The organism is Flammeovirga sp. MY04 (assembly GCF_001682195.2).
GTDB classification, from domain to species: Bacteria; Bacteroidota; Bacteroidia; order Cytophagales; family Flammeovirgaceae; genus Flammeovirga; species Flammeovirga yaeyamensis.
Genome location: NZ_CP003561.2, coordinates 1,855,857 through 1,971,199, shown reverse-complemented (window position 1 = coordinate 1,971,199; position 115,343 = coordinate 1,855,857). Strand labels below are relative to the sequence as shown.

Genomic DNA, 115,343 nt, shown 5'->3' with positions numbered 1-115,343 from the left:
AAAACACCAAAAGACTGGAGAAAATCAGTGTACTACCATTATTATGAGTACCCTGGTTTCCATAAAGTAAAAAGACAATATGGTGTAAGAACAGACGATTATAAGTTAATCCATTTCTACAACAATATTGATACCTATGAATTCTACGACTTGAAAAAGGATCCATCAGAAATGAACAACTTAATTGACGATCCGAAGTATCAAGACAAAATCGAAGAATTAAGAGTTGAGTTGGCTCGTTTAATGAAAGAAGCAGATGAGCCTCCGTACGAAGAATGGAAAGATACAGATTACAGAAAACAAGCGCGCAAGCGTAAAATGAGGGAAAAGAAGCTTCGCGAACAACAATTGAAAAAACAACAGTTACAAAATAAATAAATTACACTAGCGTGTTCATCAATGAGTTTACTAACTAACATATTATTATTATCATCCTTAATTACTTCTCTCTTTGTTCCTCCAACGGACAAAGAGAAGAAGTTAAAGGAAGAAGAGGTACGTTTTCAGGAAGACGTGAGAATCTTCGACGAAACACATGAAGCATCGTTTAGATATTTTTGGGAATGGGCACACCCTGTATCGGGTTTAACGCCTCGTAGATCTTTAGAAAACAAACGATTTGATATTGGTATTGGAGCATCAGGTTTTGGTATTCAAGCGATTATTGTGGGTGCTCACAGAGGTTGGGTATCTAGAGAGGAAGTGGTCGATCATTTATTGAAAGTGACCTATTTCTTGGATCAAAAAGCAGTGAAATACCACGGTGTATTTCCTCACTTGATTCACGGTAAAACAGGTCAGTTAATAAAGTTTGGTGGTCAGGATGGAGCAGACATCCAAGAAACGTCCAACTTAATGATGGGACTGCTTGTGGCTAGAGCTTATTTTGATGGTGATAACCACAAAGAAGTACAGCTAAGAAAAAGCATCACCGAACTTTGGGAGGCAGTTGATTATACTGTTCACGAATACCAAAACGGTTTGTGGTGGAATCATTCTGAAACTCAAAAAGAAAATAATGGCCTAAAGCTATTAATGAAAGGGTATACAGAATCGATGACGAGTTATGCTTTGGCATTGGGTCACCCTAAACATCCCATCAAAAAGAAATCTTACCAAGCATATGTGAACGGTAAAAACTTTGTGAACGGTAGAAAATATTATGGGTATACTTTAGATGTAGGTAAGCCTAAAGGCGGTCCGTTATACTTAGCACAAACGCCATTTGTAACAATGGACCCTCGCGATATGGAAGATCAGTACACTTTTTACTGGAAAAGAAGTATTGCACATTCTTTAATTAACTGGACGTATTGTTTCAAACATGCACCAAAAGAGTATCAGTATTCTAAAGGCGATTGGGGTTTAACAGCATCTCAGATTCCTACAGGCTATAACAACATGGCCGGACCGAACAAAGATAAAGGGGTCATTGCTCCATCAGGTGCTTTGGGTGTATTCCCTTATGTTCCTTACCAATCGTTCATGGCTTTAAGAAACTTCTACGAAAACCATAAAGAAGGACTTTGGGATAAATATGGATTTAAAGACGCTTACTCTATCAAAGACAATTGGTATTCGGATCGTTACTTGGGTCTTGATCAAGGTCGTACGGTCATTATGATGGAAAACTACAGAAGTGGATTATTCTGGGAATTATCAAAGAAAATCCCAGAGCTTCAGGTAGCCAAAAAGAAAATGGGAATTTCTTCACCTAAGTTCAAAACAGGCTTCCCATTAGCAGTAAAAGAGAACATCTCTCAGAGAGTTCAACTTATCAGACATCCCGAATTAAAAGCTTATCATGTAGATTATTACTTAGCTAAAGACGCAGACGTAAGCTTTGAATTTAGACATATAAATGGTGATGTGACTACTTTAAATTCACCTAAATTTAAATCAGAGGGGATGCACCAATTGGTGTTCGAAAAGAAGGATTTTCTTTCTGGAACCAAAGGTAAATTAATCATGACAATCAACGGTAAAACTTCAGAGGAACTACCGGTACAACTATTCTAAAACTTAACGCGATGAAAAAGATACTATTAACTATACTTTCACTTTGTTTGAGTCAGGTGATGTGGGCTCAAGACTACACGAAAGATGTTGAAAAACTTCTAAAGAAAATGACACTAGAGGAGAAAGTGGGGCAAATGACTCAGTTTACTTCTTCGAGTGATGTCACAGGACCTACGCTAAGAGGGAATGTGGAGAAAGACGTAAAAGCAGGTCACGTTGGATCGTTATTCAATGCTGTATCTGCAGATTACACTCGTAAACTTCAGAAAATGGCCGTGGAAGAAACTCGTTTGGGGATTCCATTATTATTTGGCTACGATGTAATCCACGGTTTCAAAACCATCTTCCCAATTCCATTAGGAGAAGCTAGTTCTTTCGACTTGGAAATGATGCAAGATGCAGCCAGAGTGGCCGCAGAAGAAGCATCAGCAGCAGGTATTCACTGGACATTCGCTCCAATGGTCGATGTATCTAGAGACCCACGTTGGGGTAGAGTAATGGAAGGTGCCGGAGAAGATACTTACTACAACAGTGAGGTAGCAAAAGCAAGAGTGAAAGGTTTCCAAGGAGACGATTTAGCGGCAACAAATACGGTATTGGCTTGTGCAAAGCACTTCTTAGCCTATGGTGCACCTCAAGGTGGTCGTGATTATCATACAGTAGACATGTCGTTACAAACATTACACGATGTATATCTTCCTCCTTTTAAGGCATGTGTAGATGCAGGTGTAGAAACATTTATGACTTCTTTCAACGAAATCAACGGTACGCCAAGTACTGCTAATCCTTACCTTTTCAAAGATATCTTAAGAGATCAGTGGGATTTTGAAGGAGTAGTAGTAACGGATTACACGGCGATTAACGAATTGATTCCTCACGGTATCGCAGGTGATCTGCCAACAGCTGGTCAGTTAGCTTTGAATGCAGGTATCGATATGGATATGGAAGGTGATGTTTTCTTGAGCACATTGGTACAATCGGTAAAAGACGGTAAAGTATCTGAAAAAGACATTGATAATGCGGTGAGAAGAATCTTGTTAGTAAAATTCAAATTAGGACTATTTGATGATCCTTACAGATACTGTGATGCCGAAAGAGAAAAATCGGTGACACTTTCTCAAGACTTCAAAAACAGAGCAAGAAAAGCAGCACAACGTTCGATTGTTTTATTGAAAAATGAGAATCAAACACTACCTCTAACATTAAACAACACAAAGAAAATTGCTTTGATTGGTCCATTGGCTAAGAGCAAGAAAGATGTATTGGGTGGTTGGAAAGCAAAAGGATCACCAAAACAAGCGAAGTCGTTATTCGAAGGAATGAAGGCAGCTACAAAAGATAAAGCGGAATTACTTTATGCTAAAGGCTGTAAAATGAGTGGTGCGGATACAACAGGTTTTGCAGAAGCATTAGAAGTAGCACAGCAATCGGATGTAGTTGTTTTAGCGATCGGCGAACCAAGAACTATTTCTGGTGAAGCGAAAAGTAGATCGGATATCAATATCCCTGGTGTTCAAACAGAATTGTTGGCACACTTAAAGCAAGCAGGGAAGCCTATCGTAGTTGTATTGATGAACGGTAGACCATTAACTTTAGAAAGAGAAGACGAATTAGCAGATGCATTATTAGAGACTTGGCACTTAGGAACAATGGCCGGTCCAGCAATTGCAGACGTAATTTTTGGTAAATACAATCCATCGGGTAAACTACCAATGTCGTTCCCAAGAAACGTGGGTCAAATTCCAATTTTCTATAACGCCAAGAACACAGGTAGACCATTCGATCCAGAGAAACCATCAGGTTATAAATCAAATTATTTGGACGTGCCGAATACACCTCTTTACGCATTTGGTTACGGATTAAGCTACACTGAGTTTGCCTATGGCGACATCAAATTATCTGCGGAAACAATGCAAGATCAACCAATAACGGCTTCTATTGAAGTAACCAATACAGGTGATTATGATGGTGAAGAAGTCGTTCAATTGTACATCCAAGATTTGATCGGAAAATCAACAAGACCTTTAAAAGAAATGAAAGGTTTTGAGAAGATCTTCTTGAAAAAAGGAGAGACAAAAACAGTTACTTTCACTATCGCTAAAGAAGCCTTGACGTACCACAGATGGGACATGAGTGAAGGTGTTGAAGCAGGGGACTTCAACGTGTATATCGGAACAAGTTCTGATAACGTAAAACAAGCATCGTTTAAACTGACAAAAGACTTTGAGGTGAGTAAGCAATACAATCCGATTAAGTCGAAGTAATTATAAAAACATTAGTGTAAGGCTTTTGCCTGATCAGCAGAGGCCTTACTACTACCCATCTAAACTTTATAAATCAATTAAAAAGAGCATTTGGTAAATGAACTTATCCGGAAAGAGAACTTATCAATCTAACTCAAATTTTCTCACAACTATTTATTAGAATTGAAATGATGAAGAAATACTTTATTCAACTTTTATCACTCTATCTCTTATTTTCTTGTACGCAAGAAGATAACGGCTTGTATGTCGGTCCTCCTAAGGATTTGAGATATGCAGGTGTAGCTGATTATGAGTGTGGAGATTATTATACTACTTATCAACCTTCGGTATTTACTGGAGGAGAAGAGGCTACATTTGGCCTTACATCAGTGACCTCTCAATCGGGCGAAAATATAGCATTAGAGAACAACTTTTCTATCAGTTCTCAAACGGGAATCATTACATTTTTGGAATACAATAACTTACTGCCAGGAAATTATACGTTTGATGTAAACGTCAAGAACTCTATGGGTGAGGTGAACTTTCCAAATGTATTATCATTTACTGCACATCAGGCAGCACCAAAGAACATGATTTATGTTCCACATATTTATTCAGTTTTTGGTAATGAATTAGATTTTAATTCTGAGATTCCTAGAACAAAAGGTGGTGGACCTTATACATTTTCTCTTCATAACCACAAGGATATTTTTAGTATTGATGAAGCGTTAGGTACTGTACAACTTTCTCAGGAATACACTATAGGTGATGAGGAAACAGAGGTATTTAGCTTAGATATTTCCATCCAAAATGCAAAAGGTGATTTGCTTAAAGAAGAAGCAATGTTTATTGAGCTTTTGGGTAAAAATGTAGGGAAATTACTTTTCCATGGCATTTCCTTCCAAGGAACAGAAGACAGCTATGGTTTAGAAAATATGGTCACTGAGCCTCATTATGGATCGGTAACTAAAGAATTGCTAGGTCAGGAATATACTACTGAAATTACTGAAGAAGTGAGTGGACCGGTGTTCGCAAGTAATATGTGGAGACGTGCGTGGGCAGGGATTCCTTTCCAAGTGAGAAACGAAAACGGTGTAATTAACGACGATATCTTTATTGGCTATTGGTCGTGGGAAGAAGAATCGAGAAACTTTTTGATTACAGATACAATCGATTTAACAGATTTTGAAAAGTCGGCTTACGTAAGTACAACAGGTATGTGGAGATACAATGGTGGTGCCATGAACGATAACCAACATTTGATGGTGGCCGTGATTGCCGCAGATGAACTAGATCTTGCTTCTCCAACTACATCGAATTGGGAAATTCTAGACAACGATATTTCTGATCGATTCTACCAATATCCATCGGGAATTATCGAAGAAGCAGAATTAAAAGCCAACGGAACAGTTCAAGTAGATATTCCAGCAGCTTACCTAGGTAAAAAGATTAAAGTGGCACTTGTGGCTGATTTCTTAAATCCAGAAATCGGATCATTATCAAGAAGATTTTATGTACACCAACTTCAAGTAAGAGCGCAATAAGATAAACGACATGAAAAGAATTATAAAATTAACTTTCTCTATCTTACTATCTGTTTTATTGAGTGTTCCACAATTGGGTATTGCTCAAGATAAGTTCGTTAAAGTAAGTGGTAAGGTAGTCGATGAAGATGGCTTGCCTGTTCCAGGTGCGAGTATTCGTGTAGAAGGAACAAAGCACGGTACAGCCTCTGATTTTGATGGTAACTATTCGATTAGAGCCAAAGTAAATGCGGTTTTAATGGTAACATATATTGGTTTTCAGAACCAAAGAATTCAGGTTTTAGGAAGAAAACAGATTGATATCGCCTTAGAACCTGATGTTCAAACATTGGATGAAATGGTCGTGATTGGTTATGGTAAACAAGATGCAAAAGAAGTATCGGGTTCCATACAATCGGTAGTGATGAGTGAGGAGATCAACTCCATGCCTGCGGCAAGTTTCGACCAAATGATGCAAGGTAGAATGGCCGGTGTACAAGTATCTTCAGGAGAAGGTGGACCGGGTCAGTCGATGAACTTCGAGATTCGTGGTGCCAATACCATTACGGGTTCTTCTGCTCCTTTATATGTAGTCGACGGATTCCCTTTGGAAGATCCCACTTTGTTTAGCTTGGACCCTTCGGATATTGAGCGTGTAGACGTTTTAAAAGACGCTTCTGCAACAGCAATCTACGGTTCGAGAGCATCAAATGGTGTAATTCTAATTACAACAAAACAAGGTACTTCCGGTAAGCCAGTAATTACTTTCAATACCAAAATGGGTATGTCGCAGGTTCCTGAAAACAGAATCTTAAAGACTTTGAGCCCACAAGAATATGTAAACGTTCAGCACGAAATTGGTGGTGGAGATGCATGGGGTGATGCAAGTAATTATACAGATGCCGATTACACCAATTGGCAAGATGAAATCTTCCGTCAGGCTCCTTTCCAAAACTATACAGTTTCTATGAAAGGTGGTTCAGATCAGACGAAAGTATTTACTTCGATTGGTTATGTAAATCAAGAAGGTACACTATTACGTTCAAGCTTCGAAAGAATCAATGGTCGTTTGAAGTTGGATCAGTCCATTGGTAAACATGTAGATATGAATCTGAATTTGAACTATGCAAATAGTAAGACGTACGGTATGAAAACGTCGACAGCGCAAGTATCAGCTATCAAGTCGGCCATTATGTTTAGACCAATGACACCTAAGAACGGAGATCTTGATGATGAAGATGAGTTAAGTGCTGGTTTCTATCCTCCAACATCGACCCTTAACAATACAGATCGTTTGGAAGAGGTGAACATGTTGCAGTCGAACGTAAACTTTACGGTAAGATTAGCAGAAGGTTTAAGCTTTAGAACGCAGTTGGGTTATCAGATGAGCATGAACGATACGAGAACATTCTTCAACTTGGGTACAAACCAAGCGGATAGAGGATCGGACGGTATCAATGGTTCTTTAGCTCAAGTGAAGTCACAAAACTACTTGAATGAAAATGTATTGATGTACAACTTCAATAAGAACGGTCATAAGTTTGAAACATTGGCAGGTATGTCTTTCCAAATCACCGAAAGATTTAGACAAACAGCTGCTGCTATTCAGTTCCCATTAGACGATCTAGGTTGGAATAATATGGGAATGGCGAACATGGCGGTAATGCCAGGTTCATCGGCCACTCAACAGAATTTAATGTCGGGTTTTGGTCGTGTTTCTTACTCATATAACAACAAGTATATCGTAACGGCATCGCTTAGAGCGGATGGATCTTCGAGATTTAAAGAAGGTAACCGTTTCGGCATTTTCCCATCAGCTTCAGCGGCTTGGAGAGCAGGAGAAGAAGACTTCGTAAAAAATTGGGGAGTATTTGATGAGTTAAAGTTCAAAGCTGGTTTTGGTACAACAGGTAACAACAGAGTTGGCGATTTCGATTTCTTACCAACCATGAGTGTTGCTCCAGGCTATTATTTCAATGGATATTATCAAGCAGCTTTTTATCAAACGCAATTGGCGAATACCAACTTGAAATGGGAGACAACTCAACAATTCAACGTGGGTACAGATATGGGCTTCTTCAACAATAGATTACAAGTGGATGTTGAATATTACTACAACTTAACGGATAACTTATTGTTCGATGCGAAAGTGGCACCATCAACAGGTTATCAGCAAGTGAAACAAAATATTGGTGCTGTGTTGAACCACGGTTTGGAACTTTCGGTGAATACTGTAAATGTGCAAACGAAGAACTTCCAATGGTCAACCAACTTCAACATCTCCTTTAACGATAACGAAATCAAGAAACTATCTTATGGTGAGGATTACAGATTATACGATCCAAATGTAGGTGGTATGTTTGCCGGAGAATTGTACTATGGTTTATTCGTTGGCATGCCGATGACACAAATGTACGGTTACCGTTACGACGGAATTTATCAAGTAGACGACTTCGTGAAAGGTGCTGACGGACAATTAAGATTGAAAGAAGGTGTGCCAGGTTTTAATTCTCAAACAGGTGAAGTAAGACCGGGTCTTCCAAAATATAAAGATGTCAACGGAGATGGAGTAATTGATGAAAACGATAAGGAAATCATCGGTAATCCAAATCCAAGATACTTCGGTGGTTTATCGAATACATTTACTTACAAAAACTGGGATTTGAGTGTGTTACTTACTTGGACAGTAGGACAAGATGTATTTAATGGTAACATGGCCGATTTCGGAGTAGTGGGTAACCAAAGAGGTAGAAACTACTTGGCTGATGTTGGAAACAGATGGCAAATGAACAACCCAATTAACGAAGGTGTTTGGGCTGCCCCTGGACCTACTCAAGAATATACGTATCAGCAAGTATATGGTGGACATCAAATGAGTGATTACTTTATTGAGGATGCGTCTTTCCTAAGAATTAAAAACATCACTTTAGGGTACACTTTCAATAAAGATCTATTGAAGAAACTAAAAATCAAAAACTTCAGAATCTACGGATCAGTCGATAACCTTTGGGTATTCACGAACTACTCGGGATACGATCCAGAAGTATCGGTGAGAAATCAGGCAATGTATAAAGGTATTGACTACTCGTCTTATCCTGCCGCTCAATCAGCAATTATTGGTTTACAAGTTGGATTCTAAAATTAAGAACAATGAAAAAATTCAATCAAATAGTATTTGTCATTATCGGATTGCTTAGTTCATGTCAGTTCTTGGACTTGCAACCAAAAGATGAGCTAGCAAGAGATAATTTTTATAAAAACGATAGAGAAGTTCGTTTGGCCCTATCGGGTGCCTATTCAAACATTAGAGAAATGTATGATCAAGATTTCTCTACTTGGATGAACACTGGAACGGACGAGATGTTGTACAAGCGTCAGAACTTCGGTAGAGAGTTAAGCCGTATGTCGTACAACGATTCTGATGTTGATTTGGCAAGAATGTGGAAAACAGGTTATGCGGGAATCAATATTGTGAATGATTTTATTGATAATCTTAACCAATTGGATACGATTCCAAACTTAAGAAGAGCCGATCACGATGTTATGTTGGGAGAAGCCTATGCACTTAGAGGTTTGATGTATTTCAACATGGTAAGAGTTTGGGAGCACATTCCTTTACGTTTGGAGCATTTCACGGATATCGAAGGTAACTTGGATATGCTGAATTTACCAAACACAGCAGCTCCAAAAATCTACAATCAGATTGTAGAAGACTTTGAGAATTCTATTGAATTAATGGACGAACGTCCGAAAGAATACGGAAGGTTATCCAAGCAAATTGCACATGGTCTTTTGGCAAGAGTGTATCTAACGATGGCCGGTGCGAGAATTCAAGGTGGAGATATCGGAATCGATTCTTGTCTGACGCAAGTAGTAAAAAACACCAACGCCATCACGGAGTACGGTTACCATCATTTACTATCTAGTTATGAGGAAGTGTTCATGAACCAAATTAAAGGTTTGAGAGTAGATACAGAGGTGATGTTCGAAGCGGACTTCACAGTATCGGAAGGTAGAAACTTGGGTGGCCGTATTGGTAACTTCAATGGGGTTCAGATTAACTTAACTACAGGTAATATGCCTTTCGCTACGGCACATGCTTGGATTACACCTTCGATGCATAAATCGTTGTACTACTCTAGCGATGAGCGTAAAGCATGGAACTGTGCGAACTTCAGTTTTGGATACAGAGATGGTGCATTTTATCCAATGAATATTTCTAATGAATTGAGATGGTTCCCCGGAAAATGGAGACGTATGACTCCTGGTTTAGATATGGACGGTAACTTCGATGGTACAGCTGAAAGCCTAGAAATGGGTGTTATCAATAAGGATAGAACATCAATTAACTTCCCAATTTTAAGATATAGTGATGTGCTGTTGATGAGAGCAGAAGCATTGTACTTATTGAATGGTGATAACGAACAATCTCGTTTGGATATTGAAGCGGTTAGAAACCGTGCGAATGCAGGAACGGTGAACTCTGGTTTGGCTCAAGTAAACGATAACTTTTTGAAATTGATTCAAGAAGAACGTCGTAGAGAGTTATGTTTCGAAGGTCACAGACGATTTGATTTAGTTCGTTGGGGTATTCTTATCGAGACCATGAAGCAAGTGAGTGAGAATGTGAGATCGAACCCAAGCTTTAGAGAAAATAACGAATCTCAGTTGGCTTTCCCAGGCGAAAGAGCAGAAGAGAAACATGTGGTGTTCCCTATTCCAACAGAAGAGATGCAACTGAACGTGAATATCAAACAACATAACCTTTGGTAAACGGAATTGAAATGAAAAAAATTATCACAAACATACTAGCTGCGCTTTGTTTGACTTCCTGTTTAACAGAGCATGATGTTGATTTTTCACTCCCTCAAAATCAACCTGAGTCATTGCTTTATCATAAAAATGATGAAGTTCGACCAGTAACCATCGCTTTCGAAGGAGAAGCGCCAGAAACGATGGCTGAAGGAGATTTAACGTTCGAGCTATCGAAAGTGAGCGTGCAACAAGATACTATTCTAGCTGTGGTTGAAGACAGCTTGAATCCATTTGAGATTGATCCAATTACGGGTGTTATCAAATATGTACCTAACGATAGTACGCAATTGGGACAATACCTATTGGATGTGTCTTTAAGTAATGAGGCAGGGGAAACGGCTTTCAACAACGCGTATAGAACAGTATTGGAAGATTGGAGACCACTAATTCATCTCAACTCTAAAGGATCCGATACAGATGTAGTGTTCTTAATTGATGAAGATGGAAACCCTATTTCTAGCACTATTACAGACTTATTTGTGGAGACGGTAAGAAGTCCATTAGATTCTATTCAAATTTCTGTTACCCCAGAATTGCCAGAAGGAACAAAGTTATTGCTAAATTCGTTTGGTCAGTTCTACTTTACAGGAAAGCTAGAAAATCAGATGTATGAAGTGTCTTTGTTTACATCAAATGAGTATGGGGATATTGAGGCTCCTGTAACATTTGCATTAACTACACAGGTGGTGTTCACAGAAGAACGTCAGTTGTTTGATATGGAATTGACAATCAATTACAAGCCAGATGGTTTAGGAGAGTTTGAGTTCGAAGGAATGCTTTACAAGCAGATTTCCGGGCCAACTATCGGAGAAACGGCAACTTGGTGGAACATCAATAGAGAAAGAAATAATCATCCAGATCAGGATAGAAGAGAGAACTTTATTACAAGATGTTATGCGAGAACTATTTCAGGTTCATCAAAGGCAGAACATATTATGGTGCCACTTCAATCTTTTGATGCCGTGAACCTAAAATCTGTTACCGTAGAAACAGGCGTATTGTTCAATGCCGGTGTGGGTATAAATGGTTTACAAAGAATTGAAGTTCGTGTGGTAGGAGAAGCAGAATATCAATTGGCTTTAGAGCGTAATGATTTCGAGTCGAGAGTGAATCAGTGGCCATTGATTTATTCAACAGCTGAACACCAACGTGAGGCGAGTGGATGGTATTTCAAACACAACATCAAAGAACAAGGGGTATCTATAGATGATGATACGCAAATGAGAGTAGTCGCTTTAATTCGTCATTTAGACGATAGTAACAGTGGTTACATGGGACTCGATCAGTTGACGATATCGGGTAAATACCTCATTCTAGAATAAGATTATCATAAGCCCAGGGTTTCAACCCTGGGTATTAAAATAAATTGAGCATTAACATTCGAAAGAAGAACACAACATTTTTTACATGAGGAAACTCTTCCAACATATTGTACATTCACTCAGCATTGTTCTTTTGTCGGCATTACCACTTTTTGCAATGGTCGATGGCGATGAGAAAACGATTCAGCTGGATGATTCCGTTCAAGAAAGTTTACTAAACCTTGAAAGTATACCTTACTGGAAGGACAGTACACGCTTAATTTCTTATGCGGAATTGCTTCAGTTACAACCCGACTTTGAGGTGGCTCAGCATTATTCGAAACATAATTATGATGCAAAATCAAATTATTGGTTACGATTTAATGTGGACATCGATAAGAGCAGTTCAAAGCATTGGATCATCGAGTTTTACGATCAGAAAATCCAGGAGATTATCGTCTTCTTACCCTTATTGGAAGGCGGTTTGAAGAAGGAGATTATGGGAGCATCTCATCCTTATTCAAAGAGAAATTATGATCATAAAAACTTCATTATTCCCTTAACGAGTGATATTGATTTTTCTAAGCCATTTTATGTGAAGATCAACAGTAATAAAAAGGTCGATTTGCACATGAACTTTAGAAGCATCAATAAGTTTGTGCCTTATGCTACAAAAGAGTATTTATGGTTTGGATTACAATACGGTGCCTTTTTGATTATGGCCGTGTATTCCTTCCTCTTGTGGTTGAGTATCAAAGACTTTAAATACATCGCCTATATTTTACACATCGCTGTGGTTTGCTTGTTTAGTATGGCCAACGATGGGGTAGGCTTCCAGTTTTTATGGCCGGATGCACCGATGATCAACGAGTTTGTCAATGCACTACTTGGGTTTGGGGTCTCGGCTTCTGTCACTTATTTTATCAAAGTAGTGGTCGATCCAAAATATTTGAACAGGTATCATTTATTTACGATCAATACGCTATTTGTTGTTCAGTTTGTCCTTTTTGTTTTCACCCTTTTCGGAACAATTCCATCAGGTGAAAAGCTTTCACTAATCATCACACTTTCGGTACTTTTAGTAGGCTTATCAAATGTCTATTTACAATCGAAAATGTCGCCTTACTATATCTTGGGCATCAGTTTTATGTGGGTCGGCTGTGTGATTTGGTATCTAAAATGGTATGGTATCATCCCTCATAACTTCTTTACATTTTATGGTTATAGGATGTCGGTGTTATCGGAAATGTTGGCCTTTTCTTTTGCCTTATACGATACGTTGAGGTTGTTGAAAGAAAGCGAACACATGGCACAAGCAGAGTTGCTTACTCAGCAGAAAAAAACAGAGTTGATGCAACAGCAAGTCATCGAAGAACATAAGAAGAATATCGAATTAAGTAATAAGGTAAATGAGGAGTTGGAGCAAAAGGTAAAAGAAAGAACGATTCAGCTTTTGGCAAGAGAAAAAGAATTGAAGGAACTGAACCAACAATTATCTCAGAGAGCACAGAAGTTGGGTAGTGATAATTATAAGCTGGATGTGACGAACTTTAATCTAAAGGACGAAATCAAGAAAGTGATTGAAAAACGATTTGTTAACCAAGTCATTACGATCAAAGAATTTCATGATTTATTCCCCGATGCCGATGCTTGTAAACGCTATTTATCCAATCAGAAATGGAGCGATGGTTTTACTTGTAAGCAATGTAGCGGGCATTCAGGTTCGAAAACTGGACAAGTATTTACAAGGAGATGTACAAAATGTGGGTATGTGGATTCGGTGACAAGTAATACCGTTTTCCATGGTGTGAAGTTCGATTTAACGAAAGCCTTTTATTTATCCTACATCACATTGTACCAACCCGATGCGTATACCAATATTGAGTTGAGCGAAATGTTGGAGATGTCTAGGAACACCATTTCAAAATTTAAAACGAAAGTGAAAGAAGCGAAACAGAACAATTTGATGTTGCCGAATTTCACTATTGATAAAGTTAAAGACGACACCAAATGAAAAAGATACATCAAATAGTGTGCGTTTTGATGATACTGACCACTTCAATTTTTGCACAAGATCGCCCCAACTTTTTGATTATCGTTGCCGATGATTTGGGATATGCAGATGTGGGTTATCATCATTTAAGTAAAGATATTCCTACGCCTAACATCGATCAGTTGGCGAAAAAAGGAGTGGCATTTAAGAACGGATACGTGACCGCGCCGGTATGTGGTCCGTCGAGAGCAGCCTTATTAACGGGGAGCTATCAACAGCGATTTGGGTTTAAAGATAATCCAGGTCCTTTCCGTCCTTCTCCAGAAGTTGTTCCAGGAATTTCATCTGAGTTCCCTACAATTGCAGAGACTTTGCAGTCTAACGACTATCAAACAGTGGCTATTGGAAAGTGGCATTTAGGAGGTCAGGAAGGAGAGGAGTTCTTACCGATCAATAAAGGATTCGATCATTATTATGGTTTCCTTGGAGGTGCATCATCTTATTATTTCGAAGACGAATGTTCCCAATTTTTTATGGAGGATGATCAACCCATCCAAACACCTAATGTGTATTTAACGGATTTATTTGGTCAGAAAGCCATCAATTATTTTGATCAATACGAAAGCGAAAAACCTTTCTTTATGTATTGGGCACCCAATGCGGTACATACGCCTTTGCAAGCACCTAAAGAGGTGATCAAGAAATTCGATCATATTGAAGATCCTGCCCGCCGTAAGCTAGTGGCAATGCAATATGTGATGGATCAGAATATCGGAAAGATGGTCGAAAAGCTGAAGGAAAAAGGGTTGTACGATAATACTTTCATTGTGTTTATTTCTGATAATGGCGGTAAACCTGACGATAATGCTTCTTTGAATTTGCCTTTAAATGGACAAAAAGGAACGTTGTACGAAGGTGGAATCAAGATTCCTTATTTCATGCATTATCCTAAGGAGATACCTCAAGGAAAAACGTTCGAACCAATGGTGACCAGCATGGATATTTATCCAACTATTTTAAACCTTGCCGGTGTTGAAGCACCAAAACATTTGAATGGAGAGAACTTGTTGCCCTACATCAAATGGGAAAAAGACGAAGATCCTCATCAGCAATTATTTTGGAAAAATGCCAATAAATGGTGTGTAAGAGATGGTGATTGGAAGCTGTTCTTCGATCAGAAAAATAAGAAAGTGAGGTTGTACAACATCGCTAAAGATCCTTACGAAAAGAACGATCTATTTGATGTTCACCCTGATGAAGTGAGCCGATTGAAAGAAATTTATGCGAAGTGGGATGAAGGAAATTCTTCTTTGGCCTGGGGATGGAATCCTGCAGCTGTGGGTAAATACAAAGTACATACTCAGTTTACTTTCGAAGATATCATTCCAGAGAAATTTCATTCCGATCAGTTTCACCAAGTATTGGTGATGGAAAACCCTCACCGAAAAGGGTTGAACAAGAGTGCTCATGTATTAGGTTTATCTAAAGATGATGAAGCTTCGACAGCATCTGTTGTTGTAAAACATACTCCATTGACTGCAAAAGAATTGGGACACTGTCACCTTAAACTTCTATCCGACCAATCGTTTGATGTTGAATTCAAGATTGTTTTGGGCGAAGAGAAAATTTCTAAGAAGATCATCAAAAAGTATGGGGGAACTGGAGAGTGGCAAGATCTTGTTTTTGATTATGCAGATACGAAGGGAAGAGTGAAAGGCATGGAAGTGGTTTTTCATGGTTTGACATCATCATCAAAAATATATTTGGATGATATTTGGTGGAATAATCAAGCTCAACCGATTATCAAAAATGAAGATTGTAAAGTGGAACAGAAACAGTTCTTTCCGAGTGTGCATCAGAAGAATAAAAAAGTGCTGACTTGGAAACCTGTACCGAATATCAATCGCTATGATATTTACCATAAAGGTGAGTTAATTCAATCTACATCAGAGAAGTATGTACTTATTCCAAAGGCATACAAACCAAAAGACATTACAATTAAACTACAAAACGATATACAATAATATAGGTATGAAAAGATTAATCAATTTGTTTACTACGCTGTGCTTACTTTTTAGCCCAATGCTTTTTGCACAGTCGACAACTCCAAATATTCTATTAATTACAGCCGATGATATGGACTATCATTCGGTAGGAGTGAATGGAAGTAATGTAGAAGATATTACGCCGAACATTGATCGTTTGGCGAATGAAGGAATGCGTTTTACAAATGCTCACGTTACTGTGGCAGTTTGTATGCCATCGAGAGGTGTGATTGGTACTGGATGTTATCCGAACAATAGTGGTATGACTGGCTTTTTTCCATCAAAACCGTCGGTTCCTACATTGGCTGAGGAATTAAAATTACACAAGAATTATAAACCTGGTGTGTTGGGTAAAGTAAAACATTCTACACCAAAGAAAGTAGAAAAATACGTTTGGGAATACAATCAGGATGCTAAAGATTTAGGTTCGGGTAGATCGCCTAAATTATACAAAGAGCATTTCAAGCAATTTATTGCTCAAGCGAAAGAGGAGAAAAGACCATTCTTCATGATGGCCAACTCACATGACCCTCACCGTCCTTTTTTTGTGGACAATCCAAACTATGAAAAAGGAGGAAAGCAACGTCCGTCTAGAATTTATACACCTGAGGAAATCGAAGTGCCAGGCTTCTTAGAAGACCTTCCTGAAGTGAGAAGAGAGTTAGCCAATTACTTCTCATCGGTGAAAAGATGTGATGATACGATTGGTGCATTGTTAGATGCTTTAGAAGAAGAAGGACTAACTGATAATACCATCGTCATTTTCCTTTCGGATAATGGTATGGCGTTCCCTTTTGCCAAATCGAACGTGTATTTACAATCAACGAGAACTCCATTTATGGTGAAATGGCCTAAGCATATTAAAGCAGGTCAGGTGAACGAAAAAGACATGGTTTCTATGGTTGATTTAATGCCGACTTTGTTGGAAGCTTGTGGTGTAGATGTTCCAAGGACATTAGACGGTAGAAGCTTCTTGCCTATCCTAGAAGGTAAAAAACAAAAGGATAGAGACATGATCTATACGCATTACAACGAGACATCAGGCAGTAAGGCCTTCCCAATGCGTGCCGTTCAGACACACGATTATTTGTACATTTTCTCTCCATGGGCTGTTGGAGGAAGACAGTACAAAACGTCATCAATTAATGGTAAATCTTTTACTGCTATGAAAGAAAAAGCGGTAGAAGACGAAGCTTTAAAATTAAGAGTAGATTTCTGCTTGTTCAGAACAGTGACTGAATTTTATGATCTTAAAAATGATCCAAATGGTTTGAACAATCTTGCGGATGATCCAAAATCGGCAAAGAAAATTGCAGAGTTTGAAAAACATATGCTAGCCTATATGGAAAAAACGAACGATCCAATGTTGGACATGTACAAGCATAAAGACGATGAGGATTATTTGATTAAAGCCACAGAAAAGCACCAAGAAATCGTAAATGATGCGAACCGAATTCGTAGAGCAGAAAAGAGAAAAGAAAGAAATGCTACGAATGGAAAATCAGATAAGCATTATCAGAAAAATAAAAAGAATAGAAATAGTCATTAATAATATGGATTATTTGTGACTCAATATTATGAGTATGAAGTTGTTCAATCAGTGTATTTGACAACTTCATACTCAGAAAAAATAATTAGAGTAATAGTAATGGAGTAAGTCCTTGGTGTTTCATCAAGGCCTTTTTTTTAATCAATTTCTTGATCCACCAACTTCACTAGCTTCTCAAAATTTTCTTCGTGTTCAATAATGTAACTCACCTTTTCAAGTAATTCATCATACTTATTTTTGATCAGTGCATCTTGATCCGTCTGAAAAGAGGAGAAACATTCTGTTTCATGTGTGGTCGTAATTCCTTTCCTCGACCACCAAGATCCGATAGAAACACCTAGATACAACAAAGCAGCACACTTCCATGTACAGCCATCTGTTCTGCATGCCTCAAAAAACATTTTATCTGCTTCTCTTCTCTCTTGATAAGATACGTTAGGATTGTGACCTTCGCCAGCAAAGTAATCGTGCACCACAGAGGCTCTTCTATACTTTCCTACAAAAGGAGATCCTACAATATTCCACAAAGATGAAGGGATGCTTGCTCCATTAATTTCTGCTCCCAAAGGAACATTCCATACTTTTTGGTCGTGATCGGTAAACGATAAGTCATCTAATAAAACCATCTGACAATCGTCGTCTTTCCATTTGGTAATTGGGTATCCGCTAAATTTCTCCATGTTATTTTAGTTTTAAATTGGTTAAGTATCGTTGCTATATTACTAAAACAGTTGTTAGTGTTATGGTAATAATTCAATATCGGTTACGCTTAATATACGAAATTTGGAGCGGAAATTAAAGAGATTAACTGATTCATTTGGAGGGGTGTACGAACGTTGTGGTGTAATATCAGTACTAAATATATTAAAAAATACATTTTCGAATATTTCAAATAATCATTATATTTGTAAAAATGTAAAGCTTATGTCTTATAATAACACGCAAAAAATTGAAGTAATCATTAATGGAACAAGAATGATTATTGAAGACGAGGATAAAATAAAATCTATCAAAAATATTGTTTTATCTGATACTGCTCCTGAAAAATTATCTACTTTAATTACCTCTCAAAAAGCAGCAGATATTTTAGGAATGTCACGTCCAACCTTAATCAAGCTTTCAGATAATGGTAAATTAAATTATATAAGAAATGGGAACCGAAGAATGTTCAAAGAACAAGATGTCTTGAATTACAAGATGGACAGAGAAAATATTGGTAAAAAACTGAATGAATTATCAGATTTGTCTAATGATTTAAATCTAGATGTATAATGATTAATTGTGTTCTAGATGCTAATATTCTATACCCGGTAATTCTGAGAGATCTTTTCTTATGTTTACATAACAACAATGCGATAAATGCTTTTTGGTCAGATTATATCCAATCTGAGTGGATTCGGAATTTAGCTTTAAATAGAAATGAAAACCCAAATAAATATAAAATAATAGCTGATAAAATGAATGCCATTTTTCCTGAATCTAATATTAAGTCTGAATTAATTGATGCTAGGATTGATGAAATTTTTTTATCCAAAGACTTAGATGATAGACATGTAGTTGCATGTGCCTTGGAAAGTAAATCAAATTTTATAATTACATACAACATTAAAGATTTTCCTAAAAAAGAATTAGTTCAATTGAATGTTACAGCCATTCACCCTGATGAATTTATTTATAGTCAATTGGATAGAGAATTACTTCATATTGCTTTCGAACAACAATTGAAAATGTATAAAAAACCACCTTATGATAAAGAGGAACTATTACATTTGTTTGATAAACGTGGTCTGAAATTAACTTCAAACATTATAAAAAAATAGAGTATCATGATTAGTCCAAGATTCATCCTTGAACTAATCATAATACAATTGATATTAAACTATTTTATTATCCACCAACACCTGGAAAGAATCTTCCATAGTTTCTTTTAGTGGACGGAAAGTCATTCCTAAATCATTTACTATTTTAGAATTGTCTGCTTTCCATTCGATATTGACATTGTTTTTAATAAACCTTCTAGTCAATAATTTATTGGTGAAAGGACCAACAATCATCAACAACCATTTAGGTAATGCTTTTTTAGGTAGAGGATAATTGGCTCCAAATTTATCTTGGAGGGTTAACCCCATTTCTAAGAAGTTTGTATTATGAGCTGAGGTAATGTATCGACCTTTGGCTTCTGGAGTGAAACCGGCTTTATAATGAGCTACTGCTAGGTCACGAACATCAATCACTCCAACGCCCATTTTTGGAGCTCCCATTTTAAAAGTACCGTCACCCATTTGTTTTAGTACCGCCATACTTTCTGATGTAGTAGCTACCGCATTTTGGGCAGGGCCCATGACAAATGCAGGGTTGATTGTTACTAAATCCCATTGTGATTGTGCATCTGCAATTTCCCACGCCTTTTTTTCTGCCAATGTTTTCGATAAAGAGTAAGGTTGATAATCCAAAGAAGCAGTGGTGTTCCAAACCTCTTCATCGATCATTCCTTTTGGTGTATTGGCTAAATCTGATGCGTCAGTATAAGTAGCCACTACACTACTGGTTACCACCACTCTTTTTACAGAGGGAGTATTATTGGCGGTTAATAGCACATTGGATGTGCCTTTTACGGCAGGGTCTACTAAGTCTCTTTGTGGATCCTTTACGTCTGTTATAAAAGGAGAAGCAGTATGATAAACCAATTCACAACCTTGCATGGCCTCTGCATAAGAATTTTCTGTTAGTAAATCGGTTTTGAAAAATTTGATTTCTCCTGGGTGTTTATCACCTAAGTCAATAAGGTGTCCAACTTTCTTTTTATTATCTGGATTTCTAACAGCAGCGTGAACAGTGATGCCATTTTTTAATAATTCTTCTACTAGCCAGCTTGCAACGTATCCGTTGGCTCCAGTAACTAAAACGGGTTTTGAAGAGTCAATTTGTGTCATATTGAAAGTGTTTAATGTTTCGTATTATAATTTATTCAAATTTCTAAAAACTTATGCTATCCAATAAGCACAGATTACTGTTAGGCTAACACAAATCATTAATCGTAGAATGAAATCCCCTTTAAAACAGGTTTAAATGGTAAATGTTTCTCTTGGTTTAAAATCAAAAAGAAACATTTATAAAAATGAAGAACGCATAAAAACATTCTTTTTATCCTGAACAACAGTGGGATAGAAGAAGGATTATACCTTTCGAACAATTACTTATTTGATCACTAAAAAGTGTTTAAAAAATTAATTAAAGCTAGCTGACTATAAAGTAAACTCATAGTATGAGATGAATTTTGAATTTAGGGTAAACAACATATAAAACACCCTATTAACGAACTAAATTATGAAATACAATTATTGCCACTTTTTCAGAGGTAGGTTTAACTCCTTACTTCTAATAAGTGCTGCTTTTCTTCTGTCTACTTTTTCTGTACAAGCACAGAAAACCATTGGAACAACAAGAGCGACTGTGGGAAGTAAAAATCTCACCTTCTTTGTTGATAAAGTGAATATCAATAAAACCATCATATTTAGAGAGGGCAATGCTACAGCTAATCAGATTAACGAAGCAATTGAAACGGTTTCTAACCTTGGTGGTGGTGTCGTGAAAATTCTGGAAGGAAATTATACCCTTGGGCAAATCTTTCTTCAATCGAATGTTCGTATTGAAATAGGTAATAATGTGAAAATTACCATCGATAGAAGTGGAAATAACAATACGTTATTTAATCTTGGTAGAGATGCGAATTCCCTTCAGGAAGTGATTTCTAATGTGGAAATTATTGGGGCATCAAATAATTCTGCTACTTGGTTTGAAATCGATTTGAGTAATTTTGCTCCTTTAGAAACAGCCACTCCATTTAAGGTAGGATTCGTAAAGAATTTTGCTATTTCTAGATTCATCATTACCGATAATTATACCTTAAATCCCTCCGTCTTTTTGGTAGCGGATAGTAAATTCCTTGGTAGGGACGAGACAGGCAGGGCAAATTATGATCTCAGCACTTTTAATCGAATTCCGATTCAGGGTGTAGTGCGAGATGCTAAAGCGATTAAAATTGGAACTGGCTATGCTTTAGTTCAACCTTTTAGTGGTAAAAGAATTTACATGGAAAACCTAGAGGGAGAACAAGGAATTACGGTGCGATTAGAACCGGGTAGTGGTAAGGACAACGACGACCTTAATCTAACGGGTAGTCAGAAAATGGGTGCCATTGATGATATTTATATCAAAGATGTATCAAATAGTTTGGGCTTTGCTGCACTTTTTATAAAACCTCATTCGAAGATCTGTAACAATATTTATGCTACTGATCTGTACGCTGAAAATAGTTTATCGACTTTATATATCGCTTCAGCTAGTCTTTTACCTCAATCAAGAAGGGGAGAATTTACCAATACGATATTTGAGAATATCACATTTAAACAAACGATAGTCAACACTGTATCTAGTGGAACTAATGACTTACTTGCTTCAAATTATCCAAGCGTTACAGGTGTTGAAGGTCTACGATTTATGTCAGAGTTACATCGACAAAAATTAGTGGATGTTAGAAATAGTCGATCCCCTAAGCCCGGAGTGTATTCATTAATTATCAAAGATGCTGGTGGACAACGTTATAAAACACACCCAATTGCCCCAATTATCTTTACGGCTAAATTTTCTACGAATACAATTGGAGATATACCTGGTAGATATAGTGTAACTATTCCATCAACATCAAATATTACGGTGCAGGGAGGAGTATTTTCTGGAGACAAAGTGGTTTACAGAAGTGAGGCAAGAATTATTACCACGGGAGCATCAGATACCGATTACATTTATGAATAAGACATCAAAAACTATGAAAAATATACTTATGTGGTCACTTTTATTGTGTTTGAGTTCAGCTATTGCTCAAAACCCAAAGTTGACTTTTGATACAGAAATTTATTCCTCTTCTAATTATATGGTTGGGATACCTTACAAAGTGTTAGGAGATGGATTTATCAATACTATTCAGATGGAGTGTAATGCCACAGGTGATAAAGTGAAATTCTATATCTATGCTGATGAAGACAATGCTCCTGGAGAGTTAATTGTAAGCTCTAATGAGATAAAGATGTCATTATCTCAGTTATCCATAACGTTTGAAGATATCTTTCTAGAGCAGGGAACCTATTGGGTATTTACACAATTCGAAAAGGATGGAAAGTTTCTAAAAGCGAATGTCTCGAATAATTTATCCAAAGTATTTTATAAAGGTTTAGCTTTTGGTGATACTCCTCCGCAAACTGCCTACGATTTTGAGGAATATACAGGACATCAATTTCCTATTTCTTTGATATATAAACCTCAGAAGTTACATGACGAGATAAGGTTATTTCCAAATCCAACAATCGATAATGTACATATCATTTCTTCAAATGATAAATATTTTATTGAAGTTTTTGATCAACAAGGTCGACTACTATTTAAAGATTGGAGTGAACAAAAAGAATTTGATATCGCATTTAGGCAGTATCAAAAGGGTACTTATTTTATAAAAATCGACCATAAACAGTCGTATAGAATCATCAAAGAATAAGTAAAATAAAAAGGCATAATCTGAAGTAATATCAGCATTATGCCTTGTTCCCAAAAATTGAATAATTAATTCAATTAAAGAAGAATATATCTTAACGGTTCTCTGTTTTCTGAGTGATTTGGTCTAATAAATACTTATAATGTACGTAGTCTTTTTCGGTTGTTGTTGCTGGTACATAAAAGTTATTCATTTTGTTAATTACCTCGTTAAGGTCTCTATTCTTCTGATCTCTGGAAGACAATCTTCCAGCGTTTTTTCCAACATTCTTCATAGTCGTAAAATTGTTAATTAGGTATAAGTTATTGTATTACAATAATTGATACCGATTTGTTTTAATAAATTGATTTTTAATTAAAACACCATAAAAAGTCGATTAATAATTTTGGTGTTAGCCTACCAATAACGCAAAAATATTTGATTAAACCAAAAATTTGAGTGATTATTGTAGCATTGAGCCTCATATTATTGACTTTCTTATACAATAAACGAATTAATTAGTAGAATGTTGAGGTTTTAAGCATTCTTAAATATTATTAGAAGAATACTGATTTTTTTAAGATTTTCTGACCACAAAATCTTCATGACTAATTGCCCAAAGGTACAAACTAGCTACAGATCCGTAGGGGCTATATCGTTTTCGGTATTTTTCGAACCTTACTTTATCAACTTCTTTGTGTCCATACAACTTGGATATACCTCGGATGATGGCCAAATCACCGAAGGATAAAATATTTTGTCTTTGCATGGAAAAAAGCATCAACATTTCGGCGGTCCAATTCCCAATTCCTTTTAAGGAGGAGAGTTGTTTGCATACTTCTTCGTCTGTCATTTCTGTTAGCGATTCTATATCGAATTCTTTAGTATACACCTTTGCAGAGAAATCCTTGATATAGTCCACTTTTCGATAAGAAAGACCGAAAGACTTTAATTCTTCTCTATCGAATTCATGGATACTTTTAGGAGTCACTTCACCCACACCATTTTTTATTCTATTCCATACCGTTTTTTGTGCTTTGGTGGAAATTTGTTGACCAACGATACTATTGACCAATGCTGAAAATAAATCTGGATTAATGGGCCGTTTTATCTCTCCAATTCGATCTATTGCTGCAGAAAGTTTTTTATCTTTTTTCTTTAAATATGGGATGGCTTCTTCCGGTATAGGAAAATATAGAGTGTTGTTCATGTTAGAATTCGATGACACGGTCCACTTCAAATTTTTTCGATGCTTCTCCGTGCTTGAGTTTATATTGAATTTGTTTCATTTTACCCTCTGTTTTACCGTTTTCATAAAAAGGAAAACGTTGGACTAAAGTGGTTTCTACTATTGCAAAATCGTCGTTACCTTGGTATCCCTCAGATAATCCAACATCTTCTTTTATACTTTTAAAGGTCACTTGACTGATAGACTTTTTATTATTTGTTGAAAAGGCGACTAAAACACCTTCTTTATTCTTATCTCTACCAACGATCACCACGTCTGGCGACATATCTAAATCGAGATCTTCCACATAAGTATGTATAATAGTCCCTTCAAACGGGATAGTGATTTTGTCATCGTGTGCTAACCCCAATGTTTGTATGATCACTTCTTGTTTTCCTTTCTTATTGAAAGCCGAAATGTCAAATCCAATGTTCATGTATTCAGCGTAATGCGCATAGGTTCTTTGATCTACCTGTTGAGGATCAAGTGGTTTGTTTTGTTTTTGATAAGTATTTAAGAACGAGCCTCCACCTGAACAATAAAAACGCATTAAATCAGGTTTTTCAGAAGTAATATCCAATGAATTTTCATGGAATTTAAATAATACTTTTCCACCATTGACAAATGCATGATACACTCCATTTTTGGTTTTATATGCCAAAACATCTAAAGTACAAGTTGGCTTCTTTTTATCACTTCTTGATCTTACTTTGATGTTTAACTTTTCATCATCAAATTTACTGACTCTTACGCCAGTCCAATCGTACCCTTCCTTTCTATTTTTATAATCAGCACTTGCATAATCACCTATTAATTGATCTTCAGAAATGCTTATAGATCCATTGCAGATTTTTTTGCCATTCACCGACCAAATAAAATCATCTCCTTTTATCCAAAACTCATGCGTACCATCGGAGTATTTGGCTCCAGACCCAGACTGTACATGTTCTAAATGATAATTGATATTGTTTTTGTCTTTTACATTAATGGCATCGTCTTCAAAAGAAACTAAGAATTTTAGATCTTGATGATTCGCAGAAAACTCAATAGTTTCTTGGGCTACATTTCCTGATGAAGTATTGCAAGAATAGAATAAGAAACCCAAAAGAAAACAAATTGTAATGCAAAAATATTTTACCATGATAAGATGTGAATTTGAAAAGTGTTTCACAAGTTATAAAATATCTTAAAATGTATGTTCTAATTAAGAATTAATAAATCTTTTTTTCATATTAAATCAAGAAAAAAAGACCAACAATATTACTCTATGAACCAACAAACTTTTTCTTGGGAAAAATATAAGCAAACACCTATCATCGGCATATTAAGAGGTGAAAGTATCAACAATTTAGAGCGAATGATGCAAGCCTACGAAAAAGCTGGTTTTTCGTCCATAGAGATTACCATGAATACTGATGGAGTAGAAGAGCAAATTCAATTTCTATCCAAACAATTTCCAAATTTAAATGTAGGAGCAGGCACCGTTTGTTCGCTTCAAGATGTATTAAAAGCAGTCGATGCGGGGGCTCAATTTATCGTTACACCAATTATTAATAAAGAAGTGATAGTAAAGTGTAAAGAACTGAACTTGCCCATTTTTGCAGGAGCGTTTACACCTTCTGAAATATATGCTGCTTGGGATTTGGGAGTGGATGCTGTAAAGCTGTTTCCAAATATGTTAGGAATACAATACATTAAAGAAATTATGGCACCTCTAGATACTATAAAATTAGTACCTACTGGGGGAGTTCATCAAGGAAATATCAAAGAGTATTTTGATTTGGGAGTATATGGGGTTGGAATGGGAAGTGCATTATTCCCTAAAGAATTGAGAGTAGAGGGACAGGAAGAAGCACTTTATCATCATTTATTAGATCTAAAAAAGCAAATTTCAAACGTATCAATATAAAACTATCTTTTATGAAAAACTTACTAATTACTGGACTATTACTTTTATCGTCCATTTTTACTTTTGGGCAAACGAACAAAGAAAAAGCACAGAAAAAAGCAGAGGAAGCTATTGAGTTAATGGATAATGGAGCTGTTGAGAGTAGCATCAAAATGTTATTGGAATGCGAAAAGTTAGATCCAACGACTTTCATTTATACCTATGAAATTGCTTATGCTTACATTCTAAAAAAGGATTATAAAACGGCTATTAAGTATTTGAATAAATCAAAAAAACATAATGATGCCAATAGTCAGGTATATCAATTATTAGGGAATTGTGATAGTTGGATGGGTAAACCGAAAAAGGCGTTGAAGAAATATGAAGAAGGTTTAAAGGTTTTCCCTAATGCAGGTAATTTATATTTGGAAACAGGCAACATCTATTTACATCAGCAGCTTTATGATTATGCAATTGATTATTATAAAGAAGGCATTCGCAAGGATCCAATGTACCCTTCAAACTATTTTCGTCTTGCAGATTTATATCTTAATTCCGATTATAAGATTGATGGGTTAATCTATGGTGAGTTGTTTATGAACATCGAAAGAGGATCTGATCGAACAACACAGATGTCAAAGATGTTGTATGATACTTACAAAAACTCAATTACGGTAAAAGGTGATTCTGTGGTGTATTCATTTAATAAAACCTTAAATATTAATATCAATCAAGGTTCTGATGGAGAAATCAAAATGCCTTTCTCTATGATCTTTTTTAAAAATATGGCGATAGCTACTGCTACTCAAGCTAACGAAAAGAATATTGATTTGGAGTATATGTGTGCGATCCGAAAAGTATTTCTAAAAAATTATGCTCAAAAAGACATTTACGACTACCCAAATGTATTGTTTAAATATCAAAAGGTAGTTGATGATGCTGGACATTTAGAGGCTTATAACCATTATATTCTACAGATGGGTAATGAAAAGGAAATTGATGCTTGGGTCACCCAAAATGAAGAAGCTTTCGAATCATTTTTAGAATGGTATACTAAAGGAGAAAACGTCCTTCAGGTGGATAAAGAATCTGTTTTCATAGGAGAATAAACTGATACCAATTAGGATCTCAGCTGTTATATTATTTTTAAAAATTGTAGAGTGGCATAACCAATATAACAGCTGGGTTTTAAATGTACAATCACATTTGTTAGGAGAAGTTGTGAAATCATTAACAGAATTATAGTAGGGTAAAGCGTTATGTAAGTAAAGTCAAATGTTTTAATTCACAACCCACATTATCATGAGTACTATATTAGTTATCGTTCTTTTTATGTTTGTTATGTTAGTAGGCTTATTTTCTGTAGCTACTCAATCAAAACATAATTTAAATGCATTGGGTGTAGTTTCCGCAATTGTATTCGTTTCTTTTGTTTTAGCGAAGATTGCAGTACAACTATAGTAGATGTAAAATAATATTTCTGCCTATCCAGTAGGCAATGACAATCCAGAAGATTATTTTAATCGCAAGAGGTCCGTAAAGGACCTTTCTTTGTTTATAGATAAGTTGTTTATCGACAAACCTAAAAATAATTTCTACTATAATATATGGTATAGATAATACTAATAAGGGATTATACTTAAAAGCGGCTATTAAATTGAAATTTAATAATTGATGGATCGCCCTTTGAGATCCACATCCCGGACATTCTAATCCAGTAGTATACTTTAATGGACATTTCGGAAAGAAATCATATGCTAAAGGGTTAAAACTTCTGTAGATGTATACAAAAAGAATTAACCCTGTAGAAATTATAAATAATTTTAATAGGATTTGCTTAGAACTGACCTTGTGATAATCCTGCTGCAACACCAACTAACATTAAAATTCCATATAATACACCACCGATGATTGATGAGATAAGTCCCCATTTCATCCATTTTTTAGCTTCTTGAGATGCTTTTTCTGCACCCTCAACATCGCCCGCATAGAATCTTGATTCTACCTTTGATGCGTTTACGATACCTGCGATACCAAATGGTAAACAGCAAAATAGAGTCACTAAGATTGATTCAACCAGATAACTTTTAGGAGGTTGTCCGTTCATTTTGTTTAAAAAATTTAGTTTTAAAAAATTATTTAAATATAAAATAAATTCATTTTTAAATGAAGTAATATGTTCAGTTGATGAAAATTATTTACCCAATATATTTGAATCAATTATTCTAGATTTATTATCAAGATATCCATAATTAATAAAGTACTTAATCCATAACTGAGAATTTTAACTTGGTTACGTCTTTATGATATGTAGAATTCACGAATAACTCCATCATGTAATTTATTTTTTATTTAAAGGGGGGTACCTCAGAGAAAAGTCTTAATTATACCATCTTTTACTTGAAATAATGAAATACTACTAATTAGAATAATATTGTCATCTTAGAATAATTCAATTGATTTATAATTCATGGATGTCAATAAAAAGTGTATTTAAGTAGAAAACTAGAACTTTTTTTTCATGTTGTTTATTTCTTACTTCTTGCGAACTGAAGAGATTATAAAATTCAAAATCAATGTATTAAATTAGATTATCATCATGTAACCGGAACCTATTACCTAAAGCGAATACATTACTATCTATTTTATTTTTCCCTATTTTTTTATAGACCCATTATCTAAAAAAGACACCCCTTTCGGGAGTGTCTTTTTTTATTTCCATCAATAATTCTTGGCTGAATTATAATTTGAATAACCTAGAATTAATGAGAGATAAAAAAGGTTACCCACACAAGATGGGTAACCTACAGATAGATAAGGTAGTATAGTCTTAGTCAAAATTATTTTTTCTTGACGTTAGAGTAATTCGCATGTTCGTAAACTCTACCAATCTTCACATCAGTCTTTTTCATCATTTCTTCACGAGAATCTTCTTTGTATTCTTTTTGAAGCTCATCCATTTTTGCTTTTAACTTGGCTGTAATTTCTTCGTAGCCAGGTTTTCCATAAAGGTTGTTCAGCTCGTTAGGATCATTTTCTAAATCGAATAATTCGTAGTCCTCATCAATCCAAGTATTTTTCGCAGCTTCTGGATTGTAGTAGAAATGAATTAATTTATATCTATCAGTTCTTAAGCCATAGTGAGGGCGCACATGGTGCCACCATGGGAATTCATAATAGTGATAGTAGACTGCATCTCTCCATTCAGCATTGTCATCTTCTAAAACAGTTCTAAAAGATTTACCTTGAATGTCTGAAGGTACAGTTACACCTGCATAGTCTAAAAGTGTAGGTGCAAAGTCAACGTTCATCGTCAGTTTCTTAGAAACAGTATTTGATGAAATATGACCAGGGTAACGAATCAAAAATGGCATTCTGTAGGCCTCTTCATACATCATTCGCTTATCGAACCAACCATGTTCACCTAAATAGAAACCTTGGTCAGATGTATAGATAACGATAGTGTTTTCTGCTAAACCATTTTCATCTAAGTAGTTCAACATTTCACCGATATAGTGGTCTACACCTTTCACACATCCTAAGTACTCTTTCATGTACTTCTGATATTTCCATTTCTTTAATGCTTGACCTTTTAATTCATCGTTTGGCGACCAAGGTTCTTCGTTGTTGTTACCGTATTTGTACCAAGCAGCGATTTCCTTTTTCGTCATGTCCTCGATGTTCTCAGGATGCACTTTTAAATCTTTTCGGTTTAAGTTTCTTTCGATAGTCATCCACGTGTCACCTGCTGCCACTTTACCTTCGTAAGTGTCGTTGAATGTTTCAGGTTCAACAATCTCGACATCATCAAATACATGTTGGAATTGTGGGTCAGGCTCCCAAGGTCTGTGAGGTGCTTTAAATTGGTACATCAACATAAAAGGTTTTTCTTGATCACGACCTTTTGTTAACCATTTCTTAGCATCCTCCCATACTTGACGAGTGGAGTGGAATCGAGTTTCTTTAACTGTATCTTGACCATTTTCCAGGAAAATAGTATTGAAATACGTTCCTTGACCACCGTGGTTGATCATCACTTTAGAGTAATCGAAACCTGTTGGGGCAGTACCAAGGTGCCATTTACCTATCACTGCAGTTTCATAACCTGCTTTTTGAAGTAATTTAGGGAAAGTTTGTTGCGATCCATCGAAGTCACCACCCGATTCGTTCTTAAAGAAACCGTTTTGGTGAGAGAATTTACCAGTTAAAATTGCTGCTCTCGACGGACCACAAATTGCGTTAGTACAAAATGTATTTTGCATGACCGTTCCTTCTTTTGCAAGGCGGTCGATGTTTGGTGTTAAGTCTGGGAATTGTTGAGCAAGACGGCCACCGTAAGCAGAGATTGCCTCCGTTGAGTGGTCATCACTCATAATAAAAATAATGTTCGGTTGCTTCTGCTCTTTCTTTTGAGCACACCCTATTAAAGAGAATAAACCGATAAGGGCTAAAACGTTAATAACGATTCTTTTCATTTGCATAATATAAAGATCACTAACTGATGAATGTCGAATTTAGTTTTCTACACCTTCATTATTTTATTTAAATCCTGAAGATGATGTGAATGCGATTTAAAAAATATCTATTGATAATTTCTATACTGCAATATTAGAGATTGGAAAAAAAAATCGAGTCTAATTATCGTTCTCAAAGGTCGATTTATTGTTCTGCTATTTTTAGATGTTATTTGATAAAAAATTGATATTGTGTGATTTATTGTTTTGAAGGTGTTTAAGAATCAAAGTTGGTGTACAACGAACATTTATTGGAGTGTATTCATTATTATAACCCATATATTTGTAGCATCAAGATTAAAAAGAGTAATAGAAGACTTAGCTAAAAACTATTATATGTTGTGTGACTATTGGTGAGTGCGCGTATTGTATTAAATAGAATTAATTCAATACCGCACTTTCTTTTTTAGTTGACATGTTATCATCTTTTTTTTAGAAATAAAATGAAATTATTAAAACTAATCCTCCTAATTACTTCGATATCAATTATCGGAAAAGCACAGTCTAAACAACCTAATATTGTTTGGATTTCATTTGAAGACATGAGCCCTGTTTTGTCGTGTTATGGCGATTCTACAGCCAACACTCCTAATATCAATGCACTCTCAAAAGAGAGTCAGGTATTTAATAATGCCTTCTCTACAGCAGGTGTTTGTGCGCCAAGTAGAAGTGCGATCATAACAGGTATGTATCCTATTAGTATTGGGACCAATCATATGCGTACAGGTCGTGATATTATGGGTTGGGGAAATGATACGTATAGAGAAGAAAAAGGAGTACTTGATAAAGAAGGAAACAATGTTAGAGAATATAGTGCAGTACTCCCTGAGGAGGTGAAATGTTTTACAGAGTATTTAAGAAAAGAAGGATATTATTGCACCAACAATGCAAAAACGGATTATCAGTTTGCCGCTCCTTTTACAGCTTGGGACGAAAATGATACGAAAGCACACTGGAGAAATAGAGGAAAGTATCAACCGTTTTTTGCGGTTTTTAATTTCAATGAAACCCATGAATCGAAGATCTGGAAAAATAAGGATCTTCCGTTAACGGTGGATAAAAATAAAGTTAGTCTTCCAACATATTATCCTGATACACCAGAAGTAAGAGAGGATATGGCACGTATGTATGCTAACTTAGAACTACTAGATAAAAGGGTAGGGTACATTATTGATCAGTTAAAAAAGGATGGACTTTATGAAAACACCTACATCTTCTTTTTCTCAGATCATGGAGGTCCACTACCAAGACAAAAAAGAGAGGTCATAGCTTCGGGTTTGCATGTTCCTTTTATGATCAAATATCCGAATGCTGAAAAAGTAGGTTATACAGATCAACTCATTAATTTTATTGATTTAGCTCCTTCGATGATAGAATTGGCCGGAGGAAAAATTCCACATTATTTACAAGGGAGGAGCTTTTTCTCAGAAGATAGAAAATACTCTTTTGCTGCTCGTGATCGAATGGACGAGTTTACTTCAGCAAGGAGAAGTGTGACCGATGGTCGCTATTTATATGTGAGGTATTTAGAAGAGGATGCGACTAGTTATCAGGATATCAATTACAGACTTCAAATTCCAACCATGAGAGTGATGAAGGAAATGTATGAAGCTGGGGAATTAAATGATGTACAATCGGCTTGGTTCAATCCTTTAAATACAAACGAAATGCTCTTCGATTTATCAAAAGATCCGGAAGAAACAAACAACTTGATAACCTCTAAGGAACATGCTAAAGTAGTCAAGCGATTTAGAGGTGTAATGGACAAATGGCTGAAATCGACATCAGATATTTGTATTGAACCTGAGGCAAAAATGATTGAGAAAATGTGGCCGAATAATCAACAGCCAACAACTTCTAAAGTGATAGGAGCTGTTCATAAAGGGGAATTGAAATTAAGTTGTACTACAAAAGGGGCTTCGATTGGCTATCAAATAAATGAGGGGAAATGGAAGGTGTACCATCAACCTATTGTACTTAAGGAGGGTGACAAAGTATCTACTAAAGCTATTCGCATCGGTTATAAAGAATCGGAAATTACTATCTTCAACAAATAATATGAAAAGGAAATTATTATTCATTTTACTACTTAGCTGCATCAATAGTTTTGCACAGAAATCAAAACCAAAGTACAAAGATCAATGGCTTTTTACGCCTAAAGATTCGAGTATGCTCATTACAGAAGATCAACAAGCAGAATTATTGACTTCAGAAGAGGACATGCAATGGTATAAGGATGCTAAATTTGGCATTTTTGTCCATTGGGGACCTGCACTTTTGGCTACTAATGTGTTAAGTTGGGGTAGGTTCGGCGACCGACCTGCGGCTAATAAAGCGGCTAATAAAGGAGTGCCTGCGGAGGAATATGATGAGTTGTATAAGCGCTTTAATCCAGTAAATTTTGATGCGGATAAATGGATGAAACATGTGAAAGATTTTGGAGCGGAGTATCTGGTATTTACCGCAAAACACCACGATGGTTTCTGTTTTTTTGATGCTAAAAATACAGAATACAATATCATGAACACTCCTTATGGGAAAGACATTTGTAAACAATTGGCAGATGCGGCACATAAACATGGGGTTAAATTATTTTGGTATTATTCTCAACCCGATTGGCATCACCCGGATTGTTTAAGAGAAAAGCATTACGAAAATTACTTACCTTATATGAATGAGCATATTGAGCAATTGTTTTCTCAGTATGGAAGAATTGATGGGGTATTTTGGGATGGATTAGCTTCGAAATATTGGCAATGGGATTCTTATCATTTGATAAAGAAAATGAAGGAGTGGCAGCCTGGTTTGATCAATAATCCAAGAAGTGGTTTTAGCTGGCCGAACCCTAAAATTAGAGGAGATTTTGATACTCCAGAACAATCACTTGGACCTGTGGATCATCATCGTTATTGGGAGGCTTGTTTGACGATGTCAGATAAATGGCTGTATAGTCCGGAAGGACCGATTAAATCGACAGAAACAGTCACTTCTATGTTGATTCAGGTTGTATGTAATGGGGGGAATCTATTACTAAACTTTGGCCCTGATGGTAAAGGTGAGTTTGTTCAAAAAGATGTTGAAGAGGCGAAAGGTATCGGAGAGTGGTTAGATAAATATGGAGAATCAATTTACGGAACTCGAAGAGGAGTATATATTGGTGCTGATTGGGGTGGTTCTACTCAAAAAGAGAACGTACTTTATTTGCACTTTATGAAAAAAGCAACTAGTCAATTTGAATTACCTGCCTTGCAGAATCAAATAGTGAAGGTGGAAGGATTAACTAGAGCGTTTAAAAGCTTCAAAGAAAAGGAAGGAAAATATGTATTCTCTTTTGATAAAGATTTGATACAGGACGAAATTGATCATATCGTAAAAATCACTTTTATGGACTCTTTAGAAGGGACTAAAAGAATATTAACTTGGAATCAAATGCCAATTTCAAAGAAAGATTTTGTGATTCAAGCATCATCAGAAAGAAACGAAAAGAATGCTGGGAAAGTGATCTACTCTTCTAAAGAAAATACTTTCAGTGAGGGGATTCGATTGAAGTCGTGGTGGGAGCCTGCTAAAAAAGATAAAACACCTTCATTAACGCTTAAATTTAAATCACCTAAGAAGGTGAATACGGTGTTATTATCAGAAAATATGAGAGCCCAAAATGTGAAGGATTTTGTTATTGAAGTCTCTCAGAACGGGAAATGGAAAACTGTTCATCGTGGAAGTTATATTGGAGAGGGATACCGAATCGGTATTCAACCAGAAGAAATCGATGGCATCCGTTTGCTTATCAATGCATATCAACAAACACCACAAATAACTGCATTTAATGTTTATGAAGACCTTGAAAATAGTACTACTGCTACTGTGGAGTAGTCAGTTATTAGCACAAACAAAGCAACCCAATGTGGTCTTCATTTTGGCAGACGATTTGGGGATTAATGCTTTAGGTTGCTACGGAAATGAATATGTGGAAACTCCCAATATCGATAAGTTGGCGGAAGAAGGAATGCGTTTTACCAATGGTTATTCTAACGACCCTACTTGTGCTCCTTCTAGGGCATCAATTATGACGGGACAATATGTGCCTAGACATAAAATTTATAGAGTGTCTGATCGATTTAAATCAGACGAGAAAACTTTGAAACATATGCGTTTTCTTCCGCCAGAAAATAATCGACCGGATGGAAAAACAGTAGGATTGTCTTTGGAACAAATCATTTTACCTGAGGCCTTTAATCAGAACAATTATACCTCTGCTGGCTTTGGCAAATGGCATTTGGGAAGTAAAAAATTGGGAATGGATCAGCAAGGTTTTTCAGAAGCTATAGAAACCAAAGGTCATTATCAGTTTAAGTCTTTCCCACAGCAAGATGATATCTTAGAGAATGAATATAATGCGGATTATACAACTCAAAAAGGTATAGATTTTATGAAAAGACAGGTAGCTAACCATCAACCTTTCTTCTTGTATATGCCCTATTATTTGGTACATAAACCTCTAGAGCCAAAACCAGAAACCTTTGCTTATTTTAAAGAGAAGTACCAAATGGAGGATGAGGTAACCAATGTGTTGGCCATGATCAAAAACCTAGACGAGAGCGTTGGTGATTTGTTAAATGCCATCAAGGAATTGGGGATAGAAGAGGAAACAATTGTGGTATTTACTTCTGATAATGGACATTATAAAACCGACAATGGTATGTTCAATAAACCCTACAGGGGATACAAAGGCAATACTTTGGAAGGAGGAATTCGAGTGCCGTATATATTTAAATACCCTAAAGCGATATCACCTTCTACGGTAAGTGAGTTACCCATTATACATGTTGATATTTACCCGACATTAATTGGTCTTAGCGGTAATAATTTACCTAAAGAACAAGTGATTGATGGGGTGGATATTTCATCGGAATTAAAGGGAGATAAACATGTATTAAAAGATAGAATATTAGTGTGGCAATACACCAATTATTCAAGATATAAACCGAAAACAAAGACGTTTAATTCGGAGTGGGTCAATGTCATTCAATACAAAGGTTATAAAATGACAGAATACGTTGAATCTGGGAAGAAAATTCTATTCAATTTGAACGAGGATCCTTTTGAGGAAAGAGAGATTTCACACACATCAACTGAAATTATAAAAGAGTTGACGGTTTTATTAGAAAATTGGAAAAAAGAAACCTCATCAGAGCAGCCAAAAGAAAATTCAAAATTTATAAATCAATAAATAAAGAAGGGGATCATTAATCCCCTTTTTTTTTGTCTTTTATTGACTTCATCAAATCATCTAATTCTTTAAACTAAAATACATCAAAATGTGTGGTAGATAAGGTAATGTTTGCTCTTTCATTGTTAGAAGGGCAAACCCGATGGAAAACCCTAAGGCTACATCAAATAATTTGAAAAAAATCGAGATTTAGATTTTCATTGACCACTCACAGAGGAATTTTTACCATTCACAGAAGAACTTTTCTGCTTCATTAAAAAAGATAGATCATTGTATCATCACAAAGAAAAACAGATCACAATGAAAAAATCTATCAAATCTATTACTCTAATGCTGTCTCTTTTTACAGTCATCTTTTCAGCACAAGCTCAAACTCCTCAAGAGACGATCGACAAGGCTTTAATGACTTCTTTTTATAAGCAAAGCAATCAGTTGGAAGGGATTATTCAAAAACAACCCAACGATTATTGGAAGGCGTATGCTTATTTTAAATCGTCTATATACTCTGTAAAAATGGGTGATGAAGACAAAGCAAGAAAGGAAGTTGAACAAGCTTTAAGTATCATTAAAGAAGCAGAAAATCAGGATTCAGAATTGCTGGCTTTGGAAGGAAATATTTTAGGATATAGTATAAGTCTGAATCCCGCTAAAACCCAATCGTTGGCATCAAAATCTACATCAAAATACAAGAAAGCTTTAAAGCTTAATAAACAAAATATGAGGGCTTATTTAGGCTTGGGAGAAAACGATTTTCATACTCCAGAGAAATATGGAGGGGGAAAAGTGGCAGAGAAGTATTTACTAAAAGCATTGGAAGCACCAATAACTACTTCAGAAGATGTGAATGCTCCTAATTGGGGCAGGGAAAGAGTGTATATGCTGTTAGTGAAGTTATACGAGCGACAAGGAAAAAGCGAAAAATCAGTGAAGTATTGTAAAGAAGGTATTGCCGCTTTTCCAAACGATTATGAGCTAAAACAATTAGCCGACAAAGTATTATAACCATTATCATCAGTAGGGTCAACTTAAAACTAGTGTCAAAAAAGTTGGCCCTTTTCTAACTATCTATTACCATGAAAAAATTAGTTCTCTTTTTAGCTATCCAATTATTTCTTATCGTATCAAGTATTGCTCAGTCTTTATTTTTTGGAGAAGTAAAAGACGAAAGTGGGACGCCGATTCCCTTTGCGAATGTCTATTTAAAAGAACAATTGGAGGGAGGATCGACAGATTTAGAAGGAAAATTCCGATTTTCTGTGGATAATGTAAATTCTACTGCTCTAATGATATCTGCGTTGGGATTTAAAGAAAAGGAAATTCCTTTGGTAGAGGGGAAATACCAATTTAACATCACTTTGATAGCAAAAAGTACGGAACTAGATGAGGTACAAATTGTGGCTCAGAAACAGAAATCGTTGGAAGAGGTGGCAGCATTAAAAATGACAGGAATGGATGTAGTCTTGAATGCAAGTGCCAATGGCGATTTATATCAAGCATTGCAAACCATGCCGGGGACCTCAAAAGTAGGCGATCAAACGGGGCTATTCGTTAGGGGTGGAGATGCCTCGGAAACACAAACGATTATTGATGGTACAGTAGCCACACACCCCTTTTTAGGCGATACACCAAACATGCCTTCGAGAGGTAAATTTGATCCATTTATGTTTAAAGGAACCTCATTTTCTACGGGAGGATACTCTGCAGAATATGGTCAGTCGCTTTCCTCTATTTTATTGTTGGAAACCGAAGGGATTCCTGAGAAAACAAGCTCATCGGCGAATATACATTTTGCGGGTGTTGGTGCCACACATACCCAAGTTTGGGAAGAAAAAACAGCATTGATGGGTGGGCTAACCTATAATAATTTAGTACCCTATTTTTCGGTTACCCCTCAAAATACTGATTGGTTAAAAATGCCTGAAGCCCTAAATGCCAATGCCGCTTTTCGTCATAAAACAAAAGGAGGAATGTATAAGATGTATTCTCAATTTGGTCATGGTAAGGTAGGGTTAAATGTGTTTAATGCAGAAGACCCAAAGTCGCCACTTCCCTTTTATAGAACGGGTAATGATTTGTACATCAATAATTCCTATAAAGGGAGTCTGATAGGAAATTGGGGAATTCATGCCGGTTTATCCATTAATAGTCGACAAGCCGATGTAGAGGTGGGACCTTTTCAGTATGTGGAAAACAGCTCCTCTGTGATTGGTAAAACTACTTTTTCTAATTCTTTGGGGAAGAAAATTGATTTTATAATTGGTACAGAATACAGAAACGACAGAGATTACATTCAGAACAATTGGTTGGAAGATCACCTTACCTCTGTTTATTCGGAGTTTACCTATTCAATGCTTCCGAAGGTAACTTTAAGAGTAGGCGCTAGAGGAGAATATTCCTCATTATTGAAGAAAACCAATCTTGCACCTCGATCATCTTTATTGTTTGAGTTGGGAGAATTTAATCAGTTGACATTAGGCTATGGATCTTTCTATCAGAAAGGAAAACCTGAATTACTGTCTCGAAATAACAATGTAGACTTTCAAAAATCCAACCACTATTTGATGAACTTTAAGAGAGAAATCTTCGGAAGAACTTTTAGAGCTGAAGTGTATTATAAAACTTATGATCAATTACTGAAATTCGATAACGAAAAAATCACCAACGATGGACAGGGTTTTGCGAGAGGGATCGATCTATTCTGGAGGGATGAAACAAGCATTGGTTTTTTAGATTATTGGGTGACATATTCGTTTGTCGATTCCAAAAGAGACTATCTACATTTTCCGGAATTATCTACACCAACATTCGTATCCAAACATAATGTGAATATTATTGCTAACTTTAAAATACCATCATTACGACTTCAACCTGGACTAACTTATTCTTACGCTTCAGGACGAACTTATGAAAATCCAAATAGTGAAATATTTCTTGCAGATAGAACGAAAGACTATCACAATTTGGATGTAGCGGTAAATTATAATACGACTATTTTAGGGAACTTTGCTGTAGTATTTGCTTCGTTTTCTAATGTACTCGGTTTTGATCAAGTATATGGATACGATTACTCTGTGGACGGATCTGTGAGAGCAGAAAGATTGCCATCGAGTAAACAATCTGTGTTTTTAGGACTCTTTGTCACTATTGAATAATGAAACTAAATCTATTCAAACCTTCTGTTCGAAGTAAGTTACTTCATATCACCATACATTTAATATGTTGGGCGATTTATATCTTTCTTTTAAGTTATCGTGATTTACTTTTTAATGATGCACTGATCAATAATTTTTGGACCTTTTCTGTCATCACCTCACCATTAGTACCGTTTGTTTACTTCAATTTATATGTACTAATTCCTCGATTACTATTTAAGAAAAAGCCTTTGATGTACACTTTAGCGTTGAGTATCCTATTTACAGTGTGTATTAATATACGGTATTCAACGGCTTTTTATTTTTATGCAAAGGTATTATGTATTAACTCTATCGAGCCATTTTTCTCTGGTAGAGTCGGTTGGTGGACAGCAAGTAGCGAAACATTTGGTCTGTTTTTTATATCAATTTCTCTTTTTCTACTTCATAATTGGTATGCAAAAGAAAGGTATGTGAAGGAGTTGGAAAACAAGAATATGGCAGCGGAATTAAACCTTTTAAAATCTCAATTACAACCTCATTTTTTATTTAATAATCTAAATACCATTTATTTTTTGATGGATTCTCAGCCGGAAAAAGCAAAGGAGTTGGTCGTGCAATTATCTGATGCTTTAAGTCATCAGCTGTATAAAGCCAACCAAGATAAAGTGATGTTGGAGGAGGAATTGGAGTATTTGGAAAGCTATATCAAAATAGAGCAAATACGACATCAAGATTTCTTAGAACTGAATTATAACTTTCCGGAAGAAACCTCAAAACTGAGTATTGCCCCAATGTTGTTGATGACCTTTATTGAGAATGCATTCAAACACAGTACACATTCGAAGGGATATAAAATCAATATCGATATCAGTTTGAATGGTAACGAATTGAAGTTGCATGTGATCAACACCAAAGGTGAAGCAAAGGCGAATAAAAAAGTAGGAGGATTGGGGTTGACCAATGTGAGAAAACGATTACAACTCTTGTATCCTCAGATGCATCAATTGGAGATAACCGAACATGAAAGTGAGTTTGAAGTCAATTTAACCCTAGAACTAAATGAGTAAAATGAACTGTGTCGTGATCGACGACGAGATGATTGCAAGAGAAGGCATTGCCGGATATGTAAAAGAGATTCCCTATTTAAATCTGGTCGGAAAATGCAAAAGTACATTTGAGCTAGATGAGGTGCTTATGCAGCAGAAAGTCGATCTAATATTTTTGGATATAGAAATGCCTGGCTTAACAGGAATTGATTGGTTGAAACATGCCGATCACCCACCGATAGTGATATTCACAACAGCACATAGAGAATTTGCTTTGGATGGTTTTGAACTCAATGCAACAGATTATCTTTTAAAACCTATCACTTTGCCACGTTTCTCTAAAGCAGTCGCAAAAGCATATAAAACATGGGGGCAATCACATGCAATTGAAGAAGAAAATCTTACCTCATTTTTTATCAAGGAAGATAATCAAACAGTAAAAATACAAGTAGCCGATATTACTCATGTAGAAGCGGCGGTCGATTATATTTATATCCATACCATCCATAAAAGACATATGACATTGTTCTCTATGAAACAAGTAGAAGAACAGCTTCCAAAAGAGCAATTTTTACGTATTCATCGATCATTTATTGTCAATATCGATTATGTAGAAGCCATAGAAGGAAAGATGCTGCAGGTGAATGGGAAGCAGTTGGGAATTAGTCGTGGTTTATATCAGGAAGTATATGAAAAGATTACGAAAGGGAAGGTGTGGAAGACATAATAAAAAAGGAACCTATTAGGCTCCTTTTTTTACCACTTAATATCTAAAACTTCATCAAATCTAAATCTTGTGGGTAAAGAAAAACTTCTTTTATAATCTGCTTTCACTTACAATAGTGTAAATCGATTAGAAAACCCCTAATGGAAATCAAAAAAAATAGCCTTTCCGAAAGAAGGCTATTTTAATCTATTACTATTCTAAAATTAAGGCTCTATAAAAATGTCAATCGATTCAGAAATGATATTATTTTCTTTATCTGCCAGATAAATGATCACTTCATATTCTCCGAAAGTATTCTCTGGAATACTAAACTGCCCATGGAAAGCATAATTGTCGACATCGTGATAAATGTGGGTGACATCCCAAATATTTCCATCATCATTTTTTGAATGTATGTCGATTCTTAGGTAACCGAAATCGACATAATCAATATCAGTAACTACTTCTAAGAAGGAAGAAGTTTCAGACATGGAAACGACATCAGTTGATAAATTCTTAATCTGCATGATCTCTTTTGAAACATCTTCGGAGTCACTACAACTCGTAAAGAATAAAAAGGATAAGAAGATCACCGTGTATAGTATTTGTTTGATCATATAATTCAGGTTAATACAATAATTTTGACTCGATAATGTTGATATAGGTTGTAACCGGGTAGTGTTAAAGTTTGATTGTATCTAAATATACATAATCAATCTAAAAATGTAAATATTATTAAACATTAATAAGTTTCGTTCATCAATTTTAATTTGTTTTAAGAGAATAAATCTGATCTAGGGTTATTAACATTCGTTCGATTGGAGGAAACGGAAAATTATTGCACGTTATCATATTTATATTCTATTTAGTAATGATAATCATAAAACTAGATATCTAGAAAAGCCAATAAAACGAAATTAACAATTACAGAAATGAAAAGAATATTCACTTTAATACTACTCTTTACCACATCTTTAATTGTGGCACAAGAACTAAAATCGCCTAATCAAAATATAAAAGTCACATTCAATCAATCAAAAGATGTGGTTTCATTTAGTGTTACTTCTAATAACAAAGGGGTAATTCAAAAAGGAGAAATTGATTTGATGTTTAATAATACTTCTTTACTAAAAGGAAGGAAAATGAAAGTCTCTAAACAAAATCATTTTGATAATAAAGTACTTCCAGTTGTACCTTTTAAAGAAGCTATCATTGATGATGTCTATAATCAAGTGATATTATCCTTCGGCAGAACAAAGGTAGAATTTAGAGCATATGATGATGGCATCGCTTACCGTTATATCACCAACGAAAAAAATGAAGTAGAAGTAAATGAAAAATTCGACATCACCTTCTTTAAGGAAACGGAGATGTGGGCATCGCTGCTAAAGGGATATTCAAGTAGTTTCGAAATTCCATACAAGAAAATAAATGTTGATTCAATAAGTGTAGGGATAAATACGTATATGCCTTTGTTGTTACAAAATAAGGAAGAGAATAAAATTTTGATGACAGAGTCTGATATTGAAGATTATCCTCATATGTTCTTTACTAAAGGAAAGAATCATCAGTTAAGATCTACTTTTCCTAATTACCCATTGGATGTGGAAAGGATAGGGGATCGTCAGAGTAAAGTCATAAAAACGGCAGATTATGTAGCACTTACAAAAGGCAAACGTTCATTTCCATGGAGAATAATGATTATCACGGAAGATGATGCAGATCTTGTGGCGTCAAATTTAGCGTTCACCTTAGCTTCTAAAAACGTTTTGGAAGATACAGAATGGATCAAACCGGGAAGAGTTTCTTGGGAATGGTGGAATGCATCTAATTTGTATGGTGTGGATTTTAAAGCAGGGTTTAACACTGAATCGTATAAATATTATATTGATTTTGCAGCTGAATATGGTTTAGAGTATATCATATTAGATGAAGGTTGGTCGTTCTCAACAAAAGATTTGAGTAAACCTAACACAGAACTTGATCTATTTGAGTTGATCCGATATGGAAATGAAAAGAAAGTCGGTATCATCCTTTGGGCCACTTGGAAAACCTTAGACGAACAATTGTTTGTTTTAGATAACTTTCAGAAGTGGGGTGTCAAAGGTGTTAAAGTAGATTTTATGGATAGAGCAGATCAACTGATGGTCGACTTTTACGATAAAATAGCTCGTCTATGTGCGGAAAGAGAGCTTTTGGTGGATTTCCATGGTGCATATAAACCTGTAGGTCTTCATAGAAAATATCCGAATGTTGTTTCTTACGAAGGGGTGCATGGCCTTGAAAACGATAAGTGGAGCAATACTGTCACTCCAGAACATGATGTGACGATTCCTTTCATCAGAATGGTTTGCGGTCCGATGGATTATACACCTGGTGCGATGAGAAACTATCATCAAGAAGAATTTGTGCCGAATTGGACTCGTCCTGGTAGCCAAGGAACTAGAGCGCATCAAGTAGCATTATTTGTGATTTATGAATCAGGTATCCAAATGTTAGCGGATTCACCTTCGAATTACAAGAAAGAACATGAGACCACTTCTTTCTTAGCTCAAATACCTGTTACATGGGAGGATACTAAAGTAATCTCTGCCAAAGTGGGAGAATACTTGATTATGGCTAGAAAAAATGGCGACCAATGGTTTATCGGTGGTCTTACGAATAATGAAGAAAGAGAAATGACTATTGATCTATCATTCTTAGGAGAAGGAAATTATGAAGTGAATATCTTCCAAGATGGTATCAACGCAGCACATTTTGCAGAAGATTATCAAATACTATCTAAGGATGTGAAATCTAATAGTCAACTGACAATTAAGATGGTGAAAGGAGGTGGGTATGCTGCTATCATCAATAAAAAATAGTTTATCAGAATAAAATAGGTATTGTGTTCTTCTTCGAAAAAGATTTAATGCCTATTTTTGTATTATGATAAAACTTAACGCAAACAATATTCAGACTGAACCTCATCTTCTAAAAAGGACAATTGCCACTATTATAGATTATGGTTTATACTTTATATTTTTCATCTTTTATGTCAAAACCTTTGGAGAATTATCTGATGACGGATCCTTTAAAGTAAGTGGTACAGCTTCTCTTCCTGTATTTTTAGTATGGTTGATATACTTTCCTATTATGGAAGGTTTATTTGGAAAAACATTAGGTCATTTAGCGGTTGGCTTAAAAGTGATTGATAGAAGAGGGAAAGACATTACTATGTCCCAAGCTTTTAAAAGAAGATGCCTTGATCTGATTGACTTATTTATGTATGGCATAGTAGCTTTTTTTGTTGTAAAAAATACTCCCCGTCATCAAAGAGTTGGAGACATTGTGGCGAAAACATTGGTAGTTGGAAATGAAAAAGTATTTTGTCTAGATTGTGGAGAAGATTTATTTCTAGATCCAATTGATCAACAGAATGGATTTTTTGAATGCCCTAATTGTCAAACAAAGAACATTTTATGGAAAAATAAATTACCCAATTAATCAAAAGCCCATTATTTAGAAGTTTTGTTCATGATGATAGAATTAAAAGTTAAACAAAGGAGCTTATTTTTTAACAAAAATAGTATTTTGTTTAAACAAAGTTTGTTATCAAACAAAGCGTATATAAAAAAATCAAAAAAAATTTCATTGTAAAAATAATAGTCTCACCTGCTGAGTGTTTAATGTTACTTAGAATTGTTTTGCACTATTCTAAGAGATTCGAACTTTTTGTTTAACGAATCTGAAATTTGTTTAAACAAAATATCTTAACACAAACTTATAGTGTTCAGATTTTCAACCATAAACATAATTACAGAATGAGAACTATTAACTTATTTAAAATTCTATTACTACTAGGTCTTTTCGGTCTATTCACAGCATGTTCAGACGACGATGACAACAATGTAACAAACCTACCAGCAGACGATGATGATCCGGTAGCTGAGGTAGGAACAATTGCAGGAATTGCAACATCTTCAGAAGATTTCACTTCTCTAGTAACTGCATTGCAAGCTGCTAATCTAGTAGAGACATTTGATAGTCCAGGTGACTATACAGTATTTGCTCCAACTGATGGTGCATTTGCTAACTTATTGAGTGCCAACAACGGTATCTCTAGTTTTGATGACATTTCAGCTGAAGGTCTTGATGTATTACTAAAGCATCACGTAGTTGCAGGTCGAGTATTTTCATCAGACCTGTCTGATGGGCAAATGGTTGAGACACTAGCAGGAACAATGCTAGAAGTGGACATCACTGATGGTGTTGTGACTGTTGGTGGCGCCCAAGTATCAGCTGTTGATATTGAGGCAAGCAATGGTGTAATTCACGTGTTATCAGATGTTATGGTAACAACAAAGGCTTTAACAATTGCACAAGTTGCCATAAGTAACCCTGACTTCTCAACATTAGTAGCAGCTTTATCACAAGCTGATTTGGTAGCACCATTCACAGACAGCGATGGCGAATTTACAGTATTTGCACCAACAAATGCTGCTTTCGAAGCTGCAGGTATCACAGATTTATCAGCAATCGATAATATGGATCTTGCAAGAATCCTTAAGCATCACGTGGTTGGAACAGTAGCTTTATCATCGTCACTTTCTGAAGGTCAAATGATTCCTACTTTAGCAAACACAAAATTACCAGTATCATTAGCAAATGGTGTAACAGTTGGTGGAGGTAATGTAGTAGCTGCTGATATCGAAACAGTAAATGGTGTAATTCACGTAGTAGGAACAGTCTTATTACCAAATACAATTGTTGATGTAGCTCGTGACGCAGGTAGCTTTACTTCGCTATTAGGGGCATTATCAGATACTGAGTTAACGGACTTATTCAACTTCGATGGTGATGAAGCGTACACAGTATTCGCTCCAAACGATGCCGCTTTCGCTGCAATCTCAGATGTTCTTCCAACGCTAACAACTGAAGAAATTGCAAGAATTTTAGCACACCATGTAGTTCCATCTAAAATTATGGAAGGTGATTTATCAGAAGGTGCAATGGTAACAACACTTGCTGGTACAAAATTAACAGTATCACTAATGGGTGGAGCAACAATAAATGGTGTAGACATTGTAGCAACAGATGTTGAAGCTTCAAATGGTGTTATTCACGTTATCGATGAAGTGTTATTACCAAATACAATTGTTGATGTAGCAAAAGCTAACGGTAGCTTCACTACTCTATTGGGAGCACTTGATGCAACTGATTTAACATCAACTTTCAACATGGACGGTGGTGAATACACAGTATTTGCTCCAACAGACGATGCTTTCGCTAAGATTGCTGATACAGTAGAAGGTTTATCTACTGAAGAATTAGCAAACGTTTTAGCACACCACGTTGTAGCAACTAAAGCTTTATCAACTGATTTATCAGATGGTCAAATGATTGAAACATTAGCAGGAACAATGTTAACTGTAACAGTCATGGGTGAAAGTGTATACATCGATGGTGTTATGGTTCAAATTGCTAATGTTGAAGCATCAAATGGTGTAATTCACGTTCTAGGTGATGTTTTAATCCCATCTAGCAACAGCAACTAAGAAAATATATTTTCGTAATTTATATTTTAATGAATAGAGCAGTAAAGTCCATCCTCTTTGGGGATGGACTTTGTTTTTTTATTATACAAATAGCATTTGATTTCACCTCATTTTCTGCTTTTTAAAGCAAATGATTGTAAAATTCTTTCATAAATAATCTCTATTTTTTGATAATAACATTTATATATCGCAATATTGCGATATGGGAATAACAAAAACAGAAGGTTTCGACACAGAAGTAACAGAAATGTCAGATATCCTAAAGGTTTTAGGGCATCCGGCAAGACTAAGTATTTTGCTTCATCTTATTAATGCGCCACAATGTATTAATGGAGATTTAGTAGGGGTGCTACCTTTGGCACAATCTACAGTTTCAAGACACTTAAATGAATTAAAGAGAGTGGGTCTTATCAAAGGGTCAATCTCTGGTAATAATGTAAGTTATTGTGTAAACGAGGAACTGTGGGAGAAAGTGAGTCTGTTTTTCTCATCAAATTTAAATCAGTTATCTCCTAAAAAGTGTTGTTAATCAAATCATAATTCAAAATGGAAAACGCAGTAGTAGAGTTAAAAGATTATATCAGTACCCTTGAGGGTGAGTTTGGATTAATCGAACAAGAAAGAAAAGAAATGCTTCAAGTGGTTGCCAATTTCGTAAAAGACTCTTTAGCTAAAGATGGAATAGCAAATTTGATTTTAATCTGTACTCATAACTCAAGAAGGTCTCATCTTTCTCAGGTTTGGACTCAAGTTGCAGCACATTATTACGGATTTAAAAATGTATTTGCTTATTCTGGAGGGACAGAAGCAACGGCATTATTTCCATCAGCAGCTAATGCATTGGAAAGAGCTGGTTTGAAGATCCAAAAATTGTCTAACGAAGACAATCCTGTATATGCAATTAAATATGATGAGAACCAACCTGCAATTATTGGTTTCTCTAAAACATACGATCATGTATTTAACCCACAATCTAATTTTGCAGCAGTAATGACGTGTGGACATGCGGATGCAAACTGTCCGTTTATCCCTGGAGCTACTCGTATTTCGTTACCATTCGAGGATCCAAAAGCCTTTGATGGAACTTCTATTCAGGAAGAAAAATACGATGAACGTTGTCGTCAGATTGCTAGGGAATTAATGTACGCCTTTTCACTAATTTAAGATGTCAGATTTAACTAAAGATACAGCAGCGGTTTGTCCGCAAAAGCAACCTAAGAAGTTATCTTTTTTAGATAGTTATTTAACGCTTTGGATTTTTATTGCCATGGCTATTGGAGTTGGAATTGGATATTTTTCTCCATCCGTTGCCGACAAAATTAACGACATGTCTGTAGGAACGACCAATATTCCTTTGGCCATTGGGTTAATTTTGATGATGTATCCTCCATTGGCAAAAGTGAAATACGAAGAGATGGGTAAAGTATTTTCGAATGTAAAAGTACTTTCACTTTCTTTAGTATTAAACTGGATTGTTGGTCCAATTTTGATGTTTGCCCTTGCTATTATTTTCTTGCACGATTACCCAGAATACATGACAGGCCTTATTTTAATTGGCTTGGCTAGATGTATTGCGATGGTAGTTGTTTGGAATGATCTTGCTGATGGATCATCAGAATATGCGGCAGGTTTGATTGCCTTAAACAGTATTTTCCAAGTATTATTCTATAGCGTGTACGCTTATGTTTTTATCACTATTCTTCCTCCTTATTTTGGGTTTGAAGGACTAGCGGTAGATATCACTATGGGGCAAATTGCCGAAAGCGTATTTATCTATCTTGGGATTCCATTTATGGCTGGATTTTTAAGTAGAAAAATCCTAGTGAACGTAAAAGGTAAAGAGTGGTATGAAACTGTTTTTGTACCAAAAATCTCCCCAATTACTTTAATTGCTTTATTGTCAACAATTGTATTGATGTTCAGTTTAAAAGGACAAAAAATTGTTGAGTTGCCATTGGATGTATTAAGAATTGCTGTTCCATTAGTCATCTACTTTACAGTGATGTTTGTGGTAAGTATGTTCTTAGGTAAATATTTTGGTGCTGATTACGAAAAAGATGTTTCCATTGCGTTTACAGCAACAGGTAATAATTTCGAGTTAGCGATTGCCGTAGCGATTGGTGTATTTGGCATTAACTCTGGGCAAGCATTTACAGGAGTGATAGGACCATTAGTAGAGGTTCCTGCACTGATTGCTTTGGTAAATCTCGCCTTTTGGTTTAGAAAGAAATACTATACAAAATAATAAAAGAGAGGTGGATACAATTGCTGGAAATTTAATCTTTAGGCTATTGTATCCACCTCTCATTATATATAAAAACACATGAGCAGATACATTTTTTTCACAGGGAAAGGAGGCGTTGGTAAAACTACTTTAGCTTCAGCTACTGCAGTGAAGTTAGCCGTTGAAGGAAAAAAAGTATTATTAATTAGTACGGATCCTGCATCAAATTTATCTGATGTTTTGGAAATGCAAGTGACCGACAAAGTACATGTACATCCAGAACTTCATCAATTAAATGCAATCAATATTGATCCTGAAGCAGCTGGACATAATTATAAAGAAAGAGCTGTTTCTTCTTTGGGCATGTTGGCCACACCTGCCTATAAAAACAAAGTAAGAGAACAATTATCGGGTGCGTGTACTGTAGAAATTGCTTCGTTTGATGAGTTTACTAGATATATTTCCGGTGCACCTGAAGTAGCAGATTACGATCATATTGTGTTTGATACTGCACCTACAGGACATACTTTACGTTTACTAGAGTTACCTGAAGCTTGGAGTAATTTCTTAGATCATAATGAAGGGGCGACTTGCATAGGCCCATCGTCTTCATTAAAGAGCAATCAGAAAAGATATAAAGAAGTCATCCAAAAGTTACAGGACCCAACATTGACTACCTTCATTTTGGTGGCAAGAGGTGATGAAGCTTCCTTACAAGAAGCCAACCGTTCTTCTTTAGAATTGAAAGAGTTAGGTTTAAGTAATCAACATCTTTACATTAACGCACTACTTCAAGAAGATATTTCAGACGACACGTTAGCTCAGGTGATACAATCAAAAAGTGATAAAGCATTAGAAGAAATGCCTGAACACTTAAAGGGTTTGTCACAAACTAAGTTTGGAATGCTCCCTTACAATGTGTTGGGTCTACAGAAATTATCTTCTGTGTTTGATAAAAAATTGATACCACAGATTATCAATCAATCCATTTCAGCACCTCAAAATGAAGCCATTGATTTAAGTGCTTATCAATTTAATCAACTGCTTGATAACATCGAGGCAGATAAAAATGGTTTGATATTAACGATGGGTAAAGGTGGTGTTGGTAAAACATTTACAGCTTCATCTATTGCAATAGCTTTAGCGAATAGAGGGAATGAGGTAATTTTAACGACAACTGACCCGGCTGCTCATATTACTAACTATACAGGACAGTTAACAGAACTGCCTTCTACCTTAACAGTCGAAAGAATAGATCCTAAAGCAGAAACCGAAAAGTACATTGCAAAAGCAATGGAAAAAAAGGGGCAGGGTAAAACAGAAGAGCAAAAGAAACTGATTCTAGAAGATTTACAATCACCTTGTACTGAAGAGGTGGCGGTATTTCATGCCTTTGCTAATGTGATTAGACATGCTAGAAGAAAGTTTGTAATTGTGGATACCGCTCCAACCGGACATACATTGTTATTGTTAGACACCACAGGGGCCTATCATAAACAAGTAAAACAGCAAAGCAAAATTGATGATAGCAAGCTGATGACTCCATATAAAATGATTCAAAACCCTGATCTAACTAAAGTTTTGGTCATATCTATATTGGAAACTACTCCAATTAGAGAGGCGCAAAGTTTAGAAGAGGATTTAAATAGAGCAGGGATTACTCCTTATGCTTGGGTTTTTAATCAGGAAATGATTTCTAACCTGGAAGTCAAAAATTCCCTACTACAAGCTAAGGTGAATCAACAAAAAGAACTGTTTAATTCATTCTTGAACGATCATCAAGATTCGAAGTGTTATACTCTTCCTTATTTAACAGGTGAAGAGATCATTAACGAGCTTCAAGAAATCTAAAATTGTCTGTAGATAGAACATTCTTATCTTATAGAAAAGACATTACTTTTCACTTTAAAAAGTTCAATGGAAATAATTTTTTCATTGAACTTTTACTTTTAGAATAATTTAATTAAATATTTTTCTAAATTGTGTAGTGATAGTTTTTTAAGCGCTTGTAAATTTTTTAGATGGAAAAGCAAATTACTTCTGATTTTTTAGTTTTAGATACAGAAACTACGGGCTTAGACGCTGGTGTAGATGAAGCTTTACAAATAAGCATTATCAACAGTGATAAGGAAGTACTTCTGAATACTTATTTAAAACCAAAATATAGAAGATCTTGGCCTGAAGCAATGAGTGTCAATGGCATAACGCCTGAAATGGTAGAGGATGCACCGACATACGATTTCGCAATGCAGGATATGATTAACGATATTGTAGAGGATAAAAATGTAATTCTTTACAACGCGGCTTTCGATCTAAATTTTGTAGACTTAACCAACGCAAAAGGGGTATTCTGTGCCATGAAAGTATTTTCTACAGAAATTGTGAAAGAGTGGCACGAAAAATACAACGATTACCGTTGGCAACGTTTATCAACTGCTTTTAACCACTTTTCTGATATGCAGTCTTTGGAAGATAAGATCTTATTAGACAATTCTCATAATTCACTATCGGATAGCTTCATGACGCTATACGTTTGGCAAAAAATGATGGAATTAGGATACGACAAAGGAAAGAACTATCTATTAACGAATAAAATATAGATCTCAAATTTACCTACTTTACTACATGAACACTAACAAAATGCTACTTATATTTATGTACTTCTTTATAGGTATGTGGGTAACAATTGTAGCCGTAATGTACTTAAATATTGTTCGAAGAGAACAAAAAAACATGACTGTAGATCTGCAGGCAGAAGATGTTCAGATGCTTATGGAGTATGACACTATGGAATATAAAAGGGTCACCAAAGAAGACATTCCAGAAGATTTCGATATTATCTTATTAGAAGTAGACTAAGCTAAAGCTTCTTCTAATGTATCTCGTATATCAACGATCATATTAAACCCTGATATCGTTAAAATCTCCATCACTACTTCATTAGCATTACACACTCTAAACTGACCTTCAATTGCTTGAAGTTCTTTAGAACCCATTAGAAATACTCTTAATCCCGAACTACTCATATACGTTACCTTTTCTAGATTAAGAATAATCTTATCACTACCCTTTTCTATTAGATTTCTGATGCTTTCTTCTAATTCTGAAGAATTGCTCGCATCAATAAATCCTTCTACATTAATTACATTATATTCCTGTATAACTTCTTTGCTAATATTCATCTGTTTATAGTATTTTGTTAAGTTGGATGATGTTCTTATCATCCTCTCTATGATAATTGTATGAATCCATTAATTGTTTGACAATATGAATGCCAAGTCCTCCACTTTCACGTTCTTCTAATATTGATGTCGTGTTTGGCGTTTCTTGTAGAAATGGATTAAAAGCAATGCCGTTGTCTTTAACTGATATGCTTAATTCTTTGTCTTTGATTTCTAAATATAGATGAATTTTAGGTATTTCAATACCCTCAAATCCATATTTTATTTGATTACTTATCACTTCATCAAAAACGATAAATAGTTTTTTCTGTATAGTTTCATCCAATTCATTTTGATCAAAAAACACCTGAAGTTGTTCATTTAACTTGTTTTTTTGATCAAAATTGGGTTTTAATTCAGTGGTAAATAAGGGAGTAGTTTTTTTCTTAAATTTTAAACAGAGCACTGTTATATCATCAGCTTGTTCGAATCCATCTTCAAAAATTCTCACTTCATGAATGGTATCTTCGACCAATTGTTTCATAGAAGTTATAGTAGTATTCTTCACAAAATCTTGTAATTTTTGATCAGTAAAAAATACTTTGTCTCTGTTTCTTGCCTCAGGAACACCATCAGTATAAGCATACACTACATCATTTTCCTGTAACTGAACGGTGCGTTCTTTATAATCCAGACCTTTCATGACACCTATAATGGGCCCATGTATTTCTTTTAATACTTCTAGATTTTGACCACTTCGAATAAACGATGGATTATGACCTGCATTGGTGTAGGTGAGTTTACCTGTACAAACATCCAACATGCCCATAAAGACGGTGACAAACATATTGTTCTTGTTCTCCTCAACAATTTGATTGTTGACATGACTCATAATTGCCGCCGTTGATATTTCCGTTTGTGCCGCACTTTTTAGAAGTGATTTTGTCATGGCCATAAGCAAGGCGGCCGGAACTCCTTTATCCGAAACATCCCCGATAACGATGTATAAATAGCGATTATTAATGAGCTGAAAATCATAAAAATCACCACCCACTTCTCTTGCAGGAATTAGATCGGCAAATAATGAAATATGGTCATTTTGAAAGAAGTTTTTAGGAAGCATACTCATCTGTATATTTCTACCTACAGATAATTCACTTTCCATTCTTGCTTTATCGTTTTTGGCCTTTTTTAGATTTTCATAAGACTCTTTAAGGTCATCGTTCTTTACCTTTAGTTCATCTAAAAGTTCGTCTCTACTTTTTTCATTATAAAATTCTACAGCTTTATATAGGTTTTTAGTATCAAAATTTCTTTTTATGGTCATGACCATTTTGGTATCAAAAACATCTATATGAAATAAGTGAGATTTAATAATTGGAGGAGGAAAAATGGGATCACCTAAGGAACTAGAAATACCAATCTTGAAAGTAGAAAGATTATTTGATTTAATATGTTCATAATCAATCGTTAGAATGAGCAGTGGAAAATGTTGTTGCAACATTCTTAGATAAGAAGATAAAAAACTAGCAATTTTATTAGAGTTACCTGCATTTCCCATCATTAAAAAGGCCACATTATATACCTTTTTACGGAAATAGATAATCTCCTTTTCACTACCCAATATTTTTGTTTCAAATAAACTCATTTATTTTATTTTAATACATAACATTGTAGCATCATCAAATTCTGATCCCCACTCTTTTACTAATTTTCTAGATAGTATTTCACAAGTAAACAAATGATAGTTGACTTTGCTATGAAATGAATTAGAACTATTCACTCCATCACTATGAATTAGAATTAGGTCGCCTGTTTGAATTTTTCGTACATCAACACGAGGAGTTCTTTTTCGTACTCCAATCAATCCATCTGTAGATAATAACGCTATATTATTATTTTGTTGATTTATGATTCTAGCATTGATATTACCAATCGTACAGAAACTAATTTCATTATTTTCGATGATCCCAAGCCCTAAAGCAGCCCCTTCGGAACCCTTCATAAAATAATGTGCTTCCGACATTAAATGAGCAATGTCTTTCTGTACCCTTTCTTTGATATATTTCGTCAGTTTGCTCGCTATTTGATGAGCCACTTGTCCATGTCCAATACCATCAATAACCGCAAAAAAGGTATAATCGTCTTCTTGATGGATAAAAAAAGCATCTCCATTCACGAACTCCCCTGTGATAGGACGAGTGTAACCCGCAATCTCTATTTTTTGTATTTTATCCAATATGTTACTTTTACATGTGTACCTTGATCAGGTATTGAATCTATCTCAAAAATATCAGCAATTCTTTTAATTCCTGGTAGTCCCAATCCAAGTGTTCCGCCAGTCGAAAAATTATCGGTTAGTGCAGTTTCTAGATCAAATATTCCTTTTCCATTATCAATTGCTTCTATCAGAATCCCTTCTCTATGCAGCATTCTTCTATGAGAAAATTTCACAAAGCCTTTCCCCACGTATTTAATGATATTCTGAGCTAGTTCTGAAATAATAATGGATATTTTATGACAGTCCAGTTGATTAAAACCAAGTGATTTGGCAAAATCAAGTACCTCATGTTGAGCATAGTGAATATCGGTTTCTTTTTGAATACTAATTCTCATTTTACTTCAACATTTGATCAACCATTAAGAAAGCTTCATCAAGACTTAATACTGCATTAAGTCCATCGATGTCAGCATCTAATAAGATAAGGGAAGAAACCACAGAGGGTTTTAAGCCAGAAATAATAGTTTGATAACCCGTCAATTTAATCATATCAATAATACTTCTAATACGATTAAAATCGATCAGGTCAATAATTTCTAATCCCGATAAATCGAAGATAATACCTCTAATCTTATTGTGTTTCACCACAAAATTCAATAATTCTTGACGAAACAATTTAAGTTGTTCTTCTTCAAGGTCTAATTGAAAAGAGGCAATAATACAACCTTTATGTAACTGTAAAGGAATACTCGATTTAATCCAATTCTCCATCTATTGCTTGATAATTTTCATATTTAATTTATCGAAAGCAATTTCTATAGCCGAACGTAGGTTTGCGGTAGTTTTAATCGTTCCTACATCAATACCTAATTCAACGATAGTTTGAGCAACAGCAGGTGATAAGCCTGATATGATACACTCACAACCCATTAGTTTAGTTGCTTTTGTGATCTTAATAAGGTGATTAGCTACCGCAGTATCCACTACAGCCACACCAGAAATATCTAAAATAAAAGATTGAGCATGATGGGTAGATATCTGTGTTAGGGTGTTATCCATGATATCTTGAGCTCTTCTTGAATCGATTAATCCAACGACAGGTAATAAAAGTAATCCCTCCCAGATTTGAGTTACTGGCGTTGACATGGCCATCAATGTCTTACTTTGAGCAGTAATTTTTTGATTGACTATACTTTCGTAACTCTGAACAATAATAGTCATATCCATATGCACCATTTTGTTCAAACCTCTTCTAGCTTCATTAATATCTTCAGCCGACCAATCTTTCACCTTAAGAAGCATTTCCACAAATAAAGAAAGAAAATGATCAACTCCAGCAAGATAAATCTCTTGAGATAATCCTATACGTGCATGTACCTCACCAACCTTGCGTCTTGATTCAATATACCCACCATCAATTTGAGCATCAAAGAATTGTTCCCAAAACCCAAATTGCATCTTCTGAACGCGTTCTAGAGTAGAAGGATCCGAAAAATATTCATAAAATTCAGGAGTAGACCTTAGCCACTTATACCAACTTTCTACCATTTGCGGTAGCGCTTTCATGGCTATTGGTTTAAGTCTTTGAATATATTCAGTGTCTTTTGAGGTAATTCCGTAGAGCTCACACAATTGTTGAGCATTCCTAGAAAATTCATCCATTAGAATGTCGTGTCTATAAAATTAACGAAGTATTAAGTTGGTTGAATTTAGTTTTTCCAAATCGAAATAACAAAAAAAACAGGGAGAGCTTAAATAATGATTTCAATTAATAAATAATATTTGTAAATTAGATTAACACCTATACTCAATTATTTATGACCCGCATATTTTCGTTAACCTGCTTATACATCCTATTTTTATTATCTTCATGTTCAATAATTAACTGGGAAGTAGAACCCGATAATCTAAAAATCACCTATCAGGACGAAGAATTAGGTGAAATATTTCATGATCATATCTTACGGTTCATCGATGAAGCAGAAAAACGTGACATGACATTTCGTTCTGGAAAAGTGAATATTAAATGGGGTCCAGAATTAGCAGACCATGTCAATGCAACTACTTTTTCCAACGGTATAATCAAAGTAAATCCATCTTCTGTGAAGATCAATCACGACCATCTTTCATTACAATTAATTTCCCACGAATTATATCATTTACTATGTCAACCACCAAGTGCTTACGACCACCGAAGTAGACATTTAATAAGTGGAACTCCATATGTATCATCTTTAATGGTGGCTTCTTCTAAAAAAGGAGAATTTCCAACGATCGATAATGTTGAGATGTGGGAATATTATTTCGATGAATTGTTTCTCCATCATGGAGATTACTCCTTTGTTTATGATTATGAAAGTAATTCTAAGTAAATTTCAAGCTTTGAGGTAGAAAATATTGACTTAAATTTATGTTAAAATTAAGCTAACAATCTACTGATATAAAAGATGATGTTTTTTTCTTTGTTAAACATCATATCTTTGCACCTTTAATTAAAATCAATTCCTCAAATCTAATCTGACTACATGAGATCGCTTAACACGCTATTCTTATTATTAGTTATTTCTATGGGTTCTTTATTTGCACAAAATGAAACTCATGGAATTCTAACAAAAGAACAGCAAGACAGTATTTATATCAATAAATATAACGAGAAGAATTTACCTCCAAAGGTGGTACACGCTGAACCACTTTACATTGATCTTATTCGCGACCTTGGAGCACGTGCTGGTGAAAAAGAATGGAACGTGGGTATGGAGATTAAAGACAATCTTAAATACGATAAATACGAGGCTTTAATAGAATACGAATGGGCACCAATTAATAGACTTGGTTTTGAAGTAGAACTTCCTTTTTCATTTTATTCTCCACAGGATGGAGTAGATAGAGATTCAATTCCTTCAGATAGATTAGAAAGTTTAAAATTGGCAACACAATGGTCATTTTTTGTTTCTGAAAAACTGAATATGTCAATGGCTTTGGGGTATATCAATGAAATCACTTTTTCCGATTTTAAAAACTTTGGCAATCCTTTAATTCAAGGAAATATTTTTAATCCGTTTTATGTCATCGCAAAAAGATGGGGGAGAAATTGGCACTCGTTAATTTATACCGGACCAAGTTTTGAATACGGTTATCAATCTAAAGATTGGGATATTTCTTATGAAATCAACCCTTCATTCCATTATATGATACCGGGTACTTCCAATTTTATTGGTATGGAGTTTAACCAAACGGTGGCCAATGGAGATTTTGATATGACTATTCGCCCTCAGATGAGAGTGGGTATTGCAGATAATCTTTTGGTGGGTATCGTTGCCGGTATTCCTGTTGGTAGAGAGAACGAACGTTTAAGTGCTTTCTGTCGTTTGATTTGGGAACCTGGGCATAAGCATAGATAATTTCTGAAAGGAATAGAAAAAGCCCGAATTCTAGTTAAAGAATTCGGGCTTTTTTTAAATAATTTCTTGAATAATATTAAATATCCAACTGAGCCTCTACAGCTTTAATCCAAGCTTCAGGTCCTCCTTTTTGGTAACCCATTTGAATACCCTTACCATCTTTTACAATAAAAATTGTAGGATAACCTTGAATTTTATACTCCTGAGCTAAATAATAATTCTGTGCTCTAAGCTGATCGGATTGCTTAACACCTTTAGGGAAATCAAGCTCTAAAAGAATAATATTATTTTCCTTTACCCATTTTTTGAATTCTGGTGTATCAAAGATTTCTCTGTCAATTTTTTTACACCATCCACACCAATCACTTCCTGTAAAGTCCATGATTATAGGTCTTTTTTCATCCTGAGCGGTTTTAATAGCATAATTTGCATCATTGGTCCATCCCGCTTTTGTTACAGGATCTGTAATTGCGGGGATTTCTTTGTTTTCTTGTGCTAATATTGAAATCGTAAAGCCGAAGAATACAAAAAGTGAGATGATTAACTTTTTCATAATATATTTAAGAACTCAAATAATTTTAATTCTGATAACACCATGTACTTTATAAAAATATGATGATTTATTCATATATGCAATATTAGTGCCTTACAAAAGAAAAACCTGACAGATTTCTATCAGGTTTTAACAATATCAAACTAAAATAACTACTATTATATTTTTTATAGAGAAGATTCAATCTCCATTTTTGCTTTGTTTAATGATTCTTCAGAGAACTCATCCGTCGCTTCGAAACGTGGTGAAATAACCACTTCTGCGTGCCAACCGTGTCCTACATTATCTCTATGAATACCATAAGTAAACATGGTAATCTGATTCATATTGTCAATGGTTTTATCAAGATTTTTTTCTAGTAACCACTGATCATCCGTAGCTTGGTGTAAGGACCAATCAGTAGATGTACTCAAACTTTTGATGATCATATTTAGATTACATTCGATCAACTCCACATCATCTGACTGATAAATAATTTTGATTTGAGTTAATTGATTTTTTTCAAATACGGGCTCTAATAAAGCTTCTTGATCTAAAAACTTAATAGAGTAATATCCTTCTGTTGTTAACTCTCCATTTAGATCACTTTTGATATGTTGGTGTACTAAATCATCCTCCATATTTAAGAATAAACCTTTATATATTTCTACCTTTTCGGTAGGGGCCTCGTCTTCTTTTTTTTCTTCCTCTTCAGCAACAACGATTAATGGAGCAATAAAAGTCAATAAAAAGTAAATTAATGTTTTCATGGTAAATTAAGATTTGGTGTATTATTATTTTCACTTACTTATATCGCACTTAAAAAAATGTCACCAAAAAAGCCGTTCCTTTTTCAAGAAACGGCTTAAAAATATTTTCAAGAAGAGAATTATATCTTCTTTTGATTTCTATAATATGCTGCTATTGCAAGTGTAAATACCATAGCTACTACATAGTAAACAAAGGTAGGAACTGGTACAGGATCGCCTGTAGCATATGAGTGTAAACCTGTTAAGTAATAGTTTACACCAAAAGAGGTCATTACAATACTTGAGAAAGCTAATAAACTTGCCAAGTTGAATGTATAATTACCTTTTAAAGCAGGAACTAATCTAAGGTGAAGTACTACAGAGTACACAATCACAGAGATTAAAGCCCATGTTTCTTTAGGATCCCAACCCCAATAACGACCCCATGACTCGTTGGCCCAAACACCACCTAAGAATGTACCTACAGCTAACATGTATAAACCAATAGTCATTGATAGCTCACTTACATAAGTCAATTCTAAAATTGGCTTTTTAAACTTCTCATTTCTAATTGTAATGAAGATTAAGTTGATAAAACCAAGTAGTGCTGATAATGCTAAAGGAGCATATGAACTCACAATAATAGCTACGTGAATTTTTAACCAATACGATTTCAATACTGGTACAAGATTGGTAATTTCTGGGTTTAACCAATCCAGGAAACTAACAAACAATAATGTACCACCAAATAGAGAAACTAATGGAAGAATAAAATCCGATTTCTTATAGAAGAAGAAACCAAATAGGAACAATGCCCAAGCAACAAGAATAAGCATCTCATAACCGTTAGTCCAAGGTGGATATTGTGCAATGTACCATCTTAATAGAAGGTTGCAAGTAAAGAAACCGAAAGCCACCATTTGAAGTATAACCCCAATTGTATACGCTCGATTACTTGCTGTATTCACTTTAAATACTTTCCATAAGGCAACACCTAAAAGGTAAATACCCAACATCCAGTAAATAGGGAAAAGGTTATTGAAAATATTCATTTTATTGTACAGCAATTCCATTTTAATGGCGTTGTCTGTAGGATAAATATCTTCACCCATTTTTTGCTGGAATAAACGAATGTATTCTAAGTTTTGATTTACTTGCGACCAATCTTTGGATTCTCTTGCTTTAAGAATCTCCATAAAATACATCTTAGTGATGTTTCTTACGAAAGTTGAATCTTCCTTAGCAAAAGGTGATCCCATAAAATTGGCGTTAAACCAGTTGTGATCTGGATCGTTAGGAACCGGGAAGATCTTTAAGTAGTTCCCCGATAAACCTTGATATAGAATATTAAATCTTTCGTCGATTTTAATCAACTCTTTATCAAATTCTCCTCTTTCAGATGGTTTTTTCTTTTGGGCATCATCAACGGCAGCTCTTAATAAGTAATCGCCTTCGTTATTGATTAAATCATTGAAAGAAACCATAGGCTTTTGTTCCATATCCAATAGATCAAAAACACCTTTACCAGCGTCTTTGTCAACTTTAATGATAGGCATACTTTGCCAGTAACCAGGATCCATTTGTAAAGCAAGGAACAATTGATCACTGTTCATCTTTTCTTCAGCACCATCTTTGTAAACCATTTTATAAGTGGTCTTACGCGTTAGTTTTCTTAAGAATTCTGATGATAAAGTATTGACAGGCTTTAAACGGCCATCCATATCCTGAACAATTAAGCTACCAAAAAGCTTAGAGTGTTCTCCATCGATATGTTGAGATCGGTCGACAAATTGAGGAGCCTCTTGTACTTCTACTTTCTCCTGATTAGGATGTTCTGCTACTTCTGTTTGTGCTTTTAGTTGGTGTGAACCTAATACAGCAGCACCCATTAAAAGTAGAGCAACACTTTGTGCTTTTAATTTCGAAAGTTTACCACTTACTAATCTAAATCTTGATTTTTTCTCGAACATACTCAATACCATTGCTACAGTCATCAATAAGTATCCAATATAAGTCACAATAGTACCAGGTCTATCTTGGTTTACAGAAAGGATAGTACCCTTTTCATCTTGATCAAAAGATGCTTGGAAGAAACGGTAACCTGAGTGGTCCAATACATTATTCATAAAAATAGTATATGGGTAACTCACATCCCCATCTTGAACAATCACTTCTGATGAGTAAGCAGAAGGGTTGGTTGAACCTGGGTATCTTTCCATTTCAAAGTGATTCAAGAAAAGACTGAAAGGTAATTCAGTTACTTGAGGTCCAAAAGAAACATCAATTGTATATCCTCCGATAACCACTTCTTTAAATGGAGTTACTACACCACTCAAACTAGCCAAAATCACTTCTTTTGTTTCGTCGTTCACAGTAACGTCAACAAACAAAAGATCGGCAGCTTGTTCTTTCATTTTCTTTGTAGTGGCAGGAGAGTAGCCTAGTTTTAGGCCTTCATGTATATCTTTAATTACAAAACGGAAATCACCCATAGTGTATAGGGCCTCTTTTTGTAATTTGGATTCAATACCATCATCTACAGAACCTGTACTTTGGTCTGCCATGATAAAAAAGCCAATTGGTTGAGGAGTTTCAATTGTGTATTCAACTCCTTTTTCTCTAATGTTTATTGCCCCTTTGTTAGGGTTGTTGAATGTAATTTCCTGACCATTCACAAACATACTTTTTCCTTTGGCAAGGAAAACCGATTTACGGCCTGACTCAGATGCAGTAACAACTTCTATAACAGCATCATCAGCACCACCTTCTATTACTGTTTGAACAGCATCAGGTACAAACATTTTAGGAGTCACTTTAATTTGATCTCCATTAATTTCTTCTTTCCACTCAAAATTAGGTTGATGTAACTGAGTGAAAGTACTTTTACGGTTAAATTCTTTATTCGCAGATGCACTGTGAATATGTGCATTGAAATAGCGGTCTAATGAGATAAGTTGATTACTGCTTTGCCCCTCACGGATATGCATATTCCCTTCGTATCCGAAGTTTCTAGTAATAAACGCACCCAATAAAATGATAATAAAAGCGATATGAAAAGTAAAAACGGCTGCTTTTTCTTTTCTGAATAACTTATATTTCTTGATATTACCTATAAAGTTAATACCTAAGATCACTTGTAAAATTTCGAACCAAAGTGCATTGTACACCATTTCTCTTGCTGCTGGTGTACCATAATCATTTTCAACGAAAGTGGCCACACCCATTGCTACCGCATAAGAAAATAAGGCAACTAATGTTAGTTCGTTTGAAAATAGAAACTTGAAGATTTTCTTCATTATTATTTATGGAATTATTTGTAAGTACATCTACTTTGTTACAAATGTAATAGCTTTTTGTCTAGTTATAAAAAAGCTGCTGTACAATCCCTCTAATTACTTGAATTTTAAGGAAATAGTACAGCAGCTTTATTAATTATTAAGATCTTTAAGTCTTATTTGCTAGAAACAGTTTGAACACCCATAGCGTCTTCACGTTTCTTAGCAGCTTCTAACCATTTTGGAATGATAGTTTCTTTGAAGTTTTCTTTTTCTTTCTCCAATTTATCCATATCTAAACCAATGTACTTTTGTGCTTTTGCTTTAGTAGAGATATCTGGGTAAGGAACTTCACCGTCGAAACCTAATTTAGGAAGAAGTTTAGCCAATTTAATTCTAGCCTCTTGCGCTTTGTCGATACCTGTAGTAATAATTCTACCAGTTTCAACAGGAGCGTGGAAAGAACCACCATGAGATGCTACAGAGTAGTCCCATCTCCATTGAGCGTGACGGATGTCCATTAAGATTGGTTGCATTTGCTTTTCAGTAGCACCTAAATCCCAAGCTTTTTTCGCTTCAACGTGCGCTCTAACTAATAATTTCTCTAAACGGTGTGCACCCTCTTTGTTCTTGTCTTGGTTTGAGTATACATTCTCCATCAATTCGTTTTGATCTTGACGGTGACATACTTGACAAGAGTTTGCAGGGTTAGCCAAAGGAGACTGGATATGGTGATCTGTGAATTTTTGACCACCTTCAGTTTTGTAAGGCATGTGACAGTCAGCACAAGAAACACCTCTCTTCGCGTGGATACCTTGTTGGTAGATCTCGTAACCTGGGTGTTGTGCTTTCAACATTGGCGTCTTAGACAAGCTGTGTGTCCAGTCCGAGAAGTTGATGTCGTCATAGTATTTCTCAGCATCTTCAACAGTTAAACCGTTTTTCCAAGGGAAAGTTAGGTAAGGAACACCTTCTACAGGCTCTTTTTTGTTGAAGTAGTACTCTACGTGACATTGTGCACATACTAATGATCTCATTTCTTGATGAGAAGCATCGTTGATATCTTTACCCATAGATTGGAAAGCCTCGATTAACGCAGGACGAGAAATTTTTAATTCCATTGTCTTGTTATCGTGACAGTCGTTACATCCAATAGGGTTGTGAATTTGCTCACCTTTGTCGAACCATTTTCCTTTATAGAATTCAGCAATACCAATTTCGTTCATTAAACGAGGTACATCTGGAGACTTACAAGTCCAACAAGTTGCAGGCATTGGGCCAGTACCTTCTTCAGTTGGTCCACCTGTTCTTAGAGTGTTATGAATGTCTTCTACTGCATAGTAGTGACCACGTGGTTGGTTGTAATCTTTAGAGAAACCGTAACCAGCCCAAAGAACTACTAGTTCAGGAGTACCAGCCAAGGCATCTTTTAATTGATTACCGTTATGCTTAGAAGAGAAGTCCATCTCTTTTGTTTCTAAGAATGATTCGTATTGACGAGGGAAGTTTTTACCCCAAACGTCGTTACGAGGATCGTTATCTGCAATTTTCACTTGTGGTTGGTAAGCGAACTGAGATTCTGATTTACGATCCGTAATATTGCTTCCTAACATTGCTAGAAGCACAACTACAGTTACTGTAGCCAAAAATAAAAGCCAATTTTTAACTTTAGAGCTCATAATTTATTTTTTCTTATTTTTCAAGGCGTCTTTTAGCCAAGTTGGTATAACATCTTTTTTCTCACCTTGTACAGGGAGGCTTTGGATTTGATATCCAACAGATGAAAGAGATTTTACTCTTCCATGTGGTACTTCTCTGTGACATTCCCAACATGCTCTGTCGGTTCTATCGTGAGAGTGGTTGGCTACCCAAGATGACATTTTTGCGTCTGTTACCTGATCATTATGACAGCGCACACAGTTTGCTTGTACAACTTCACGACCTGGTTGATGCATTTTAATCACCTGTGGCTCCATTCTTAGGGTGTACATGTATGAGTGATAAAGACCATCTTTGGCTTTAAACGCATACTTCGATACAACATTGTCATGTGGTACGTGACAATCATTACATGTAGCAACTTCTCTATGTGAACTGTGCTTCCAACTCTCAAATTGAGGAGTCATTACGTGACAGTTGACACAAGTCTCGGGGTCATCAGAAAGATAAGATGTGACCCTAGCTGTTTGTGCTATATATAATGTTAATCCCACAATCGCCCCAAGTAATGCAATAACAACAGGTTGCCACTGCTTAGGAGGAATGAGTTTTTTTAACATCATAGGCTTAATTCACTAATTCGAGTTATATTTCCAGTTTGATTCAAAATTTACCTTGTAAAGATAAAAAGGGATGACACTAAAAAATAGTGCTTTTCATCACCTTTTGTAGTTTAGATACATTCTAAACAATGCATCAACCATGCATATAGAAGATAAATATCTCTTTTAAAAATTTCATTTTCTTATGAATTAATCAAGAAATATAGGTTAAGTGATTAAATATTAGTTACTTGTGTTTAAGCAAAAACCTAATTGTACCTAATTTTACCCTCTTAAATGAAACGCTTTTCATATCATTTTGATAATGGTTTATTATCGGTTGTGTTAAGTTTTATTATTCTTTTTTTGACAGCCTTTAATGCCTTTTCTCAATCAATATCATCTTTTACCCACAACGAAAGTACCCATACAAATTCATCAAATTTGGTGTGGGATCTAACGGGCGAAAGCATCTTCCCAGTAGCTGCTAATTTTACAGTTTTAGTCAATGATATGCCCATATCTACAGTTCTCATTAACGTAGTTTCAAATACTGATGGGAGTGATTATGATATTATGACCAATATCAGTTATTCTTTTGCGGACGGTGACAATATAAACCTACAGTTTAATCAAGATGAATTGAATTATTATTCCTCACGTCAATATATATTTGATTCGTATTCTCCCAATTTCAATGTGGTTCAGATCAACACCGATAATCCCGCCGACAATACTTTAATTGATAACGGGAATACGGTATACTTAAAAGTGATTATGTCCGAACCGATTGAAACAATTTCCGCTCAACTAGAAGGTGAAGATTTAGAATTATCTGATCAGACACCTACAAATTTTACATTTATCAAAACGTTTGATGTCTTACCCACAGAAACACATTCTAACCCTTTAGCTTTCTCTGTTACTGCATTGGATTCAGCAGGGAATTCAGCACTAAAGAGTACAACAACTGATGCTAGTAATGTTTATTTTTCTGTTTCAACTACTCCACAATTAGAGAATTATATTAATACCCCTTCAACAGAAGTATTTTGCAATCATGACATTAACTTAACTCTTACTGGTAATGTGGCTGATACTGCATCGATTACAAGAGACGGAGAAACGGCGGTGATACATTGGGAGCAAAGTGAGAATGAAGGGGAATGGACTATTTTACCTAACTCTAATAGTATGAATTTTACAGTGGCCTCAGTCCCTGTAGATGGTAATTATGCTTATAAAAGAGTTATTTCTAATGGTACAGATACTTTTTATTCTAATGAAATAGACATTGATGTTACCGATGTTGATGCAATTGCTGTAACGACTTTTCCAAACACGAAAAGGTTTAATGTGAACTCAAATACGGCAATTACGATGTCCACAAATATTGATAATGATGGGGTGATTTTAACTTGTAGCGGAGCAGGAGTGATGAACAATTCATTTACCCCTAGTTCTGCGGGTGTTGGGTCACATCAAATAACCTATTCTTTATCAGATGGTAATTGTACAAAAACGGTACAAACAGTATTTCATGTATATGATCCAACTACTCTTTTAAATTTACCTTCGGTGATATGTTCAAATACACCGAATCAAAATATCACTATGAATACCTCTACAAATGGTTTCAATGATTTAACACTCGTAAAAGTCGTTGGTGACGGTATTACAGGTGCTGACCCTTTGCTTCTTCAACCCAATTTACTATTTGATGAAACTATTCCACCTGGAGGGATGAGAAATATTGTTTGGGAAGCCTTTTTTGTAGGAAATGATGGCATTTTAGAGGATTCAGTAGAAATTCCTGTTTCCGTTTATAAAAAATCCGAGTTGCAAATTACCGTCAATGGTAATGCTTTTACTGACGATTCACTGTTTATCTATAATGATGATCCAAATATTACTTTAGGAGGGAATGTAAACGGTGAAAGTTTTAGTTTGGTGTCTTTTTCTGTCAACAATGAAACACCTCAAATGGGCAACTCATTATTTTCTCCCCAGGATAGAGGAGCCGGAGTGTATTGGGTTTTTGCAAGTACTTATGATCTGAATGCTTGTTCGGCAAATGATACCCTAATCATTAAAGTGAAGGAAAGACAAACTCAAGAAGAGGAAACCAATGAGCAACCAATATCATCAACAGATTCTTTGATATTAAAATCAATATTTGATGAACTACAAATAAGTTATAATTCATCAGATCCTATATCAGATTGGCCAAGGTATTTATCGAATACATCAGGTAAAATTACTCAATTGGATTTATCTAATACACCTTCTTTGACACACCTACCTGAAAAAGTTAGAGATTTAAAGAAGTTACAAATTTTAAAAGTAGCCAATTGTAATTTACAATCCGTGTCTGATTCCATTTGGAGATTGAAAGAGTTGTGGTTATTGGATTTATCTTATAATCAGCTAGAGGATGATGATGTAGATTCCTTAGCAGCATTAAGGAGTTTAAGGACACTTTACATTCATCATAATAGTTTAAACCGTCTACCACAACTAAGTGGATTGGATGATCTAAGACATGTATTGGCAAGTCATAACAATATACATACAGTAGATCGTAATTTACAAGGTTCAAATCAGTTGAGAATTCTCGATTTAAGTTACAATAACTTGGATACATTGGGTGATATTTTTGAGAATAAATCTTTTATATCAGAAGTCTATTTGGATAATAATGTCTTAAAAAAATGGAGTTACAGCCTTCCTACAACAGTTATCAAGTTAGATATATCAAATAATAAGATAAACAATGTTACTGTCGCTCCTCCTTCAGAAACACAAGTAAACGTATCTTTCAATCAGCTGGATTTCTCAGGTTTATCAAATTTAAACCCTTCCAATACAGAAGCAATACCTCAATTTAATGTATTAAAAAGAGAGTATATAAGTAAGCAGTTGGGTGATAATTACAGTCATAATTATGCGGTTGTAGATGGAGAAGTTTTGGAATGGTTTAAGGATACGACATCAATTGGAGTTGAATTGAATTTATCTAATATTTCTATGAGTGATAAAGGTATGTATAGTTGTTATTCTACCCACTCAAATTGGACTGGTTTACGTTTGAAATTATTCGAAGCTCATGTAGGAGTAGATTGTGCTCAACAGGATTCTATACAGATTTTATCAGAAAGACATACTTGGTTTTGTAGTAATGAAAATATTAATATTCAATTATACGCTAATCCTATTGATACAAATTTAGCATATCAATGGTATGTGAATGATACAATTATTTCTGATGCAACAAACCCTACTTTTACTACATTCAAAGAGGGTGTCTATACTGTAAGGGCAGTGACCTCGGGTGGTTGTTTGGCTTATTCCAATTCTTTGACTGTAAATCAAAAAGCTGCTTTTACGACTCCTGATATTTTATATCAAAATCAAACATTAAGGGTAGGGAATGCAGACTCAACAAAAGTATACTCTTGGTATTTTGGAGATGAGTTCATTGCAGATCAAACATTATTTATACACCCATCAAGAGTGGGGAAATATGTAGTAAAAGCAACAGACTCTTTAGGATGTTCTGTAGCTTCTGATACAATGAACATTCAAGATGAAGAGTGGGTGACATCATTAAGTGATCAACTTGAAAATTTGATTAAAGTATATCCAAACCCCAGTTTCGAAGGTAAAGTAAATATCGAAGCTGGCTTTATGATATCGACAATAAAATTGTATGATTTATCAGGTAAATTAATCATTCTAGATAATAGAGTTCAATCCAATGATTATTATTTAAGTTCCTTGAAAAGCGGGATTTATTTTGTCAAACTTTTTGGGACGAATAAAGAGATAGTACATCAGAAGATAATTGTGGGAGATAGCAAAAGATAACGTAAATTGAGAGGCGAAATAAAGAATTTTAATTATGGAAAATCGGCCTCCTTATTTAAAGTGGATTGTTATAGGAGCTTTAATATCTCTTATTCCATTGCAAATTATAGCTTATTACACTGGTTGGAAGGCCATTGTTCCTATTGGAACATCGTTAGGCTCTATTATATTTTTGATATACAAAATAGAAAGACATAAAAAAGAGCAGTAAATTTCTTTACTGCTCTTTTGAAATATATGACTTAACTAATTAGTCAATATTTCTATTAATTAATGATACTTGACAATAATCTTTACCGTCTTCTGTAGTAATCATAATTCTTTTATATGTAATATCTTCTACAATTTGAAGTTGATATTTCTTTACACCATTTTCTTCATACTCGAAGAATTTTTGTTGTAAAACATCACCATCAACATAATCTTTAGAGATTTTTTCTAAATTCTCTTGAACTGTTACATTATTGTCCATTTGTTCGATATATACTAAGTTTTTAATCTTATTATATGTTGATGCAAATGTTGAAACACTAAGTAATGTAAGAACCGATAATGCAAGAACTAATTTTTTCATTTTTGGTTATTGTTTTTTGGAAAATCATGAGTCTTGGTAATTCCAAGTACAGTAAATAAAACGCATTACAATTTCTTTAGTTGACTCATTATCTTTAATATATCTTAATCATAGGAATGAAATCGGTTGCAATATTGTTTCGGATCAAAATCTTTAAACTTATTTAGATATAACGAAGAAAATCCCCCATTTGAGGGATTGACGATTAGGGTGTTTTCTACCTAAATTTGATTATCAAAAAAGAATATACCCTTATTTGTTTACATTAAAGTTTAACAACAAGACTAACGAACTTACTGCTCAATAAAATAAAGAATAAAGTAGATGAAAGTAGAGCCAAAGTCATATTTTGGCTCTACTGTTTTTATAAGTGTTTTATTTTATTTTAAACACAATCAATAAGTTGTGTTTTTATTATTGTTAATAAGTGAATAATTATTCATTTATCATTTTTTTATTCCCATATTTGTACTTGAAAAAAAAGACAGTTTTAAAATATTAAGTTGTTTCATACTCAAGAATTAACAAACTAGTTGTAATAGTTTTAGTTTTAAATAGTATTTAAGATGATTAAAGTAACCTCGCACATTATGTGGGGTTATTTTTTTGTATCATACATTTAGCATTTATTGGCATCAATCCTGATATTCTCTTAAAAAAAGTTATGTAATGCTTTTTTAAAATAACTAATAACTGTAACTTATATCAATCAAAAATTATCTGATTTTTATGAAAAGTAAATTACTATTTTCTCCCATTATATTATTAAGCATCCTATTTTCTTGCACTCAGGAAGCCACACAAAAAAAAGCTCCTAAAGAGTATGCTGTTAAAGTTGAAAAAGTTGCCTCCAAAACTAAACCCATAGTTCTTGAATTGTTGGGCGAGTTAAAAGCAGAGGGAAACCATCAATTATCTTTTTTAGTCGATGGAAAATTGACCCGATTGTATGTTAAAGAAGGACAGAATATCAAAAAAGGTCAGAAAATCGCTCAATTAGACACAGAAGATTATCAAGAAGCTTTAAAAGTGTCGAAAGCAAAATTAGATGAGGCCAACGATCAGTTATCACGTTTAACTAAAATGTATAAGGCAGGAAGTTTAGCTGAGGCCGATTATCAGAAAATAGTTTCTTTACAGCAACAAGCCGAGGCAGGGTATAATATCTATAAGAATAAACTGAAATACACTACCTTATATTCATCTATTTCTGGAAAAGTAGGAAAAATTTGGGCACGCCCAGGTGGAGGAATTTCTAAAGGAGAACCAATAGTAAGTTTGTTGGATAATACATCGCTTTATGCATCGGTAGGCGTTCCGGAAAACAAAATTAATTTGATAAAACTTTCTGGAAAAGTAGATGTGAAAATAGCAGATAAGGAATATACAGGTGAGATTAATAAAGTGTATCCGTCAGCATCTAAGCTGACAAGGTCATTTACGGTAGACATTCTTTTACCCGAAGTAAATGAACAGTTAAGAGAAGGAATGATGTGTACAGTGGAATTAACCGAAACGGTACAAAGGGATCAAATCGAAATTCCAATGTCTTTAGTCGTAAGAGATATCGATGGATTAGATTATGTGTTTTTAGCTAGAAACAAAACGGCCTTTAAGAAAAGAATTATTACTGGCAAGATCTCTGGAAACCATGTTGAAATAACCAAGGGACTATTCGAAGGCGACTTGTTAGTTACCAACCCTCCATTAAAATTGATGGATGGAGATGCTTTAAACTATTAATTACACCAACAGAAAGATATGTCGATTGTAAAAAGCGCATTAGATAATAAACAGATTATCCTTACCATCACATTTCTAATTGTGATGTACGGGGTCTTCTCATTGCAAACAATGCCAAGAAGAGAAGATCCAAAGTTTAATATCAGAGAAGGTTTAGTGGTAGCTGCATTTCCTGGAGCAAGTAGCACTGATGTAGAACAACAAGTCACCGATAAAATTGAGGACCTGTTATTTAGTTTTGAAGAAGTAAACAAAGAAAAGACCCATAGTAATTCTAGAGAAGGGGTGCTTTATATTGTCGTAGAGCTTCAGGATTATGTTACCAATGCAGATATCTTTTGGTCTAAACTACAACACTCTTTAACTCAACTTCGATTAGCTGAGCTTCCTGCAGGAGTAATTGGACCTTTTGTACAATCTGATTTTGGGGATACAGTCGCCTTATTAATGTCTTTCCAGTCGGACAAAAGGGATGCTAGAGAAATACAGAATTATGTTGATCAATTAGGTGATCGATTAAGAGAAATACCATCCCTATCAAAGCTTAAAAAGTTGGGAGGAAAAGAAGAGTGTTACTATATCAATGTTGATTTTAGAAAGCTAAGTCAATATAAAATATATACCCCTCAAATATTTGCAGCACTAAGGGCTGAAAATGCCGTGGTTCCTGGTGGACAAGTAAAAGCTGATGGTCAGAATATAGGTATTGTACACGGAAGTTTATTCTCGACACAAGCAGATATAGAAAACCAAGTGATTGCTAAAGATCCAAATGGTGGAGTGATTCGTGTAAAGGATATTGCAACAGTAGAAAGAGGGATAAAGGAAGAGAAGCAAAAAATTCGTGTCAACGGTACTGAATCTATTCTGATTTCATTGGAGATGCAAAATGGTTATAACATTGTAGATTTTGGAGAGGAAGTTGAAACCATGGTTGCTGATTTTGAAACGGGTCTACCAAGTGATGTGAAAATTGATTTTGTAGTCAATCAGCCGGAAAACGTTAAAGACAGTATCAACGACTTTATCAGAGAGTTTTTTATTGCCATTGTTTCAGTAATCATAGTCATACTATTATTGCTTCCATTTAGAGTTGCATTAATCGCCACTTTAGCCATTCCTGTAACGGTGGCATTTACTTTCGGTATTTTAGATGGTATAGGCATACAGCTTCAACAAGTATCATTGGCCTCATTGATCGTGGTCCTTGGTATGTTAGTAGACGATGCCATTGTGATTGCAGATAATTACGTAGAGAAACTAGAAGAAGGTTTGCCAGCATATGATGCGGCATGGAAGTCAGCGGACGAACTAAAAATTCCGGTATTTACAGCAGGTCTAACTATCGCAGGTTCGTTTTTTCCATTAATCACATTATCAGGTGCTGTGGGCGAATTTATTCAGTCCTTGCCTATCACTGTGGCAATTGCCATTAATGCCAGTTATTTAGTGGCAATGATGTTGACGCCTTACCTCTGCTATACATTCATCAAAAAGAAATTTGAAAAGAAAGCCGACGATAAAAAATCCATGTTGGATTATCTTCAGGCGTTTTTTGATAAAAGCATAGATTTATCGTTTAAATACCCAAGATTGTTGATGGTATTTTCTGTAGTTTCCGTAATTATTGGAGGATCACTTTATCTATTATTAAAGCAGAAACAGTTCCCTTATGCAGAAAGGAATCAGTTTGTCATTGAAATAAGAGCAAAAGAAGGAACCGCTTTAGCAGTAACTGATAGTATCACAAAAGAGATTGAAAAGGAGATTCAAGGAAACGATAAATTGAATAGTTATGCGGCTTTCGTGGGCACTTCTTCACCGAGATTTTATTATAATTACGCACCTCAATTTCCTCAAAGTAATTTATCTCAGATACTAATTAATACAGTATCAATTGAAGCCACAGAAGAGTGGGTTTCTGAATTAGAAAACGCACTACCTGATAAATTTCCAGAGGTATTGGTACAGGTGAAGAAGATGCAACAAGGATCTCCTTATGAGGCACCTGTTGAAATCAGAATCAAAGGGAGAGATTATGCTACATTATTGGCTATTGCTACTGATATGGACAGTATCATGAGAGACTCAGAATTGTCGTATAATGTAACAACCGATGTTTATGAAAATCAACTGAGTTTAAAAGTAAATACAAATAAGAATGTGGCCAATCAGTTAGGTATTTCTGAATCGACAATTCTTAGGGAATTGGCTTTGGCATATAATGGATTAACGGTAGGAAGCATATGGGAGGGGAACACTCCATTACCCATTATATTACAAGATGAAGGGATTAAAAATCAAGATATAGAAGCCATAAAGAACTATTATATCAGTAGTCCATTATCAGGTGCTAGCGTGCCATTAATGCAGATTGCAGAGATAGAACCTACTTGGTTGCCTTCAAATATCAAACATAGAAATGGCGTAAAAACCATTACAGTTGAATCACAAACAAAAAGCGATGTGTTACCTTCTGAGATGTTGAAAACAATACAGACACACATTGATGAATATCCATTACCAAAAGGTTATAAAGTTGAAGTAGGCGGTGAGGATGAATCTCAAAGAGAGACCTTCGCAGAGATGAACCAAGTGATGGTGTATTGTTTATTGATCATTTTTATAGTGATTCTTTTCCAATTTAAAACGCTAAATCAGGTAGGTATTGTACTTGCTGCCATTCCATTGTCAGTCTTTGGAGCGTTCTTCGGCTTATTGGTTTCAGGATATCCTTTTGGATTCACAGCCTTTGTCGGTTTGGCAAGTTTAATTGGTGTATCCGTGAGGAACTCCATTATTCTTGTGGACTTTGCCAATGAATTGGTAGTGAAAGAAGGGATGGGAATAAAAGAAGCAGCAAGAAGTGCCGGTAAACGTAGAATTAGACCTATTTTCTTAACAACTATGGCAGCTGCAATTGGGGTAACTCCTATGATTATTTCTGGATCTCCAATGTGGGCTCCTTTGGCAACAGTACTTGCAGTAGGATTAATATTTTCGATGTTTATGACTTTACTAACCATTCCTGTTCTGTATTGGAAATACGGTGAAACTGAATTTCTAAAAAATCACATCAATAAAGGTGGGGCATTATTGATTTTATTGTGCTGTCTACCTATGATTGATGTAAATGCACAATCAACTATATCTTTGGATGAATGTGTGAATATCGCAAAAGAAAATAATCAACAATTGCAGTTGATTACGATTGAGGCACAGAAGAAGAAATTAGAAGTAGATCAAGTTACTTCCAACTATTTACCAAAAGTGATGTTGGATGGCGGTGTGTTTTGGTACTATCATACAGAAAGAACCACTGATGTAAATATTAGTATCAATGATTTGCCATTAATTGGAGGTATACCACCAATTGATTTGGGAACGCAATTCACTCTTCCGGAAAGTAACCGTTTTATTGGTGTAGCCAATTTGGGTATTTATCAGCCCATCACCCAATTATTAAAGATTAAATCGGGTAGCGATGTAAAGCAAGTCGATTATAATATTGTAATGAATAAGTACGGAGAGGTGGAAAGTAAAATTAGGGAAGGAGTATCCAAATTATATGTTGGAATTGCAATTGAAGAGGCCAAGGTGAATGCTTACAACGATCAGGTTGAACTGATTCGTAAAAAGCTAAAACAGGTGAACGATGGAGTAGAAGCAGGAGAAGTTCTGGATGTATATGTTTTAGGGCTGAATGCAGACTTGTTGGATCATGAGTCGAAACAACAACAAGCAAAAATCGATGGAGATAAATATAGAATGCAGCTCAATACGGTGCTTAATTTCCCTCAAGATTCTGTTTGGAGTGTGATGGATGTGAAATACGACTCCACTGAAGTGGCAGATCTAATTGCAAGAGTCACTTTTGATAGTACTCTAATTGTCGACAACTACAAAGTGAAAGAATCGTCTTTGATGATGGACAAAGCACAAGCCGGGTTAAATTACAATAAGAAATCACATATTCCAGATATTACGCTAACCGCTCAAGGGTTCCATTTTGCCAATGTACCTTTGGTGCCTCAGTCAAATGTGTTTGTTGGGGCTACTTTGACTTGGCCATTGGTGATGTGGGGATATAAACAAAGAAATGTAGAAATCTCTAAACTTCAAGTGCAACAAGCAAAAGTGAAGATGGATGAAACCAAACGAGAAGCCAATCAAGAGATAACCACAAAACTTCAGGAATTAAAAAATGCTTTAACGGTACTTCAAACTGCTCAAAAAGCTATGGAGTTCCGACAAAGAGAAATAAAAATTAAAGGAGATGCTTTCGAAAATGGCCTAATCAGCTTTAAAGATTATGCCGACACCCAAGAGAAAGTACTAGAAACAACCACACTCATTTTGAAGGCAAAATCGAATGTAATTGTCAAAGAAAATGAACTAAAGAATTTGATGGGAGTGTATGAATAAAAAAAGAGGCTTTTAACGGCCTCTTTTCTTTTAATAAATAATGATAATGCTTGATTAGAAACATCAAGCACGACTTTGAATTTCCAGACTTTGGATACTTCCAACTTCATGTCCAGAACGTCTTAAAAAGGCACGGGCTTTACGTAAAATAGTTTGTTTAGTGTCTGTCACTTTACAAACAATTGATATAATGCCACGATAATCCTTGAGATGATATTTGACTTTAGCAATCATTGTTTTTATTGGTTATGTTTTGTAAATAATAAAAAATAAAGCATTGTGAGTACAATGTCTTATTTGGATAATCTGACAAACAACATAGTTTACCCACACACTGGTAACTATTTATAATCGACTTTTTCTATCTATACCACAAATGTAGCACACCATGTCCGGATTTGAAATGAGAACAATTAATTGATAATCAGTAAAATGTTATTGTTTTTTTATAAAATATTTATATTTTAACTGACTGACAAACAAGTTTATAAGGTAAATTTATTTTTTTTTGATTCAGAGATAGGGTTTCCATTTCTTCTTTGCCCTTTATAGAGTGAACACAAAAAACTCTTGAAAATGAAAAAAAAATCTATCTTAAAAAGTTTCAGTATTCTCTCTTTGATATCGGGAGTCATATTTCTATTCTCATTTATTCATCAGCAAAAAGAAATAGCTGATAAAGTATTTTTAAATGGAAAAATTTATACAGTAAACGATGATCAGCCATGGGCTGAAGCAGTAGCTATTAAAGAAAATAAAATTTTATTTGTTGGGACTTCAGCGTCAGTTAAGGACTTTATTGATAATGAAACGGAGGTGATCGACCTAAAAGGTAAAATGATGTTGCCGGGTTTTGTAAGTGGCCACGATCATTTAATCTCTTCGAACTGGATGAAGGCAGGGGTGTCTTTATTCGAAGCCAAAAACAAAGAAGATTATCTAAGAATGATCAAAGAGTATGCAGAGCAAAATCCTGACGAACCTATTGTATTTGGTTATGGTTGGAACAAAGATGCATACGGTGGGTGGCCAACAGCTAAGGAATTAGATTCAGTAGTATCAGATCGTCCTGCAATGATTTTCGACTTTACTATTCACGATATGTGGTTTAACACAAAAGGCTTAAAAGCTGGGGGTGTTACAAAAGATACAGAAGATACAGTACCTGGCATGTCTTATTGGAGAAGAAATCCTGACGGTTCTCCAGAAGGTGTTGGAGTGGAAATTATTTGGTTAGACGCTTTTATTAAAGCGGGTGCTTGGAACCCTGAAAAAATGATGAAAGAAAGCCAAGAAATTCTTTACAATAAAGCAGCTTCTTGTGGTTTGACTTCGGTGATTAATCAAGGGTTAATTACGCCAAACCTTATGAACTTTCCTTTATTTAAAGAAGACATGAGATATTCTTTCGAATTGTTGGATTCATTAGATAAGAAAGGAGAATTAAAGCTAAGAACGTTTCAAAATTACGTTTACAAGAATTCTAATATTGATGTAGATGATTTTGTTGCTGATGCAGTAGAGTTGAAGAATAAATATGATTCGGATAAACTTCGTTTACATGGTATTAAAATTCATCCTGAAGGCAATTGGAACTCGAATACTTCATTGATGCTTGAAAACTTTAGTAACATAGACTCAAAAGGTGTATCTGGAGTAGGAAAAGATAAATTGATGGAAATCCATTTAAAATCGAATAGAAAAGGTTTAGATGTACATGTACATGTAGACGGTACTGCAACAACACGTTATACTATAGATGCCATAGAAGCTTCAAGAGCAGAAGGAAATAAGAATAGAAATGTCTTACAACATTATTTCTGGACTCATCCGGATGATCATCAAAGAGTATTGGATATGAAGATTCCTGTGAATACAACTCCTTTATTTGGATCGGATTGGGGAGGTCAAGCCAAAGATGCCTATAAATTTATGGGTGAATATAGAGTAAACAACTACTATATGAAGTACACAGAGTTACCTGTTCACGAAGGACATAATTTAAGTGTTAGTGCAGACATTCCATCATCGCCGGTAAATCTTTTAGATCCATTATTTAGCGTAGAGGGAGCAGTGACTTTACAAGATCCACAAAACGAGGAATCGGTAGCATTTCCTCCTTCTCAAGTACCAATGCAAGTGGTAGAAGCGATAAAAGCCATTACAATTTACCCCGCATGGCAAGCAAGAATGGAAGATAAAATTGGATCGATTGAAGTAGGCAAATATGCTGACCTAGTAATCTTAGAAGATAATATTTTTGAGGTAGGGTTAAGAGATATCGCTGATATTAAAGTAGAAGCAACGTTGATGGATGGTCAATTCACTTATAAAAAATCTGAAACACCAGATATGTCTCATAACACTAAACCCAACGTCTCCTTACCTAAGGAGTTAGGATGTTGTGAACATGGTCAACATCATCATCATTCAAAATAAAAAAGAAACCCTACCGATATCGGTAGGGTTATTTTTTTACCAATCAGGCTTAAAAACAATAATAGTTGGGTAAAGAAAAATAGTCACAAAATCTTTTTTGGTTTTGTTCCTTAAATACAAATTTATGGAATGATTAGAAGACAAATTCAGGATTTCATTTATTATTAAAAATTATTTACAAAACATTGTAATGCAGCTAGTTAATATAACTTTTGTTATCGTTTTTTATTTTGGTATACCAATATTGAAATATTACTTTTGTCGTATAAATTTATTATTGCTAGTTTATTATGAACTTTATCCAGTTTCTACAAAAGTTAATACACGATTCACATTATCAAGTTCTGTATGTTGATTTAAAGTATTTAGTAAAAGGGTATCAAGAAAATTCTGATTACGTCTATTCTTCTAAAGAAGCATTGTATAAGATGTTTTCAAGATATGTTGAGAAGTTAGAAAAAGAGTATGGCCTAACTTCAAAAAAAATCTTTCTAAACAACGAAGAGTATGCCCAACAATCTGAAAAGTTTGATGGTTTTGTGCAGAGAAGAAAAAAAGATATTCTTATTGAAGCAGACAAAGGAGTATATATTGGTTACCAATTAGAGGTGGAACAAGAGAAAATCAATACTATTATCGAAGTTTTTAGATTGAAAAATCTAAAGATGAATCTAGAAAAAAAGACCCGTTTAACGGAGAATCCAGATTTATATTTAAAGAATATTGATTTCGAATTAACCCATTCTAAGAATTCTATTCAAAATTGGCTGGATTGGTTTGATTATATTCTTATTAGTATAGATGATAAGAAGATTATCGAAATTGAACATCAATCTGATTTTGGCGAAATAAAACACGAAAAAATTATTCCCATAAGGTTGAGGTAGAATTTATACAGCTATATGTATCTGATAGGTATTCGAGTTGACGATTCAAATCGAGTTACTGAACAAATAAGGTATAACGATTTAGCAGTAGTTAATCTAAACAATATTAAAACTATTATAAAATCGAATCAATTTGTGGCCAATGTTTCGGTATTTAAAGATAAAGCGAAGTATCTTCGGGCCTATGAATATTTTATTGAGAAGATGAATCATCAGATGGATATTATATTAAAAAGTTTTGTGGGTGTTATGCCTCCAGAACCGGTACATCACCACTATGAGAAACCATTTTCTTTAGAAATAGATATAAATACATTTCAGGTGCCTTTTATAAGAAGATATAAAGTAGATTTTGAAGAGTTGAACTCTCCTAAAGGGGAAGGTTATCGTAGGTTGAGATTCAAAACAAATCCATCATTTGAGTTTATCAAACAAGTGCTGATGTTGAATGACAATTGGAATTACGACATTAGTATAAACGATAAAAGAATTAGTAATGAAACATCCTTGGAGGTAGTAAATAATGATTCTTCTGTTAATGCTTGGATACGTGATTATTTAAAGCAGAGTCATAGACGTTCATTGATAAATTACGAGGATAATCCGATTATAAAAAGAGAACTTGAAAAAGAAATTAAAGATTGGGAGAGGAATCAAGATAATCCTCAAACCAGTGTGACTTACCCTTTTACCTGCGATTAAGATATGAATAAAGTAAACTTAAATTTCAAAAAACATGCAAACTTCATCCCTCAACATCATTCTTTAATGAGGGTTTTAGAAGGTGATTCTTTGACTTACATTGATAGTGGTTTCAAAAGTGATACATTCAATATAATACATATTGAAGATAAGAATTTTACAGCAGAATCTTTAAAAGAGGGATTGTCATTTATTGATAATCGATTAAGAGTCCCTTGTGTTTGGATAGACGGTGCTGATATTACAGATAAAGGATTAGAGGTTTTTGATACACTAGATATGGTAAGAAATGACAGCAGTGTAATGCTTTCATTAGATATTAAGGAGACTACTGAATATAAGCCATCGTCAAAGATTAGTAGAACAAAACAGAAGCAAGATATTATCGATCATGCTTTTGTAATTGCCAATAATTGGGATCCTTTTGATGTAGAAGTCCTACACTACTATAACAGAGCCTCAGAGTTTCTTTTAGATCAGAATAATAGTCTAATGTTTAATTATTTTGATGGTGAAGCGACTGTTGGTGTAATTGAGTTATTCATAGAACCAGATCAACCAACAACTGCAGGAATCTACAATCTATCTGTTTTAAAGGAAAATAGAAAACAAGGTATAGGTTTTCAGCTTATTCAGCATGCCCTTTATACTGCTCAAGCTTTGGGAGTGAACAATGTTGTAGCACATGCTTCAGATGATTCTGTAAGACTTTTTGAAAAATTGGAATTTGTAAAAGAAGGCGAAATTGTAGAGTTTGGAAAAAAATAAAAGCATCCTGAAAATCAAGATGCTTTTAGCTGAATCATATGGATTCAACTAGTTAATTTTTTGATAGGTGACTAACCTATGATTCTTTACCCACTGCAATATAATATGAAAAGCTTTTAAAAAACAAATATTTATATGTATTTGTGAACAAATTGTTAAATATTGATTTACAATAATCCAATTTTATGAATCATTTAAATAGTATTATTCTGTCTTTTTTGAACATCAAAGGGTATAGCCATAAATTTTTATTTCGATATGAAAAGGAATTATTGGAGGCTGTAAACGAAACAACTTCAGTCTTTGAGGGCATCACCTATGTATTAGAAAAAACAAATAGAATACTAAAAGTGACCTCTGATGAAATAAACTCTGCAATTGAAAAGGCAAAAGCTATCGAAAAAAAGTGTACTAACTATAATATTCATATCCTTAATTTTTTAGATGAAGATTTTCCAGCATCGGTAAAGAATAATCATAATTTATGGTCGGTGCTCTTTACAGTAGGAAACTACAAATTATTGAATGAGTATACAGTTGGTATTATCGGTACAACAAAGCCTGATGCTCACGGACAAATTGTAAGTCAAAGGATTGGAACATACTGTACCGAAGAAGAAATTACCCTTGTTTTGAATCAACAAAGGGGGGTGACTGTAGAAGTATTAAAAGAATTTGATGGGACTTTTATTGGTGTGGTTTCAGCTGGTCTAGACACCAAATACGAGCCATTAGACGATATACATCATCAACAAAATAGATGTGTTATCTCTCCATTTGTACCTGGAATTACCTATGATGAATACCGTTATATAGAAGGTTCTAAATTAGTAGGCTGTTTATCAAATAGAGTCATCTTAGTGCAAGATGCAGCATCAGATGATACCCGTTTTGTACTTTCTTACTTTTGTAGATTAAACCGAACTTTGGGGGTTATTTTACCAGTACAAAGTGCTCAGAAATCGCATATCAATCAAGGAAACATGTTAGTGATCGATAATGGAGAGGAGGGTTTAATTACTTATTGTAAAGCGAAAGATTTGAATTCTAAAACGTTTGAATGCGAAATCAAATTATTGAAGACAAAGAACGACTTCCCTCAATTTTTTAAAGAAGAAGACATACCTTTTTAATACATATTTAATTCAGATATTTATTTGATAGGAATTAAGGAAGATCTCTAAACTTTAATTATTTTCACATTATCATATATTTTGAGTTGTAGTTTACTTCTATTTGTTGGAAGGAAAAACTCATCATACACATATTAACAAAATGAATAAAAAATACTATTACAGTCTATTATTACTTCTGTGCCATTTTCAACTTTTCGGACAAACTTACAAGAAAGAAGTAAAGAAAATCGATGCCTATTTTTCTCAAATTATTCAAGATTGGGAAGTGCCTTCTATGTCGGTGGGTATCGTTAAAGACGGACAATTAATTTTCAGTAAAGGATACGGAACGAAAGAAATCGGTAAAGAAGAAACTCCAGATAAGGAAACTTTATATGCTATTGCAAGTATATCAAAGGGGTTTACTGCGACAATGATCTCTCAATTGGTGGACGAAGGTAAACTGAATTGGGAGGATAAAGTGGTGGATCACTTACCTTATTTTGCCGTCTACGATCCTATGATCACCCAATTGATTACGGTAAAAGACATCTTATCTCATAGAGTAGGTTTAGGTACTTTTTCTGGGGATATTATGTGGTACCAATCAGATTATACGTCTGAAGAAATCATTAAAAGAATAAAATATGTTCCTCAAAGTTTTGAACTAAGAGATGGATTCGGATACTCTAACCTTATGTTTATTACCGCTGGTCAGTTAATCAAAGAAGTGACGGGCAAGACTTGGGGAGAAAATGTACAAGAAAGAATATTGGATCCTTTGGGAATGGATAGAACGATTTATTCTTTAAAAAACTTAGACAAGAAGGGGAACTATGCTACTCCTCACCGTTTAGAAAATAATACCAAGAACATTCCAATTGAATGGACAAATTGGGAAGAAATTGCCGCAACAGGTGGTTTGATTTCATCTGTTGAGGATTTAGCAAAATGGTTGGATTTTAACATGAAAAATGGAATCATCAATGGAGATACTCTGATTTCGGCTTCATCAAGAAACCAATTGTGGAAGATACAAAACCCTTACACATCGGACTTGACAAAATCACATATGGAAACTCACTTTTCTGGTTATGGTTTAGGATGGGGTGTAAAGGACTATCATGGTAATCTGAGAGTTTCTCACTCTGGTGGATATGATGGTATGATCACAATGGTCAATATGATCCCTGATCAACAATTGGGAGTGATTGTATTAACGAATGGATTAAAATCGCCTATTTCTGCTGCATCCAACTATGCCATTGATGTGATGTTGGGAATGAAAGAAGTAAAAGATTATAGTAAACTTTACTTGGAGTCATCAAATAAACGATTTGTAAAAGACGATAGAGTAGAGAAAATGAGGGAAAGTAAAGTGGAGGGAACAAAGCCCACTTTAGATTTGAAAAACTTCGAAGGTGTTTATCATTCCAAATTAAATGGCGATATTAAAGTTGAATTAGTGAATGACCAACTAAGTTTGACATTTGAGCATCAGAGTTTCTTGAATGCAGATTTAGCACATTGGCATTATAATACATTTGAATTGAAGTGGAAAAATACAAGTCCTTGGTTTACTTTAGGTACTGTAAATTTCACTACTGATAATCAAAATCGAGTAACAGGAATCACATTCGAAGTTCCGAATCATGATTTTTATTTTGAGGAAATTCGAGCTAAAAAAGTAAAATAATGAAAGCATTTATTGTTAGAACATTAGTAGCAGGTATCGCAATTTTGGTATGTGCATGGATTTTAGAAGCATTTGGAGCAGCTACCATTATTACAGGATATGGTGATGCGGTGATTGCAGCGCTAATCATTGGTTTATTAAATGCATTTATAAAACCTCTGATTACCCTTATTACATTACCTTTAACGGTATTGACACTAGGTCTCTTTCTTCTAGTGATTAATGGAATTATCTTCTATTTGGCAGGGCATGTCTTTTCAGGGTTTCATGTAGATTCCTTTGGGTTGGCCTTTGTTTTTAGTTTATTCTATTCGACAGTGCTTTCATTCTTGAATGAAATCTTTGATGTGAAAGAAAAATAATATACATAGAAGAACTCATTAAAAAAGGTGGTCTGTAAGAACGTTTTATACAACGTTCCTACAGACCACCTTTTGTATATATTAAAAGCTTACCTTAAACTACAGTTGTTGCCGTCTTTGCCAAAGCTTGTTCAATATCACCGATAATATCGTCGATATGCTCAAAACCAGTAGAGATACGTACCATACCTTCTGTTACCCCACTAGCAATTTGCTCTTCTTTACTTAATTGTTCGTGAGTTGTCGAAGACGGATGAATGGCTAATGTTTTCGCATCACCTACGTTGGCAAGGTGACTTACCAATTGAAGTTTTGAAACGAAAGTCTTGGCTGCTTCATATCCACCTTTCACTTCAAATGTGAACACACCTCCGAAACCTCTTTTAAAGTATTTTTTAGCGGTCTCATGGTATTTACTTGATGTCAAACCAGGGTAATTCACTTTATCCACTAATTCATGTTGCTCTAAATGAGAAGCTAATTTGAGAGCATTATCACAAATTCTTTCCATTCTAAGTGATAGTGTCTCTAAACCTTGTATCAATTGGAAAGAGTTGAATGGAGAAATGGCAGGACCGTAATCTCTTAAACCTTCTACTCTTGCTCTGATTGCAAAAGCAATATTTGGAAGTCCTAATGGGTTTCCTTCACCAAATACTTCCCAGAATTTTAATCCATGATATCCTTCTGATGGCTCAGTGAAAATAGGGAAATTACCATTACCCCAATCGAAGTTACCACCGTCTACGATAATACCACCAATAGATGTACCATGTCCGCCAATCCATTTTGTGGCAGAAGCTGTTACGATATTCGCCCCATGTTTTAAAGGTTGGAAAACATAACCACCTGCACCAAATGTATTATCAACGATCACTGGAATTTTATGTGCTTTTGCTACATCAGCAATTTTTTCGAAGTCAAGAATACTTAACTCAGGGTTGCCAATCGTCTCCAAATAAATCGCCTTAGTTTTTTCATCTATTTTAGCTGCAAATGCTTCAGCTGTGTCACCCTCAGCAAATCTTGCTTCAATACCTAAACGTTTAAATTGAACCTTAAACTGATTATAAGTACCGCCATAAAGGAAAGATGAGGACACAAAATTTTCACCTGCTTCCAATAAGTTAGTTATTGCCAAAAACTGAGCGGACTGTCCAGAAGCTGTAGCTACAGCTGCAACACCACCTTCTAAAGCGGCTACTCTTTTTTCAAAAACATCCGTTGTAGGATTCATCAAACGAGTATAAATGTTTCCGAACTCCTTTAATCCAAATAAATTGGCTGCATGTTCTGCATTATTAAATACATAAGATGTCGTTTGATATAATGGAACGGCTCTTGAATTAGTTGTTGGGTCTACCTCTTGACCAGCATGAAGCTGTAAAGTTTCAAATTTGTAATCGCTCATTTCTTGAAATAGTTTATGACTGTTGATTAATAAAACAATATAGAAATTTTGTAGGCAACAAACCATTACTCTACAAAACCGATAGGCAAATAAAAGAAACGATTATTTTAAATGCAATTAAAAAATAGGTTTTATAAAAAAATTAATCATTTGATTAGTTTTTGGGAATTGATATTTGTCTGATTAACAATTATATGAATGTATTTATGAGCTCATTAAATTGGGATTGATTTTAATCAAGTTGTAATTTTTTTGCTTCAATTATTATGTTCTTTACTATATCAGAAGGACCATCAGGAAGCCAAGTTCTCACCAAAAAGTCAGGAGCTTTAGCCACGGGGGTCATGCTTACAGTTGTTTTTAATTCAGATTGCCCATTTTCCAAATCTCTTAAGTGATAGGATATATTATAGTAAGTCATTCTTTTTACATTTTCCATTTTGTAAAGAGATGGTGCAGCTTCACCAATCAAAGAAATGATGCCATTATTATTTATCTCCTTCATCTTTACAATCAAATCATTATTGGGCATTGGAAAAGGAGCGTCTACAAAGTAGTATACCAACCATTCACCGTTAGGTAGATCTTTTAATTTTTTACTTTCCTCAGTATCCTCCGAAAAGAATTTATGTTTAGAAGCATCTTTTAGCACCGCCAATAAATTTTCAATTTTCACATCTGTAATTGTGGTGGCTTCGTATTCGACAACCTGTGATTTTTTACCATTTTTTTCTTGGCTAATCACTCTACTTTTCACAGTAATGCTACCGTTTTCTGTTTTTTCAGTAGTCCATTCTTGAGCAAAAGAAAATTGAAAGCTAAATAATAAGATGAAGAGGACTTTGATGTTTAATTTCATAGTATTAGTTGTTAAGTTAGGAGTCTTTAAACTAACCATGAGGTTTTAAAAAGGTTTACGAAATTAATATTAATCATAAGATATAAATAAATATCTTTAATGTATGAGATTGTTGCGACTGTATTTTAAAAATTATGTATTTAGATGATATGATAAACGATGGAAAACTTTAAAAATATATTAAATAATAAGCATGTAGGTATTATTATTTCTTTCTCGCTTCACGATTGTTGGGATGTATTTTTAGCCCTCAAACATGAAAAAGAGGAGGCCGATGCCTTACAAAGACAAATTGATGTTTTGTTGAGGAATGCAGATGTAGATGATTCTGAATATGCCTATTTTGGTATTGCTTACATTATCGAACATATTTTTGAGCACAATATTTTTAAAGTGACTCACACTGCTTTTCCATCAGAATTTTTCGACAATACTTACATTGAAGTAGACGGTGAAACAGCAGATATTCATATTGAATTGGTAGACGATTTGAGTAGAGCAGGAGCAGCTGTCATCTTAGAATATTTTGAGCAATTCGAAAAGATAGATTACCTCCTTAAAATTGAACAATAAATGTATTACAAAATAAAACCCCCTAAACGAATTTCGCTAGGGGGAGTGTTCTTTCTTAATGATATGTTTTCATATCATTGATTCTTTACCCAACACTAATATATTTTAATACGTAAGAAATTCCAACTATTTGTTGAAATTTTCCAACTTGTAATCATTGTAGAATACAGTAGTGTATATTAAAGTACGGAAATTGTACTTTGGTTTATTTTTTCCAAAAAGCAAATTGTCTATTTTTTTGCTTTAATTTTATCGATATCATCATGGTTTCCTAACTGACCTAATCTTAACAAACTGATATAAACAACAGCAGGTATAATTGATCTATATACAATTGATCTTTCAATTTCTTCTGTGAACGCTTCTTCAATAAGCATATCAAATGGCATGGAATAAATACCAGCATTTTCAATACCTAAAACTCTATCATTTAAGGTTAAAATTAATTCTTCCTCTAATTGTTCCACATTTTCAATTCCCATAATCGGGATATTTAATTGTATCACAATATCAATAAGTATATCTCTATAATCTTTCTGATTCATTCTAAGAAAATCACCAACACCTTCATTGGCTTGGTACTGTAATTCTAAAGCAATTCTATCGCTGTATTTATAATAATCGTTACCATAAATCTGAGCTTCTAATGAATTACTTAATCTTTCGCGTAATCTATATTCACCGTTTATTTCTGTAGTTAATATCTTATATAATGTTTCAATTTGATCGTTATCACAGCTATCTAAAAACCATAAACTTGAATCAGTACGCATTTTCATTTTCTTATTTCTTTAGGTACACACACTTTTTTTATAGTTATTTATACCTAATTGAAGTACAAAAGATTAGTTTGTTTAACTTTATTCAACCCACTTAACAGATAATTACAATTAACAATAGGGGATTACGTTTTTTATATTAGCTTGCCCGAAAATACATACTATGGAAAATATCACATTAGACAATATAAAGAAGAACCTAGGGATTTCTGAGTTCAATAAGATTCAGGTGGAGAGTATGGAGAAAGCCAAATCTCATAATGAATTGATATTATTGGCTCCAACAGGTACCGGAAAGACCTTAGGATATCTTTTGCCTATTTTAAATAAAATCAATCCAAACGTTGAAGGAGTACAAGCATTAATCTTAGTACCTTCGAGAGAACTGGCGTTACAAATAGAAAAAGTTTTTAAATCGATTGGTTCGAAATTCAAAATTAACTGTTGCTATGGTGGACACGCCTTCCAAATAGAACAAAAGAATTTAAGTCAGCCACCTCAAGTACTTGTGGGGACTCCTGGTAGAATAGCGTCCCATATCGAAGAAGAAACTTTCGATTACAGTACTGTTGAGAGTATTGTTTTCGACGAGTTCGATAAAGCATTAGAGTTTGGCTTCTTAAAAGATATGGAATACATCTATTCTAGTTTAAGAAGTATAGAATATAAGATGTTGACTTCCGCAACTGATTTATCGGAATACCCTGAATTTTTAAGGCTGAACCAACCTCAAAAGTTAAATCACTTAACTGCTCAAATCCCGAAGCCTTTAACGGTTTTACAAACTGAAGTAAAGAGTAAAGAAAAGCTGACTCAGTTATTAAAGTTAATCTATCATCTTAAAGCAGAAAGGATGATTATCTTTTGTAATCACCGAGCGGCTGTAGAACGTATTTCAGCTTTCTTTAAAGAAGAGGAATTAGAGCATCAAATGTTTCATGGCGGAATGGAACAAATTGATAGAGAACGTGCATTGGTAAAATTCAGAAACGATACCTCCTTGATCTTAATCACTACAGATCTTGCAGCTAGAGGACTAGATATTCCAATGATTCAGCATGTGATTCATTATCAATTACCTCCGAAGGAAGATGCATTTATTCATAGAAACGGAAGAACAGCCCGAATGAATGAAACGGGTAACGCCTATATGCTCTTAGCAGATGATGATGAAATACCTGAATATGTAAATACATATCCTCGTCATTTTGATATCCCTCAAGATGCTCCTAAGCCAGCTCCTACACAATGGGAAACGATCTATGTGTCTGCAGGCAAGAAAAATAAAATCAATAAAATTGACCTTGTTGGATTATTTATCAAAAAAGGGAATTTAGATAAAAATGATATTGGCCTCATCGAGGTGAAAGATTTTATCTCATTTATTGCTGTAAAAAAATCGAAAGCTGCTTTAGTGGCAAAAAGGCTTAATAAGGAAAGAGTAAAGAAGATAAAGGTAAAAGTAGATATCGCTCAGTAGATATTTAAACTTTAGTATTTGATGTTAAGGGTAGCTTCATTGTCATTTCAAGAGTGATAATGAAGCTATTTTTACATCTGATTTCTTTTTAATTTAAGTTTAGGAGTAAACATTTGTTTGATTAACCTCCATCTAAAATTATTGACTAAATTCAACCCAAAAATATAATGTCTTTGATGATGTACCGAATTATTAAATTCCTCTAACTTGGCGTCATCAAAAGGGATAGGGCTATCATAAGTTACAATTGAGGACGTTTGATGATATCTTCTGAAATATTCCAAGCAGAATAATTTTGCTATAGCACCTCCTACTCCAAAGCCAATTACATTGACCTGCTCAGCAGCTATTAGTAGGTTGTTCTGCTCTTTCCAAAGATTCTTTGATATCAGCAGAAATGATTTGAGATAACCACTATGTATACCATTTTTCTTCTGGGTGTTTAATCTCTTGATTAGCCAATAATATACTTTATTAGTGGGATGAAATTCAATATTTAAAATACCGTCGTCGTAATTTATTATACACTCTATTCCTTTGGAATAATATTTATATACAATAGGGTTATTATTCATGGTTACTTGTCTAATGTTCTGTTGTGTATGGATAAGTCGTCAACTCACCCTACAAATTTAATAATCAAGGTTTGACCCTAAATGAACTAAATCTCAAAAAATGATGAATAATAGACCTCAAGAAAATGGTCCAATAACTTATAGTTCATATAACAAGTCATAGAATCATTCTATAGAAACAGTTTATTAATGTTGTAATTATTTTAGTGTTGGTTGGCTTTAAAATAAAATTAAAAAACTTAGCTACTTGTTGAGTAATAGAAAAATTCCGTATAGCATTACATTTAAATTAATAAATATGAGTCAGAAATAAAAACGAACTCAAAGACTTCTATTTATTTTAACCGTTTCCTTTTTTATTTTTTTAACCAAACAAAAATCAATTTATTTAGTTAAATGAAACATTGTTACTAATTTTACAGTTAGATATTAAACAAAATATCATTCACTATTAATCAATTACTATAATTTAATGAAAATCTTTACCAACGCTACTTTAATCACCCTTTTTATAGGGCTTGTTTCTGCATGTACTTCATCAGTTGAAGAGGAGATAGGATCTTTTACAGTAACAGGAGATAAATTACCTGATGAAATTAGAATTTTTGAGGATACTATTATTGTGAAAGAACTATCAGAAGTTAATTACAGAGTAACAAATGGAGCTTCAATTATTATCAAACCTGAAAATGATAATATGACCGTGAATATTAAAAAAAGTAGGTTCTTTTTCGAAAATGGATCACAATTTAAGATTAATAACTCAGTTCATTTCACAAACACAACAATTGAATTAGAAGACAATTATCAAGATTTTGTTTGTATTGAGTCTACTTCAGCTAGAATTAAATATGAAAACAATAATAAAGAATATCCTAAAGGTTGTTATAATAAGATTGATCTGCCCGTAGAAATGATCTACATCAACTCCGAAAAAAGAGACAACAACATTCTAATAAAATGGGCAACAGCAACAGAAGAAAATAGCGATTATTTCGGCGTTGAAAGATCGTTTGATAAGAAACAATGGAAAGAGATTTCTCAAGTGAAATCTGCTGGAAATTCTCAGGTGAAAATTGACTATTCTTTCTTAGATGATAAAATTGGAGAAGTCAATCAAGTGGTATATCACAGGTTAAAACAAGTCGATTTAGATGGCAACTATTCTTATTATGGTCCAGTGGCTGTCAAAATGGGTGATCAAAACACAGGTGAGGTGACGATGTACCCTAACCCGGTAAAATACCAAGAGGACTTGAATATTGTCACGAATTATGAAACAATGAACGTAAAAGTTTTTGATATGTCCGGTAGAGTCTATCATGAAAAAACGTATCAAAAGAATTTTGCCAATATCCCTATGAACTTTGGTGTAGGGATGTTAATGGTTGAAGTTACTTCTGGAAGTCAGAAAGTGACGGAAAAGATTATGGTACAATAATCTAAAAACAGCTCATCCTTTGTTATATAATATGTAAATCGGAGAAAATTTGTTCTCTGATTTAATTTTGAGGTTGACTTGTCATCAAGTTAACCTTTTTGTTGTGCAAAAACATAAAATTGTAAGAAGAAAGTGTTATTTTGCAACGCAAATAATTAAAAGATGATGAAGAAAAGAAACAACTTGATGCTAAAAGATGCAAGTACAGGCATTAGAACAAACAAATACCTTTTAGATACTTATCGAAATATGATGCGTCATAACAAGAAAAGTATAGCAGAGAATCATGAGTTACTCTTTATTAGTACCATTCTTCAATTTAAATCTAAAGAATTTGAAAGTGGTTTTGAAGATACTAAATTAATGAAAACCACTAGATTAGTACTTGCATTAGTGATGAATGGTCATGGTTGGACCTATGAGGATGCTTTTGATTATGCAGTTTCTGAAGAAGGAGAAAAACTAATAGATATATGTGACCAATTATCTGAAACAGTAAAAACCAAGTTTTATGATAACATCAATACAGTTGTTTCTAATGTGATACCAGAAGAGGAAGAATAATATATTTATTACATACATAGCTGATAATAACCTATCTAAATGAATTTTAGATAGGTTATTTTTTTGCTTATCAATTTAATTGAAACGCTTAATATAGTTAAAGCGAGTTAAATATGTATTATAATGCAACGCAAAATAAAAATATAGCGTTTCTAAAAACATGATAAGCGACGAAGAATTTAATAACCTTGATACTTACTCGCTTTATCTCAATTAATCTCTAACTGAAACCAGAAGTCTAGAAGTAGGCTTCAATTAAAATTAAAATCAAATGAAAAAATTTGGAATTACAGCTGTTTATTATGCATGTGTGATGGTAATGATTAGCTTTTTCACAACGCTCACCTCTTGTAGTAAAGCAAATGATGAGAACCCAGGTCCTCAACCCGATCCTGTGGAAACTGCAGGTTTCCGAGTAAAACAGGTCATTGTCGATATGACGAATTTTGACGAGGAAATTGATGTAACGAAAGATGAAGTGAGTTTTTATATCTGTAAAGATGTAGAAACCTACGAGAAACAAGTTGTGATTATCGCAGAAGTAAAAGAATTGGAAGAACTAAAGGAAAATGGATTTATTTTAGTCGATTTAGATAAACCAATCATTATCCCACACGACAAACCGTTCTATTGTTTTGGAGAACATTTAGGGTTGGGAGCAGGTAAGATCAGCCCAATTGGTGATTTCAAAATTACTATACCTGAAAATGAAGCATCAGAGATACCGAAAGATAAAATTATAGATGCTCCAGGCCCGATTGGGGTAACAGGCTTCTCTAGACACGAATAATTATTCAGAAAAACTAAAAATCAAACAAATGAAATACTTAATTCACTACTCGATTATTTTACCCATTTTAAGTGTACTTTTTCTTAATTCATTCACCTCAAAAGCAGGTATTCCACCTGTTTATCATCAAATTGAATTAGAGGATAATAGTAACTTTTATACTGTAGAAGCAGAAGGAAATTACCGGGATGTTGGTTTGGCTCATGGGAAAAAGTTCAAAAAAGAAATCCATTATATGCTCAATCGTTTTCGCTTTGAATTAGTGGAACCGATGATGGTTTCAGTAGGCTTGGAAGCCAATTATGAAGCCTACAAAAAGTATTGCTTAGAAAATACTTCCTTTGTTTCTATGATTAAGAAACATACGCCCGGTTTATATCAAGAAGTAAAAGGAATTGCTGACGGAAGCGAACAGGATATAGAAGATATACTTTGTTATAATATTTCCTTTGATGAATTATTCTTGGTATTAGAGGAAATGAGTGGAACCAACCCATCTTTGGTAAAAGGGAATCGTTTAAATGGACATTGTTCTGCAGGTGCTGTTTGGGACAAAGGAATGTCATCGGTTAGCTATACATGCGATTGGGCAAAAACATTTGAAGGAGCACAAGCTTTGATGAAATATAATATTGATGGTAAAGTACTTTTCATCTCTGGCTATGTGGGAACGATCGGGATTCAAGGGATCAACTTGGAGAAAGGATTCTCTTTAAATGCCCACTCAAAATTTGATTTGGCAGGAGACATTAATACCGGATTACCTTCTTTATTTTTTGCTCGAGAACTATTGGAAAGTGAAAGTAAAAAAGCAGCTGTAAAGCGTCTTAAGGAGTTACCAATTGCCGTGGGAATCGGTTATGTTTTAACAGATAAAGATGGTGTGACTGCTTATGAAATAAGTGCCCATCAGAAAACTGAGGTGGTTTGTGGAGACCATTGGTTTGCTATTGCTAATGATATCAGAGCCAATACCGATATGAAACCATCGGTGAGGAATCACTTTAATATCAAGAAAGTAGATTTTGATAATTTCCCTAAAGAGTTTTTGTCACATAACGCCGATTGTATCCAACGTTATGATCTAATTGCAGATTTTGCCAGTCAAACCAACATCAAAAAGGTGGATTGGTTAAAAGTCTTCCAACATTATCCAATCGCCAAAAAAGTAACTATGGATATACCGGTTACTAACTTCTGGATCATTGTAGAATTCGACGACGAATATATCGATATCCAAACCACTCCTTCACACCCGGGAGGCATGGAGTTAGAAACCTATCGAGTAAAATATAATTGATGATGTTATCGACCTATTTACGAAAAAAACACCCCACAATTTGTAGGGTGTTTTTGTATCTCTAGATAAAACTTGTTCTAAGAATTAGTAGTTAATTTATCATTTTCACTTTACGAGAGTTATCAATAATACTTGCTGTTGTTGATAACCCATTTTTTACTGAACTATTATTGTACTATGATTCGTTTGATGTGCAGTGCATCACCTAATTGAATTTTAACGATATACATTCCACTTGATAAGCCCAAAGCATCTACCTTCAACTGATGATGTCCGTTTAATAATTCTTTGTTGATAGGTTGAAGCACTTGCTGTCCGTTTAAATCAAATGCTTGCATAAACACTTTTGAAGGCTGATTTAAGTTGAAATCTATAGTGAACTCATTTGTTACTTGAGTTGGGAATAATGTCAATAATTGATCTTCGAGGTCTAAACTTCCTCCTACCAATCTACTTGATGATGATTCAGGATTAGAGTTATACCAAACGCCATCTTTATACCATCCTTCGCCCGATCTGTTTAAATCAGAAGTTTGGGCTCCACTGCCATTGTGGAATAATAAGTTAGATGAAGTTGCTCCTTCGATAGTGTATGCATACCATCCATTGCCTTCTGAAGTCATTAATTCGCCTGGCCAATTAGAGCTTGCACCATTAGAAGCACCCCAATAATGGATTCTTGTGCTATTACCCCAAGATGATTTATAATGGATCCTTAAACCGTTTCCTGGTTCTGGAGCCACAGGTTCTTGATCGTACCACTGACCATCTTTGTACCATCCATCTTTATCTCTAGTGTAATCATCGGTTTGATTACCATTTCCATCGTGGAATAATAAGTTGGTAGAAACCACTTCGATTGGGAATTCATATACAAACCAACCGTTTTCCTGAGTCATGGTTGCTCCAGGCCAATTTGTACTTGCTACACTACCTACAGGAGATGCACCCCAGTGGTGAATCATATTATAACCTTGGACGTATACTTTAAATCCTCCTTCAGGAGTAGGAGATGGAGTTACTGAGAAAGTAGCAGTTTGAACATCAGAAGAATTATCTGAAGCATCCATTGCATAATAATCTACAGTTGCATCTGCATCTAAAGTAAAAGTTGTTGTTGAAATTGCCGTTTGATTTGTTCCGCCATTGATAGAATAATAAATTACTGGGGAAGCATCTCTATCATCAGTAGCACTAATAGTGACTTGAACCTCGTCAAGATAATCGCCTCCGTTTGGAGAAATTGAAACTACAGGTGCAACTGTATCTGGTGTAGGTGGAAGTGGTTCATCAATCCAACCGTTATCATACCATACATTACCACATATATTTTCTTCATCTCCGGTTATTTTACTACCATTTTCTAAAAGAATTAGGTTAGTACAAGAACCGTTTATGGTGTATTCATAGAATCCATCATATGCAGAAGATACTTGCATATTTTCGCCTGGCCAGGTAGTTGTATCGTCTCCATCAGTTACTGCCCAGAAGTAAATACTAGGAGTACCGCCATTTGGAGGCTTAAAGTAAACAGTCATGCTTGCAGCCTCATTGAACGTATATGTACCTTCTACCACATCAGAAGATCCATTTTGATCGATCGCTACTGCTTTTACCACAACTGTTTCTCCAGCCTGTCCACACACTTCAAACTCACCATTATATCTTGTAGATTGATCCGTTGGGATATCACCATTTGTAGTATAATAGATATCGCCACTGCTTGTTGATAAGTTGATATTTGCACATCCACCAGGGAAGTTACCGCTAGGAGTATTTAATGTTAGAGTAGGTAAAGTAACCACAGTTCCTTGATCCCAAATAGCATATCCAGGACCAGAAGCCTTTAAGTTCCATCCATTTCCAGGAGACCAGTTGCCTCCACCGATCTTCATGGCTACTTTACCATCTATAATCGCAGCGTAATAATTATTATCGTTTGTACCTTCTACTTGTACATAACTTGTATTTGTAATTCCATTTGCCTTACGGATAGCAATCATTTCTTTTAGTGCATCCTGAATCCCGTAATTAAAGTAATGAGAATAGAATACTACAGGAACTCCTGGGTGAGTTAGGATATAAGCATATCCCTGTAAAAGCTGAGAGTTATCCGAAGGATTGTTAGGGAATGAATTGTCGCCATATTCTGATCTTACTGGCTCAGTATCGTGATTTTCTAAGAAAGAAACCGCTTGTGAACCATGAGTGCCTAATAAACTTGGTAAACCGTTCAAATAATTGTAGTTACCTCTCACAGCATCATGTAAAGTATACTTCAAAGGAAAATCAAATGCTGATGAAGTATTTTGAGCTCCATTTAACCATCCTACAATTTCATCATAAGGTTTCCATTGCTCACCAATTGAAATGTAAGGACTTGTGTGATTGTTGTATTCAGCAAAATAATAAGCATTGAAACCATGAACAAAGTCATATCTCCAACCATCAAATCCCACGTCATTTTTTAACCATGTCATCCACTTTTTGATTTCGTCTCGAACAGTGAATGAGTTGTGGTTTAGATCTCGAGCAGCTTCGTATTGTGTACCCGAATCATTATCGCCACAGGCAGCACCTTGTTCGGTACTATTTGATGCCCAATTGACTTCATCATCAGAACAAATAGAAGAACACCCACCAAGAGAAGGTTCCGTAAAATCGGCCCAACCTGTTGTACCCACTCTGTGGTTAATTACGATATCAGCGATAGCTTGAACGTTGTTATTACCTAGATTTTGCACCAAAGTTCTTAGCTCAGCTTCTGTTCCGTAGTTAGAGTTTAAATCATACCATTTCCTAGGTAGATAACCCGCGCGGTCGGCAGCATCAGAGGGAGGTGGAAGCCATACGGCATCAAACCCTGCATCTGAGATTTCTTCTACTTTACTGTTTAGATTTTGCCACCAATCTTTCTTAGTAGCATCAGCAGCTTCCCAATGGAAACCCTGTAAAAGGACATCACTTCTGTTGCCTTGTTGTGCGAACGAACTGAAGGATGTAAAAAATAGTATAGCTCCAATAATGGACAAAGAGCGTAGTAGATGTTTTTTCATTTCAATTAAAAAAAAGTAAGTAATAATAGACTCATTTAGTTTATCAGATGATGTAAATAAGTAGTTCATCTGAGCTGGTGTTACAATGTTACGACAAGGTTAAGTGTTAATCGTACCATTATCTATTTTCTTAGGTTTAATAAGTTTCGGGTCGTACCAATTCATATATTGGTACTTTGTAAGTAATTGATAATAAATAGTATATATGTAATATACTCAAAGTGTTAATACAGGGAAGTTCTTGTAATTTTTCTATCTTAATGGTTAGATTGCTTATTCATTTAACATCAAAAATATTTATACCTTGAAATTATCATTACCCACTCATCCAAAAATATTTATTCTTGTGTTTCTTATTTTATCTGCTTGTACTTCAGATGAAAACATTGATGGGTTTTTTCCACGAGAAATCACTTTTGATATGATTATCATTTCGGAGGATACTGAAATGAATACGAACGTAACAGGTGAACATATCCTTATTCAAGATAGCAGTACACTTACTGTAAATAGCGGTCACTTTAATAATTGTGTTATTGAAATTGAACCGGGTTCTCATTTAAGTTGTGCTAACGATGTCTTGTTTTTAAATAATACTCAAGTAGTTGCTCCTGGAGATGATGCAGTTTGTACAGAACAAGATGGCACAACCATTAAATATGAAAACAATCAATATTATATAGAAGAAGCTGGATGTTATAGTGATGCTGATTTACCAATTGAGTTGATTTACTTTACAGCAGCATTACTTACAGACAGCGTATCTTTAGAATGGGCAACAGCAACAGAAATCAACACAGATTATTTTGATGTCGAAAGATCCATTGATAAACTCAATTGGACGCAGATTGCTAAAATCGATGCAGCAGGGAACTCTAATGTGAAAATTGAATATGATTACATCGATAACAATCTACCTGATGCAAGTTTAGTAGTATACTACCGTCTGAAACAAGTGGATTTAGATGGTATTTTTCAATATTATGGAACCGTTGGAGTAAAATTAGGTGATGATGCAGAAAGTGATGTGATTATTTATCCTAACCCCATTAACTATGGTGAAAACCTGAATATAGTTTCTACTTATGATGACATGGAGGTAAAAATATATGATAGTGTAGGTCGTGAGTTTTTCTCAAAAAGTTACAAAACTAACTTAGCTAGTATACCTATGTACTTTGGTACAGGCCTTTTGATTGTGGAAGTGACCTCTGGATCGAGATCGGTGACTGAGAAAATTGTGGTGCAATAGGGGGGAAGAAAATGAAAAATTAAAAGTTAAAAATGAAAAACGGGAAATGTGGGGTGAGGTAAGAAGTAAGAGGTAAGAAGTAATCAAATAACATTGTTTACATATTGATTTAGGGGTTTATTCATGCTTTCCCCCTTTTGGTAATGAAAGTCTACTATGACAATCATTATTCAAAAGAAAAAGATGAAAAATTTAATACTATTATCCCTGTTTGTGTTTGTTAGCTTGGCTGGGTGTACCTCTTCAAATGAAGAAAATAATTTGGGGTTCGAAGCTATTGAAAGTTCAAACCTTAAGAAAGAATTTATATTTGATGAGGTTATTGATTACGATTTAATAGATGCAGATATAAAGATAAGAGGAGCTAATATCACGTTTAGAGGAAAAAACATCATCAATTCGAAGATTCAGATTAAAAATGATGGATCTTTTACTTTTGATAATGAAGAAATCACTATAAAAGGCAATCTTTTTCAAATGAATGCGAATGGTCTTATATGCTTTACAGATAAGAATATTACACTTAAAACAGATTATGAAACGATTACTCATAAATCAGAATGGTGCTACCATAAAGCTGATTTACCAGTAACAATGATCTTTTTTAAATCTTCAAAACAAGGAAATAATATTCAATTAAAGTGGGCCACTGCCACAGAGGAAAATTCAGACTTTTTTGAAGTTCAAAGATCGTTTGATATGATCAATTGGGAAACTATTGATCGAGTGAAGGCAGCTGGAAATTCTAATACAAGAAAAGATTATTCCTTCTTAGACGATAAAATTCCTGAAGTATCAAGAGTAGTTTATCATAGATTGAAACAAGTTGATTTAGATGGAGCATCTATGTTTTATGGACCAGTAGCCGTAAAAATGGGATCGACCGAAGAAGAGGTGACTATTTATCCCAACCCTGTAGCATTTGGAAAGAATTTAAAAGTGGTGAGTACATACGATCACATGAAAGTACGTATTTTCGATGTAAGTGGAAGGACTTATTATAATGAAACGATATTATCGAATTTAACATCAATTCCAATGAATTATGGGAAAGGTGTTTTATTTGTAGAAGTACAAAACGGAGCTGTAAAAACCACAAAGAAAATAATAGTTCATTAATCGAATGAATAAATGAATAGTGAAAAACGGTAAAAGGAGGATCGCTCTTCACTCATCGCTTTTCACTATTCACTAAAAAAAACTTATTACGTTTTTCATTTTTAACTTTTAATTTTTCATTTTCTATATTTCTTAGGCGCCACCCCAAAGTTTTTTTTAAACGCTTTCGAAAAATGGTTAGGGTTCGCGAAGCCCAGAGAGTAGGCAATGTCTGTGAGTGAGTTATTAGGATCTTGCAGCATTTTTTTTGCCTGTAACAATCTACTTTGAAGCACAAATTGATGTGGAGGATAGCCAAAAGCAGCCTTAAAGTGGTTTCTTAATTTTTGGGGGCTGATACCGTACTTTTCGCAAATCATTTCGGTACTAATTTGTTGATCCAAATTATCGAGTAGATAATCTTTAATTTGGAACATCAGTTTAGAATCTACTTTAAAGTTGGCAAACCCATCATTATCCATTCTTGTTTCCAATTGCATAAAAAACAGAGTAAACAATTGAATTGAATATCCTAACGTTAAACCTATACGCCCCATATCGGTTTCTTGTAAATCGAATATTTTTTCAATTAGTTCTTCCATTTCTAAAGTGAGAAGCTCATAAAAAAATAAAGGTTTATTATTGACCATCGCTTCCACGAATTTTGGAAATCGATTTCTCGTAATCTTATTAATATCCTCAATTTTTACTCTGATATTAATAAAATGTATCAATTGGTCTTTTGGAATGAAGGATCTTTGAAGTTTATTATTAAAGAATAACATTGCACCGTTGGCTTTTTGATTCTTTATTTTAATAATATCTTTTTCATCATCATAAGACGATAATTCTTTGCCAAATCTTAGGATAAGTGTTTTATCAGATGATTCCTCTTCTTCAAGAATCATATCGATAGGTAAGAAAGCTTTAGTAACACCTACCTCTACTTCGGTTAGATCTGGATAAATCTGCGAATTGATAAAATAATCACCCTCTTCATAAAGAAAATGATACCCATCAAAAGAAGCTGAAGTAAATTGTTCATTAATTAACCGTAATGTCTCTTCCGAACTTTTATGTCCACTAGCGGTAGTTCTAAATATCTTATCCATAAATATGTGGTTTTTGACCTAAAATAAATCAAATATGACCAATAAAACAAAATAATTAAGAAGATATTTGTAATATCAAAACTTGATTACAGAATTAAAAGAATTCTCATATGCCGATTGCTATAATAACCCAGTCTATAATTTCTGCCATTTCTATCCCGACAGAAGCAGATAATATTAATATTCACCTTCAAAATGGTGACGTTGTTTCTATTACAAAGTCGGAATGGAAAAAAGGTAAAAAAGAGTCAGACGAAAATAAGATTGTTTACTATAGAAATAAAGAAAAACATGAAATTTTGAAGTCTGATATTGATCATGTGCGTTATGAATCTTTAGATACATACGACAAGACAGCAGATTTTATGGAAGAATATGCAAAAATTGAAGAAATAGACGAAGATGTTTTAAAGTATTACAATACTAAAAGACATAAAAAGTCGAGGACTTCTCAAACCTTTGCAGTGGGAGCAGGCACAATTGGATTATTAGTTAATCCGTGGTTCTTAGCGGTAACACCTTTACCTTGGTCACAAGCGGTAGGTACAATGAAAGATGTAGATTATCAGTATTGTGTCAAAGGAAAGGAGTGGAAAGAACTTAAAAAAGAAAGGAAATTATACGTTAAAGCCTTAAAAGAAAAGGCTAAGATGGAAAAAGATAATCGAAACAGTTAATGCAGAGAAGGTGTTTACTCCTCTACACCTTATCAATTTATTATCCGAAAGCACACTCAAATATTGGGTGTGCTTTTTTATGTTTTTATTCTTTAAAAAATAGTTAATTATTAAACGATAATGATGTTTAAACCAAAGATTTAAACTAGATTTGACATTATTATTATCAATGAAAAACTAAACGATAAAGACAAAATCAAATAACCTAATCAAATAGAATACGCGTCTTTGTTGTGACTAAACAAACTCTAATCTCTTAGAGGAAAACAATTATTATGAGGAAACTTAACCAAAAGAGATTTTGTCTCTTAGGGTTACTTTTTATTTTTCTATCCTGTGCGAAAACTGAATGGCTAAATAGCCGTCAAGGTTCTGTATCACTGAATATTATTCAGGATAAAGAAAGTAATCAAAGACAAACTCCAGATCTTTCAATCCAATCATTTACTATCAACATTTTGGACGATCAAGACGAAATTGTGCGAAGTTTCGATCGGTATGATCAAGTAGATGAGCAAATTTATTTATCAGTAGGACAGTATAAAGTCCATGCTTTTTCGGAAGTTATGGAAGAGGCAGCTTTCGATATGCCAACCTACGAAGGCTTTAAATCATTTAATATAAATGATTTAAGCAATACACAAGTAAACGTTGTGTGTACTCTTTCCAATGTTAAAGTATCAACAACTTTTTCTGACAATTTTAAGGAGATTTTTCCAAAAGCCTATGTTGTTGTTCAAAATGAAAGCGGAGCACTTACCTTTTCTAACGAGGAAAGCAGAAGCGGATATTTTGATGTAAGCAGCATGCTTGTAACAGTCTACACCATCAACGATGAGGACAAAGAAAGAGTGCTTTTAACTTATCGAGTGGACGATGTAGCCGCTAGAGATCATCTGATTTTTAATTTCAATACCGAAGAAGGTGATACAGGTATTGATATTGAAGTAGATGAATCGACAGACTACAAAGAAATTCACTTTACCATTCCGCAAGATTGGTTAGAAATGGATCTTCCAACAATGGATTCTGATACTGATCTTGAAGCACCGATTGAATTTGTGGAAGGTACTACTACACCTTTGGACCTAACTTTCGAAGTTCCAGGAAGTATCACTCAATTGATCATGGTGGTTGATGATCCTGAAATGCTAAAAACAGGATGGCCGAAGATGATTAATTTCGCTGACTTGTCGGAAAGTGAGAAAACGTTTTTGGTAGGAAAGGGAATCACTTATTCGGATAAAATCCTTGGGGAAACATCAGCTAGTATTTCTTTAACAGAAGGTTTAAAGTACTTCTTATCTGACGAGAATCAATCAAAAGATTATCAAATACACTTTCTGATTCAGGATTATTTCTTTCCAGAGGTAGATTTACCTGTAGATATAAAAGTGAATCCAGCGGTACTTCATGCATCTATCAACAGTTACGAAACATGGTCCTATTCTACAGATATTCATGTAAATGTTGAAGAAGGAAATCCAGATTTTGTGGGCATCGCTTATAAAGAAAAATCAGGTGATGTTTGGTTAAAGAATACCACTCCGATCAGTCAAATTGATAAGGATTTGGTATTTAATGTTGCCGGTCTAAAAGATAATGTGGAGTATGAATTTAAAGCGGTGCAAAACTTAAATAGTTCTAGCATTGCTGAAGTTAAAACGGAAGAAGCTTTAGCAATTCCTAATCAAGATTTTGAGGAGTGGGTGGTCGAAAAATTAAGTACAGGACCGTTTTCATATAGTTTATACTTGCATCATCCTTGGGGAGATAAATCAAATAGCCCATGGGCAACGATTAATGAAATCACTACTGAACATAATGGATGGTGGACGTATGCATATAATTCTTTGTCAAATACTGTGAGGGATGAAGATCGCCACTCAGGTAATTATAGTGCAAAACTATCTACTGTTGGCTATGGGTATGGAAGTACGAATGCAGGTGGTGCAAGTGTTGTTAAAAAGAGAGCAGCAGCCGAATTGTTTTTAGGAGATTTCAATGCATCATCGAAAACGAGGACTTATGGTATTCCTTTCGCTTCAAGGCCAATTGCACTAAAAGGATTTTTTAAGTACCAGCCTTATAAAGAAGATCAGTTCATTATCGAAGTTTCAGTGGAAAATAGAGATGGAGGTAATGTTACGGTCTTGGATCATAAAGAATTTATTAATGGAGATAATCAAAATCAATTTAAGGAATTCAATATCCCAATTGATTATACTCAGCCTTTTAAGGCGACACACTTAACGATTAATATTAAATCAACTACAAAACCTGAAGGAGAACTAGAAACGGAGCCAAGAGATGGTAAACATTTGGGTAGTGAACTTTGGGTTGATCAATTATCATTCGAATACAAATAAGATAACAATGAAAACTAAACATATTATTACCTATATCATTAGCATTTTTTTAGCATCATCTATTTTTTCATGTAGGATGATGTCGTCAGAAGATTTAGATATTGGTTACAAAAAAGGAGAAGTAGCTTTTACTATTGAAGGTGATGATTCCTTAATTCCTGTTACCTATGCAAGGACAAAGGGAACAATGGATATTAGCGATTACTGTGTGGAAATTAGAAATGAGAATGGTGTTTTGGTAAAGTATTTTGAGAAATTCTCAGAGATGCCCGCTCGACTTGATATGAAAATTGGGCAATATTCTATCAAAGCATTATCGCATTTAAAACAAGAAAATGCCGCTTTTGATGCACCCTATTACGAAGGTGCAACTACATTCGAGGTAAAAGAAGGCGAAACTTCAGATGTAGAAGTAACATGTACTTTATCGAATATGAAGGTGAGTGTGAATTACGATCCAACTTTCGAAACTTACTTTAAGGATTATCATGTGGTTGTTTCTAACGGTATGAAATTAGGAATGTTGGACTTCACAAAAGCCGAAATTCGTCCAGGTTACTTTCAAGTAAATCCTTTGGAATTAGAAATGACAGTCACCACTCGTGATGATCAAACGTTCTCTAAAACTTTTACCATTAAAGATGTCGCAGCTAGAGATCATCATCAGATTACTTTTTCCCCACAAGTGGGTGATGGCGGTATCTCAATTGAAATTGATGATACAACAAACGATAAAGAAATCGATTTAGACGTACCTAACGAAGATCTTGATCCAGATGCAATCATTAGTATTGAAGGTGACGGTTTTGATATTGATCAGGTATTGGAAATTTCTGAAGGAAATGAACCTGCAGTTGTTTTAAATATTGAAGCGGGTAATGGTATTGATGCTTTAAAAATCAGAATTGAATCGGATATTCTTACTCCGGAAGAATTAGAAAGTGTGGGCTTAGTAGAAGAGTTTGATATTGCCAATACTGACCCTGATTCGGAATTGGGACAAGCACTAAAAGCTTTAGGTTTTATTGGTGATACACCGATCAAAAATCAAAAAGAAATTCAGTTCGATTTAACTGAGTTCATGCCTCTTTTAACCATGCTTGGGACAGACGAAACACATCATTTCCATGTCACTTTAATTGATAATTATGGAAAAGAAGAAGTAAAAACACTAACAGTTAACGTCATTCCATAATCATGAAAAGATATAATTTAAAGTCTTTATGGCTGCTCTTTATCGTCTTTTTGATGTGGAGTTGCCATAAGAAAGACGATGAACAACTAGCAGAAGGAACGCTCTCTTTAGAAATTAGTAGACAAGCAGTGATAGAGGAAATGTCATCTGCAAGAACGAATGTCGAACATTTTAATATCAGTATCTATAATCAAAGAGATGAGCTTATTCATTACTTCGAAAGATATGATGAAATGCCATCCGATTTGCCTCTAAGAGAAGGGACTTACTTGATTAAAGTAGCTTCCGGAGAAGATGTCCCGGCAGCCTTTGATCATGCTATTTATAGAGGAGAAACTGAGTTTACTATCAAAGGAAATCAAAAAAACACAGTGAGTGTGGTATGTACTCAGACTAACGTAAAAGTTACGGTGGGTTATACCGATTTTATTAAGAAAGGGTTCAAAGATTTTTCAGTGGAGGTACATACTGAGGAAGGAAACTTACTTTTTGAAAAAGAAGAAGAGAAAGCAGGTTACTTTAAAATAACTCCAGATTCGACGCTTCATTTCACAATCAATGTCACCAACCTTCAAGGGAATGAATTCTCTAGAAGTATGCTCATTGAGGATATTAAGCCAAGGGAACATTATCATGTAGTGTTTGATTTGGAAGGTATCGGTGGGTCGGCCAACATCAATATTAAAGTGGATGAATCGACCAATGATAAAAAGTGGGATTTTGAAATGCCTATCAACCCGAATCATATTCCTGTAATTACGAGTGAGCAATTCGATTTTGATAATCCACCTAACATTAGATACTCTGATGGAATGGAGTTGATCTTAAAGGTAGATGCTTCTGTTGATTTATCTTCTGTGATGTGGACATCAGAAAGTACTTACTTTACAGATCAAGGTTTACCGAAACAATTTGATATACTTCATCCGACTCAGGAACAATTACAAATTTTAAATGCATTAGGTGTAGTTGTCTCGACTGTAGGTAATGAAGTGAACATCAGTTTATCTGAGTTGACAAAGAAGTTACCTACCAATAGTACTCAGCCACTTATTCATGAAATTGAATGGAAGGCAAGTAACCAAGAAGGCATCAATTATATTGTAAAAACGCCTTTGAGAGTCATTCCTTTAGGTAAAAATGTGAGAACATTATCTGTGGATGCATGGTCTAAATTTGCCTATTTATATGGAGAATATAATGACCTAGAAACCTCTGAAATTGTTTTCCAATATAGAAAAGTGGGAGCTATAGATTGGGAAATAATCAATGCAATTGATGTAGAAAACGATCACTTGTACTCCGCTCAAATTTTAGGTTTGGATCACAATACAGATTATGAATTTAGAGCATACAGTTCTGAAGAAGTGGTTGGAGAAGTGAAACAGTTTACAACTGAAGAAATAGTCCCTGTGCCATATATCGATTTCCAAACGTGGTTCCAAGTAGGATCGGGAAATAGCTATTATCAATTACCAGGAAATAGTTTAAGTGATTCTCCATGGAGATCGGGAGATAAGGGTGCAGCAGACCTTACTTTTTCACAGTATATGAAAACGGTATTGCCAAAACCATCCATGGAAAATCCTGAGTTTGTTCGTTTAGAAACTAACGAAGCTATGGGCTTCAAAGCTGCAGGTTCTTTATTCTTAGGGGATATTCAAGGAAGCGGATTAAGTACCGTGAAAATCAATTTTGGTATTCCATTTACCTCAAGACCAACCAAGTTTAGTTTCGACTATCAATACAACCCTTTGATGTATGATGGTAAAATGGACGAGTTGGAAGCCTATTTAATTCTTCAAGTAAGAGAGGGTGATAAACGTTATCGCTTAGCCACTGCTTGGTTACGATCGGATGAACAGAAAACAGAATGGACTACTGCAGATTTAGAGGTGGTTTACGGATATGATAGTTCTTTAGAAAATTACATGTTACCAAAAAGCAATTTTGTAGAGAATCCAGAAGAAGGATTCTATCCTGATGTAAATGCTAAACCAACACATTTACTGATTGTATTTTCTTCTTCGGCACACGGGGCAGATAAAAAATCTGCAGCCAAAGGAACTATATTCGACATTAAAAATCTAAATATAGGATACGAAAAATAATTTATCAGAGTTAGTGGAGAGGCTGTATTTTGATTCCTGGGTTATTGATACGAGGAATTTTAGACAGCCCACCTACTGATGATGATGGGTGAACAACAAACAATTAAATCAAATTTTAACTTACAATGAATTTTAAATTCTTAAGAGTACTGAGCGTACTTTTACTCATTTGCTTTTATCAGAATGGATACGCCCAAGAGGATAAAGTAAAAAGGAGCGAAATGTTCGATCGTGGAATCGTAAACCGTACCTTCATCCCCAAAGGTCAGTGGTTAGTAGGATCCACGTTTAATTATTCAGAGCACGACAATAACAACTACAAATTTCTAATTATGGAAGATTGGGATGGTAGTGGTTATAACTTTCAGGTAAGCCCATTCTTTGCTTATTTCCTTAAGGATAACTTTGCCATAGGTGGTCGTTTTACCTATAAAAGAAGCAACCTTGATATTGATCAAATGAATATTGTTATCGACGATGATTTGTCGTTTAATATTAATGGTGCTCACCAAATTTCACACAACTTTTATTCTACATTTTTTATCAGAAACTATATCCCTTTAGGGAACAGTACACGATTTGGTTTATTTAACGAGGTGAGATTATCCTATGGATATGGTCAGTCGAAAGAAATGACGATTGGAAGTACCCCTGCAGAAACACATGGCGTTTACTCAACCATTAACGAGTTAAATATTGGTGTAGCACCCGGTATGGTAGCTTTCATTAATGATATGGTTGCATTAGAGGTGTCGATTGGTGTTTTGGGCTTCTCGAACAAATGGATTAAACAAGTGGAAAATCAAGTAGAAGAGGGCGATAGAAGAATAAACAAAGCAAACTTTAATATCGACATCTTCTCATTAAATATTGGCTTAGCATTCTACCTATAAATCAATGAAAAAATTATATAGATTAACCGTACTGACCGTTGTTTTTTTGGTCACATCTTGTATCGAAAACGATATTCCATATCCAACTATTTTTGGAGAGTTTCTTCACTTTACTGTCGAAGGTCAAATTGGAGCAACACTAATTTCACCAGAGGAGCAAAAGGTAGTTATACGTGTTCCTGACGACATGGATCTCACTAATATTACGGTAGATAGTGTGGCCATTACGGAAGGAGCCACAGTAAGTCCTAATCCATTGGAGGTAACAGACTTTTCTCAAAAAGTAGTTTTTAAAATCGATACTTACCAAGAATATTTCTGGGAAGTGTTCGTAGAAACTGCAGCAGAAGAAGTGAATGTAACACAGTTCGAAATTGAAGGTCAGATTGAATCAGTAGTTAACGATGGAAGTAAAACCATTAGAGTAACTATGCCAACAGGAACTGATTTAAGTGATCTAATTATTACATCTTTTGAATACACTCCAACCACTGCATCTGTCAGCCCAGATCCATCTGTAACACATGACTTTTCAGGTCCTGTGACTTTCACTTTCAATAATGAAGAGGTTTGGACAGTCAATGTACTTCATGATGGAGAAGTGATTGAGGGTGATCAAGTACCATATTCTGATTTCCAAACTTGGTTCAAAGAAGGAACAGATGATAACTCCTTCTATCTTCCTGGTCAATCTCTAAATGAAGAAATTTGGAGATCAGGTGATAAAGGTGCTGCAGACTTGATAATTAAAACATATCCACAAACTGTATTGCCTTATCCATCAATGGATGCACCTGAATATGCTGTTCTAGAAACAAAAACTGCTGTAGGTGTAATTGCTGCAGGTTCACTTTTTGTAGGCGATATTCAAGGTAGTGGCTTGGCAGATGTTAGAACAGATTTTGGTATTCCGTTTACTGATCGTCCTGTATCTTTTACAACAGATATTCAATACCAACCGAAAACATACGGAGATAATATCATAGATAAATGTGATGTCTATGTGATCCTTCAGGTAAGAGAAGGTAGCGGTGATGACGAAAAGCGTTATCGTTTAGCGACAGGTTGGTTCCGTTCTGACGAAAATATGAGTGATTTTAAAACGTTGGATATCCCAATGTTGTATGGTAATCACTCATCTTTAGAAACATTCATGATGCCAAGTGCATCTAATGCTGAAATGCCAGAACAAGGCTTCTATGAAGATCCAACGGCTAACCCTACACACATTATTATTGTATTTGCTTCTTCGGCTGATGGAGCAAACTTTAATGGTGGAGTGGGTTCTAAGTTGAAAGTGAAAGGTATTGAGCTAAATTATTAATCAATTTATCTCTTACATATTTGATAAAGAAAGCAGCCTTCGGGTTGCTTTTTTTCGACTAACAACACCAAACCTCACTAATCAAAATCATTGTTAGAACTCTCTAACTCCATTAATTTTATAAAAATTTACAGCTGAACTTCATTCCGTTAAACTTAAAGCCTAATATCTATCAAAAACTAAACGAATGAAGAAACTAAATCTTTTTAGTATTGCAATATTTGCCGTGCTAATGTCCTGTAACAGAGAAGCCAAAGAAGGATCAGTTGACAAACAATTATTATTCGAATATTCAGAAAACATTACTGATGCTCTCTCATGTGGTGGTTCGAATTTGAAACTTTACTCAGACAATACCTTTGAACTTAATTATGTATCAAGTGTGTATTTGGAGGAGGATAAAGCAGAATTTGAATTATTAATTGATAATTTCAAAGGGACGTATCAAAAAGAGGAGAACAAGGTCACTGTTCAAATCATAGAAGACGAATACACTCTGTACAAGGGAGGTGTTGTTGAGAACTCTGGAAATAGAACGTTCGAAGATATCGGAAAAGAAGTCATCTTTTTGAATAAATACATCAATGGAGCAACCAATTTTGATGATTGTATCGATGATTACTTTATTCTAACAAAGTAAAAATAATGGGGAGTTTAATGATACTCCCCCTCTTCACGGTCTCTTTCACCAATTTCAATATTAATCACTTTGAGGTGACTATAAGTAGGTCTTCCAGGTATATTGGCCTCAGCAATAATATCATTTACATAGTAAAAACCGTCTTTATTTTTTTTGTAGGTCACTGATAAATTACTGAAAGAGAGAGGTTCTAATGGATATTTTTGGAAGGGGTAATAATGTTGCAACCTCTCTACATCGTGAACGACTGAATACTCTACTTTTGTAATGGCGTGATCGTCTGCATTTATATAAATTGTGCCATAAAAAGTTTTCGGTTCTAGAATAACTGTACTTCTAAAACTGTTTTCTTCAGTATAAAACTTTAAGACATACACTTCTTTTCCATCGATAAAAATAACATCAGAAAATTCGAAATCGTATTTACCGAACTTACTCATATTTAGGAAATTGTTATGCCTGACATTAACGATATCATAGCCTATTAAATAATTTCCATATTGGGCAAGATTCATTTTCTTCTCATCTAACTTTGTTAAAATCAAAGGCTTATTTTCTATGGAATTAATTGGGCAAGAAGAAGCTTCTAAAACTTTTCTAAAACCTGTATATCGTATAGGAAACATCATCTCCGACTTGTATCCGTTTTTATCGTAGACTTCAAAATTTATTTTATAGAAGGAAGTCGTTCCATCTTTTAGGTAGGTATGAATAAATTCATTATCAAAGTATTTGGTAAACGGTCCCTGATAATAATTTTTTGGAATTGATTTGATGACCTTCTTTAAAATACTCTTAGCTGTTAAAGGTTCACTTGATATAGTTAAAGTCGACATTTCATCTACTTTTTGATGAAGAAAAACTTCTATATCCCTATCCGAGGGAGCAATTTTAATAGTTTCATAACCAATAGAAGAAATGATAATGGAATCTTGAGGTGAAGGGATGGCGATATCAAATTTTCCGTTCATATCTGTGGCAGTACCTCTTTTGGAATTGGTCGTCACAACACTCACAGAAGGGAGTACTTTCTTTGTTTTTTCATCGTATACAATACCAATCTGATTTCTAATGGACTTTTTATCTTTTAAATAGATGGTTGGTATAACAACTTCCTCTGTATTCTCTAATTGGAAAGAGTAGGTCGTTTTTAAAGAATCGTTTTGCAATTCTACCGGCTTAATTAATAAACTCTCTCCACAATCATATTCCTTATGTTTTGCCAATTTGAGTTGATCGACAAAGAACATTCCATCAAAAGCTTGTGACCAATCTGCTGTGAGTGGTTTTACATCTTTTGGTTCATCATAACTAATTGCGGTACTGCTTATTTCTTCAGAAGTATGTAATGGATAAAATCCATATTTATTTCCTGTTGCATAAAACTCTTCTTCGATAGTTTCAAATCGATCTACATCTTTAATTTTTCCTGTAAATGCCAAAACATAGGCAGCATCTCCTAATTCATTTTTAATGTAACTACCCAAAGGATAGAATTCGTCTAACTCCTCGTTGTACCCTTCTAATCTCCCCATAATATGCCCGGTGGCTCCCCAAACGATCATTTTCTTATTTGGGTATTTGTTCAAAAGATAGAGCATATTTTCTCCCATCAATCGGTCTCTGATATTACTGTCTTTTGCCTTGAATTCCTCTTTCGTTTTTTGACCTGGTTTATTGTAATAATAGTCTTTCGCTGTTTCTATCAAAAAGTATAAAGTCTGTACAAATCGTCTTTTTGAGGGGAAGAGGATTTATCTACTTTTTCTTTTAATTGATTCGTAATTTCGATAAAACGATCAATGTCAAAGGTGGAAGGCAAATTATATTCATAGATATGAACCATGAAATCATTCCATTCCTCAAAGCTCAAATCATTATCAAAATAAGGTAAGAAATCCTCTCTTAAGTATGTTACTACATAATAACCACTTAACTGATTATCCATTCCTAAGACTTTAATAGAATCATATTTCTCGGCTACATAATCCATAAAAGGATGAAACTCTTCGTTCCCATGCCATATCTGGAAAATACTATTTGTATAAGCAAACTTAACACTCTCACCTTCTTGTATTGCTTGATGTGATTTATTTAAATCATAAAAACCACTTTCGAATACAACAATATCAAACCCTATTGTTTCATGGAGCATTTTCATGACTTCAAATTTTGCTGAAAATACATTGCCATGAATGTGATCAGGTTCACCCAATAGTACCACACGAGCATCTCCAATATCCTCCTTCAAAACATCAAATTGATGATAATCGAGGGTATCGAAATAGAAAAAATCGTGTTTATTTTGAGCATTTGATTTTAAAAAAATAAGAAACAATAAGGGGAAAAAGAGAATAGTCTTTTGCATGGTAGAAATAGAAAGAGTTTTAGTTTGATAATCAAAGTAATGCAATAATACAAAAAACAATTATTTAAACCTCTATCAGAAATACACAACCCATTGAAAAACCAAATCCCTATATGTATTAGGATTCATTATCAGAATAATCTGAACTCTTTTTTATTTTTATCGTAACAATTCAAACGATTGAACAAATTATCATTACTATTATATGAGGAGAATAACTACGGGTTCAGCAAAACTGTTATTGCTATTATTTCTATTATGGGGAAGCACCCAAAAAGCAGAGGCACAGGTGACCATTTTTCAATTGGCAGGATGGGATCAATCCTATGAGTTTTCTGCATGGCAACAATTAGGGAAGAGTGATTCTAGGCACTTTCTAAACGTCCGTTTTGGTGTAAACGATTGGATGTCGCCAGTAAACCCGACCACAGATACACAAAATCCAGCAATGAAAGGAAACTATTCTTTTTCATTGGGTTATGGGTATCAAGTATCGGATAAAATTTTGCCCTATTTAACGATTAGAAAAGATTTAAACCGCTTAGAAAATATTGGTTTTGTCTCTGGAGTAGATATTCAGACCAACAACCGATTTAATTATACGGTAGGTTTTACAAGCACTTACGATGTGATGAAAGATTGGAACAGGAGTAATGCTTGGATAGATATTTATTATGCAATAGGTAATCGAGGATGGAAAGTCGGTATGGAAACCGCAGTGACAGTGACCGGTGAAGTTGGTTTTTTATGGATGATTAATAAATCAATTAACTGGTCTAAAAAGTAACAATGAGGAAAATTATGTTGTAGGATCACATCATTGTGTCGCTACTATGAACAACCTAGATTAACTATATGCTTGGTCCCCCATAACACACTTTGGGGGACATTTTTATGCTTAAAATTGATCAAATGATCTTTATAATATTTTGAGTAAGCCCATTAATTGGTCACGGTACTTTTTCCCGATGGGAATATATTCTCCATCAATTAAAACATGATTGTCTTCAATCCCTTCGATTGATTCTAGATTAACAATGTAGGAACGGTGCACTCTAAAGAATGCGTCTTTTGATAATTTTTCTTCTAAAGACTTTAAGGAATAATTTACTAAAAACTGACCTTCTTTCGTCACAATCAAAGCATAGATATCATTCGCTTTTATCACTTTGATATCGTTGACGATAATCTTCAACAAACGATTTTTTGATTTCACAAAAATAGCATCATCTAACTCAAAAGTAGAGGTGCTGGAAGAGATTTCTTCGTGAGTAACATGTTCTAATTGTTGTATGGCCAATTCTATACTCGAACGTAAAATATTCTTATCAATAGGCTTTCTTAAAAATGCAGAAGGGCGGACGGATTTGGCCTCTTGATACAATTCTTCTTCACTTTTGGAGGTAATAAAAATGATAGGTCCTTGAAAAGACATTCTTAGCTTTTTGGCTAATTCAATGCCGTTCATGGGGCCTTTTAGTTCAATATCTAGAAGGTAAACATCAGGAAGTTCTTGAGGTTGATCCAGTAATTCTTCTCCACTTTTAAAAAGTGATAAAACATCAAAACCTAAGTCTTCTAAAGTGAATTTTAGGTTCTTGCTAATCACTAAATCATCTTCTACAATTACAATCTTTATGTTATGCATTGTATTTATCGGTTATGAAATTATAGTATTTGAATATTAATGATTAATTACTAATTTACCTAAACATCTCATATACTTTTTTCATAATGAGGCACCTATCTATTCTCTTTTCCATTATTTTTTTGATGTTTATTTCTACTACTTTAGCCAATGAACATCCTTCAGAAAAAATCGATTTTACCCTTATCGAAGACAAGGCTCCACTGTTGACCATAAAGGAAGCGTCGAGTGCCTTAAATACGAATCAGGTACAGAAAAGGAGTCATTTATCGAACGAAGATTGTCTTTGGTTATTGGTGACAATCCCTCAGAATGAGGTTGGAAAAGAAATGGTATTTACATCAAATAATTGGGGAGAGATATTAGTATATGATGCATCAAATCTTCAACTGATTGGAAAGAATGGTAATATTTATTCTTACCACGATTTTTTTGAGAATAACAGTGTCTTATTACCATCATCCACAGAAAAAATAATTGTTCAGCTTATTCCACATGTGAGTATTTACGGAGGAAAGGCATTGGATTTTACTTTGCTTCCGAAAGAGGAATACCTTTTAGAAAAGGAGGAACGTAACTATATACATACACTCTTTATTGGAGTAATCATTGCCATGGCATTGTACAACTTCATGATCTTTCTAGCCATTAAAGACATTAGTTATTTTTACTATGTGGTCAATGTAGTGGGGAGTGCTTTGTACTTGCTCTTTTTTCACCGATTAAGTGGAAAACTGTTATGGGCTGATGCAGCTATTTGGGATATTCATAGTTTCACTCTTATTGTTCCGATAACAGGAATTGCTCGGTCTTTTTTTACTAAAGAATACCTTAATTTAAAGAAACACTTACCATTAGGAAATACATTTTTAAACGGCATTACCTTGCTCTATATTATTCCTATAGTGATGGGGTTAATCAGTTACTTTACAGATTATGATTTCCTAAAACAAGCCACCGTATTTATCGGCTTAATTGGGGCCTGCATTCTATCGAGTATGTTATTATTCTCCTTCATCGTTTACCGAAAAGGAGAGAAGTCCGCCTTTTATTTCTTTATGGCCAATATACTTTTTGTATGTGCAGCAATCATCTTGATTATGCACGAGGTCAGTCTACTTTCTGACCTTCCATTTACAGAATATTTTACGGAGGTAGGTTTAGTCGCTCAAGTGATTCTCTTTTCTTTTGGTTTGGCAGATCGTCTAAAAAGATCTCAGCAACAGCTTTTAAACGAAGTGAAAGAAAAAGAACGCATCAAAGAGAATATGTATTTGGAGAAACAGCTTTTGATTTCTAATCAGAAAGTGAAGTTGAAAGAAGAAGTGGCCGCAAGAACAAGAGAATTAGCAGAAACGGTAGCCGATCTACGAACATCAGAAGCTTCTTTACAAAAACTCAATAATCTGAAAGACCGATTATTTTCTATCATATCACATGATTTAAGGAGTCCATTAGCCACTTTCGATTCCTATTTAAATTTACTTTCTCAGCATTATGATAAGTTGACGGAGGAGGAAAGAAAGGAATTGACAATGGATACAAATCATACTTTACAACAGTTTTCAATTTTACTTGAAAACCTATTGGAATGGTCGACACTACAAATAAAAGAAGGGCAAGTCAACAAATCATTGTTTGATATTGATGAGATTATAGTAAAGAATAAGGAACTGTATTCAGCCTCATTTAAAAAGAAATCCTTACAATTTGATTATAAAAAAACGGTTCAAAATACCATAGTCTTTGCCGATTATAAGATGATTGATTTTGTCATCAGAAATCTTTTAAATAATGCCTATAAATTCACTTCAGAAAAAGGTAAAATAGAAGTGATGGTGAAGAATCATCTACAATATACATTAGTGGAAGTAAAAGATAAAGGCATTGGAATGAGTGAAGATGAAATCGATAAAATCAAAAATAAGATCTACTATACTAAGCTAGGAACTGATGGTGAAAAAGGTATTGGTATTGGTTTATCCCTCTGTGCTAGCTATTTGATGATTCACGATACATCATTAAAAATTACCTCCAATAATGAAAATGGTACTTCGTTTAGTTTTTATTTACCCAAAACAGAATATTAATAATTTGCTCACCTAAAAAAATCGAACGTTCACCAAAAAGAATCTGATGTTCACAAGAAAATCAAGCATGTAAGGAAAGAGAATATCTACATTGAGTACATAAACAACACAGAAAATTAATACTATTATGGAACTATTGGGTTGGTTATGTATTGTAGGATACATGTTACTCATGGCTTACTTTGCTATACGCGGTGCTAAAGGAACAAAGACGTCTAAGGATTTTGCTTTGGGAAGTATTCACTTCTCTCCAGTGGTCTTAGGGTTGTCTTTGGCGGCGTCTATTACAAGTGCAGCCACCTTTATTATCAACCCTGGTTTTGTGGCTTATTATGGATTAAGTGCCTTCCTAGCCTTAGGTGTTTTTTTACCGGTGGGAGCATTAGTAAGCCTTTATTTCTTTACAAAGAAATTTCGTAAGGAAGGAAAAGAAATTAAAGCTTTAACAATGGCACAATGGATAGGGAAGAAGTACAATAACAAAAACTTCACAACTTTGTTTGCTGTACTTTCATTATTGCTCATCACTTTTGTGGTTTTAATCTGTGTAGGTATTTCCAAAGTAATTGCAGCCATACTAGGTGTGAATGAATTACCTGTATTAATTGCTTTTATACTTTTTGTCTTTACTTATGTAGGTTTTGGTGGAGCAAATTCGATGGTCTATACCAACTTGGTTCAAGCCTCATTAATGATAGTGATCTCCATCGTACTCTTTGCATCAGGATATCAATTTTTTGTTCAAGATATTTCATTTTTTGATCAATTAGGTCAGATAGATCAAAATCTGGTTTCTTTAACCAATGTTGAAAGTCCACTCTTTAGAGATGTTTTCGAGGTGATTCTTTGTCAGGTGATTGTAGGTATTGCTGTAGTATGTCAACCTCACATCATTACAAAATCATTATTAATCAAAAAGGAAAGTGAGGTAAAAAAATATTTGTGGGTAGCCATAATTACTGAAATACTTTTCTTCAGTGTTATTTTTATTGGCTTCTATGCACGTCTATCTTTTCCATCTCTAACTTTTAATGATCA

Annotated in this window: 94 protein-coding genes (2 of these 94 cut by a window edge); 63 read left to right on the top strand and 31 right to left on the bottom strand. The window is 34.6% G+C overall.

What is annotated here, in order from left to right:
- The 10 genes from MY04_RS27035 to MY04_RS26990 all read left to right on the top strand — a co-directional run.
- Positions 1-378: the end of a sulfatase family protein gene (locus tag MY04_RS27035; RefSeq protein WP_066216262.1), read on the top strand. 1,260 nt of this gene lie to the left of the window's left edge; only the last 378 of its 1,638 coding nucleotides appear in the window; its start codon lies beyond the left edge, outside the window; its stop codon occupies positions 376-378.
- Between the two features lie 21 nt (positions 379-399).
- A complete protein-coding gene (locus MY04_RS27030; protein ID WP_066216257.1) occupies positions 400-2,019 on the top strand; it encodes a glucoamylase family protein in 1,620 nt (539 codons plus the stop codon).
- A gap of 11 nt (positions 2,020-2,030) precedes the next feature.
- A complete protein-coding gene (locus MY04_RS27025) occupies positions 2,031-4,283 on the top strand; it encodes a glycoside hydrolase family 3 N-terminal domain-containing protein (protein ID WP_066216255.1) in 2,253 nt (750 codons plus the stop codon).
- Between the two features lie 167 nt (positions 4,284-4,450).
- Positions 4,451-5,806, top strand: coding sequence for a hypothetical protein (locus MY04_RS27020; protein ID WP_066216252.1), 1,356 nt, complete (start codon positions 4,451-4,453; stop codon positions 5,804-5,806).
- A gap of 10 nt (positions 5,807-5,816) precedes the next feature.
- On the top strand, positions 5,817-8,924 hold the full coding sequence (locus MY04_RS27015; RefSeq protein ID WP_084006171.1) for a SusC/RagA family TonB-linked outer membrane protein: 3,108 nt from the start codon (positions 5,817-5,819) through the stop codon (positions 8,922-8,924).
- 11 nt (positions 8,925-8,935) lie between these two features.
- Entirely contained in the window at positions 8,936-10,558 is a 1,623-nt protein-coding gene (locus tag MY04_RS27010) for a RagB/SusD family nutrient uptake outer membrane protein (protein ID WP_066216247.1), read from the top strand.
- Positions 10,559-10,569: 11 nt separating this feature from the next.
- Positions 10,570-11,922: a hypothetical protein gene (locus MY04_RS27005; RefSeq protein ID WP_158297948.1), complete on the top strand. Its 1,353-nt coding sequence runs from the start codon at positions 10,570-10,572 to the stop codon at positions 11,920-11,922.
- An 85-nt stretch (positions 11,923-12,007) separates the two neighbouring features.
- Positions 12,008-13,915 carry a 7TM diverse intracellular signaling domain-containing protein gene (locus tag MY04_RS27000; protein WP_084006170.1) on the top strand — a complete coding sequence of 636 codons (1,908 nt, stop codon included), beginning with the start codon at positions 12,008-12,010 and terminating at the stop codon, positions 13,913-13,915.
- Positions 13,912-15,918: a sulfatase family protein gene (locus MY04_RS26995; RefSeq protein ID WP_084006169.1), complete on the top strand. Its 2,007-nt coding sequence runs from the start codon at positions 13,912-13,914 to the stop codon at positions 15,916-15,918. Before MY04_RS27000 ends, MY04_RS26995 begins: the two co-directional genes overlap by 4 nt.
- Positions 15,919-15,925: 7 nt before the next feature.
- Positions 15,926-17,488, top strand: a complete 1,563-nt coding sequence (locus tag MY04_RS26990) for a sulfatase family protein (RefSeq protein ID WP_158297947.1) — start codon at positions 15,926-15,928, stop codon at positions 17,486-17,488.
- A 137-nt stretch (positions 17,489-17,625) separates the two neighbouring features.
- Here the strand turns inward: MY04_RS26990 and MY04_RS26985 are convergent, their stop codons facing one another.
- A complete protein-coding gene (locus MY04_RS26985; protein WP_066216233.1) occupies positions 17,626-18,168 on the bottom strand; it encodes a DUF1353 domain-containing protein in 543 nt (180 codons plus the stop codon).
- Positions 18,169-18,412: 244 nt separating this feature from the next.
- Here MY04_RS26985 and MY04_RS26980 point away from each other — a divergent pair, with 244 nt between their 5' ends.
- Complete coding sequence (locus MY04_RS26980; RefSeq protein ID WP_066216230.1) at positions 18,413-18,760, top strand: helix-turn-helix domain-containing protein; 348 nt, start codon at positions 18,413-18,415, stop codon at positions 18,758-18,760.
- The gene (locus MY04_RS26975; RefSeq protein WP_066216227.1) at positions 18,760-19,308 is read left to right on the top strand and encodes a PIN domain-containing protein; all 549 of its coding nucleotides are present in this window, start codon (positions 18,760-18,762) and stop codon (positions 19,306-19,308) included. Before MY04_RS26980 ends, MY04_RS26975 begins: the two co-directional genes overlap by 1 nt.
- A gap of 54 nt (positions 19,309-19,362) precedes the next feature.
- Here the strand turns inward: MY04_RS26975 and MY04_RS26970 are convergent, their stop codons facing one another.
- A complete protein-coding gene (locus MY04_RS26970) occupies positions 19,363-20,421 on the bottom strand; it encodes an NAD-dependent epimerase/dehydratase family protein (RefSeq protein WP_066216225.1) in 1,059 nt (352 codons plus the stop codon).
- Between the two features lie 394 nt (positions 20,422-20,815).
- On the opposite strand from MY04_RS26970, the gene MY04_RS26965 reads away from it, so the two are divergent.
- Together MY04_RS26965 and MY04_RS26960 are read left to right on the top strand one after the other, a co-directional pair.
- On the top strand, positions 20,816-22,303 hold the full coding sequence (locus tag MY04_RS26965) for a hypothetical protein (protein WP_066216224.1): 1,488 nt from the start codon (positions 20,816-20,818) through the stop codon (positions 22,301-22,303).
- A 13-nt stretch (positions 22,304-22,316) separates the two neighbouring features.
- Positions 22,317-23,039 (top strand): T9SS type A sorting domain-containing protein, encoded by a 723-nt coding sequence (locus tag MY04_RS26960; protein WP_158297946.1) that lies wholly within the window; start codon positions 22,317-22,319, stop codon positions 23,037-23,039.
- A 91-nt stretch (positions 23,040-23,130) separates the two neighbouring features.
- Here the strand turns inward: MY04_RS26960 and MY04_RS26955 are convergent, their stop codons facing one another.
- The 3 genes from MY04_RS26955 to MY04_RS26945 all read right to left on the bottom strand — a co-directional run bounded on the left by MY04_RS26955 (position 23,131) and on the right by MY04_RS26945 (position 25,384).
- Positions 23,131-23,310, bottom strand: coding sequence for a hypothetical protein (locus MY04_RS26955; protein WP_066216221.1), 180 nt, complete (start codon positions 23,308-23,310; stop codon positions 23,131-23,133).
- Between the two features lie 282 nt (positions 23,311-23,592).
- Positions 23,593-24,225 carry a DNA-3-methyladenine glycosylase family protein gene (locus MY04_RS26950; RefSeq protein ID WP_066216219.1) on the bottom strand — a complete coding sequence of 211 codons (633 nt, stop codon included), beginning with the start codon at positions 24,223-24,225 and terminating at the stop codon, positions 23,593-23,595.
- Between the two features lies 1 nt (position 24,226).
- Entirely contained in the window at positions 24,227-25,384 is a 1,158-nt protein-coding gene (locus tag MY04_RS26945) for an MliC family protein (protein WP_066216217.1), read from the bottom strand.
- A 126-nt stretch (positions 25,385-25,510) separates the two neighbouring features.
- Between MY04_RS26945 and MY04_RS26940 the strand changes: the two genes are divergently transcribed.
- The 3 genes from MY04_RS26940 (at position 25,511) to MY04_RS26930 (ending at position 27,592) form a co-directional block, all read left to right on the top strand.
- Entirely contained in the window at positions 25,511-26,152 is a 642-nt protein-coding gene (locus MY04_RS26940) for a bifunctional 4-hydroxy-2-oxoglutarate aldolase/2-dehydro-3-deoxy-phosphogluconate aldolase (RefSeq protein ID WP_066216216.1), read from the top strand.
- Positions 26,153-26,163: 11 nt separating this feature from the next.
- Positions 26,164-27,240: a tetratricopeptide repeat protein gene (locus MY04_RS26935; RefSeq protein ID WP_066216213.1), complete on the top strand. Its 1,077-nt coding sequence runs from the start codon at positions 26,164-26,166 to the stop codon at positions 27,238-27,240.
- A 193-nt stretch (positions 27,241-27,433) separates the two neighbouring features.
- Positions 27,434-27,592 carry a hypothetical protein gene (locus MY04_RS26930; RefSeq protein ID WP_158297945.1) on the top strand — a complete coding sequence of 53 codons (159 nt, stop codon included), beginning with the start codon at positions 27,434-27,436 and terminating at the stop codon, positions 27,590-27,592.
- Here the strand turns inward: MY04_RS26930 and MY04_RS28385 are convergent.
- The 3 genes from MY04_RS28385 to MY04_RS26915 all read right to left on the bottom strand — a co-directional run bounded on the left by MY04_RS28385 (position 27,587) and on the right by MY04_RS26915 (position 30,606).
- Complete coding sequence (locus MY04_RS28385) at positions 27,587-28,003, bottom strand: DUF2752 domain-containing protein (protein WP_158297944.1); 417 nt, start codon at positions 28,001-28,003, stop codon at positions 27,587-27,589. The two genes, MY04_RS26930 and MY04_RS28385, sit on opposite strands and share 6 nt — an antisense overlap.
- On the bottom strand, positions 27,969-28,238 hold the full coding sequence (locus MY04_RS26920; protein ID WP_066216211.1) for a CD225/dispanin family protein: 270 nt from the start codon (positions 28,236-28,238) through the stop codon (positions 27,969-27,971). The genes MY04_RS28385 and MY04_RS26920 overlap by 35 nt, the downstream gene beginning before the upstream one ends.
- 733 nt (positions 28,239-28,971) lie before the next feature.
- Complete coding sequence (locus tag MY04_RS26915) at positions 28,972-30,606, bottom strand: sulfatase family protein (RefSeq protein ID WP_084006203.1); 1,635 nt, start codon at positions 30,604-30,606, stop codon at positions 28,972-28,974.
- 482 nt (positions 30,607-31,088) lie between these two features.
- Here MY04_RS26915 and MY04_RS26910 point away from each other — a divergent pair, with 482 nt between their 5' ends.
- The 7 genes from MY04_RS26910 to MY04_RS26880 all read left to right on the top strand — a co-directional run bounded on the left by MY04_RS26910 (position 31,089) and on the right by MY04_RS26880 (position 40,782).
- The gene (locus MY04_RS26910) at positions 31,089-32,702 is read left to right on the top strand and encodes a sulfatase family protein (protein WP_066216209.1); all 1,614 of its coding nucleotides are present in this window, start codon (positions 31,089-31,091) and stop codon (positions 32,700-32,702) included.
- Position 32,703: 1 nt separating this feature from the next.
- Positions 32,704-34,518 carry an alpha-L-fucosidase gene (locus MY04_RS26905; protein ID WP_066216207.1) on the top strand — a complete coding sequence of 605 codons (1,815 nt, stop codon included), beginning with the start codon at positions 32,704-32,706 and terminating at the stop codon, positions 34,516-34,518.
- Positions 34,487-35,875, top strand: a complete 1,389-nt coding sequence (locus MY04_RS26900; protein WP_205960539.1) for a sulfatase — start codon at positions 34,487-34,489, stop codon at positions 35,873-35,875. The genes MY04_RS26905 and MY04_RS26900 overlap by 32 nt, the downstream gene beginning before the upstream one ends.
- A 300-nt stretch (positions 35,876-36,175) precedes the next feature.
- Complete coding sequence (locus tag MY04_RS26895; RefSeq protein WP_066216203.1) at positions 36,176-36,877, top strand: hypothetical protein; 702 nt, start codon at positions 36,176-36,178, stop codon at positions 36,875-36,877.
- 71 nt (positions 36,878-36,948) lie between these two features.
- The gene (locus MY04_RS26890; protein ID WP_066216201.1) at positions 36,949-39,027 is read left to right on the top strand and encodes a TonB-dependent receptor; all 2,079 of its coding nucleotides are present in this window, start codon (positions 36,949-36,951) and stop codon (positions 39,025-39,027) included.
- Positions 39,027-40,076 (top strand): sensor histidine kinase, encoded by a 1,050-nt coding sequence (locus MY04_RS26885; RefSeq protein WP_084006163.1) that lies wholly within the window; start codon positions 39,027-39,029, stop codon positions 40,074-40,076. Before MY04_RS26890 ends, MY04_RS26885 begins: the two co-directional genes overlap by 1 nt.
- On the top strand, positions 40,069-40,782 hold the full coding sequence (locus MY04_RS26880; protein ID WP_066216198.1) for a LytR/AlgR family response regulator transcription factor: 714 nt from the start codon (positions 40,069-40,071) through the stop codon (positions 40,780-40,782). The genes MY04_RS26885 and MY04_RS26880 overlap by 8 nt, the downstream gene beginning before the upstream one ends.
- A 203-nt stretch (positions 40,783-40,985) precedes the next feature.
- Here the strand turns inward: MY04_RS26880 and MY04_RS26875 are convergent, their stop codons facing one another.
- Positions 40,986-41,378 carry a hypothetical protein gene (locus MY04_RS26875; protein ID WP_158297942.1) on the bottom strand — a complete coding sequence of 131 codons (393 nt, stop codon included), beginning with the start codon at positions 41,376-41,378 and terminating at the stop codon, positions 40,986-40,988.
- Positions 41,379-41,693: 315 nt separating this feature from the next.
- Here MY04_RS26875 and MY04_RS26870 point away from each other — a divergent pair, with 315 nt between their 5' ends.
- From MY04_RS26870 to MY04_RS26830, 9 genes are all read left to right on the top strand, one after another.
- Complete coding sequence (locus tag MY04_RS26870) at positions 41,694-43,625, top strand: glycoside hydrolase family 97 protein (protein WP_066216194.1); 1,932 nt, start codon at positions 41,694-41,696, stop codon at positions 43,623-43,625.
- Positions 43,626-43,689: 64 nt separating this feature from the next.
- Positions 43,690-44,247 carry an RDD family protein gene (locus MY04_RS26865; protein ID WP_066216192.1) on the top strand — a complete coding sequence of 186 codons (558 nt, stop codon included), beginning with the start codon at positions 43,690-43,692 and terminating at the stop codon, positions 44,245-44,247.
- Positions 44,248-44,564: 317 nt separating this feature from the next.
- A complete protein-coding gene (locus MY04_RS26860) occupies positions 44,565-46,298 on the top strand; it encodes a fasciclin domain-containing protein (protein ID WP_066216190.1) in 1,734 nt (577 codons plus the stop codon).
- A 202-nt stretch (positions 46,299-46,500) separates the two neighbouring features.
- A complete protein-coding gene (locus MY04_RS26855) occupies positions 46,501-46,827 on the top strand; it encodes an ArsR/SmtB family transcription factor (RefSeq protein WP_066216188.1) in 327 nt (108 codons plus the stop codon).
- 17 nt (positions 46,828-46,844) lie between these two features.
- Positions 46,845-47,462 (top strand): protein-tyrosine-phosphatase, encoded by a 618-nt coding sequence (locus MY04_RS26850; RefSeq protein ID WP_066216187.1) that lies wholly within the window; start codon positions 46,845-46,847, stop codon positions 47,460-47,462.
- 1 nt (position 47,463) lies between these two features.
- The gene (arsB, locus tag MY04_RS26845) at positions 47,464-48,543 is read left to right on the top strand and encodes an ACR3 family arsenite efflux transporter (RefSeq protein WP_066216184.1); all 1,080 of its coding nucleotides are present in this window, start codon (positions 47,464-47,466) and stop codon (positions 48,541-48,543) included.
- Between the two features lie 78 nt (positions 48,544-48,621).
- Positions 48,622-50,373, top strand: a complete 1,752-nt coding sequence (locus MY04_RS26840) for a TRC40/GET3/ArsA family transport-energizing ATPase (RefSeq protein WP_066216181.1) — start codon at positions 48,622-48,624, stop codon at positions 50,371-50,373.
- A gap of 170 nt (positions 50,374-50,543) precedes the next feature.
- Entirely contained in the window at positions 50,544-51,122 is a 579-nt protein-coding gene (locus MY04_RS26835; protein WP_066216179.1) for a 3'-5' exonuclease, read from the top strand.
- A 40-nt stretch (positions 51,123-51,162) separates the two neighbouring features.
- The gene (locus tag MY04_RS26830) at positions 51,163-51,381 is read left to right on the top strand and encodes a hypothetical protein (protein WP_158297941.1); all 219 of its coding nucleotides are present in this window, start codon (positions 51,163-51,165) and stop codon (positions 51,379-51,381) included.
- Here the strand turns inward: MY04_RS26830 and MY04_RS26825 are convergent.
- Genes MY04_RS26825 through MY04_RS26800 form a run of 6 tightly spaced genes read right to left on the bottom strand, consistent with a single transcriptional unit; the run spans position 51,378 to position 55,566 of the window.
- The gene (locus tag MY04_RS26825; protein WP_066216175.1) at positions 51,378-51,704 is read right to left on the bottom strand and encodes an STAS domain-containing protein; all 327 of its coding nucleotides are present in this window, start codon (positions 51,702-51,704) and stop codon (positions 51,378-51,380) included. The two genes, MY04_RS26830 and MY04_RS26825, sit on opposite strands and share 4 nt — an antisense overlap.
- Positions 51,705-51,708: 4 nt before the next feature.
- A complete protein-coding gene (locus tag MY04_RS26820; RefSeq protein ID WP_066216173.1) occupies positions 51,709-53,331 on the bottom strand; it encodes an ATP-binding SpoIIE family protein phosphatase in 1,623 nt (540 codons plus the stop codon).
- The gene (locus MY04_RS26815; RefSeq protein WP_066216171.1) at positions 53,332-53,922 is read right to left on the bottom strand and encodes a SpoIIE family protein phosphatase; all 591 of its coding nucleotides are present in this window, start codon (positions 53,920-53,922) and stop codon (positions 53,332-53,334) included.
- A complete protein-coding gene (locus tag MY04_RS26810; protein ID WP_066216169.1) occupies positions 53,901-54,299 on the bottom strand; it encodes an ATP-binding protein in 399 nt (132 codons plus the stop codon). Before MY04_RS26810 ends, MY04_RS26815 begins: the two co-directional genes overlap by 22 nt.
- A 1-nt stretch (position 54,300) precedes the next feature.
- Complete coding sequence (locus MY04_RS26805) at positions 54,301-54,675, bottom strand: STAS domain-containing protein (RefSeq protein ID WP_066216167.1); 375 nt, start codon at positions 54,673-54,675, stop codon at positions 54,301-54,303.
- Positions 54,676-55,566, bottom strand: a complete 891-nt coding sequence (locus tag MY04_RS26800; protein WP_066216165.1) for a protoglobin domain-containing protein — start codon at positions 55,564-55,566, stop codon at positions 54,676-54,678.
- Positions 55,567-55,721: 155 nt separating this feature from the next.
- On the opposite strand from MY04_RS26800, the gene MY04_RS26795 reads away from it, so the two are divergent.
- Together MY04_RS26795 and MY04_RS26790 are read left to right on the top strand one after the other, a co-directional pair.
- Positions 55,722-56,276, top strand: a complete 555-nt coding sequence (locus MY04_RS26795) for a hypothetical protein (RefSeq protein WP_066216163.1) — start codon at positions 55,722-55,724, stop codon at positions 56,274-56,276.
- A 153-nt stretch (positions 56,277-56,429) separates the two neighbouring features.
- Positions 56,430-57,305: an HAEPLYID family protein gene (locus tag MY04_RS26790; protein WP_066216161.1), complete on the top strand. Its 876-nt coding sequence runs from the start codon at positions 56,430-56,432 to the stop codon at positions 57,303-57,305.
- 76 nt (positions 57,306-57,381) lie between these two features.
- Here the strand turns inward: MY04_RS26790 and MY04_RS26785 are convergent, their stop codons facing one another.
- The 5 genes from MY04_RS26785 to nrfH all read right to left on the bottom strand — a co-directional run bounded on the left by MY04_RS26785 (position 57,382) and on the right by nrfH (position 64,143).
- Complete coding sequence (locus MY04_RS26785; protein ID WP_066216159.1) at positions 57,382-57,858, bottom strand: thioredoxin family protein; 477 nt, start codon at positions 57,856-57,858, stop codon at positions 57,382-57,384.
- 167 nt (positions 57,859-58,025) lie between these two features.
- Positions 58,026-58,607 carry a hypothetical protein gene (locus tag MY04_RS26780; protein ID WP_066216157.1) on the bottom strand — a complete coding sequence of 194 codons (582 nt, stop codon included), beginning with the start codon at positions 58,605-58,607 and terminating at the stop codon, positions 58,026-58,028.
- Positions 58,608-58,726: 119 nt separating this feature from the next.
- A complete protein-coding gene (ccsA, locus tag MY04_RS26775; RefSeq protein ID WP_066216154.1) occupies positions 58,727-61,882 on the bottom strand; it encodes a cytochrome c biogenesis protein in 3,156 nt (1,051 codons plus the stop codon).
- Between the two features lie 155 nt (positions 61,883-62,037).
- A complete protein-coding gene (nrfA, locus tag MY04_RS26770; RefSeq protein ID WP_066216153.1) occupies positions 62,038-63,540 on the bottom strand; it encodes an ammonia-forming cytochrome c nitrite reductase in 1,503 nt (500 codons plus the stop codon).
- A gap of 3 nt (positions 63,541-63,543) precedes the next feature.
- A complete protein-coding gene (nrfH, locus tag MY04_RS26765; RefSeq protein WP_066216152.1) occupies positions 63,544-64,143 on the bottom strand; it encodes a cytochrome c nitrite reductase small subunit in 600 nt (199 codons plus the stop codon).
- Between the two features lie 276 nt (positions 64,144-64,419).
- Here nrfH and MY04_RS26760 point away from each other — a divergent pair, with 276 nt between their 5' ends.
- On the top strand, positions 64,420-67,989 hold the full coding sequence (locus tag MY04_RS26760; protein ID WP_066216151.1) for a T9SS type A sorting domain-containing protein: 3,570 nt from the start codon (positions 64,420-64,422) through the stop codon (positions 67,987-67,989).
- 250 nt (positions 67,990-68,239) lie between these two features.
- Here MY04_RS26760 and MY04_RS26755 read toward each other — a convergent pair whose 3' ends face one another.
- Positions 68,240-68,563: a hypothetical protein gene (locus MY04_RS26755; protein ID WP_066216149.1), complete on the bottom strand. Its 324-nt coding sequence runs from the start codon at positions 68,561-68,563 to the stop codon at positions 68,240-68,242.
- Positions 68,564-69,292: 729 nt separating this feature from the next.
- Here MY04_RS26755 and MY04_RS26750 point away from each other — a divergent pair.
- A complete protein-coding gene (locus MY04_RS26750; protein WP_066216147.1) occupies positions 69,293-70,306 on the top strand; it encodes an efflux RND transporter periplasmic adaptor subunit in 1,014 nt (337 codons plus the stop codon).
- 18 nt (positions 70,307-70,324) lie between these two features.
- Positions 70,325-74,731 (top strand): efflux RND transporter permease subunit, encoded by a 4,407-nt coding sequence (locus MY04_RS26745; RefSeq protein WP_066216145.1) that lies wholly within the window; start codon positions 70,325-70,327, stop codon positions 74,729-74,731.
- Between the two features lie 63 nt (positions 74,732-74,794).
- On the opposite strand, the gene MY04_RS26740 is transcribed toward MY04_RS26745, so the two are convergent.
- Positions 74,795-74,965, bottom strand: a complete 171-nt coding sequence (locus tag MY04_RS26740; RefSeq protein ID WP_158297940.1) for a hypothetical protein — start codon at positions 74,963-74,965, stop codon at positions 74,795-74,797.
- Positions 74,966-75,307: 342 nt separating this feature from the next.
- Here MY04_RS26740 and MY04_RS26735 point away from each other — a divergent pair, with 342 nt between their 5' ends.
- From MY04_RS26735 to MY04_RS26705, 7 genes are all read left to right on the top strand, one after another.
- Positions 75,308-77,170, top strand: a complete 1,863-nt coding sequence (locus tag MY04_RS26735) for an amidohydrolase (protein ID WP_066216144.1) — start codon at positions 75,308-75,310, stop codon at positions 77,168-77,170.
- A gap of 290 nt (positions 77,171-77,460) precedes the next feature.
- Positions 77,461-78,057: a hypothetical protein gene (locus tag MY04_RS26730; protein WP_066216142.1), complete on the top strand. Its 597-nt coding sequence runs from the start codon at positions 77,461-77,463 to the stop codon at positions 78,055-78,057.
- Positions 78,058-78,072: 15 nt separating this feature from the next.
- Positions 78,073-78,759, top strand: a complete 687-nt coding sequence (locus MY04_RS26725; RefSeq protein WP_066216139.1) for a hypothetical protein — start codon at positions 78,073-78,075, stop codon at positions 78,757-78,759.
- A 3-nt stretch (positions 78,760-78,762) separates the two neighbouring features.
- Complete coding sequence (locus MY04_RS26720; RefSeq protein WP_066216137.1) at positions 78,763-79,527, top strand: GNAT family N-acetyltransferase; 765 nt, start codon at positions 78,763-78,765, stop codon at positions 79,525-79,527.
- Positions 79,528-79,712: 185 nt separating this feature from the next.
- Positions 79,713-80,660 (top strand): DNA-processing protein DprA, encoded by a 948-nt coding sequence (locus tag MY04_RS26715; protein WP_066216135.1) that lies wholly within the window; start codon positions 79,713-79,715, stop codon positions 80,658-80,660.
- A 142-nt stretch (positions 80,661-80,802) separates the two neighbouring features.
- A complete protein-coding gene (locus MY04_RS26710; RefSeq protein WP_066216131.1) occupies positions 80,803-82,338 on the top strand; it encodes a serine hydrolase in 1,536 nt (511 codons plus the stop codon).
- Positions 82,338-82,700, top strand: a complete 363-nt coding sequence (locus MY04_RS26705; protein ID WP_066216129.1) for a phage holin family protein — start codon at positions 82,338-82,340, stop codon at positions 82,698-82,700. The genes MY04_RS26710 and MY04_RS26705 overlap by 1 nt, the downstream gene beginning before the upstream one ends.
- 94 nt (positions 82,701-82,794) lie before the next feature.
- On the opposite strand, the gene MY04_RS26700 is transcribed toward MY04_RS26705, so the two are convergent.
- Positions 82,795-84,111: an O-acetylhomoserine aminocarboxypropyltransferase/cysteine synthase family protein gene (locus MY04_RS26700; protein WP_066216126.1), complete on the bottom strand. Its 1,317-nt coding sequence runs from the start codon at positions 84,109-84,111 to the stop codon at positions 82,795-82,797.
- A gap of 232 nt (positions 84,112-84,343) precedes the next feature.
- Positions 84,344-84,970 (bottom strand): hypothetical protein, encoded by a 627-nt coding sequence (locus MY04_RS26695; protein WP_066216123.1) that lies wholly within the window; start codon positions 84,968-84,970, stop codon positions 84,344-84,346.
- Between the two features lie 159 nt (positions 84,971-85,129).
- Between MY04_RS26695 and MY04_RS26690 the strand changes: the two genes are divergently transcribed.
- On the top strand, positions 85,130-85,543 hold the full coding sequence (locus MY04_RS26690; protein ID WP_066216120.1) for a hypothetical protein: 414 nt from the start codon (positions 85,130-85,132) through the stop codon (positions 85,541-85,543).
- Between the two features lie 230 nt (positions 85,544-85,773).
- Here MY04_RS26690 and MY04_RS26685 read toward each other — a convergent pair whose 3' ends face one another.
- Positions 85,774-86,322, bottom strand: coding sequence for a hypothetical protein (locus MY04_RS26685; RefSeq protein ID WP_066216117.1), 549 nt, complete (start codon positions 86,320-86,322; stop codon positions 85,774-85,776).
- Between the two features lie 163 nt (positions 86,323-86,485).
- On the opposite strand from MY04_RS26685, the gene MY04_RS26680 reads away from it, so the two are divergent.
- Entirely contained in the window at positions 86,486-87,802 is a 1,317-nt protein-coding gene (locus MY04_RS26680; RefSeq protein ID WP_084006160.1) for a DEAD/DEAH box helicase, read from the top strand.
- 71 nt (positions 87,803-87,873) lie between these two features.
- On the opposite strand, the gene MY04_RS26675 is transcribed toward MY04_RS26680, so the two are convergent.
- Positions 87,874-88,377 (bottom strand): lipase family protein, encoded by a 504-nt coding sequence (locus MY04_RS26675; protein ID WP_066216114.1) that lies wholly within the window; start codon positions 88,375-88,377, stop codon positions 87,874-87,876.
- 472 nt (positions 88,378-88,849) lie between these two features.
- Here MY04_RS26675 and MY04_RS26670 point away from each other — a divergent pair, with 472 nt between their 5' ends.
- From MY04_RS26670 to MY04_RS26655, 4 genes are all read left to right on the top strand, one after another.
- Positions 88,850-89,818 (top strand): T9SS type A sorting domain-containing protein, encoded by a 969-nt coding sequence (locus MY04_RS26670; protein ID WP_066216112.1) that lies wholly within the window; start codon positions 88,850-88,852, stop codon positions 89,816-89,818.
- 162 nt (positions 89,819-89,980) lie between these two features.
- The gene (locus MY04_RS26665; RefSeq protein ID WP_066216110.1) at positions 89,981-90,382 is read left to right on the top strand and encodes a hypothetical protein; all 402 of its coding nucleotides are present in this window, start codon (positions 89,981-89,983) and stop codon (positions 90,380-90,382) included.
- Positions 90,383-90,653: 271 nt separating this feature from the next.
- Complete coding sequence (locus MY04_RS26660) at positions 90,654-91,172, top strand: hypothetical protein (protein ID WP_066216108.1); 519 nt, start codon at positions 90,654-90,656, stop codon at positions 91,170-91,172.
- A gap of 28 nt (positions 91,173-91,200) precedes the next feature.
- Positions 91,201-92,472, top strand: a complete 1,272-nt coding sequence (locus MY04_RS26655; protein WP_066216106.1) for a C45 family autoproteolytic acyltransferase/hydolase — start codon at positions 91,201-91,203, stop codon at positions 92,470-92,472.
- Positions 92,473-92,639: 167 nt separating this feature from the next.
- Here MY04_RS26655 and MY04_RS26650 read toward each other — a convergent pair whose 3' ends face one another.
- Positions 92,640-95,528: a starch-binding protein gene (locus MY04_RS26650; RefSeq protein ID WP_158297939.1), complete on the bottom strand. Its 2,889-nt coding sequence runs from the start codon at positions 95,526-95,528 to the stop codon at positions 92,640-92,642.
- Between the two features lie 304 nt (positions 95,529-95,832).
- Between MY04_RS26650 and MY04_RS26645 the strand changes: the two genes are divergently transcribed.
- Together MY04_RS26645 and MY04_RS26640 are read left to right on the top strand one after the other, a co-directional pair.
- Complete coding sequence (locus MY04_RS26645) at positions 95,833-96,780, top strand: T9SS type A sorting domain-containing protein (RefSeq protein WP_066216102.1); 948 nt, start codon at positions 95,833-95,835, stop codon at positions 96,778-96,780.
- A 183-nt stretch (positions 96,781-96,963) separates the two neighbouring features.
- Positions 96,964-97,899: a T9SS type A sorting domain-containing protein gene (locus MY04_RS26640; RefSeq protein ID WP_158297938.1), complete on the top strand. Its 936-nt coding sequence runs from the start codon at positions 96,964-96,966 to the stop codon at positions 97,897-97,899.
- A 116-nt stretch (positions 97,900-98,015) separates the two neighbouring features.
- Here MY04_RS26640 and MY04_RS26635 read toward each other — a convergent pair whose 3' ends face one another.
- Entirely contained in the window at positions 98,016-98,990 is a 975-nt protein-coding gene (locus MY04_RS26635; RefSeq protein WP_066216100.1) for a helix-turn-helix transcriptional regulator, read from the bottom strand.
- Positions 98,991-99,100: 110 nt separating this feature from the next.
- On the opposite strand from MY04_RS26635, the gene MY04_RS26630 reads away from it, so the two are divergent.
- From MY04_RS26630 to MY04_RS26600, 7 genes are all read left to right on the top strand, one after another.
- Positions 99,101-99,667 carry a hypothetical protein gene (locus tag MY04_RS26630; RefSeq protein WP_066216099.1) on the top strand — a complete coding sequence of 189 codons (567 nt, stop codon included), beginning with the start codon at positions 99,101-99,103 and terminating at the stop codon, positions 99,665-99,667.
- A gap of 275 nt (positions 99,668-99,942) precedes the next feature.
- On the top strand, positions 99,943-102,036 hold the full coding sequence (locus MY04_RS26625) for a DUF4493 domain-containing protein (RefSeq protein WP_066216098.1): 2,094 nt from the start codon (positions 99,943-99,945) through the stop codon (positions 102,034-102,036).
- A 7-nt stretch (positions 102,037-102,043) separates the two neighbouring features.
- The gene (locus MY04_RS26620; RefSeq protein WP_158297937.1) at positions 102,044-103,231 is read left to right on the top strand and encodes a DUF4493 domain-containing protein; all 1,188 of its coding nucleotides are present in this window, start codon (positions 102,044-102,046) and stop codon (positions 103,229-103,231) included.
- Positions 103,232-103,233: 2 nt separating this feature from the next.
- Positions 103,234-105,342, top strand: a complete 2,109-nt coding sequence (locus MY04_RS26615) for a DUF4493 domain-containing protein (RefSeq protein ID WP_084006159.1) — start codon at positions 103,234-103,236, stop codon at positions 105,340-105,342.
- Between the two features lie 125 nt (positions 105,343-105,467).
- Positions 105,468-106,235, top strand: coding sequence for a hypothetical protein (locus MY04_RS26610; RefSeq protein WP_066216092.1), 768 nt, complete (start codon positions 105,468-105,470; stop codon positions 106,233-106,235).
- A gap of 4 nt (positions 106,236-106,239) precedes the next feature.
- Positions 106,240-107,559, top strand: a complete 1,320-nt coding sequence (locus MY04_RS26605; RefSeq protein ID WP_066216090.1) for a PCMD domain-containing protein — start codon at positions 106,240-106,242, stop codon at positions 107,557-107,559.
- 187 nt (positions 107,560-107,746) lie between these two features.
- On the top strand, positions 107,747-108,199 hold the full coding sequence (locus MY04_RS26600; RefSeq protein ID WP_066216088.1) for a hypothetical protein: 453 nt from the start codon (positions 107,747-107,749) through the stop codon (positions 108,197-108,199).
- A 14-nt stretch (positions 108,200-108,213) separates the two neighbouring features.
- Here the strand turns inward: MY04_RS26600 and MY04_RS26595 are convergent, their stop codons facing one another.
- Together MY04_RS26595 and MY04_RS26590 are read right to left on the bottom strand one after the other, a co-directional pair.
- Positions 108,214-109,908: a carboxypeptidase-like regulatory domain-containing protein gene (locus MY04_RS26595; RefSeq protein ID WP_066216086.1), complete on the bottom strand. Its 1,695-nt coding sequence runs from the start codon at positions 109,906-109,908 to the stop codon at positions 108,214-108,216.
- On the bottom strand, positions 109,905-110,567 hold the full coding sequence (locus MY04_RS26590) for a hypothetical protein (protein WP_066216084.1): 663 nt from the start codon (positions 110,565-110,567) through the stop codon (positions 109,905-109,907). Before MY04_RS26590 ends, MY04_RS26595 begins: the two co-directional genes overlap by 4 nt.
- 205 nt (positions 110,568-110,772) lie before the next feature.
- Between MY04_RS26590 and MY04_RS26585 the strand changes: the two genes are divergently transcribed.
- The gene (locus tag MY04_RS26585) at positions 110,773-111,354 is read left to right on the top strand and encodes a hypothetical protein (protein ID WP_066216081.1); all 582 of its coding nucleotides are present in this window, start codon (positions 110,773-110,775) and stop codon (positions 111,352-111,354) included.
- 132 nt (positions 111,355-111,486) lie between these two features.
- On the opposite strand, the gene MY04_RS26580 is transcribed toward MY04_RS26585, so the two are convergent.
- Positions 111,487-112,215 (bottom strand): LytR/AlgR family response regulator transcription factor, encoded by a 729-nt coding sequence (locus MY04_RS26580; protein WP_066216077.1) that lies wholly within the window; start codon positions 112,213-112,215, stop codon positions 111,487-111,489.
- Positions 112,216-112,301: 86 nt separating this feature from the next.
- Here MY04_RS26580 and MY04_RS26575 point away from each other — a divergent pair, with 86 nt between their 5' ends.
- Both MY04_RS26575 and MY04_RS26570 read left to right on the top strand, forming a co-directional pair.
- Positions 112,302-114,305 (top strand): sensor histidine kinase, encoded by a 2,004-nt coding sequence (locus tag MY04_RS26575; protein ID WP_084006158.1) that lies wholly within the window; start codon positions 112,302-112,304, stop codon positions 114,303-114,305.
- A gap of 127 nt (positions 114,306-114,432) precedes the next feature.
- On the top strand, positions 114,433-115,343 hold the 5' portion of the coding sequence (locus MY04_RS26570) for a sodium/pantothenate symporter (RefSeq protein ID WP_066216073.1). The gene runs 592 nt beyond the window's last position; only the first 911 of its 1,503 coding nucleotides appear in the window; it begins with the start codon at positions 114,433-114,435; its stop codon lies beyond the right edge, outside the window.

Coding starts and splice junctions, on each gene's coding strand:
- MY04_RS26640 (WP_158297938.1), top strand. CDS start 96,964: ATGAAAAATTTAATACTATTATCCCTGTTTGTGTTTGTTAGCTTGGCT.
- MY04_RS26785 (WP_066216159.1), bottom strand. CDS start 57,858: ATGAAAAAGTTAATCATCTCACTTTTTGTATTCTTCGGCTTTACGATT.
- MY04_RS26790 (WP_066216161.1), top strand. CDS start 56,430: ATGAGATCGCTTAACACGCTATTCTTATTATTAGTTATTTCTATGGGT.
- MY04_RS26860 (WP_066216190.1), top strand. CDS start 44,565: ATGAGAACTATTAACTTATTTAAAATTCTATTACTACTAGGTCTTTTC.
- MY04_RS26630 (WP_066216099.1), top strand. CDS start 99,101: ATGCCGATTGCTATAATAACCCAGTCTATAATTTCTGCCATTTCTATC.
- MY04_RS26600 (WP_066216088.1), top strand. CDS start 107,747: ATGAAGAAACTAAATCTTTTTAGTATTGCAATATTTGCCGTGCTAATG.
- MY04_RS26880 (WP_066216198.1), top strand. CDS start 40,069: ATGAGTAAAATGAACTGTGTCGTGATCGACGACGAGATGATTGCAAGA.
- MY04_RS26655 (WP_066216106.1), top strand. CDS start 91,201: ATGAAATACTTAATTCACTACTCGATTATTTTACCCATTTTAAGTGTA.
- MY04_RS27015 (WP_084006171.1), top strand. CDS start 5,817: ATGAAAAGAATTATAAAATTAACTTTCTCTATCTTACTATCTGTTTTA.
- MY04_RS27020 (WP_066216252.1), top strand. CDS start 4,451: ATGATGAAGAAATACTTTATTCAACTTTTATCACTCTATCTCTTATTT.
- MY04_RS26855 (WP_066216188.1), top strand. CDS start 46,501: ATGGGAATAACAAAAACAGAAGGTTTCGACACAGAAGTAACAGAAATG.
- MY04_RS27025 (WP_066216255.1), top strand. CDS start 2,031: ATGAAAAAGATACTATTAACTATACTTTCACTTTGTTTGAGTCAGGTG.
- MY04_RS26970 (WP_066216225.1), bottom strand. CDS start 20,421: ATGACACAAATTGACTCTTCAAAACCCGTTTTAGTTACTGGAGCCAAC.
- MY04_RS26635 (WP_066216100.1), bottom strand. CDS start 98,990: ATGGATAAGATATTTAGAACTACCGCTAGTGGACATAAAAGTTCGGAA.
- MY04_RS26590 (WP_066216084.1), bottom strand. CDS start 110,567: ATGCAAAAGACTATTCTCTTTTTCCCCTTATTGTTTCTTATTTTTTTA.
- MY04_RS26865 (WP_066216192.1), top strand. CDS start 43,690: ATGATAAAACTTAACGCAAACAATATTCAGACTGAACCTCATCTTCTA.
- MY04_RS26700 (WP_066216126.1), bottom strand. CDS start 84,111: ATGAGCGATTACAAATTTGAAACTTTACAGCTTCATGCTGGTCAAGAG.
- nrfH (WP_066216152.1), bottom strand. CDS start 64,143: ATGATGTTAAAAAAACTCATTCCTCCTAAGCAGTGGCAACCTGTTGTT.
- MY04_RS26810 (WP_066216169.1), bottom strand. CDS start 54,299: ATGAGAATTAGTATTCAAAAAGAAACCGATATTCACTATGCTCAACAT.
- MY04_RS26685 (WP_066216117.1), bottom strand. CDS start 86,322: ATGAAAATGCGTACTGATTCAAGTTTATGGTTTTTAGATAGCTGTGAT.
- MY04_RS26620 (WP_158297937.1), top strand. CDS start 102,044: ATGAAAACTAAACATATTATTACCTATATCATTAGCATTTTTTTAGCA.
- MY04_RS26715 (WP_066216135.1), top strand. CDS start 79,713: ATGAATCATTTAAATAGTATTATTCTGTCTTTTTTGAACATCAAAGGG.
- MY04_RS26885 (WP_084006163.1), top strand. CDS start 39,027: ATGAAACTAAATCTATTCAAACCTTCTGTTCGAAGTAAGTTACTTCAT.
- ccsA (WP_066216154.1), bottom strand. CDS start 61,882: ATGAAGAAAATCTTCAAGTTTCTATTTTCAAACGAACTAACATTAGTT.
- MY04_RS26915 (WP_084006203.1), bottom strand. CDS start 30,606: ATGAAAAGAATCGTTATTAACGTTTTAGCCCTTATCGGTTTATTCTCT.
- MY04_RS26820 (WP_066216173.1), bottom strand. CDS start 53,331: ATGAGTTTATTTGAAACAAAAATATTGGGTAGTGAAAAGGAGATTATC.
- MY04_RS26730 (WP_066216142.1), top strand. CDS start 77,461: ATGAACTTTATCCAGTTTCTACAAAAGTTAATACACGATTCACATTAT.
- MY04_RS26615 (WP_084006159.1), top strand. CDS start 103,234: ATGAAAAGATATAATTTAAAGTCTTTATGGCTGCTCTTTATCGTCTTT.
- MY04_RS27030 (WP_066216257.1), top strand. CDS start 400: ATGAGTTTACTAACTAACATATTATTATTATCATCCTTAATTACTTCT.
- MY04_RS26800 (WP_066216165.1), bottom strand. CDS start 55,566: ATGGATGAATTTTCTAGGAATGCTCAACAATTGTGTGAGCTCTACGGA.
- MY04_RS27005 (WP_158297948.1), top strand. CDS start 10,570: ATGAAAAAAATTATCACAAACATACTAGCTGCGCTTTGTTTGACTTCC.
- MY04_RS26840 (WP_066216181.1), top strand. CDS start 48,622: ATGAGCAGATACATTTTTTTCACAGGGAAAGGAGGCGTTGGTAAAACT.
- MY04_RS26920 (WP_066216211.1), bottom strand. CDS start 28,238: ATGAACGGACAACCTCCTAAAAGTTATCTGGTTGAATCAATCTTAGTG.
- MY04_RS26670 (WP_066216112.1), top strand. CDS start 88,850: ATGAAAATCTTTACCAACGCTACTTTAATCACCCTTTTTATAGGGCTT.
- MY04_RS26960 (WP_158297946.1), top strand. CDS start 22,317: ATGAAAAATATACTTATGTGGTCACTTTTATTGTGTTTGAGTTCAGCT.
- MY04_RS26905 (WP_066216207.1), top strand. CDS start 32,704: ATGAAAAGGAAATTATTATTCATTTTACTACTTAGCTGCATCAATAGT.
- MY04_RS26660 (WP_066216108.1), top strand. CDS start 90,654: ATGAAAAAATTTGGAATTACAGCTGTTTATTATGCATGTGTGATGGTA.
- MY04_RS26780 (WP_066216157.1), bottom strand. CDS start 58,607: ATGAAAACATTAATTTACTTTTTATTGACTTTTATTGCTCCATTAATC.
- MY04_RS26675 (WP_066216114.1), bottom strand. CDS start 88,377: ATGAATAATAACCCTATTGTATATAAATATTATTCCAAAGGAATAGAG.
- MY04_RS27010 (WP_066216247.1), top strand. CDS start 8,936: ATGAAAAAATTCAATCAAATAGTATTTGTCATTATCGGATTGCTTAGT.
- MY04_RS26910 (WP_066216209.1), top strand. CDS start 31,089: ATGAAATTATTAAAACTAATCCTCCTAATTACTTCGATATCAATTATC.
- MY04_RS26830 (WP_158297941.1), top strand. CDS start 51,163: ATGCTACTTATATTTATGTACTTCTTTATAGGTATGTGGGTAACAATT.
- nrfA (WP_066216153.1), bottom strand. CDS start 63,540: ATGAGCTCTAAAGTTAAAAATTGGCTTTTATTTTTGGCTACAGTAACT.
- MY04_RS26760 (WP_066216151.1), top strand. CDS start 64,420: ATGAAACGCTTTTCATATCATTTTGATAATGGTTTATTATCGGTTGTG.
- MY04_RS26965 (WP_066216224.1), top strand. CDS start 20,816: ATGAAATACAATTATTGCCACTTTTTCAGAGGTAGGTTTAACTCCTTA.
- MY04_RS26740 (WP_158297940.1), bottom strand. CDS start 74,965: ATGATTGCTAAAGTCAAATATCATCTCAAGGATTATCGTGGCATTATA.
- MY04_RS26955 (WP_066216221.1), bottom strand. CDS start 23,310: ATGAAGAATGTTGGAAAAAACGCTGGAAGATTGTCTTCCAGAGATCAG.
- MY04_RS26750 (WP_066216147.1), top strand. CDS start 69,293: ATGAAAAGTAAATTACTATTTTCTCCCATTATATTATTAAGCATCCTA.
- MY04_RS26725 (WP_066216139.1), top strand. CDS start 78,073: ATGTATCTGATAGGTATTCGAGTTGACGATTCAAATCGAGTTACTGAA.
- MY04_RS26985 (WP_066216233.1), bottom strand. CDS start 18,168: ATGGAGAAATTTAGCGGATACCCAATTACCAAATGGAAAGACGACGAT.
- MY04_RS26710 (WP_066216131.1), top strand. CDS start 80,803: ATGAATAAAAAATACTATTACAGTCTATTATTACTTCTGTGCCATTTT.
- MY04_RS26875 (WP_158297942.1), bottom strand. CDS start 41,378: ATGATCAAACAAATACTATACACGGTGATCTTCTTATCCTTTTTATTC.
- MY04_RS26940 (WP_066216216.1), top strand. CDS start 25,511: ATGAACCAACAAACTTTTTCTTGGGAAAAATATAAGCAAACACCTATC.
- MY04_RS26945 (WP_066216217.1), bottom strand. CDS start 25,384: ATGGTAAAATATTTTTGCATTACAATTTGTTTTCTTTTGGGTTTCTTA.
- MY04_RS26735 (WP_066216144.1), top strand. CDS start 75,308: ATGAAAAAAAAATCTATCTTAAAAAGTTTCAGTATTCTCTCTTTGATA.
- MY04_RS26930 (WP_158297945.1), top strand. CDS start 27,434: ATGAGTACTATATTAGTTATCGTTCTTTTTATGTTTGTTATGTTAGTA.
- MY04_RS26695 (WP_066216123.1), bottom strand. CDS start 84,970: ATGAAATTAAACATCAAAGTCCTCTTCATCTTATTATTTAGCTTTCAA.
- MY04_RS27000 (WP_084006170.1), top strand. CDS start 12,008: ATGAGGAAACTCTTCCAACATATTGTACATTCACTCAGCATTGTTCTT.
- MY04_RS26995 (WP_084006169.1), top strand. CDS start 13,912: ATGAAAAAGATACATCAAATAGTGTGCGTTTTGATGATACTGACCACT.
- MY04_RS26825 (WP_066216175.1), bottom strand. CDS start 51,704: ATGAATATTAGCAAAGAAGTTATACAGGAATATAATGTAATTAATGTA.
- MY04_RS26795 (WP_066216163.1), top strand. CDS start 55,722: ATGACCCGCATATTTTCGTTAACCTGCTTATACATCCTATTTTTATTA.
- MY04_RS26850 (WP_066216187.1), top strand. CDS start 46,845: ATGGAAAACGCAGTAGTAGAGTTAAAAGATTATATCAGTACCCTTGAG.
- MY04_RS26665 (WP_066216110.1), top strand. CDS start 89,981: ATGATGAAGAAAAGAAACAACTTGATGCTAAAAGATGCAAGTACAGGC.
- arsB (WP_066216184.1), top strand. CDS start 47,464: ATGTCAGATTTAACTAAAGATACAGCAGCGGTTTGTCCGCAAAAGCAA.
- MY04_RS26605 (WP_066216090.1), top strand. CDS start 106,240: ATGAAAAAATTATATAGATTAACCGTACTGACCGTTGTTTTTTTGGTC.
- MY04_RS26870 (WP_066216194.1), top strand. CDS start 41,694: ATGAAAAGAATATTCACTTTAATACTACTCTTTACCACATCTTTAATT.
- MY04_RS26585 (WP_066216081.1), top strand. CDS start 110,773: ATGAGGAGAATAACTACGGGTTCAGCAAAACTGTTATTGCTATTATTT.
- MY04_RS26650 (WP_158297939.1), bottom strand. CDS start 95,528: ATGAAAAAACATCTACTACGCTCTTTGTCCATTATTGGAGCTATACTA.
- MY04_RS26690 (WP_066216120.1), top strand. CDS start 85,130: ATGGAAAACTTTAAAAATATATTAAATAATAAGCATGTAGGTATTATT.
- MY04_RS26990 (WP_158297947.1), top strand. CDS start 15,926: ATGAAAAGATTAATCAATTTGTTTACTACGCTGTGCTTACTTTTTAGC.
- MY04_RS26580 (WP_066216077.1), bottom strand. CDS start 112,215: ATGCATAACATAAAGATTGTAATTGTAGAAGATGATTTAGTGATTAGC.
- MY04_RS26895 (WP_066216203.1), top strand. CDS start 36,176: ATGAAAAAATCTATCAAATCTATTACTCTAATGCTGTCTCTTTTTACA.
- MY04_RS26805 (WP_066216167.1), bottom strand. CDS start 54,675: ATGGAGAATTGGATTAAATCGAGTATTCCTTTACAGTTACATAAAGGT.
- MY04_RS26705 (WP_066216129.1), top strand. CDS start 82,338: ATGAAAGCATTTATTGTTAGAACATTAGTAGCAGGTATCGCAATTTTG.
- MY04_RS26890 (WP_066216201.1), top strand. CDS start 36,949: ATGAAAAAATTAGTTCTCTTTTTAGCTATCCAATTATTTCTTATCGTA.
- MY04_RS26625 (WP_066216098.1), top strand. CDS start 99,943: ATGAGGAAACTTAACCAAAAGAGATTTTGTCTCTTAGGGTTACTTTTT.
- MY04_RS26680 (WP_084006160.1), top strand. CDS start 86,486: ATGGAAAATATCACATTAGACAATATAAAGAAGAACCTAGGGATTTCT.
- MY04_RS26755 (WP_066216149.1), bottom strand. CDS start 68,563: ATGAAAAAATTAGTTCTTGCATTATCGGTTCTTACATTACTTAGTGTT.
- MY04_RS26975 (WP_066216227.1), top strand. CDS start 18,760: ATGATTAATTGTGTTCTAGATGCTAATATTCTATACCCGGTAATTCTG.
- MY04_RS26610 (WP_066216092.1), top strand. CDS start 105,468: ATGAATTTTAAATTCTTAAGAGTACTGAGCGTACTTTTACTCATTTGC.
- MY04_RS26745 (WP_066216145.1), top strand. CDS start 70,325: ATGTCGATTGTAAAAAGCGCATTAGATAATAAACAGATTATCCTTACC.
- MY04_RS26720 (WP_066216137.1), top strand. CDS start 78,763: ATGAATAAAGTAAACTTAAATTTCAAAAAACATGCAAACTTCATCCCT.
- MY04_RS26575 (WP_084006158.1), top strand. CDS start 112,302: ATGAGGCACCTATCTATTCTCTTTTCCATTATTTTTTTGATGTTTATT.
- MY04_RS26835 (WP_066216179.1), top strand. CDS start 50,544: ATGGAAAAGCAAATTACTTCTGATTTTTTAGTTTTAGATACAGAAACT.
- MY04_RS26935 (WP_066216213.1), top strand. CDS start 26,164: ATGAAAAACTTACTAATTACTGGACTATTACTTTTATCGTCCATTTTT.
- MY04_RS26950 (WP_066216219.1), bottom strand. CDS start 24,225: ATGAACAACACTCTATATTTTCCTATACCGGAAGAAGCCATCCCATAT.
- MY04_RS26980 (WP_066216230.1), top strand. CDS start 18,413: ATGTCTTATAATAACACGCAAAAAATTGAAGTAATCATTAATGGAACA.